Raw genomic sequence first — 115343 nt, 5'->3', positions numbered from 1 at the left:
CGGATCGAGGCGCCGGACATGGAGGCCGCGCTGGCCGGTGTGCTGGCCTCGCTCGGGGTGTCCTAGCGATCGGTCCGGGTGCCGTATCCGGCGTACCGGATACGGCCCGAGCTCGGAGCGGCGGCTAGCTCAGTTGCGCTGCGGCAAAACGTCGTGCCTGGTCAGCGCGTCGCTGGGAGCCAGCGTCGGGCCGGGCACCAGCTGCCCGACGATGGCCCACGGCGCCGGCTCGGGTGAATCGCCGAGGCCGAGCACCATGGCGGTATCGATATCCGGGATGCCGTAGCGGATGCCGTTATCGGCGACGTAGAACAGGCTGCCGCGCCGCGGACTCCCCGGTTCCATGCCGGTGACGTGCACGAACTCCCCCGACGACGGGCGCAGATAAGCCTGATCGATGCGGTCGCCGGAGCCGTCGGCGGTGGCCAGCGAGACCGGTTGCGCACCCTCGGGCAGCGGCAGCCTGGCGCCCACGAGCAGGGCGGCCGAGGCGCGGTCGGTGGGTCCGTCGACGGCATCGGCCTCGCCCTGATCGGTCTTCGACCAGGACACACAGGTGACCGGCGCGTCCTCGGCGGACAGGATGGCAGGCACGGCGGCCGGGAAATGATCGACCGGCAGCTGCGAGAGCACCGGAATGCCGGTGAGCACGTCCGGCGGGACGGCCTCGATCTGGCTCATGCCCTGCGAGTTCGCGGTGCGGATGAGTTCGGCGGTGAACTCGGAGATGTGCTGCACACCCTCGCTGAGCACCACATACAGCTCGGCCCCCTGCTGCTTGCCGGTGGCCGCGACCGAGATGACGCCGCCCACCGGGATGTCGGACAGCGCGCCGGGGCCCGGCTTGCCCGCGTTCGGAATCTGCGGAACCGCGATGGGCGGTACCGGGGTGGCCGCCCCGAGCAGGCCGGTACCTGCCGGGCGCGGACGTTCACCGGAGAGGTCGAGCGCCCGCGCGAGCACGCTGTTGTCCGGGTCGATTTCGGCGCGTTTGCCCTCGTAGATGAGGTAGGTGCGGTCCGATCGGCGCACAAGCACGGCTTCCTCGGACCGCGCGGCGCGGATTCGTTCGCTCAGTTCCGGGCGCGCCGCGAGCACTGCGGTGTCCACCCCGGACGCCGAGGCGGCGCTGCCGGTGATGGACAGCTCGACGGTGTCGCACAGCGTCCAATCGGAGCGATCGCCCTGCGCCGAGCCGGGCAGCGCCGACGGCGCGCCCGGAATGCCGAGCAGCGGTCCACGCGGCATCTCGGCGAGCTTGGCGTCCTTGACCGAGGCCGGCGACTCGCTGCTGCCGCTGATCAGCCGGGCCGAGGCGAGATTGAGCACCGGGTGCAGGGTGGAACCGCCGTCGCTGTCGGCGACGACGACGTAGAGCGCGCCGCTGTCCTTGCCCATCACGATCTTCGCGTCGCCGATGGCGCCCTGCGGGCGGATGAAGGCCAGGATCGCCGCGCCGGCGACGACCAGCAGCCCGAGCACCGCCCCGACCAGCAGCGAACGCAGCTGTGAGCGCATCGGATCGTGCAGCATCCGCACATCCCGGCGCACCAGCGCGTGGTCGAGCCTGCGCAACAGGAATCGATATCCATTGACCTGCTGCCGGGTGGTCAGCTGTGCCGGCACATGGCCTCCATAGAACTGGGTTCTCCCCTCACTCGAGCAATTACAGTATCGGCCGAAACGGCGGTGTCAATCGACGTGGTACGCGGCCCGTCGAGCCGATTTCCCCCGACCCGCGTATTCATCTGCGGCGCGGTATTGTAAAAGTTCTCCAGACCCCCCGGAATAAACAAAATCAGGCAAGCGGAATTCGAACCCAGGGCTACTAAAAGTGAACGTTGTCGTAAACGAACGGGAAACCGCAGCCGACAATTCGGCGGAAAACCCATCCGGGGAAATCAGGTCGGACATCGCGGTGAACGCGACGTTACGTGATCCCGAATTCTGGTTGTTCCGCCATATTCCTTTACGGCGGATGGTTCCGCTGGCGTTGCTCGCCGCCGTGGCGGCCTGGGTGGCGCTGGCCTTCGACGCACCGATCGCCGCCGTCGCCGGGATCGGGGCCGCGGTGCTGCTGCTGGGCGCGGTGCCGGTGCGGCGGGCCGATCCGCGTAATCTCGCCGGGATGGTGGCGACGGCCGTGGCGTGGCGGTGGCGTCGCGCCCGGCCCGGTCCGGCCGACGGGGGTGCCGAGCCGTTCGACGTCACCCTGCCCGAAGGCGGTAGCTACGGCGTGCGCTGGGACAACGACCTGCTGGTCACCATGCTGCGCATCGATCCGCCGCCGGATGCGATGACGCTGCTGCGGCGCGGCTCGCTCAGCACCGATCAGGTGTTGCCGCTCACCGAAATCGGAAAATGCTTGAGCCAGTTCGACATCACGCTCACCTCCATCGACGTGATCAGCACCGGCGCACGCACCGCGGGCAACGGTGTGGTGGCCCAGCTCTACGACCGCATCCTCGGCCCGCTGCCCGCCATCGCCCACCGCACGGTCTGGCTGGTGCTGCGGCTGGATCCGCTGGCCAACGCGGAGGCGGTCGACAATCGTGGCGGCGGGCGCACCGGCAGCCTGCGCACCGCTATCATCGCGACCCGCCGCGTGGCCAATCGACTGGCTGCGCACGACATCTCGGTGTCGGTGCTCACCGCGGGCGAGATGAACGCGGCGGTGCGCCGGATGTGCTGGGGCGTGCCGCTGGACCAGTTCACCGAGACGCAGAACTCGCTCGTACATGGCGAGCTGCGGCTCACCAGCTACGAGATCGGCCCCGAGCTGGTCGGTTCGCGCGGCTTCGCCGATATCTGGGCCACGCCGAGCCTCAACACGATGGTGACGGTGCGGCTGCGTCCGGGCGTGCAGCGTCCCGGCGTCGGCACGCGGGCAGACTCCCCGCCGATCACCCTCGGTGCGCTGGTGCGCTTCGACACCCTCACCGAGCTCGACGCGCCGCCCGTCACGGGACTGCGGCCGTTGCGCGGCAGGCAGTATCGCGCCTTACTCGACACCCTGCCCGCGCAGACGGTGGTGCACGACAGTGCCGCGGACTATCACGGCCCGCTCAGCGCACTCACCGGCATCGCGGTGCCCACCGGTGGTTGCGGGCAGCTCATCGGCGCCGATCATCGTGGCCAGGGCATCGCGGTCCCGCTGATCGGTGACGGTACTCGCCATCTCGAGGTGATCGGCAAACTCGATCTGGCCCAGCAGGTGATCCTGCGGGCCATCGCGCTCGGCGCGCATGTGGTGGTGCACACCGGCAGGCCGGAGGCCTGGCAGACCATGGTCGCCAATGTCGGTGCACCGCATTCACTCTCGCTGGCGACGCGCTTCGGCGGAAACAACCAGCAGCACGGGCCGGCCTCCCCTCAGCCGGGCGCGGGGTTCAGCACCGCGACCGTCGTGGTGTTCGACGGAATCGCGCCCACCGCGTTGACGGGCGGCGCGACCATCGTGCGGGTGCGCGGACCACATGAACCCGGCGGCGATTTCGACGCCGACGTCACGCTGTACCAGGACCCCACCGCACCGAACCGCATCACCGTGCGCACCTCCACCGCGCAGGCCACGGTCAACATGGTCACCACCCCGGACGAGATGCGCTACATCGGCGAGTCACTCGCCGCCGCCCGCTGAATCCGCCGTTAACGCAGACAGCCGGCCCGGTATGCACCGGGCCGGCTGTTCGGCGCTGACGTGTCCTACACGCCCGCGAAGCCGTCGCCGATCTTGCCGTCGGTGCCGAGGGCGCGGTGCAGCGCGCTCTCCACCGCGGCGGCGACGTTGTCCAGGATCACCAGGGTGTCCTCGAACTTGGTGTCCCAGTCCTTGTGCACGGCCTGGAAGCCGTTGTAGGCCTCGTTGCCCTCCCAGGCGACGGCGAGCGCGCTGCCCGCATCGGCCATGTCACGGGCATTGTCGGTCAGTGCCTTGCGGAAACCCTGCAGATCGTGGAACAGGGTGGTCATCGCAGACTTGTCGTATTCCATCAGAACCCTCCGGATCAGTTGTGTAGCTGGTGGTTACGGCCGATGCCTCGATCGGGCGGCCGTCAGATCTTGATGTAGTTGAACTCGTCTTCGCCTTCGGCGTCGATCCGCTTGAAGGTGGCGCTGCCCTCACCGACCAGCTGGGTCATCCGGTCCAGCACGCCGTTCAGTTCGGTGGCCTCGGTGTTCCACCGGTCGGCGGCGGCGTTGAAGGCGTTGCGGGCGTCGCCCTCCCAGCCACGGGCCGCGTTGACCTCATCGGTGATGGCCTTGAGGGTGAACTTCATGCCCTCGACGGCGTTGGCCATATCGCCCTGGGCCTTGTCGGCGGATGAATGATCGGCGTAAACCATGATCGAACCTTTCGTGTTGTGATTTCTGTACCCGGAAGGTGCCGGTCGGGGCACCGCCGGGAGAGTGGCGGGCTACTGCACGCCCTGCGGGTCTACTGCGGCAGCCACCTTCCCCCGGGCAGTGCTTCGACCAGGGCCGAGATCGCTTGCGCGATCCGGTGATCAGTGCCCGGTGTCACCGTGGACCAGACCTGCTGATCCGCTGCGAACCCGGGCGCGGCGACGAGGCGACCGTGCCCGGTGTCGTATACCGCGACCGCCGCGGGCGGCCGGGTCGTCACGCCGTCGATGTGGGCATAGGCCACGATTTCGGCGTAGGCATGGCAGGACGCGAAGGCCAGCCCGTAGCGGGGCGCGTCCCGGTCGGCGACGCCGAGCGCGTAGAGGGCGTCGGCGTATTCGGCCGAGCTCTGCGCGGCTTCGAGGCGTTCGCTCAGTTCGGCGGCAGGCGCGCTGAACACTGCGACATCGGCGGGATCGGCCGGGCCGAGCGCGGCCAGCACAGGACGGGCCAGGGTGGCGCCGGACCCGTCGGACCAGACGGTGCCGATGTCGTAGTCGTCGCCGGTGCGCACGGCGAGGGCGTGCTGCTCGCCGCGGCGGGCCAGGCAGATTCGGATCGGCGCGGCGCCGGTGAACACGCGGGCGACCAGCTCGCGGTCGGGCTGGGCCAGGGTGAACAGGGCGTCGGCCAGGGTCGGTTCCACCTCGCCGTAGGCATCGATGACGCCGGAACCGGTCAGCTCGGTGACGGCGCGGTGCTGGGCCTGCGCCCATGCGTCGTAGGAGTCGTGCTGCGGCGCCACCGACAGCACCTGCGGCAAGGTTTGCACCCCGAGGCGCTCGGCGACGGCGAGCAGGCCGTCGTTGGTCACCAGCGTCATGACGCGCCTCCCGGGGCGGTACGGCCGGTGGGCGGCGCGGCCGGTTCCGGCGCGCCGAGGACCGCGGGGGCCGAGACGATGCCGAGATCGGCGCCGAGCGCGTCAGTGCCCGCATCGCCCGCCCTGGACTGGTACTCCTCCTCCTGGGCGCCCGCCGCGGCGGCGAAGGGCGAACCGGGAACCAGCGGGATGGTGCCGTGCGAAGCCGGAACCTGCTGTGGTGCCAGAACTTCCACCGTTTCAGCGGTGGCCGATTCGGTGAAGGCAGCGGCTTGGTATGAGGTCTTCGCGCGGGGGATGGGGCCGAGGCCGCCGCCACCGGGGGCGAACATGCCGGGTGTGACCGGGGGCAGGGCGGGTGAGCCGGCTTGCGGCGCGGTCGCGGGTACTTGCTCGGCCTGCAAGGCGGCGGCGGGCACGATGACCGGCGGCGGTTGCTGGGTCCAGGGTTGGGCCAGCGGCGCACTGGCCGATTCGTAGCCGCGCATCACCCGCGATGCGGCGGCCTTGGCGGCATCGGCATCGGCATCGGTGGTGGCTGCGACGGCCTGAATCGGGGCGCCGAGAGCGGATCCGACCTGCTCGAGCAAGCGCTGGATCTCCTGAATGGCCTGGATCTCCGCGCTGTTCGGCATGGCGAGTCGCGCCACCTCATAGGCCGCGACCTGCGTTTCGGCCCGGACCGCGTTGTTGGCTGCCGCGCTCGCCGCCTCGGTCAACCAGTCGCGCAACCGCGACACCTTGTCCAGCACTTCACGGCTGGTGCCCGACTGCCAGACCCCGCGCAGACCGAGCACCACCCGCTCGAAATCGACCACCGCGGTGCCGAGCTCGGCCGCCAACTGCACCCAGGCGGCGGCCGCCTCGGCCATCGGCAGTGAACCCGGCCCGGTCCCGAGTTCGCGGGCCAGCCGGTCGGGCTGACGCGCCTCCCAGACCACGCCGGTGAAGCCGGGCTGCGGTGGTTCGATCATCACAGAGCTCCGTGTGCCGCCCGAGACGAGCTAGGCCGCTCCGCGCGCGGGCACATCGAAGCCAGCGGCACTGTCGCTTTCGGACCGGCCGAACTCGGTGATCTGGCTGCGTAGTACAGCGGCCAGCTTGCGTAGTTCATGGATGCCCGCGGCGGTGCTGTCCCCGAAGGACATCGCGACCTCGTTCATCGTCTGCGCTGCCGTGCGCGATACCTCGTCGGCACCGGCCGGTTCGACCTTCAACGCGGCTTCCCTGCTGGTCAGTGCCTGCTCCAGCCGGTCGGCCAGACTGTCGAGTTCACGCGCGGCCGCGCCTGCACCCGCGGCATCGAATTGGACCCCATCGAAATCCACACCACTGCGGACCATGACAACCTCCTGGATCGGACCGTGCTGACTGCGTCAGAGGGTGAGTTCTTTGTCGGGCGGTGCTTCGGATTGCTGTTCGGCCGCGCCGACCACCGGCAGCGAGACACCCTCGATATCGCCGACGACCTCGTCGCCGTGCTGACCGGACACCAGGTAGTTCGGCATATCGCCGGCGTCGCCCGCACCGCGCACACCCGCGGCGGCGCCGGCCGCACCGGCCGCTCCTATCGGCATCATGGCCGGGCCGGTGCCCGCGGTGGTGGCTGCCGAGCGTCCGCCGGCCATCCCCGCCTCGCCGGACGCCGCGGCACCCAGTCCACCGACGGCACCGGGCACGGCCCCGAGTCCCGCGGTCCGCGTGCCCGGCCATGGGCTCAGCGGTGCGGCGACCGGGCCGACACCGCCGCCACCGACACCTGCTCCACCGCCGGCGCCCGGATGGCCTTTACCTGGCTCGCCGTCCTTCTTCTCGGCCGGATCCTGCGCACCGTCAGTGGGTTTCGGCGCCAGCAGCGAGGTGTTGGCCGCGGCCAGCTGTCCGATCGACTGCGCCCCGGTACTGGCCATCGTCATCAGCGGGGTGACCATCTGCAGCAGCTGCATGACCTGCTGCATCGAGTCCACCCCCTTGGGCGCCCCGGTGACGGCGACCTTCTTGCCCGCCTGGGTCATATTTCCCGAGTGGCCGAGCAGCTCGCCGCGGGTCTTGGCCACCACGGCAGTCGCCGAGGCCAAGGCCTCGGTGGTCGCGGCGACCATGAACATCTGCCCGCCGGGAGTGGCGAGCAGCGGTGCCGAGGCCACCATCGTGGTCAGGTATTTGGCGATGATCGCGGTCAATTCGGCGCCGCCGACCGCCACCGAGGTCGCCGCGCCCGCGAGCACCGTCTTCTCGTTGGTGCTCTGCGCGGCCAGTTCGGCGCTGTCGGCCTGTGCGTCGGCGGCCTTGCCCGCGGCGCTGCTTGCGCCCATCCCCTGCCAGATCGTCATCACCGCCTGCAGCGCGGAGGTACCTAGCTGCATCGCGGTGGTGAGCGCGGTGTTGACCGCCTGGAATACCTGTATCGGATCGGGACCGCCACCCGGTGGCGGTGCGAGTACACCGGTGCCGAAACTGCTGGCCAGATCCGTCAGCGGGCGGGCCAGCGCGGCGATATCGATCACCGGCATCGGCGGGAATTCCGGTAGCGGCGGGATCGCGGACAGATCCGGCAGCGGCGGCAGACCCATATCCGCCAGGATGTCGTTCACCGGCCGGTCGATATAGGGCGCGAGGGCGCTGCCGCGTAAGAGATCGACGACGGTGGGGTCCAGCTCCGGATTCATTGCAGCGGCGCGGTTGCCGCACCCAGTTCGGCGATGGCGGCGGCGTCGGAGGCCTCGTAGGCCGCGGCGCTCTGATGCGCGGTGACCGCCGTGGCGGCGTGCACACCGGCCAGTTCCATCACCGACGACAGGTGGTTGCCCTGTGCGATGGCGTACGACACCAGGAATTCCTGCCCGATCAAGCCGAATACGGGGGCTGCGACGGCCATGGTCGCGGCCTGGTCGACACTGCCCGCGGTGGCCACGCTCGTCGCCATCGCCGCTGCCGCGTCGCCGTAGCGACGGATCGCGTCAGGTGTTGCTACGAGGTCGCTCATCGTACTCCCCGATCCGGTGATGCTGGATGTTTGGCGCGAATCCCCCCACCGAGCGGACGCTTCGGTGTGAGCTGTCGCAAAAAACTATGACCGGTCAGGGTGAACGTGACGTGTCTACCCGCTGACTTCTTCGTTGAAAGACACGACGATTTCGGCGCGCCGGGCAAAGGCCGCCCTGGCCGCCGCTGCGGCGGTAGCCACCAGCCGCTGCTCGAACTCGGAGGGCGTGAGCTCCGAGATCGCCGTGGTGAACTGGAGATTCACCAGCGAGCCGTTGCCATCGACCTCGGCGGTCATCGACCCGTCCGGTGCGGTTTCGCTCGCGCGGACCGCGGCCATATCGTCGGCGAGGTCGCGCATGCGGTACAACCGCCGGCGGACGCTGGCTTCCAGCTCGTCCATAGATTCAAACACGAGATGAATTCCTCTCCCGCACAGTTGTTCCCACTGATGGAAATCAGCAGCTCAGACCGAGCGCAGCCAGCTGCGCGGCTCGGTGTCGTAGTCCTGTTCGTCGGCCATCTCCTGCGCGGCCACCTCGGCCGCGGTCGGCAGGCCCATCAAGGCCAGCATGTCCTCGGCCACGCCCGCTTGTTCCAGCTGTGCCCGCCGCGCGAGCCCGGCCCGGCTCGCGGCCTGCTTGCACAGCCGCAGCACCTCGGCCGCCAGCGCCGCCGGATCGCCACCTAGCTCGGCTCGTTCGATCGAAATGCCCACCGGCAAACCCTGTTCGGTGGTGCGCACCGCGATCGCACCGGTGCGGGACGTGGCGGTCCATTCGGCCGGGCCCTGCTCCTGCTGACTCATCGCGGCATTCCTTTCACGCGCGTTCGTCCTTGATCGCCCGGATCACCGCGGCGACCCGGGTATTGATCGCGTTGACCAGATGTTTGCGGTCGGCCGGTCTGGCCACCGGCGGTGTCTCGTCACCGATGACGTAGCGGCCGTCTTCTTCGAGATCGCGCCAGCGCAGCCGGTGTTTGGTGATGCCGCGCGGTCCGAAGATCGAAAAGCCCTGCACCACATCGATGGTTCCGTAACTCGGCGCGGGCGTGGCCAGGAAGGTGGCGCCGCGCTGACCGACGGAATCGTCGAACGAGTCGTGTACGGCGGAACCGCCGTAGGAGTGGTCGAGTTCCTCGCTCGGGTTTTCGGCTGGCAGCACCACATCGCGCTGCCTACCGGGCTCGGCCTCCGGCATCTTGGCGACCATCGCCTCGGCCAGACTCACCGCCTCGCACTCGGAGACGGTGAAACCCCCGCTGTGCCAGTAGGTCTCACCTGGCAACTGTTCGATGATATAGCCGGTGTTCTGCCGCCGGGCACCGTGCAGCCGCACCAGACCCTTCGGTTCGCGCGGTGCGCGGCCGTCGCCACCGTTGATCACGATCCGCAGATCCGGGTCGGCGATCGCTTCCAGCACCGCATCGAACGAGGAGCCGAGCCTGCGCCGCACGTCGTCGCGCGCGGCCAGCTTCTCGGCCTTGAACTGTTCTGGATCCTCGGTGCGCCCGGTGTAGAACAACGGGAACGGCAGCCCGCCGCGGCGCAGCGACTCCCACAGCACGACGAACTCGATATCGCTGAATTCCCAGGTCCGGTTCATTTCTCCACAACAGGTTTGGCCACCACCGGCGCATCGCCCAGTGCTTCTTCGATGTGCTCGACGGAGTCGAGGTAATCGGCGCGCTTGTGCTCCTTGGCCTGCTGACCACCACCAGCGCCCGCGCCCGCCGGACCCATGCCGCCGGGCGCGCCGGGAGCACCAGCGATGGGCGCCAAACCGGCGCCACGCATCGCACCGGCCGCGACACCGGCGGCCGAGGCGCGCGGGAACAGCTTGGAGGCCTGGGTCTGCGCTGGTTCCTTCGGGAGCCCGCCGAGCCCACCCGCGCCGGCTCCGCCACCCGCGCCACCGCCGCCGACGCCCTTGCCTCCGCCGAGCCCGCCCTTGAGGTTCGGCAGGTCCTTACCAAGACCGGACAGCGCCTGCGGCAGCCCGGCCAGACCGGCCTGCTGCATCGCCTGCTGGGCGGCCTGCTGAGCTTGCTGTAACCCCTGCTGGGCCGCCTGCTGAGCCTGCTGCAAGCCCTGCTGTAGCGCCTGCTGGGCTTGTTGCGCGGCCTGCTGGGCCGCCTGCTGGGCGGCTTGTTGCTGCGCGCGTTGCTGGGCCTGCTGCTGGGCCTGTTCCTGCTGCTGGCGCAGCTGCTCGGCCTGGCGTCGCGCGTCGGCCTCGGCCTTGTCCCGCGCGGCCTGCATATCCCGTTGCTGCTGGCTCAGCGCCTGCTGATCCTTGGCGAACTGGGCGAGGGAGGCCTGCTGCTGTTGCTGGGCGGCGGAACTGCCGCCCCCATTGTTGCCGCCGCCGGTGTTGCCACCACCGTTGTTGCCGCCATTGTTTCCGCCGTTGTTGCCCGGATTCCGGGGGTCGTCGTTCGGCATCTGCACCGCATCGGCCGGCTTCGGCAGGATCGGAATCGCGCTCGCGCAGGCGGCGATGCCGGGCTCGTACCAGTTCGCGTAGACCTGCCTGGCCAGTTCGAGCTGGGCGTGTTCCTGGTCGTCGGGGGTGTAGGCGACGCTCTGGTCGGGCATGCCGTAAACCGTGTTGGCCGTCCAGCCGGAGGCATTGACGAGATTGTCGCTGAGCTGCTGCATCGCGGTGAGCAGCTTGCCGCTGTTGTTGGTGTAGAGCCGGACGGCGCGAGCGGCGCCGTCCGCGCCGGTGCCCTTCCAGCGATCGGAATCCATCAAGCCCTGGATGCTCTGGTCGAAGTTGGAAAACCCGGACTGCAACTGCAACTTCATCCGGAACCAGTCACCGCCGGCCACCGCGATGAAGGCCGGTTTGCCGCGGATCTGATCGCCCAGCCACCACAGCTGGTTGAAGTTCAAGGTCTGCGCGGGCGGCACCGTCACCGAGAAGCCTTGGGAACCCTCGCTACCGGCGAGGTCGAGCAGGCTGTCCGGGAGTCCGCCGTACTTGGAGTCCTTGTTCTCGTAGTTGCCGAGGTTCGGAATATCGGGCGAGATGTCGACCCAGCCGCCGTGATACATCTGCTCCTGCTCGACGTGCTTGATCAGATCGCCCGCATTGCTGGTACGCACCATCGAGTCGAAATGGCCCTTGCCGTCCAGATCGGTGCCCTCGTACAGCTTTCCCGCGATGACGAAGGACTCGCCCAGATCGGTGGCGATGCGCTTGTGTTCCTTCATCACCTCGTCGCGGAACTCCGCGGCGATCTCGGCGAACTTGTTCGCCAGCCGCACCGCGCCGGGAAAGTGACCGAGGCCCTCGATCTTCAGCACGTCATCGAGGCTGCCGGTCACCATGTTCAGCACATCGACCAGATCGGCGCAGTAGGACGCGGCATCGGTGGCGACGTCCTTGGTGAACACCAGACCGCCGTTGCCTGCTTGCGTGCGGAGATCGCCCCATGGGTTGTTCTCTCCTGCCATCGGCACAGCTCCTTCCCACTCGCTGTCCACACGGTGCGGGATCATCCCGTGGAGAAACTGAACGGCAGGTAGCCGCGCGATGAATCATGCTCGGGCCGAGGGTTTCCGCCAGTTCAGAAGTCGGCCGCGCGGTGCCGTTGCTGGTAGCGCTGCTCGAACTCGGCGATGTAATCCGAGGGGGCGATGGAGGAGCTGGACTGTTCGAGCACGCCGTCGTCGGCCAGGTAGAAGATGGTGCGGCCGACGGCGAGTTCATCCGGTGCCACCGGCACGTACACCATCCAGCCGACGCTGAACCGCTCGGCGACGAGCTCCTGCGGCAGATAGCCGGCGGTGGCCGCCCCGGTGTCGGCCAGATGCGCCCGCACCCGTGCCAGCGCCTGGTCATGCGGCATCGGTTCGGGCAGCGAGAGCGCGACACCGGCCACGGTGAGCTGGTAGAAGGCGCTGTCGATATCGAAATCGCCATCGTCGCCGAAAACTTCGACCAGCGTGTCCCGTGTCGCCACGCCGACCTCGGCGGCCGCGAGTAGCGCCGCCACCGCGCGGCGTTCGGGCTCGCCGGGCTCCGCGGTGAGCAATCGCAGCACCACATCCACGACGGTGTCGAAGGTCCAGAACCCCGGCACCGCCTCGGCGATCCCCTGCGCACCCGGCGATTCGCCGCAATACCAGTGGCCGCTGTCCCACCAGAAGCAGAACGAGAGCAGCCCCGTGGAAGCGCGCGCGTTGAGTACCGGGTTGGCGACCCACTCGGGCGCGCCGGCATACAACTCGGGCAAGTCGGCGTCCGCGTTGTAGGCGACGTCGAGTTCGGGTGCGTTCCAGACCCCGCCGGAGAGCACCGCGCGGCCGCCCGGCAACGCATACAGGGTGGCGCCGCTGCGCCGGGAACCCTCGAACATGCCGAGGGAGGGCAGGATTCGCGGACCCCACTGCGAACCCGCCGCCACGAACGCCGCCGACAGCACCGCCCACCGCGCCCACATCAGTGGAAACTCCGGCAACTCGTGATCGGCGAGCTCACCGCGAATGTCGCGGGCGCGGTCGGCGCGGGCCTGGGCGGCGGCATCCCCGGGCGAGCGGGACTGCCGGTCGCCGTGGGCGAGATGGGCTGCCAGCCACACCGGCAGTGAGCGGCGCGGATACAGCCGCAGATCCTCGGCGTACGCCTGCGGTGGGAACAACTGATCCTGCGGGAACGGTTCGTCGCCGTAGTCATAGTCGACCTCGAGCTCACCGCCGGCATCGAGCGTCAACAGCAGACGCCACCAGGGGCCGTCACCGAGCTGCGCGGATTCGTGACGCTGACGTCGCACCAGCTCCAGCAACTCCGTCGAGGGCTGCGCCCCGATCGAATGACCGTCCTCGTCGACGTAGAAGACCTGCCCGAGTTCGGCGGCTGCGGTCAACGCGAACAGGGCGGTGAGCCGTCGCCAGCCCGCGGGAGCGGCGGCCGCGAGTGCGCGGGCGATCTGGCGGGTGAGCTCGGTGGCTCGGGTGGCTGGATCGGTGTCGGTGGAGGTGGGGGTTGGGTCGAGGCTGAAACCGACGTCGGGGTCGTCGTCGGTGACGGGGGCGGAGGCATCGGTGGGGGTTTCAGCGGCGCCTGCGGCCGCATCGGTTCCGGGCGTCGCGCCGGCCGAATGCGCGGAGGAACGTTTCCCTTCCGGCTTTTCGGCTGCCGGTTCGGGCTGGTCGGCGGGGTTGTTCACTCGCGGCACTCTCCTCGTCTGCGCACCCGACGGGCGGGAAGCTCGAAGCGGTCATACCACCGCAGGTGAAACGGCGCCGGAACAGCCGGTGACGGCGAGCCGACCCGGAAAACCGTTCAGTCCTGCCGCGCCAAACCCAGAGCAGGCAAGTCCACAGGACGATTTCCGTCGCTCTCATCCCACGCCACATACGACAGCGCCGCCGGGTCGGAGATCCCGAAGGCATCGCGCAGGCCCTCGACGATCATCGCGGCCAGTGCGCGATAGCGGGCCGAGGGCAACGGCCACGACCATTCGACCCACCAGTTGCCGGCGTGATCGGCGTCCGGCCGCTGCCAACCCGCCGCGGTCAGGATCCGCGCGCCGTCGGCGCCCGCCCCGGCTTCGGGGCTCAACCAGCGATCACCGACCAGTTCGGCCCAGATGCGGTCGTCGAGTTGACGCAGCTGCGCGAAGCGCGGCGACTCCACTCGGTCCTCGCCGATACGCAGCACCGAACCCGCGCCGAGCCGCATCAGCTCGGCGGCCAGGCCCGTGCTCAGCTCCGCCCACTCCGTCACAGCAGGCCTTGCTCGTCGAGCTCGACATTGCGGTCGTCGCGGGCGAGCCTGGCGTTGTCGACCAGCTTCAGCACCACCGAGACCGCCAACTCGTTCAGCACCAGAGTGTGGTCCTTGCCTGCCCATCGCAGCTGCGGAAACTCGCCGGGGATGCGGGCTGTCGGCTCGCCGAGTGCCTCGGTGAGGGACTCGCCCAGTGCCGCGAACGCGTCGCGGATGCGCTCGCGTCCGGCTCCCGATTCCTCGGCGAAATCGGTTACCCGAACCTCGATGACCTCGGCTTTGCCGTTCCTGCCTCGGATCTCACCGCTGCCGAGACCGAAACCGGTGTCGAGCATCACCCAGTTCGCGTCGCTGTGCAGCACCCGCCAGCCGAACTCGGTGGCCAGCCGCGGACCATCGGCCACCAGCCACGACCAGTTCAACGATCGCAAACGGGTGCCGAGCTCGGCGATCTCGGTGCCGGGCATCGCACGCCATCGCGTCATAGGCGCATCCCCGGTTCCGTCGGCGGTCATCGGGCCTGCCCGCGCCGATCGAGTTCCTCGATCTTGCGGGCCAGCGCTTCCCTGCGCTCGCGGGCATTGGTGCCGTCGAGCTGGCCGGCGAAGGCGGCGCGGGCGGCGACGACCAGGTCGTCGGGCACCTCCGGGTAGACGTGGGCGATCGCCCAGAGCGCGTTCTCGGTCTTCATGTCGAGGCCGGTGGCGGAGCGTAGACCGCCACCGCTGCATACCGAGGCGAGCATTTCCTCGAAGTTCGACCGAAGCTCGTCATCGGTCGGTGGACTCACCCGCATGGTGCCTCCTCATCTCTGTCGGTCTTTCCGGTCATCCGCGGAAGGTTTGTTCCCGGCGCTGTGGGTCGGCGAGGACACTGTGGACCAGTGCACCGAGGTCCATCTCGGGTGGCAGCGTCCGGTAGCGCATCTCGAACACGACGACACCGTTCTCGATCACCGCGAACCGCGTGGTCCGCCGCTCGAGCAGAACCCATTCGACGCGGACCGGGCCGCCGAGGTCGATCGTACGACCGTCCACCCGCAAAGCCAGCCCGGCGCCGTCGCGGTAGAACACCACCCGCGATTCGCCGAGGTCGCCGTACACCCCTGCCCTGGATCCGTTCGAGGCGGGCACCGCCTGCAAGGCGCCGGTCGCGGGATCGAACTCGGCCGCCACGCCGAACCCGGCGAACGGTTGCACGAGGATCGGGGCCTGCGCTGGTTCCGGGCGTTGCGCGGGGCGACCATAGGGCCGGTTGGCGCCGCGGTTCGATCCGCCTCCGGCCGCACCGAACGGGGGCGGTGGAGGCATCGGGCCCCAGGAGCCGGGCTGGCCGTTGGATACGTGGTGGCCGCCGCTGGGGGCGTGGTCGCCGTTCGGCTGGTAGGGCGTCTGACTCCATCCCCGGTCGACCGGCGGTTGTCCCGGGTTGAGGTTCGCGTGGCCTTCGCGGTAGTGCTGGGCGGGAGGCGGCAGTGGATCCGATTGCGGGGGCGCTGCGAATTCCGGGGTGCGTGCAGGAGCGGGATTCTGGAAGCCCGGGGGCTGAACCGCAGTCGGCTGATAAGGCACCGACTGAGGTACGGGTCTCGGATCACCCGGTGGGCTCGCCGGTGCGGGTGGAACCGAACGCTCTTCGGGGGCGGGCGGTTCCGGCGGCGCGGTAGGCAGCGGCAGCTTCGACTGTGCCGAGTCAGAGATAGCCGGCATCGCCGAAAGCTCTGGAAGAGCAGCTGCTATCGGCGGCGCCGCAGGGTTCGCCGGAACCGGCGGCTCGGTCGATGCCTGAGACGCCGGCGGCACTGGCGTGCCCGCGACACCGTCGTTCTCCGGCCACACCGACGACGCCGGTGGAACCGGATGTCCCAGCGGAACAGGCACTTCCGGAGACATCGGTGGGACCGGAGGCTGCGGCGGCGCAGACGGGGCAAGCTCCGGAGGCGCAGTTGGCGTCAGGCCCCCGGGAGACTGCGACGGCACGGGCAGGACCGGCGGCGCCGAAGAGACCGGCCGAACCGGCAGTTCCGGTGGAGCCGCCGGCTGCGGCAGCGACGGCACGACCGGCGGCTGCGGCGATTCCGGCGGGGCAGACGGGGCCGGCGCCGCAGGAAGCACCGGCGGTTCCGGCGGTAGCGGCTGGACCGGAGGCGCTGGTAGCTCGGGCGGCGCCGGAGGCAGCGTCGGCGGCACAGGCAATTCCGGCGGGACCGGTGGTTGCGGCGGCACCGGCAAGCCCGGCGGCACCGGCGGTGTCGGCGGCACCGGAAGCACAGGCAACTCCGGCGGCACAGGCGGAATCGACGGCTGCGGCGGCACCGGGAGCTGCGGTGGGACGGGCGGCTGCGGTGAAACCGGTGGCTCAGGCAATTCCGGCGGCACGGGCGGACCCGGCGGCGTCGGCGGCATCGGCGGCTGCGGCGAAACCGGAGGCTCAGGCAATTCCGGCGGCACCGGCGGCACCGGCGGCGTCGGCGGCGTCGGCGGCAACGGCAAGCCCGGCGGCACAGGCGGTGTCGGCAGTGTCGGCGGCGCCGGCAACTCCGGCGGGACCGGTGGCTGCGGCGGAACCGGGAGCTGCGGCGGGGCGGGCGGCTGCGGCGGCATCGGAGGCTCAGGCAATTCCGGCGGCACGGGCGGAACCGGCGGCACCGGCGGTGTCGGCAAGCCCGGCGGCGTCTGCGGCAACGGCAAGCCCGGCGGCACAGGCGGTGTCGGCGGTGTCGGCGGCTCAGGCAATTCGGGCGGGACCGGCGGTGTCGGCGGCACCGGCGGGGCCGGGGGTTCTGGTGGGACCGGCGGCACCGGGGGCACCGGGGGCACCGGGGGCACCGGGGGTGCAGGAGGTTCCGGCGGCGTCGGGGGCACAGGCGGTTTCGGGGGTACCGGCGGAGCCGGAGGCTGGGGCGGTTTCGGAGGCTGCGGCGGGGCAGGGGGCTCGGGTCGGCTCGGTGGCGGCCAGGGTGCTGGGTTCGCGGGTTCGATCGGGTCTAACGACGGGAACTCGAAGTCGACGTCGCGCGGAAGCTTCGGGATATGGGAGCGGTAGATCGGGTCACGGCGGCGGCGCGGGGCACCGCCGTCGTCCGAGTCACGGTTACCGGAAGCGGGCGGCGTCTGGGGCGGAACGCCGGCCTGCCGGGCACCGTCATCGTCGGGTGCGCCGCGTCCGGCGTCACCTGAACCATCGCCGCTGTCCGGCGTGCCGCGTGTAGCACCAGACGATTCGTCATCACCGGCCTCGGACGAACGACGTCCGGCGTCCCCCGAATCTGTGCCGTCGTCACCGTCAGGCTTATGGCGTGCAGGGTCAGATGCATCGGCGTCACCGCCACCATCGGCGGACGTGCGCGGCGCGGTATCCGCCGAACCTTCGTCCCCGCCGTCCGGCGTGCCGCGCATGGCACCCGACGTATCAGCATCGTCGGGCTCGGATGAACGACGGCCGGAAGCGCCGGAATCGGCGTGGCCGTTGGGTATGCGGCTCACGGGGCCGTGCGGACCGGGGCCGGCGGCGGCATCGGAGTCTGGTCCGGCGATCTGCTCGGGCGTTTGTTCGGCGCGGTTTTCGGAGCGCTTGCTCGATCCGTCGCCACCTTCGGCCCCGCGATCGGGCGTCGCGGGATCGGCGTCGGCCTGTCCGTCTCGATCCGGGCGAGCGGGTTCGCTGAGACCGTCGACCGGCGGGGAGGCATCTGGTGCTGGATTCGGTGGCTCGGGGGCGCGATCGGAGCGCGGGGCAGGGTCGTGATCCTGCGCGGGATCGGCACCCGGGGCGGGTTCAGGATCCGACGCGGGATCGACCTCCGCTACAGGACCAGGACTGGTCGCGAGATCAGAGCCCGCAGCACGGCCAGGGCCCGCAGCAGGGTCGACGCCCGAAGCGGGATCAGAACTCGCAGCACGATCAACATCCACAGCGGGATCCGCGCCCGCAACAGGATCGACCCCCACGGCACGATCAGGGCCGGCGGCGGCGTCAGGGTTCGCGGCCGGGGGTGTCGGATCCGGTGTGGGTGACTCATCACCGGCGTGCGGGTCGTCGGCTGTGGGTGGGAGGGCGTCCGAGTTCTGGGCGGGCGGGAGTTGCGCGGGTGTGGAGGGGCGTTCGGGCAGGAGTGGGGGTGGCGTGGGGCGGGTGGGGGCGTACGGGATGCCGGTGCGCCAGTCGGTGAGGGGTGGGCGGTCGGCGTCCCAGTGGTAGCCGAGGCCGATGGCGTAGGCGTTGGCGTCCTGCCAGGTGGCGAGGAGGTTGGCGCGCAGGTAGTCGGATTCGGCCAGGGCGTCGTGCAGCAGGATGAAGTCCTGCGGCAGCGGGGTGCCGTTGCGCAGGCGGTTCCAGGCTTCGGCGATGTCGGCGAGGCGGTCCATCGGTTTGCGCACGAAACGGCCGTTGGGGTCGGCGTAGTCACGGACCAGCAGCTCGGCCTCCATGAGGTGGTGGCGGATCTGTGCGAGCTGTTCGGGGGTGAACACCGGGACGTCGTCGCGCATGTGCTCGGCCAGCGCGCCCGCGATCATGTCCGGCTCGACGCCGGCCATGAGCAGTTCGCGGACGTCTTCGATGGTGTCGCGGATGGCGGCGGGATCATCGGCGGCGAACTGATCGGCCAGGGCTTCGGCGATGCGGTCGATGTCGGCGTGGACGGCGTCGAGCTGGGCGTTCACATCGCCCCGCGGGTCGATCCCGGCGTGGCCGTCGACCAGGTCCCGCCGCACCCGGTCGACGACCTGGCGCGCCCGATCCACCTGCTGCTCGCGCCGGTGTTCCTCGATCCCCTCGGCGATCCGGTCCAAGTCGTCGGGGTCGGTCAGGAATCGGCGGTATTCGGCATCGGCCCAGTCCTGCACCCGCTGCCACTGCTCGGCTTCGTGCTCCCATTGCCGACGCAACGATTCCGGCACGTCGTCGACGCCCTGACGGTGATCGGAAGCGACCCAGGGCCGAACCATCGGCTGCACATTGCGTTCCGGTGGCGCGAACCACTCGTACCCGCGGAACACCGTCCCGAACGGTGGGATCCGCTGCAACCACGGCCGCGCCAGCACCCACCGGCCGATCCACGGATGCCGCTGAATCCACGCCTTGACGGCCGGATGCTTGGGCACTTGCGCCGCCATCAGCAGCAACCGCACCACGTTGTAGGAGTCGGCGCCCCAGTGCTGGCCGAAGATCTGATTCGGGTCGAGACCGGAGGTGTTGTACTGCGTCGGCGCCTGCGGTGCGTTCACCGGCAGCGTGCTCTCCGGAATTTTGCCGGCCGGGACATCGTCGGTGGGCAGGGTGATGTCGTTGACGACGTCCTCCATGGCCCAGCCGCTCACACCGTCCGGCGGGTCTTTGCGCGAGTACTTGCCGTACCGCTCGGCCTTCGGTTTGCTCGATTCGCTGGTATCGCGGCCGGTCCGCCAGTCCGGGCGGGTGGGGTCGAGCCGGTGCCAGTTCCCTTCGCCGTCGCGCCAGGAGGTGATGTCGAGCCGGTCGCCGCCGACCCAGCCGGTGCTCAGCCGCTCCACCTCGAGCAACCCGAGTTCCTCGACCGTGCGCACGCCGTCGCGGTCGGCGCGCACGCGGCGCAGTTCGACGGTGGTGTCGGCGTCCATCATCGACTGCGCCACCAGCGAATTCGTGCGCAAGGCGGTGGCGAAGGCATCGTCGATATCGCTGCGCGGCGGGCGGCCGAGCTGGTCGCGGATACCGAACACCACGATCCGGGTGGCATCACCGTCGACGATGATGCCCACGCGCGGCGTCACCATCCGGCCGCCTTCGCCCTCGATCATCGTCCGCCAGGCACCGGCAAGGCCCGCCATCTCGTCCTGGATGCGGCCGACGAGATTGTGCACCCGGTTCACGTCGCGGGCGGCATCGGCGAGGGCGTCGATATCGCGCAGCAGCAGGCGTTGGCCGTCGCCCGGCGCTCCGGTGAGCATGTCGAATTGGGCTCGGCCGCGCAGGAATCGGAGCGTTTCCTCGAGCCGGTCGGGAGCGAGAGCGGCCTCGTCGGGACGGCCCTGTGCGTCGACGACGCCGACCCGGGTCGCGAGATCGTCGCGCATGACGCGGCGCGGTTTGATCTGCCGCAGCTGCTCGGCCCGCTGCCTGGCGAGCCGGTCCAGTTCGGCCGCGACCTCATCGGCACGCGGCCTGCCCTCACCGACGCCTGCGCGCTCGAGTTCGGCGAGCTGCCTGTCGACCTGGTCGACTTCGGCGTCGAGCCGGTTGCAGGTGCTCGCCGCGTCGGCGAGTTTGGCGATCGCGGCGCGCCGTTCGGCTGCGTCGGCGCTGCTACGCGGGGAACGGGACTGGCTGGGACCCTCATCCATGCCACCTGGATGGTCGACGGTGTCCGCGCCCGCCTCGTCGTAGAGGCGCAGGATGGTCGGTTCGAGCCGGTCGCCGCGTAGCGCGGCCTCGTCGACGCGGCCGTCATCGTCGACCAGACCGTGCCGCACGGCGCGATCATCGCGTTTGGCGCGCCAGAATTCGCGTTCGCGGGCCAGCTCCTGACGCTGCTGTACCAGCCGGTCGTATTCGCCGACCGGGGTCACCGAGCGTTCCAGGCGCGCCAATTCCTGATCGAGGCGCGCGACGTCGGCGTCGGCGTCGTTGAACTGCTCGGCCGCCCGTTCGAGCGCGTCGAGTTCGGCCAGCCTGCGCGGCATCTCGTCGACGCGCATGGTGCGGCCGCGCAGCTCCTCCATGGTCGCGCCGAGGTTGTCCCGGTTCAGTGCCGCGTGGGCGTCGGCGTCGTCGATCGGGTGGCGTTCGGCGCGCATATCGCGGATCTCGCGCCACTCTTCGCGCCGCGCCACCGCTTCGGCGCGTTCGGCTGCGAGGCGGTCGTATTCGGCCCTGACCTCGGGAGACATCTGGGCGCGCGGATCCGCGTCGGGTTCGGTGCCGGGATCGCTGGCGGCAGGTGTATCCCCTTCGGCGGGTGCGGCCGCTTCGGCAGGTGCATCCCCTTCGGCGGGTGCGGCCGGGTCGGCGGGTGCGGCCGGGTCGGCAGGCGCAGCCGCGTCGGCAGGCGCAGCCGCGTCCGCAGGCGCAGCCGCGTCCGCAGGCGCAGCCGCGTCGGCAGGTGCAGCCGCGTCGGCAGGCGCAGCCGCGTCCGCACGCGCAGCCGCGTCCGCAGGCGCAGCCGCGTCCGCAGGCGCAGCCGCGTCCGCAGGCGCAGCCGGGTTCGGCTGAGCGGGATCGTTCCGTCCGTCGTGCGGGGGCTGCCCATGCGACGACGTGCCGGCCTCACCCGTGCTGTCACGCTCACCATCGCCGCTGTCCCCGTCGTCGGGCCGGGCGGGTGCCGGCGGCGTGCCCGGCGGATTCTGGGCTCCCCCGCCCGCTTCCGGCTCCGGCGGCGTGCCCGACGGCTCCTGCGCTTCCCCGCCCGCTTCCGGCTCCGGCGGCGTACCCGACGGCTTCTCCACTCCCCCACCGGCTTCCGACTCCGGCGGCGCGCCCGACGGCTTCTCCACTCCCCCACCGGCTTCCGGCTCCGACGGGGTTGGCAGCGCCCGCGCCTCGCCCGGCGCGGCGGGCGGCCGGGAGGGCGGATTGTCGCCCGCGGGGGTCGGGGTGGCGTCGGGATCGTCGCCGGGGTCGGCGCGCCAGCTGCCGTCGGGGTTGCGGGGCTGGTGCAGATCGGGCTGCGGACCGGGGGTGGCGTTGTGCACGTCGTTGACGAGCCCGGCCAGGTGACGGACATCGGCGGCGCGCTGCCGGATCTCCTCGCGCAGGGCGGCCTGGACCTCGGCCAACGCGGCGGGGCTCAGGCGTTCGTGCAGATCCATGCGGCCGTCGCGGAACTTGGTGTACGCCTCGCTCCAATCGTCGTCGCTCGCATTGGTGATATCGACGCCGAGGATGCGCAGATAGTCGCGGCTCGGCCTGCGATTGGCGATATCCGGGGCGGGGCCGTCGCCGAACGGGGCGAAAAGACCGGTGTCGCCGAGGATGTCGAGCAGGAACGCCAGCGATGACGGGTCGTGCACGGGCAGCTCGTCGCCACCCACTCGCGGATCGGCGCTCGGATCGCGCTGCAAGCCCTGGGTGAAGGGGTCGACCTCGCCGAGCGCGCGCACGAAATCGGTCAGCGCGTCGACCACCGCGGGATGGTCGGCCATCGAGAACACCATGGCGTTGATCGCGCGGCGCATCCCCTTGGGATCGAGGGTGTCCCGGTCTGGCCGCAGATGCCGCATATCCTCGGTGAAGCTCGCCCCGTACAGCACCTCCGGGGCGACGCCGAGCCGCCGCGCCAGCCGCAGCACCGCCGCGTTGACGGCGGCTTTGTCCAGCTTGCGCAGGTTTTCTGCGTATTCGGCGAGATCCTCGAGCTGCTGAAGCCGCCGCGAGTCCGGTGTCGCCGGATCGGCGATGATCCGCGCGACCAACTCCGGCGACAATGCGGTGCGATCGATCTCGAGCCGGTTGGTCAGATGGCCGAGCACCTTGTCGAGGGCGTTGTAGTGGTCGATCGCGTCGGCGCTACGGGTGGCGTCGAGTAGGCCTTCGACCTGCGTCGCGCGCAGCACATTGTCCTGCCACAGCTGGGCAATGGCGTCGGCCCACTGGCGCGGGCCGAGCGAGTCGGGGTCGACGATACCCAGCCGGCGAGCCAGTGTGTTGCGTTCGCTGCGAAGGGAATCCGCGCTGCGAGTGCCGTCGGGATCGGCCTGGGGATCGCTCGTGGCGGGGTCCTCCGAGTGGTTCCGGTCCGCCGCTCCCGCGGTTCGATCGGCGTCGCTGTCCACCCGGTCGGGACGAACCGAACCGGTCCGGTCGCCCGCCGTACCGTCAACCGTCCCGGCGGGCCCATCCGCGGGCACCGGATCCGGTACCACGTGCCAGGTCCCGCTCGGCTCGCGCACCATCGTCACCGCGACCGGCCTGCCGTCGATCTCGCCGCGGAAGTGCCGGATCTCGGGGGTGTCGAGCGCGACGATGTGGACCATGCCGGCGCGGTCGAGGAACGCGCTGTAGAACTCGACCTCCACCTCACCGCGGTCCACCCGGCCGGCCAGATCGGGGTCGCGGGTCAGGGCGGCGGCGATGGCCGCCTCGTGCTCGCCCCTGGCATTGACCACGATGACGCGCGGCGGTTCACCCGGAACCTGGACGACCCGATCAGCGGCGTCGGCGGCGAGGAAATCGTCGACCCGATCGGCGAATTCACCGACCAGATCGGCGCGCGCGGGCAGCTGCTCGCGCAAGGCGGCGATGGTCTCGTCCAATCGGGCGGACGGCGACAGCGCAGCGATCGGCACCCCGAGCAGCTGCGCCCACACGCCGCGTTCATCGCGAAGCTGTTCGCGCCGCAACGCGTCCTGGAAGTGCAGGCTGTTGCCCTTGTCTCGCTCCTGCGGAACTTCCGGACCCCACTCCGGCCCCGGTTCGCCACCGTTGCCGACGCCGTCCCAGCGCAGGATGTCGGTGCGTTCGCCGCGGGCGCTCGCGCGGTCGATCAGCGAACGACCCAGCGGGTCCTCGTCGAAGAAGCTGGTGGAGTCGGCGTAGGGGACGATGTCGTGTTCGGCGTTGTAGCGGCGGGCCGCGGCATGCAGGCCTTCGATGGCTCCGGCGCGGCGCATGTGGGCGTACCGCGCGTCCGCGACGGCGCGGCGCAATGTCTCCGGGTCGACGTCGGGCAAGCGCATCCCTAGTAGGCCCGCGATACGGCGGAGCTCGGCGGCGTCGGCGGCGCGCGTGCGCAGGTTGTCGGCGAGGTCGCGGGCCCAATCCGGTAGCGACGGCTCCTTGTCGAGTTCGCCCGTGGCGGGCGGCGCCTGGTCTCCGGGTGGCAGTTGCTTGCGCGCCGGCGGTTCGCCGCCGTCGAGCCCGGCCAGTTCCAGATCGGCTCGGATCTCGCGCAGCAGTTCCGGATCTGCTTCGTCTATCCACGGCGCGTACTCCTCGCCCTCGGGGGTGAGGATCGGTGCCACATCGCCTGTCCGAGTGGGCAGCCGGTCGGTGAGGTGCCGCAGGAACGGGATGAGTTCCCGGCTCTTCCACATCGTCACACCCTCTTTGAGGATGCGGGCCGGGTTGAACTTGGTGGTGAGTTCCTCGATCGGCGAACCACCCGGTGTCGCGGGGGGTTTGTTGGTGGTCAGGTCGATCGGCAGATACTCGTGGCCGAGCACCGATTGGCCGGCACCATCGACGCCGGACCCGGACGGATACTTCGGGCTCGCGCCGCCGTACCCGCCGCGCAACGCATCCCAGACCTTGCGCAGCCAGGACTTCTTCTTCTCGATCGCCTTGGGTTCGGACGCTTCGGGCCGCTCGACGGTCGGGCGCAGCCGCTCCGGCGCCTCGACCCGCCAGCCACCGTTGCCGTCGTCGACCAGCCGGACCGGGACCCGGTCACCGTCGACAGTGATCACATAGCGGCGGCCGCCGGATTCACCGGACTGCTCCTGCCTGGTCGCGAGGACGGCGTCGGCCAGCTCATCGATGTCGGTGATGCGGCGCAGCACCTCGCTGCGCAGCCGATCGATCGTCTGGCCGGCGCGGTCGTCGAGGTCGGTGGGGTCGACGTTCAGGCGTCCGGCCCACCGGTCCCGTTCGGCGGTGGCGGCGGCACGTTCACCGGGGTCGGTGACGGCGTCGAGCCGGGCGACCGCGTCGGCCAGCGCCTCGACTGTCGCCGCCCGCACGAGATTGCGGTACTGCTCGGCGGTGATGGTTTCGGCCAACCGCGCGGGGTCGAGTTCATCGGCGCCGAGACCGTACCTGCGGGCCAGCTCGGCGGCGACGTCGGCGATCGGGCTGACCTGCGGCATCAGCACATTGCCGGTGCGCGCGACAGGCTCGCTCGCGGGCTGCGGCGCACGATCGGGCACCTGGCCCGCGTCGTCGGGCGGGAACCAGAGCCCCGGCTCGTCGGGCGACGGATGCGTGAAGTCCTCCGGATACCGCATCGGTCGCAGCGGACCGGCCTCCGGGTCCAGCACCGCGTCCAAGAACCCGTGCGCATCGGCCAACTCGGCCAGTTCGGCCAACGCACCCAACGGATCCGGATGCCCCGTCAGCCGCTCCCCCAACCCGAGCAACTCCGCCAGCCGCGCCACATACCCGCGCTCCCGATCCGACAACGCCACCGGATCGTCCTGCCCCCGCAGCGCAACCTCCCGCAGGAAATCGGCCACATCGGCGAACGGGCGATCACCCCAGCTCCGCTCGGCGCCATCGCCGTCGACGTCCCGAGGTGCAGGCGGGCCCGCCGGCGGCGCACCCGAGTCTCCGGCATCCGAATCCGGATCGCCTGCCGACGGCACGGGTTGCTGTTGCGGTGTTTCCGCACGCTGCACCGGAGCAGGCGACTGCGCCGCCGGCTCCCGGACCGCCGGATCGCCCGAAGCGGGCTGATCCGGCTGCGCCGGTGGGGTGGGCTCCGCCTGCTGCGGGACCTCGGCGGGAGCCGGCGGATGCGCCGGCGCTTCCGACGGCATCGGAGGATGCGCAGGCTGCGACGGGACGGACGGCCGCGGGGGCTCCGACGGCATCGGCGGGTGCACAGGGCGCGGCGGAACGGCCGGTTGCGAGGGCTCCGACGGCGCAGGCGGAGCGCTAGGCCGCGGCGGGACGGCCGGCTGCGGGGGCTCGGACGGCGCGGACGGATACGTAGGCTGCGGCGGCACAGCAGGTCCCGGCGGCTCCGACGGCATGGGCGGGTGCACAGGCCGCGGCGGGACGTGGGGCTGCGGCGGGTGCGCAGGGCGCGGCGGGACCACTGGCTGCGGGGGCTCCGACGGCATGGGTGGATGCGCGGGGCGCGGCGGCACAGCTGGCCCCGGCGCTTCCGACGGCTGCGGTGGCACCGGAGACTCCGTCGGCCTGGAGGGCTCCGCAGGCTGCGGCGGGACGGCCGGTCGCGGAGACTCCAACGGCATCGGCGGCACTGGGGGCTCCGACGGCATGGGGGGATGCGCAGGTTGCGACGGGACGGCCGGTCGCGGCGGCGTGGTAGGCCGCGGCGGGTCCGCGGGCATGGGCGGAACCGGAGGCTGAGCGGGCAACGGCGGGGCGAGGGGCTCCGACGGCATCGAAGGACGCGGCGGCTCCGAAGGCGTAGGCGGTTCCGACGGCATCGGAGGATGCGCAGGCTGCGGTGGGGTCGGCGGCTCCGAAGGCCTCGGCGGCACGGAAGGCGTCGGCGGCTCCGAGGGCATGGGCGGAACAGGCGGCAGCGGTGATTGCGATGGGTCCGGCGAGGCCGGAGGCTGCTCAGGCAACGGTGGTGCCGGCGGCTCTGCCGGCATTGGCGGATGCGAGGGCTGCGGCGGGACCGGTGGCTCCGACGGCTCCGACGGCATCGGAGGGTGCGAGGGCATCGGCGGATGCGACGGCAGCGGTGGGGTCGGCGGCTCGGAGGTTGGCTCCTTCGGGGGCTCAGCGCCGCCTGGGGATTGGGGTTGGCGGGGTGAGGTGGGGTCTGTGGGTGATGAGCCCGGGTCTTCGGGCCCCTCGGGCGGGTTCTGCGGATCGTCGGGTAGCGGGTGGATGGCGGTGTCACGCAACCACTGCACGCGCTCCTCAGCCATGCGCGCGGACCATTCGGCCTGGTCGGCGCGAAGGGCGGACCAGCGGTCGGCGGGGTTGGCGTCGGCCAGACCACGCAGGAAGGCGGCGTGCTCGGCCGCCATCCGGGCTTCCCATTCGGCCTGAATGATCTGCTGCCGCTCGAACCACGCGGACGGCGGGCCCTCGAGTACGCGCGCGGGGGCATCGCCGGACTCGGAGTCGCGTGCCGGACCATCGGAGTCGCCCGTGCCAGGCTCAGCCGGACCGCGCACGGAGCCCGGGCCGGCGGGCGATGAGCCTGCCTCACGCGAGCCCTCGGCGGGACTCTGCGGATCATCGGGCAGCGGATGAATCGCGGTGTCACGCAACCACTGCACGCGCTCCTCAGCCATGCGCGCGGACCATTCGGCCTGGTCGGCGCGAAGGGCGGACCAACGGTCGGCGGGGTTGGCGTCGGCCAGACCACGCAGGAACGCGGCGTGCTCGGCCGCCATCCGGGCTTCCCATTCGGCCTGAATGATTCGCTGCTGCTCGAACCACGCAGACGGCGAGCGCTCAGCTGTGCTGCTTCGCGCGGGGTCGCCGGCGTCCGAGTCACGCCCGGAACCATCGGCGTCGCCGGTGTCGGGCGCCCCGGGTTCATGTCCGGACTTCACACCACCGGCATCGCCCGACGCACGCTCACCCGATTCACGCCCGGCCACCGCACCATCGCCCGCAGCACGCTCACCCGATTCACGCCCAGCCACCGCACCATCGCCCACACCAGGCTCACCCGATTCACGCCCGGCCACCGCACCATCGCCCACACCAGGCTCACCCGGCTCACGCCCAGCCACCGCACCATCGCCCACACCAGGCTCACCCGGCTCGCGCCCGGACACCGCACCACGTTCACCCGGCTCACTCCGGGAATCCGCCCCATCCGAATCACCCGCACCGGGCTCATCCGGGTCACCCGGTGCCGGCGGGGCCTTCGGCGGGTCGCCGGGCGGAAGGTTGCCGCCAGCGGCTGCCGGGATGGGGCCGGAGTCCGAATCGTCCACAGGGGGAGCCGGATCAGCGCTTTCGCCGGGTTGGTGTGGAAGCGGGCCGCGCGGGTCTGCTGCGCCCATCTGCGCCTCGCGCATCGCACGGTAGAACTCGTCGGCGAGCCGCGCGACGTCCTTGATGCGCTCGGCCTGGTCGCGGACTTCGGCTCGTAGCGCGGCGAGTTCGGCGGCCAGCTTCTCCGGGCTGAGGCCTTCGTGCTTTTCGATCCGGCCGTCCCGGTACGCCTCGTACACCTTGCGGAAGGTGGCGTCGTCGGCGTCGGTGAGGTCGACGCCAACGATGCGCGCCCAGTCCCGGTTGGGTGTGGGGCGCCACGCCGGATTCTCGCTGGGCAGCGGGCCGGTGTCGAAGCGACGGGCGGCATCGGCGAGGGCGCGCGCGAAATCGTCGGCGCCGCGGGCGCGCACCGCGTCGGCGATGATGTCGCGCAGCGCGGTCATCGAATCCCGGTCGTGCATCGGGAATCTGCCGTCGATCACGCGCGGGTCGCGGCTGTAGTCACCGCGCGCGACCGCCGCGTACGGGTCGATGTCCAGCAGCGCGTTCGCGTATTCGGTGAGCGCCGCGCGCACCTGGTCGCCGTGGCCGCGCGCCTCGAGATCACGGATCACCGTGGCGAGTTTCGCCGGCGACATCCCGGTGGGATCGACCGCGAACTTGCGGCCCTGACCGGGCACATCGACCCGACCCGGCGGCATGAGCGCGGCATGTTGCAGCGAAACCCCGGCCCGCTCGGCGAACTTCGGTTTGGTCACCGCGCGGGCTACCGAATCGGAGACGAGCTGCTCGGCCAAGCGGTTGCGTGCGGCATCGACGGCCGCCGCGTCGACCTCACGCAGTTGATTGGCGTATCCGGCGAGGTCGGTGAGCTGCTGGGTGCGCAGGGCACGACGCTTGGAGGTGTCGCTGAGCGCCTCCCCCATGGTCTCGCCGGTCAGTTCGGCCTGCGGAATGCCGAGCCTGTCGGCGAGCTTGCTGCGCGCGTCGCCGATCTCGTGGAAGGTCTGGATGTCGTTGGCGGAGCGGGTGAAATCGGTGAGGCCCTCGATCTGCGCGGCCCGCACGGCATTGTCGAGCAGCAGATCGGCGACGGTCTGGTCGATCATGTCCGGATGCACATCGGCCGGGCCGATCCCCAGCTCGTGCATCGCCCGGATCAGGTCGGCGAGGATTTCGTCGCGCGGGCGCGGCGCGGCACCTGCCGGGTCGCCGACCGGCGCCGGATCCGATTCGGGCACGGGCTGCCAGGGGCCGTCGCCCTCGCGGACCAGGGTCACCGAGAGTTCGCGTCCGTCGATGATTTCCCGCCGGTGCAGCACTTGCGGGGTGTCGACCGGTTCGAGGTGGGTGCGCCCGGTCCAATCGGTGCGGGCCACGCGGTAGTCAACGGTCAGGCGGCCGTCGGCGAGGTCGCTGACCAGTTGCGGGTCGCCGGCGAGAGCGTCCGCGAGCGCTTGGTGCCTGCTGCGCTCGCCGTCGACGACGATCAACCGGTCGGGCCCGTCCGGCTCCGGGATCCGCACGACCTGATCGCCGATCGCCGCACCGACCAGGTCCCCGTCCTCGGTCTCGGGATACCGCTGACGCGCGAGATCGGCGAATTCGGCCACCCGGTCCGAGCGCGCGATATTGGCCTCGCGCAACTGGTTCAGCACATCGTCGAGCAGCTCCGCGGTGAGTTGGCGCACGTCCAGATCGCGCATCGCGGCCCAGGTGGCCAACTCGTCGCGCAGCTGATCGCGGCGCAGCGCGTGTTCGAAGAACTGGCGCAAGCCTTGGTCGCGGCCGAGTTCGTCGCCTTCACCCCATTCCGGAAGCGGGTCGGCGCCATTGCCGATCGGCACGGTGTCCAGCAGGCCGAGGTGGTGGCCGAAGGCCGCGATGATCTCGTTGCGGAATCGGCCCATCGGGTTCTGGTCGATGAAGCTGACCGCATCGGCGAACGGCACCGCCCGGCCCGCCGGATCGGGCTCGGCGAAGCGGTTGCGACGCGGTGTTTCGGCGTTGTCGTCGTCATCGGTGAAGTCGTCGTCGAAAGAGTCCTCGGGACGGCGCTCGGGCCCGTCGAGCTGTGCCGGTTCCGCGCCGCGGTCCAGCCCGGGTGCGTCCGGCTCGGTGCCGTCCCAATCCAGCTTGGTGTAGGGCAGCGTCTGTTCCTCGTGGAGGCGCTGGGCTGCCGCCGCGAGGCCTTCGATCGCCGCGGCCGCGCGCACCACCCGGTACTGGTGCTCGTCGATGAGGTCGCGCAGCGTCTGGGGGCTCTCGTCGGGCAGGTCGACGCCGAGCAGGCGCTGAGCCGCGTCGGTGAGCGATTCCCCGTCTGGCGGCGGACCGGCCGGTTCCGGCGCACCGACGCCGGCGGGCGGTTCGTCGGCGAGCCGTTCGGCTTCTTCGCCACTGATCAGGTCGCGGTCGAGCAGATCATCGAGGATCCGTTGCCGCTGTTCGGCATTCGCGCCGGGGAAGGCGTCAAGCAGAGCTTGCCTGGCCTCCTCCGGGGTGATCCGTTCGACGTCGTGATCCGAGACGACCTGTTCGCGAACGAGATCCGGATCGGCGTCGGTGTTCCAGGGCCGGTATTCCTCGCCGTCGGCGGTGCGCATCGGCAGATGTTCGCCCGCCGAGCCACGCATGCGCCCCGACAGCTCGCCGAGAATCGGGATCATCTCCCGGTTCTGGATCCAGATCGGCGCCTGCTGGGCGATGCGCAGCAGCGTGGGATCGGGCGGGCCCGCCTCCGGCGGGGCCTCGATCCGCGGGACGTCGGGAGGTGGCGCGGGAGGCGGTGCGGGCGGCGGCGGCCCCACCAGGTCCGGAATGCCGGCGACACCGTCACGGATAGCGGCCTGACCGGCCGAATCCCCGACCGGCGACCCGGACGGGTACTTGGGTTGCGCTTCCCGGCCCGGCATAATCTCCCGGACCGCATCCCATTCGCGGCGCAATGGTGAGCGGGTGTCGACGGGTTCGGGTTCCGCCGATTCGGGCACGACGCGCCAGCGGCCGGGGCCGTCTTCGCGTACCGGCACCTCGACCTGCTGACCCTCGACGTCGATGGTGACCTTTGGTGGCGGGTCCACCGAGTCCGGTTCGATCGCGCCGTCGTCGGCCGAATCCGGCTGGGCGCCCTCGTCACCGGAGTCGCGCCGATCCGCCGCCTTGTCCGGTTCGTCCCCGGAGGACCGTGCCGGATCACCGTCGACCGCCATCCGGTCGGGTGTGGACGGCGCCGGCGCATCGGCCTGCAACGGATCGCGGGCCGCGTCGAGGAGCAGCTGGTACAGGATGCGCACCGGCGTATTCGCCTGGTCGGCACCGCCGACGAGGTATTCGGCCAGCGCCTCGGCGAGGGCCTCCCCCGGCAGCAACATCCCGTCCTCGTCGAGGCTGTATCCGCTGAGCTGCCGCAGCCATTCGCCGAAATCGCCGTCCGGATCGGCTTTCGCCCGCGCGAGCAGCTCCGATTCGGCGGTGTCGCGGGCCACCAGGTTGCCCGCGTAATCGAGGGCGTGACCGAACTCGTGCACGGTGACGTAATAGACCGGGCGGCGCAGGATCGTCGGGGTGAACTGCCCGTTGTTCACGCCGTTTCGCGCCGAGTCGAGGAACGCGTACGCGCTGCACGCATCGTCGTAGCTGAGCGTGATGGATTGGACGTGCCAGGAATCCGAGCCGGGGTGCCTCATGCCCTCGGTCTCCCCCAGCACTCCGAAATCCAGCCGCCCGATGCCCACCGACCGCACGTCGACCTGCGGGAACCGCGCGAACATGTCGACCAGACCGCGGGCGTAGTCGCGCACCACGACAGCGTTGAGCCCGGACAGATCGAATCCGAAGATGTCGAAGTGCGGATTGCCGGTCATATCACGCAAGAGGTCGCGCAGCCGATCACCGACCTGCTGCGGGGAGAGATCCGACCACTCGTCGTTGTCGACGATGCCGAGCATTTCGGCGTCCTGCTTGTCGGGCGTGTCGTCCTCGTCGGGCGGCCGCAACGGCGAAATCCCGTCGTGTGCCATCCGATCGGATGCGCGATCGGCCGCACCGGATTCGGTGTCGCGGTCGCCTAATCGATCCGCCGTACCCGGCCCCTGCTCGTGGCGTACGGGCGAGTGGCCGACGTCGACGCCGGTCGTCCGCTCGGCGGCCCCGACGAGCAGGTCGTAGGCCTGGCCCACCGCGACGTTGACGTTGTCGCGCCCGTTGAGGACCACGTCGACGAAGGCTTCCGCGAGCGCCTCGCCCGGATCGAGCTCGCCGGCCTTGTCGAAGCCGTAGCCGGTGAGCTGATCGTGCAGCCAATTGTCGTAGCTCTCGACCGTGCCCATGCCGAGCCGGTTGTTCACGTAGAACTCGATCAGCGTGTCGTCCAGCATCGCCCGTGCGGCCCTGTTGCCCGCGTAGTCGAGGGCGTGGCCGAATTCGTGGGTCACGGCGGCGTACACCGGGCGGTTGAGCACCGAGGGGTGGAAGCGGCCCGCAGCGACCCCGTCGGCCATCCACTGCCGCAGCCCTTCCGGGTCGGCCGCGAACCGGGTGTTGATCGTCATCGACTTGGTGAACAGCCCACCGGTGCTGTCGTTTTCGGCCGCGTGGGTGAGCCCGACGAGCCCCGAGGACATCTCGTCGATGCCGAGACGGCGCACATCGACCTGCGGGTACCGCGTAACCAGATCGACCATGGCTCTGGCGTATTCGCGGGCGAACTCGGGGTCGATGCCGGTCCGGTCGAATCCGACGACCACGAGCTCGGGGTTGTCCAGGATGTCGCGCAACTCGGCCTGGAGGCGGCCGCCGACTTCCGCCGGGGTCAGCCGCGTCCATTCGTCGGCGACCGGTCCGCCGAGCGGCGTGCGGTCTTCCCCGGTGGCCGGCGCCGGCTCGGTGCTCTCGCGCCGATCGCCCGATTCCGGGGCCGGGTCACCGAGACGGTCGGCATCGGAATCGCCGTCGCGCCCGGACCGCCACGGCAGCCCGTCGATGAACGTGCCGAATTTACCGCGCGGTGGGCTGCGGTCGTACAGGTCGGCCGAACCGTCCTCGAGCACCTTGACGATCCGGGCGACGATGCGCTCCTCGGTTGTGTCGGCCAGACCTTCGAACAGCTGGTTGAGGACGTCGACGGAACCGCCGTCCAGCGGTGGCGCCACCCGCCATCCGCCGCGCCCGTCGGGGGCCAGGTTGATGCTGGCAGGCATCGGCCCGATATCGAAAATCGCCCGTGAATAGTGCGGCGGCCACTCCGGTCTCGGGCCCGTAGGCATCGGAATCTCGCGTCGAACCAAGCGATTCACTACATCGCCTGGATGCGTCGGGTCCACCTCGCCGCCACGGAACGGTCGTTCGGTCAAGGTGTCGCGCAACAGGGTGGGGCCTTTGCCGCCGGGGCGGTTCTTCGGCCTCGGCTCGAAAGCCTCCGGTCCGAGCTGTGCCAGCCATTCGCCCAAACCGAGCGAGATCCGGTTCTCCTGCCGCAAGCGCAGGTAGTGCGCCAGAATTTCGTCCTGTGCCTCGTGGATACCGGGTTTACGGAAGGCGCCTTCGGCCGTATCGATGGGGATGTGTTTCGCCATCGGCTCGCCGTCGGGGCCCCTGACCGCGAGGTGGTATCGCAGCCCGTGCGTCCGATCCCACAGCACATCGGTGTATTCCGGGTGCCGGACCGCAAGCTCACGCAGCGCATCCAAATGCCCGCCCGGTTCGGCGACGATGATCAGCCGCGGGAAGGTGTGTTTTTCCGGGTCGCCCGGATAGCGCGCGACGGCGTCGGTCAGGCGCTCCGGGTGTGGTTCGTCGTTGTACTCCAGGTCGAGTACCCGCCGCACGAGATCGGGGTCGGCGGTGTGATCGGGTGCCGCGTCGACCTGGTCGTTGGCCACGTCGAGCGAGCCGGAATCGTCGGCGGGCTTCATCGGGTAGCCCCAGTGCGAGTCATTGGAGTCGCCGGTCGCCCGGATGACGTCGAACAGGATCTCGGCGTTCTCCGGCCCGGTCCTTCTCAGGTAGCGCTCCAGCGCGTCGCGGCCGGCCCGCTGGGCGGCCTGCTCCGGTGGCGGTCCGTCCGGGTTGCGCCGTAAAGCCTTCTCCGCCTTGGCGTATGCCTTGTCGTGGGCGCGGGTGTAGGCCTCCTCCGCGTGCCCGACCGGCACGTAGGTACCCAATTCACGCACCATCCGCAGGTTTTCGATCTCCCCGGCCAGTCGGTCGGCCATGCGCTGATGGTCCCGATCGATATGGGGCCGGCGTGGTGCGCTGTTGCCCTCGCCGGCGCCGGGGACGATGCCGTGCGCGCGATCCCAGATGGCTCCGAAGTGGTCGCTGTGGCGGCGGCCGTCCAGCAGCGGTCCGAGGGTGTCGAGCTGGGTGCGTACCGCGCGCACGCCTTCCCGGAATGCCGCCCGGTGATAGGCCGGATAGGAGCGGACCGAGCCCGATTTCCGATAGGTCGACACGGCCAGCCGCAATGCGCCCTTGTAGGCGGAGACAAATGCCCGTTCGAGCGCAGAGACCCCCGGGCGCTTCAGATCGAATGTGCCGACCCAATCGGAATCGGATTGGTAGGCGAGGGCAAAGGCCTCCGCCGCCCGGTCCAGCATCAGGTCGACGTACTCGTCGCGGCTGAGCGATAGCTGTGGTAGCGGCTCGCCGGCATCGGCGGCGAACAGTTCCGCCAGCCGGGCGCCGCGCACCAGTTCGCGCATCATTTCGGCCGGGTCGGCATTGCGATCGAGCACGACGGTGTTCGTCGCCGGGTCGTACCCGGCGGCCGGGCCGTGATCAGGCCTGCCGTTCGGCTGCCTGCCGAGCCTGGCATCCGGTTCGGTGCTGAACCGCACATCCGTCCCGAGCCGGTCGAGGGTGTAGGTCGCCCAGCGGGCCAGATCCGAGTTTCTGGGGTTGAACATCAGATCACGCAGTTGCGCGGCGGCGCGATCACCGAGGGATTCGCCGGTGGGGCTGTCTGGTTCGGTATCGGCGCGCACAACGACGGCCGTCGGTTCGGCGTCGGCCCGCACGACGGTGGAATCGGGTTCGCCCTCGACCCGCACAACGGCGGCATCCGGTTCCGCAGATCGCGGTGGGGATGTCTCGTCCGGGTGCACGGGGGCATCGCCGCCAGTGCGCCGCACATGCACCACACCCGTCGGGTCGCGCTCCACCCGCAGCTGGGCGGGCCGATCGTCGGCAACCCGCGGATCGGTCAGATCCCGCCGGATGAAGTCGGTGATCTCGTCGATCAGGCGTGTCCGGTCGGCGGAGGCTTTGCGGAGCTGTTCGGTCAGTTCCGCGAGCACCCGCACGTCGTCGGCTTCGCCAAGATCGGGATGACGGGTGAACTCCTCGAGGATCTCGGGCCGGGTATTCGGCAGCTCGTCACCAGAGCGGCCCGCCGCCAGCAGAATCCGATCGACAACCCGGTCCCAATCGCCTTCGATCCGCATGACCTCGCGTGCGGCCGCGGATTCGGCGCGCAGCAGGGCTGCGACCGCCCGCGCGGCTTCCGGCGAGGACGGAACGTATTCGTCCATGCCCTCGGGTGGCCGATGACGTTGTTCCGCATCCCATTGCGCACCGGCGGCTTTCGTCGGCCCGGTGTCCGCGTCGACGGGGTCGAACATCGGGTGCGCGAGCAACTCCGCGATGGCGGTGTCGCGGGCTGCGCGCTCGGCTTCCGGAGAATCGGCCCGACGCAGCGCATCCGCATATGCGTCCAGGTACGCCGACTCGAGGTCCGCGCGGACCGCGGCGTCCACGGCATCCCGGATCGGGACGGCATCAGAGTCGTAGCCCGCGCGGCGCAGCTCGTCCCGGAATTCCGCGGTCCGCGCTGTCGCCTCCGCCTCTGCCCGCCGGTGTGCATCGATGTGCTCGGCACGGTCGAGCTCGCGGATGCGGGCTGGCATCGTCTCCACCCGGCCCGCGACCACGGCATCGGTCAGCGCCGCGAACCGCACCAACGCGGCCGCCTGTGCGATCAGGTCGCGTTCGCGGGTGCCGACGAAGGCTTCCATGGTCCGCCCGTCGAAGGCATCGGGAAGAGCGGGCCCCGCGCCGGGCTCCTCGAACCGGACCATCACATCGGCCGCGCGCAAGGTAGCGAGCGCGGCCCGCCCGGTCGCGGTATGCGCGAGCAGTTGCCGCACCTCGGCCTGCGCCGGGTCGACCGGATGAACCAGCCAGCCGTCCGGTTGGCCGGGATCCCGGACGAGGTCGTAGGGGTCGGCGGAGTCCGGATCGGCTAGAGCTCGAACGTCCCCTGCTGCGGCCAGGTCCCGTCCGGACTCCGGTGCGCCGTCGCCCACGCCTTCGCCCGTGCGCACACCGGATGGATCGCCGGCGTGTCCGTCCGGCTGCGCAGCGTCTGCTTGTCGATCGTGAGCCGGTGTTCCAGCATCGGGTCGTCCGTCGACCGGGCCTGCACCAGGTACTCGATCTCGTTGCGGTCCTCGTGGATCCGCCGCATCGTCGCCTGCCACCGGGGCGGATAGATCTGATGCGCCCTGATCGGCTGCCCGGTCTCGATCGCCTGGTCGAACATCTGCCCGATCACCGCCGGCGGCAGGCTCGGATGCGCCGTCACCACGCCCGTCCGGGAGTCCACCACGTAGTTCCCCAGACCGATCCCCTGCCCCGATGACAGTATCGGCCGGCACACCCACCCGTGCCGGGCGCGGTGAATCCGGAACGGCCTGCCCGGGAAGATCTGAGCGAGATGGCGTTCCACTTGTTGCCTGGTCTGGAGTCGATCCACCGTCGTGCTCCTGCTTCGGTTGCGGCTGGTCCGCCGGTACGGCGGCATCTGCCGGGAGGTCGATGAAGAACGTCGCCGCGCTGTTGTCGACGAGCAGGCTCGGCGGGGTGTCGGAGGTGCTGCCGTGCTGCGGATCCCACCACACGGGACCGTCCGCGCCCAGTGGGTAGACCACAAGCGTGGCATGGCCGTTGTCGTAGACGGGTTCGCCGTCATCGGTGAACAGCTTCAGTCCGGTATCCGGATCGGTGGCGTGCCAGTAATTGATCATCACAGCGGCCGAGCCCGGACCCAAGTTGTCGATGTGCTGATGCAACCTGTTGAACTGCGCCGGAATAGGCAGGTTCACATACCGCCGCCAGTTCCGGCCCAGCCAGTCGGCGATGCGCTCGGCACCGCCCGGCTCCCCGTGCGGCGAATCGATGTCCGCGTCGGCGAAGGCCTCACTCAACCAGCGCGGGAAGGCAACCTGTGGATCGCCGAAGAACGAGGCCAAGGCGGCGAGCACACAATCGACGCAGTTGGTGGAGCGCCCGAACACCCCTGGGCCGCCGTCGTTGATCAGTTGCCCGTAATCGTTCGCGCGCGGATCGGCACCGATCAGGAATCGGTCGCCATCGCGCAGCGCGTCCTGCACGCGAGCCTGGTGCACCGGGTCCTCGAGCACATCGAGGTAATTCGGCGCGATCTCCCGGGTCGCCGGCATGCCGTCGAGCCGAGACGGGGTGTTCGCCGCGGCGATGTCGTTGCTCAGCTGAGCCAGGTCCGCGTCGCTGAAACCGAGATCGGTGCCGAGGTTCGGGTTGAGCGGGCCGAGCCCGAGATGACGGCGCAGATCGTTCACGATCACGGCCGGGTCGTCGTCGGCGGTGCGCACGCCGGGGCCGGGCTCATCGCCGGCCCGCACCCGCACATGGGCGGCGGCGGCGTCGGCCGTCGCGACAATGTCGATGAGCAGGGTGTCCCCGTTGCGCAGCCGCGAGCCGTTGTTGAGCAGCTCATCGACCGTGCGCTGCATGTGGTCGGTCACCGCCTGGCGACCCGCCGCGTCCAAGGTGCCGTCGGCATCGACATGGACGCGGACCGTGGCGACGGTGACCGGCGATCCGTCATTGCCGAAGCGGGTCGAGTCGAACATCGGCGTGGTGCGGTCGCCCGGCAGGCCGTTCGGGCCGAGTTCCGGGCGCCGCACCGGGGTGGGCCGGTCGCCGTCGGGCGTTTGGTTTCGCAGGTTGTCCCGGAGTCGGGAGGCATCGGCGGTGGGGTCGACGGGGGCGGAGTCGTCGGAGGTGGGATCGACGGGAATGGGGTCGTCGGGGCGGTCGCCGATGCGGGCGTCGCCATCGATGACACCGGCGGGGTCGTCCGGCGCCGACCGGCTCGCCTCGACACCGCCGATGATGTCCATCGGCACCGGCTGCCCGTCGCGGTTCAGGTCGAACCGGCGGATGGTCACCTCACCGTGCTCGGAGGTGTGCGCGAGGTAGTACTCGATCTCCAGCGTGCCGTCACGGTGGGCGCGCAGCAGCTCGTTCCGTGCGGCGAGCAAGGCCCGGCCTTCCGGATCGCTGTCCAGAGCCCGCAGCTGTTCCGGAGTGGCCCGCAGCAGAGTGGCGAGGTTGGTGTCGATCGCCAGGGTGCGGCGCAGATACTCCGGCGAACCCTGCTGTGCGCTGGCGGTTTTCGAACCGCCGAGGGTCGACCCGACACCCTTGGCCTCGACCACGACCAGCTTCGGCGGCTTGCCACCCGCACCCGGCTCCAGCGCCGCGATATCGACGGTATTCGCCCCGTCGAACGCCCCGGGGAACGGGGTGAGCTGCACCGCGCCGGGCCGCAAGGCCGGATCGAGCACGAACGCGGTTGCGCCGAGTTCGCCGAGCAACTTGGAGGTGGCCACCATGTCCTGGCCGAGATCGTTGTACCGTTCGGCCTCCGCGCGGAGCTCGCCGAGCCGGATCAACTTCGCGATCCGCTCCGGCTCGGGGATGTCGCGGTCGCTGGAGATTCGGTTGATCTGCCGCTGGATCTCGGCGTCGAGGCGTTTCGGCGCGAGATCATGGATATCGGTGATGCCGAACTCGCCCATATGCTGCTTGACCAGGCTGCCGAGCGCGTCACGCTCCGCCTGCAAGGCGATGCGATCCGCCGACGCCTGCGCCAGTCGATCCGCGATCGCCGCATCGGTGACCTGGTACGGCGCGGCAGGTCCGGGCTGCGCCTCGTACAGGTAGCCGTAGGAGGTGCGCGGGTCGGGGATCCAGCGCTGGGCGTCGCGCAGCTGGAAGTTCTTGTCCCGCCAAGTATTCGGCGGGTCGTCGGTGTGGTGCCAGTTGCCGTCGCTGCCGCGGTACATCCCGTCCGGTACAGCACGCAGCGGCGCGGGCTGGTTTCCGTCCGGGGCGCCGACTCGCCGGTCGGCGTCGAGCCCGGCTGCCGCGGGCACCGTCTCCTCGATCGGGTGCAGCGGATTGCCCGCCGCGTCGTAGACGATGCCGTAGGTGCCGCGCACCTCGCGCGGCAGCGTGGGCGGGAAGCCCTCGACGCGACCCGCGCCGGGATCGCGCACCATGATCGTGCCGTTCTCGTTGACCAGCACATACGCGTGCGCGCCCACCCGGTACCGGTTGGTCGGCCCGGAGTAATCGTCCACCACCAGCGCTGCCGAGCCGGGCCCGAGCACATCCAACTGATCGGCGATGGCGTCATGCCCGTCGAACGGCCGCAGCCGCCCACCCGCGGCCGCCTCGACCTCCCCCGCGGACATGCCTTCCGGGCCGACCGGATGCACCGGCGGCGTGATCGCCCGGCTACCGGTCAGTTCCCGAATCAGGCGCAGCGCCAGTTCGGCGCAGCGACCACGCCGCCCGGCACCATCGCGCGTGCCGTCGTCGGAGCGCGGTGCCGACGACGATGTATCCGCCGAGTCGCCGACTGGCGCGACATCACGCGAACCGATCCGGTTCATGCCAGGGCCGTTGTCCCGCCCGGAAACACCGCCTACCAAGTCCGGCGGCGGGATGACGAACATGGCGGGCGGGAGGGCGGAGCCATCGAAATCGTCGGCGTCCGGGAAGGGGCGGCGCGGGCCCGCGCCCTCCTGCTGCGAGCTGTCCGCGACGTCGTCGCTGGCAGGCGATGCCGCCCGATCGGCACCGGGCGGCCGATCCCGATTCCCATCCGTCGCCCCATCCCGAGCGGACCACCCGGCGTCACGATCGGTACCCGGCCGACCCGCACCGCGCTCACGATCTCCGGCGGCCGGCTGGTCATCGCCACGCCCACGATCCACGCCACCCGGCTGGTCACCGGTGCGCTCACGATCGCCGCCGACCGGCAGGTCATCGCCACGCCCACGATCACCGGTAGCCGGCATCTCATCGCCGAGGACAGGAGCGGTCAGGTCTCCGACGTCGTGGCGGGCACGGTCGGCGTCACCGGCGCCGGGTAGGTCGTCGCCGGCACGCGATCCCGCTTGGATGCCCGGCTGTGGATCGCTGAGGACAGGGGCAGCGCGGTGCGGGTCGGCGGTACCTGCGCGCGAATCAGGCTCGGGGGCAGCGGCATCCGGGGTGGCGGTGCGGCGATCGGCGGATTCGTCGGCCGGGGCGAGCGGACCCGAGGTGTCGTCCGCGCCGGTACGATCCGGCCCTCTTCCGGCCGATGTATCGCCGACGGGAACGCGCCCGTCACCTCCGCGCGCCGGACTCGACGCTCCCGCGCCGCTGCGAGCCTCGCCGCTGGACGGCGAGGCATTCGGTGCCGCGTTCGCCGGTGACGCTCCCGTGGGAGCCGCACCTGCGGCAACCGGTGGCGGCGGAGCAACCGGAACCGCTGCCCCGGCCCCGCCTGCTTCACCGGCGCCGTCCATCCCGGCGTCGGGCCCGAGCGGCGTCGGCACGCCGGGCATACCGTGATGTGCGCCGACTCCGCCGTCACCGCGCGGCTCGGCTTGCAGGCCACCGTCACCGCGCACACCGTCGGCACCGACTGCCGCCCCGGCGCGACTGCCGTCGCGGTCACCGGTGTCACCAGCGGAATCTCCACGGGATGCATCGCCTGCTCGCGAGGCATCGCCCGCCCGGCTGTCACCGTCGCGCGCCGCGTCTGCCGCCCTGCTGTCGCCGTCACTGCGATCGCCGGCATCCCCGGCCCTGCTGTCGCCCGCACGGCCTTCGCCTTCGCCGCGACCGCTCTCGCCGGCCCGGGTATCGCCGCCGCTGTCGCCGCGCTGGTCGCCCTGGCTCGGTGGCGGCGCCGAACCGTCGTCTACTCGACCACCGTCACCCTGTGCCGGAGAAGTTCTGCCATCGCCACCCTGGGTTCCGGATTGGTCTCCGCCGGCATTGTTTCCATCCTGGTTCGCGCCGTTGTTGCCACCCTGATTGGCACCGTTGTTGCCCCCCTGGTTCGCACCGTTGTTACCACCCTGACCAGCGCCGGTATTACCGCCCTGACCACCGCCGGTATTGCCACCACCGGCCCCCGGCGTACCTCCGCCGCCCGTACCCGGCTGACCGCCCGGCGTCCCATCACCGGTGCCGGGGGTCCCAGGTCCGCCCGCACCGGAGCCCGGCGCCCCACCCGGACCGAAGATCACCGCGTCGACCCGCGATTGGAAACTCGGCTGGTTGAACAGATCCGGCCGCCGGTTGCTCCAGACCTGGTTCGCCCATGCCTTGTTCGCCCCACTCGCGGCACCGTTGAACACACCTGCGGTGATCGCGCGCGGATCGAAATTGTTGATGGCGTTGCCGAGATTCTTCGTCGCGTCGTCCCAGCCGTCCTGCGCCCAGTCGATGCCGAACTGGGTGCCCAGGCTTGCCGCGTAACCCGCTGTCGCACCGGCCAATCCGGCCGTTGAACCGCTGATCAGCCCGTTGACGATCGGGTTGACGCGCTGCGGCCGGATGACGGTGCCGTCCGGCAGCCGCTGCGGCCCGAGCCAGTTCCCCATCCGGTGCGCCAGCGGCCCCGCCACCGCACCACCCACCGCGGACGACACCGCGGTGACCGCCACCTGCTCCCAGTCGATGCCTTTACGGTTGCCCTGCCAGACCTGATACGCCTGGATACCGAGGTCCTGACCGGTGCCGATGACGGTGTCGATGGCGACATGGCGCACCATGAACTGGAAGAACTTCTTGCGCGCCAGCGATAGAACCATATTGCGGATGGCGCGGGCGGCGGTCTGTCCGATGACCCTGATCGCGATCCGGGTGAGCGCGATCGCCGCCGCCTGCACCGCGGGTGCGGTGGGCGGAAAGATCCAGGCAGCGGCGAGTTCGGCCGCCAGCAGCACCAGCGACGAGATCACCATCAGCTTGGCGTATTCGATCTCGTTCGCCATGTTGTCGGCGGACTCGCCCATGCTGTTGAGTCCCTCGATCAACTGCTCGAGCGAACCCTTGTCCTGCCCCTCGGTCGCATAGAGCATCGAGTCGAAGGCCTTGGCGATATCCTTCGGCGCTTCGCCCTCGGGGTAGGCGTTCAGCGATACCGTCTTGGCCGCACGGACGTCGGCGATCACCTCTTGGATGGCAGCGGCCGCCGCACGCCAGTCGTCGGCGAGCGAGCGCATATCGTCCTCGTTGCCGTCCGGCCAGTCGGTGCCGGCCACCCAGCCGAGGACGGTGGGGAAATCGATCGCCATCGCGAGCCTGGGTCAGCTCACCAGCCGGAATCGGTGACGCCGTCGTCGCCGTCCGGCTTCGGCACCTCGGCATCGGCGAATTCCGGTGCGGCACTGCCGTCCTCGATCGAGTCACGACCGCGGGCGGCGGGCGCAGCCGTCGACGCCCGCCGCGGTGCCGGCAGGTTGCCGGTGAGGTCCGGCATGCCTTCGATCAGGTCCGACAGTTTCGGCAGCCGGGCTCGCCGGTCGTCGAGCGGGCTCATCAGCTGCTGACCCTTGCGCAGCACCTCGGCATTCGCCTTCTGCGCGGCTTCGGTGACCGCGGCGGCGATCTCGGAGTAGCTCAGGTCCTCGATGTTGGGACCGAACTTCGTCTCGATGACGACACCGTCGGCATTCACGGTGACCGTGACTCGTTTGCGCCGCACGGTGGCGCTGGCAGTGAGCTGCGCGCGTTCATCCTGGATGCGTGCGATCTCCCGGAACTGTTGCCCGACTTCTTCGATCAGGCCGGCCAGCTCCGCCTTCGCGCGTTCGTTCGCCATAGGTATCAGAGGCCTTCGATCACTCGAAGGTGCCCTCGTTGGCCCGCTCCATCTTTCGCAACGCGACCACGGTCTGGGCCTGGCCGCTGCGGAAGTTGTTGAACGAGTTGGCCACATTCTCCAGGTTGCCGGTGAGGCTTTCGCGGGCCGCGAAGTAGCCCTGCTCGCCATCGGTGAACGAAGCGCCGAGTTTGTCGTTGCCCCAAGGTGTTCCGTAGGAGCTGATGGACGCCTCCAGTGTGTTGAGGATGCCCTGCACCTTGTCGCGAACCGCACCGGTCTTCTCGGCGGCCTTCTGGAAATCGTCCGGATCGGCCTTGACCTTGTCGGCGCCCATGCTCGCTCCTCACCACCCGCGCGGTCGCCCGCACTCCGTCAGCTCGTCTGCGACTGTGACAGCCGATCGCGAATCCCGAGTAGCGCCGAGTTGAATCGCAGGTGGCGCCGGAGTGGCACGCGGGTACCGCGCGGCGCGGACAGACCTGCCATGATGGCCCGCGTGCGAGTACTGCTGCAACGAGTGACATCTGCGCGGGTCAGCGTCGACGGTGAGGTGGTCGGCAGCATCGACCCCGCCGGGCACGGCGCGCCGCACGGCCTGGTGGCGCTGGTCGGCGTCACTCACGACGACACCGAGACCACCGCTGCCGCGCTGGCGGACAAGCTGTGGCGGTTACGCGTGCTCGACGGCGAACGCAGCGCCGCCGATCTGGACGCGCCGATCCTGGTGGTCAGCCAGTTCACCCTCTACGCCGACACCAGGAAGGGCCGTCGCCCGTCCTGGTCGGCGGCAGCGCCAGGTCCGGTCGCCGAACCGCTGGTCGATCATTTCGCCGATGCCCTGCGGGCTCTCGGCGCCACCGTCGCCACGGGACGTTTCGGCGCGCACATGCACATCGAACTGATCAACGACGGGCCGGTCACGATCCTGCTGGAGGGTTGAGGCTGCCCGATTACTCCGGGCGCGGGGTGAGAATGCGGGGCCCGTCTTCGGTGACGGCGACGGTGTGTTCCCAGTGCGCGGCGCGGGAACCGTCGGAGGTGACAACGGTCCAGTCGTCGTCGAGCACATCGGTTTCGCTGGTGCCGAGCGTCAGCATCGGTTCGATGGCCAGCACCGAACCCACCACCAGCAGCGGGCCCTTGCCCGGCTCGCCCTCGTTCGGCAGGAACGGCTCCATGTGCATCTCGCGGCCGATGGCGTGGCCGCCGTAGCCGTCGACGATGCCGTAGCTGCGCCCGTGCGCCTTCTCGGCGGCGCGGGTGCCCAGCTCGATGGCGTGCGAGACGTCGGAGAGGCGGTTGTCGGGCAGCATCGCCTCGATACCGGCCTCCATCGACAGGCGGGTGGCCTCGCTCAGCAGCCGGTCGTCCTCGGAGAGTTCGCCGACGCCGAAGGTCCAGGCCGAATCGCCGTGCCAGCCGTCGAGGATGGCGCCGCAGTCGATGGACACCAGATCGCCCTCGACCAGGATCTCCTCGGCCGAGGGGATGCCGTGCACCACCCGGTCGTTGACCGAGGCGCAGATCGAGGCGGGGAAACCCTGGTAGCCCTTGAACGACGGCACCGCGCCGGCGTCACGGATGACCTGCTCGGCCACCTGATCGAGATCGAGCGTCGAGGCGCCCGGCACCGCCGCGGCGCGCACGGCGACCAGGGCGCGACCGACGATCGCTCCCGCGGCCGCCATCGCGTCCACTTCGCCCGCCGTGCGGAACGGCACCACTTTCTTGCGCTTGCGGCCGAAAACCATGGCGCCTCAGTGCTCCATCGTCGAGTGGATGATCAGTGTCCCAGCGCGCGCAGCGCCCGGGCGTTGACCTCGTCGACCTCGCCGACACCGTCGACGGTGACGACCAGGCCGTCGTAGTGCTCGAGCAGCGGCTCGGTCTCCGAGCGGTACACCCGCAGCCGGTTGTCGATGATCTGCTCGTTGTCGTCGCCGCGACCGCGCGCCAGCATGCGCTCCTTGAGCACTTCCTCCGGCACGACGAAGCAGAGCACCGCGTCCAGCTTCTTGTCCATATCGCCGAGGATCTTCTCCAGGGCGTCGGCCTGGTCGACCGTGCGCGGGTAACCGTCGAGCACGAAACCGTTGACAGCGTCGGGCTCGGCCACGCGGGCCTCGACCATCCGGTTGGTCACATCGCTCGGCACCAGATCGCCGGCATCGATGTACTTCTGCGCCTCGCGACCCAGCGGAGTCTGCTGGCTGATGTTCGCGCGGAACAGGTCCCCCGTGGAGATGTGTGGCACACCGAGCTTTTCCGACAGCAGAACGGCTTGCGTGCCCTTGCCTGCACCCGGCGGTCCGAGCAGTACAACTCTCACTTGAGGAACCCTTCGTAATTTCGATTCATCAGTTGGCTTTCGATCTGCTTCACGGTGTCCAAACCGACGCTCACCATGATCAGCACGGCCGTGCCGCCGAACGGCAGGTTCTGCACGCCACCGGTATTACCGATGTCGAGGAACAGGTTCGGCAGAACGGCTACCGCGCCGAGGTAGATCGAGCCGGGGAGGGTGATGCGACTCAGCACGAAACTGAGATGATCGGCGGTCGGCTTACCGGGCCGGTAGCCCGGAATGAAGCCACCGAACTTCTTCATCTCGTCGGCGCGTTCCTCCGGATTGAAGGTGATCGCGACATAGAAGTAGGTGAAGAACACGATCATGCCGAAGTAGATCGCGATGTAGACCGGGTTGCTCGGATTCACCAGATACTTCTGGATGATCTCCTGCCACCAGCTGGGATCCGGATTGTTCTGCGAGCCCGTCAGCTGCGCGATCAGATTCGGCAGATACAGCAGCGAGGACGCGAAGATCACCGGGATCACGCCGGCCTGGTTCACCTTCAACGGCAGGTAGGTCGACGAGCCGCCGTACATCTTGCGGCCGACCACACGCTTGGCGTACTGCACCGGAATCCGGCGCTGACCCTGCTCGACGAAGATCACCGCGACGATGATCGCGAACGCGGCCACACACACCAGGCCGAACACCAGGCCACCGCGGCTGTCCAGGATGGCCTTGCCCTCGGTCGGGATGCGGGCGGCGATACCGGCGAAGATCAGCAGCGACATGCCGTTGCCGATACCGCGCTCGGTGATCTGCTCGCCGAACCACATGACCAGCGCCGCACCGGCCGTCATGACCAGCACGATGATGATCATGCCGAAGATGCTGGTGTCGGCGAGGATGTCCTGCTGGCAGCCCTGCAGCAGCTGACCGCGGGCCGCGAGCGCCACCAGACCGGTGGCCTGGAGCACGGCCAGCGCGATGGACAGATAACGCGTGTACTGCGTCATCTTGGTCTGGCCGGCCTGGCCTTCCTTGCGCAGTTCCTCGAACCGCGGGATGACGACCGTCAGCAGCTGGATGATGATGCTCGCGGTGATGTAGGGCATGATGCCGATCGCGAAGACCGACAACTGCAGCAGCGCACCACCGGAGAACAGGTTGATCAGCTGGTAGATACCGGCGTTCTCACCGCCGGAGACCAGGTCGACGCACTCCTGGACCGCCCGATAATCGACACCGGGCGACGGCAACGCGGCACCGGCACGGTACAGCGCGACCAACCCCAGCGTGAAGAGAATCTTCCGCCGTAAGTCCGGAGTCCGGAAGGCCGATACGAAGGCGGAAAGCACAGATCCTCCTGGCGAACGACATGGTCATGCCATGGAACTTTCAGCGGTGGTCCGGAATCAGAAACCCCGGTCCCTCAACGCCGACCCCATGACGAGTCTTGGCAGACAACACTTGAACTCTAACAGTGGCACCGGACGAGTTCTCACTCGTCCGGTGCCGCTGTGGAATTCCTAACGTCAGCCCAGCTCGGTGACGGTGCCACCGGCCGCGGTGATCTTCTCCTTGGCGGAGCCGGAGAACTTGTCCGCGCTGATCTGGACCGCGACGGAGATCTCTCCCTCGCCGAGGACCTTGACCAACTGGTTCTTGCGGACCGCACCGGCAGCGACGAGCTCGTCCTTGCCGATCTGGCCACCCTGCGGGAACAGCTCGGCGATCGCGCCGACGTTCACGACCTGGTATTCGGTCCGGAACGGGTTGGTGAAGCCCTTGAGCTTGGGCAGCCGCATGTGGATCGGCATCTGCCCGCCCTCGAAGGCGGCCGGGACGTTCTTACGAGCCTTGGTGCCCTTGGTACCGCGGCCCGCGGTCTTACCCTTGGAGCCCTCACCGCGACCCACACGGGTCTTCTCGGTCTTGGCGCCGGGGGCAGGACGCAGGTGATGCAACTTGATGGTCATGTCAGACCTCCTCAACTGTTACGAGGTGGCGCACGACGTTGATCAGCCCACGGTTCTGGGCGTTGTCCTCACGGACCACCGACTTGCGGATGCCCCGCAGACCGAGGGTGCGCAGGCTGTCCCGCTGATTCTGCTTGGCGCCGATCGAACTCTTGATCTGGGTCACCTTGAGATCTGCCATGGTCAGACTCCTTGTCCGGCACGGGCACGCAGCATGCCCGCGGGAGCGACGTCCTCGAGCGGCAGACCACGACGGGCCGCGACCTCTTCGGGACGCTGCAGCTGCTTGAGCGCGGCAACGGTCGCGTGCACGACGTTGATCGCGTTGTCGCTACCGAGCGACTTGGCCAGGATGTCGTGGATGCCCGCGCACTCCAGCACGGCGCGCGCGGCGCCACCGGCGATCACACCGGTACCCGGGGAAGCCGGACGCAGCATGACCACACCGGCCGCCGCCTCGCCCTGCACCGGGTGGGTGATGGTGGAGCCGATCATCGGGACGCGGAAGAAGCCCTTGCGCGCTTCCTCGACACCCTTCTGGATGGCCGCGGGAACTTCCTTGGCCTTGCCGTAACCGACACCGACCAGGCCGTTGCCGTCACCGACGATGACCAGGGCGGTGAAGCTGAAGCGACGACCACCCTTCACGACCTTCGACACGCGGTTGATCGCGACGACGCGCTCGAGCTGGTTCTTCTCGGCGGCCTGGTCGCGACGGTCACCGCCACCGCGACGGTCGCCACCACGGCGGTTGTCGCGGCCGCCCTCGGGGGCGCTTCCGTTCTGTCCGGCGGGTCCGTTTCCGCCGTCACGCCTCTGACGTCCCGGCATCAGACGTTCCTTCCGTTCGCAATCTTGATCATCATCAGAACTTCAACCCACCTTCGCGAGCGGCATCGGCCAGCGCGGCGATGCGGCCGTGGTAATCGTGACCACCACGGTCGAACACGACGGCCTCGACACCGGCAGCCTTGGCGCGCTCGGCGATCAGCTCGCCGACCTTCTTGCCCTTGGCGGTCTTGTCGCCGTCGATCGCGCGCACATCGGCCTCGATGCTGGAGGCCGCGGCGATGGTCTTGCCGAGCGAGTCGTCGACCAGCTGGGCGTGCAGGTGCCGCGAGGAGCGGTGCACGACCAGACGCGGACGCTCGGTGGTGCCGGCGACCTTCTTGCGCAGGCGGAAGTGGCGACGGGTCTTCGACAGCCGACGCCGGGTGGAAGCATCCTTGCCCAGCGGAATGCGCTTGGCCTTCTGATTCTCGGTTTGCGCCATGATCACTTACCCGTCTTTCCGACCTTGCGGCGAACGTTCTCGCCGGCGTAGCGGATGCCCTTGCCCTTGTAGGGCTCCGGCTTCCGGTACTTGCGGATGTTGGCGGCGACCTCGCCGACCAGCTGCTTATCGATACCGGCCACCGAGAACTTGGTGGGCGATTCCACCGCGAAGGTGATGCCCTGCGGCGGCTCGGCAACGACCGGGTGGCTGAAGCCGAGGGCGAATTCGAGGTTCTGGCCCTTGAGCGCGACGCGGTAACCGACGCCTGCGATCTCGAGCTTCTTCTCGTAGCCCTTGGTGACGCCTTCGATCATGTTGGCGACCAGGGTGCGGGTCAGGCCGTGCAGGGCACGGCTGCGGCGCTCGTCGTCGGGACGGGCGACCTGGAGCTGACCGTCGTCACCCTTGGTGACGGTGATCGGCTCGGACACCGTCAGCGACAGCTGGCCCTTCGGGCCCTTCACCGCGACATCCTGGCCGTTGATGGTGACTTCGACGCCGGAGGGGATGGCGATGGGCTGCTTACCAATACGCGACATGTCTCTACCTCCCTTACCAGACGTAGGCGAGGACTTCGCCGCCCACGCCGGCTTTGGCTGCCTGACGGTCGGTCAGGAGGCCGGTGGACGTGGAGATGATCGCCACACCGAGGCCGCCGAGGACCTTGGGCAGGTTGGTGGACTTCGCGTACACACGCAGACCCGGCTTCGAGACGCGGCGCAGGCCCTGCAGGCTGCGCTCACGGCTGGGGCCGTACTTCAGATCGACGACGAGGTTTTTGCCAACGGCGGCGTCTTCGGTGCGGTAATCGGCGATGTAACCCTCGCGCTTCAGGATCTCGGCGATGTTCGCCTTGAGCTTGGAGTGCGGAGCCTTCACCTGATCGTGGTACGCCGAGTTGGCGTTGCGCAGACGTGTCAGGAAGTCTGCGATCGGATCAGTCATGGTCATAGTTCGACCTCGACACCTTTCTCGCTGCGGTTCCCATACAGCACCCGCACCCCTTTTCAGGGCACAGATCGTGGGCCTACAGCAATTCGGCTGGTCCGGTCGACCCTTGCCGACCGGATGAGTTCGCATCGCCCGGGCCACCCACACGCAGACCGCATGCGGGCACAGAGGTGCCCAGGCAACCGCTCTAGTGTAGATGGGGGCCTGGTCAGGACCAAATCGGGGTCTACCCGCGGCCCGGGCCGGGTCCGTGCCCGCACAGAGATCACGTTTCCGCCCGCACCCGCCGGTCAACAAGTGGGTAGTGCGCGGGTCGGGTGTGATCGACCACCGCACTTACTTTTCCGAAACCGGCATCACAGCGCGCATGCGCATATGAGGAGGATCAGGTGCGATCGATCAAAGCGGGCATCGTCGCGGCGGCACTCGCGGCGGCAACCGTGGCAGTGGCGAGCCCGGCACATGCCGACGAACCGCTGCCCGGTGCGCCCGAGGAGCGGATCACCGTCGACATCAATCTGCTCGGCTGCTCCATCGGCGCCGGGCTCGGTGTCGATCTGCTGCTCGCGCTGACGACCGGCCAGGGGTCGAGCACCACCATCGGCTCGGGTCTGGCCACTCGGCTGAAGATGGCCGGCTGCCTGCCCTGGTGACCGGTACCGGATAACGCGACGAGGGCACGGACTCCACCGGAGTCCGTGCCCTCGTTCAGTTCTCGCCTAGCCGATTGCGCTCAGCGCGAGCTCACCAGGAGCTCTTGTGCACGCCGGGCAGCTCGCCGCGGTGCGCCATTTCGCGCAGGCACACGCGGCACAGGCCGAACTTGCGGTAGACCGCGTGCGGGCGGCCGCAGCGCTGGCAGCGGGTGTAGGCCCGGACGGCGAACTTCGGCTTGCGGTTGGCCTTGTTGACCAGAGCTTTCTTAGCCATGTGCTCAGTTCTCCTTGAACGGGAAGCCGAGGTGCTTGAGCAGGGCACGGCCTTCTTCGTTGTTGGTCGCAGTGGTCACGACGGTGATGTCCATACCGCGCGGACGGTCGATGGAGTCCACATCGATCTCGTGGAACATCGACTGCTCGCTCAGACCGAAGGTGTAGTTGCCGTTGCCGTCGAACTGCTTCGGCGACAGACCACGGAAGTCGCGGATACGCGGCAGCGCGATGGAGACCAGGCGGTCCAGGAACTCCCACATCCGGTCGCCGCGCAGGGTGACCTTGGCGCCGATCGGCATGCCCTCACGCAGCTTGAACTGCGCGATGGACTTGGTGGCCTTGCGGATCTCCGGCTTCTGGCCGGTGATCAGGGCCAGGTCGTTGACGGCGCCGTTGATGAGCTTGGCGTCGCGCGCGGCGTCACCGACACCCATGTTCACGACGACCTTCACCACGCCCGGGATCTGCATCACGTTGGCGTAGTTGAATTCCTTGTTCAGCGCGTCCTTGATTTCCTCGCGGTAGCGCTGCTTCAGCCGAGGCTGCACGTTTTCAGTCGTGGTCATGTCAGATGTCCTTCCCGTTGTTACGGGAGATCCGAACCCGCTTGCCGGTCTCTTCGTCGGTCCGGTAGCCGACGCGGGTCGGCTTGCCATCGGAGTCGACGACCATCACGTTGGACACGTGGATCGGGGCTTCCTGGGTCACGATGCCGCCCGAGGAGGCGCCGCGCTGGTTGGCGGAGTTCGCGACGTGCTTCTTGATCCGGTTCACGCCCTCGACGAGGACCTTGTTGGTCGCCGGGTAGGCCTGGATGACCTTGCCCTTGGCGCCCTTGTCCTTACCCGAGATGACGAGCACGGTGTCGCCCTTGTGCACCTTCATGTCAGAGCACCTCCGGGGCCAGCGAGACGATCTTCATGAACTTCTTGTCACGCAGCTCGCGGCCGACCGGGCCGAAGATGCGGGTGCCGCGCGGATCGTTGTCCGGCTTGATGAGCACGGCGGCGTTCTCGTCGAAACGGATGTAGGAACCATCCGGACGACGGCGCTCCTTGGTGGTGCGCACGACGACGGCCTTGACGACGTCACCCCGCTTGACGTTGCCGCCGGGGATGGCGTCCTTCACGGTGGCGACGATGACATCGCCGATACCGGCATAGCGACGCGACGAACCACCGAGAACGCGGATGCAAAGGATTTCCTTCGCTCCCGTGTTGTCGGCGACGCGCAGTCGCGACTCCTGCTGAATCACTTCAGCCTCCTTGACCTGGACGTAAAAGCACGCCGGATTTCCGACCCGACGGGCATGGTCGCGTTGCCACCCGAACGCGCGCCTGCCAGCGGTTTTGTTCGATCCTGACGGACCGACCACTGGGGGTTCACGGCCGGATTGCGGGCACAGCTGCCGCAGGCAACCGGTCTAGTGTAAGGGTTTGCCCAGGTCGGCCCCAAATCGGGGGCGGTCAGCCCGAACGGCGCCGCTGCTTGTGCTCACGCCAGCGTTGCAACATCTGCCGCATGTCTTCTTGGATGAATTCGAAGAGTTCCACCGCCTCGGCCATGCGCTGACCCGCCTCGGTATCCGGGCCTGCGACTTCGACCCCTTCTTCCAGGGCGGCCTTCCATCCGTCGACCGAGTCGTTGCGCAAGGTCAGCACGGTTTCCCAGACGTCGTCGCGGATGCGGTAGCGGTCTTTGCGGGTGCGCGGAACGCGTTCGCGGGTGATGAACCCGATCTGGGTGAGGAATCGGACCGCACCGGATATCGAGGGCTGACTGGCCTCGAGCGCGTCGGCGAGCTCGGCGGAGGTCATCACCCCGGATTCGCTGATCAGCATGCGCGCGAGCACACGTGCGGCCATCGGAGGCACCCCGGCTCCGGCCATCGCTCCACCGAGCCGCTCGACGAAGGCCCGCTCGCGTTCGGAGTCCACGGAAATCGGTGTCGGCGCTGCCATGGCAGCCGGCGCGGTACCGGCACCGCCCCACCTCCTCGATTCCCCGTCAACCGGTCACAGCGGCGCGCCCGGCCTGTCGGGTGGCCGCCGCTTCGGCGTGCTCGCCGCCCTCTGCCTTGCTGTTCTGGTGGTCGGCCTGGATACGACCGTGCTCAATGTCGCGCTGCCGACGTTGTCGGTCGATCTGGGCGCATCGACCGAACAACTGCAATGGATCGCGAACTCCTACAACCTCGTGCTCGCGGTGCTCCTGCTGCCCGCCGGACTGCTCGGCGATCGCTTCGGCCGGAAGGCAGTGCTGGCGATCGCCCTGCTGCTGTTCGGCGCGGGCTCTGTGGTGTGCGCACTGGCGAACAGCGCGAATCAGTTGATCGTGGCGCGCGCTTTCCTCGGCATCGGTGCGGCGCTGCTCGTGCCCGTGGTGATGTCGCTGATCGCGGTGCTGTTCCCGGATGAGGCCGAACGCAAGAAGGCGATCAACTTCTTCGTCGTCTCCAACAGCATCGGGTTGCCGCTCGGCCCGATCGTCGGAGGCCTTCTGCTGGACCATTTCTCATGGTCGTCGATCTTCTGGATCAATGTCCCGGTCGCCGTCGTGGCCGTAGCGGCCGTGCTCGTGCTGATTCCGGAGTCGCGGAGCTCGGTGCGACCGTCGATCGACTACGCGGGCATCGTCGTCTCCTCGGCCGCGCTCGCGGCTTTGGTGTACGGCGTGACCCTGGCCGGTGAACGTGGCTGGGGCGATGCCTTGGCCGTGGTGTTCATGGTCGCGGCCGCGGTGCTGCTGTGTGTGTTCGGCGTGGTGGAGGGCCGGTTCGGCAAACTCGGGCGGCCGACCCCGCTGGTGGATCTGGCACTGCTGCGCTCGCGCTCGTTCTTCTGGGGAACCATGCTCATCACCATCGCGGTGTTCGCGATGTTCGGCCTGTTGTTCACGATGCCGCAGTACTTCCAGGCCATTCAGGGCGCCGATGCGCTCGGAACCGGCCTGAAGCTGCTGCCGTTCATCGGCGGCATGGTGATCGGGGCCAAGTTCGCCACCCCGGTCGATTCCGCGGCGGGCACCCGAGTCACGGTCACGATCGGGTTCCTGATCCTGGCCGCTGGACTCGGCATGGGAGCGATGACCGATGCCGAATCGGGGTACGGCTACGTCGCCACCTGGATCACGATCGCCGGCGTCGGTGCCGGATTCGGCATGCCGTCGGCGATGAACGCCGCAATCGGCGAACTGGATCCGGACCGAGCCGGCTCGGGTTCCTCGCTGATCCAGGCCATGCGTCAGGTGGGCGGCACCGTCGGCATCGCCTTGCTCGGCACCATCGTCAACGCCGTGTACCGCAACTCGGTCGACACCGGTGATCTGCCCGCGGCAGCCGCGGAAACCGTACAAGCCAGCGCCGCCAACGGCATGGCCGTGGCGCACCAAACCGGTTCAGCGGAGCTGGCCGCTTCGGTAACCGGCGCGTTCATCGACAGCATCTCGTCGATGCTGTGGCTGTGCACCGTCATCGGCATCTTCGGCGCGGTGGTGGCGCTCACCTTCCTGCCGCAGCGGGCGAAGGCGGTGGATCCGGCAAGCCTCATGTGACCTCGGCGGCGGCCCGCGTTCGGTAGGAGCGCGGGCCGCAGGCATTTCCGGCGGACGCCAGCGATCGACCCGATGCCGATGCGCCGGTAGCCTCGTTCGGGCCGGTACGTCAGTGCACCATGCGTACCGGCTCAGCGTCTGTGATCGGGGAGAGGAAGCTTTGTGACATCGTCGGGTCGTCCGTTCCTGTTGGACCGCCGCGCGTTCTTGGTCGCTCTCGGGGTGGTGCCTGCGGCGGCGCTGCTGGCGTCGTGTTCGGACGACGAGGCCGCACAGCCGTTGAAGCAGGTCGATATGACCGGTTCCGATCCGGCGATCCGGCCGCAGGACGATCTGTACCGGCACGTCAACGGTAAGTGGCTGCGCGAGTACCAGCTGCCGCCGGACAAGGTCGCCTACGGCGCGATCAGTGAGGCCAATGATCGCACCGAACAGCAGTTGCGCGAGATCATCGAGTCCATTTCCGATCCGGAGCCGGGTTCGGAGGCGCAGCAGATCCGGGATCTGTACGACGCGAGGATGAACCTCGACGAGATCGAGCAACTGGGGCTCACTCCGCTCGAGCCGATGTTCGCCGAGATCGATGGGGCGAAGACGAAGGCGGAGCTGGCCGGAGTGATGGGCGCGCTGCCGATCGGCGGCCTGATCGGGCTGGGCGTCAGTATCGACCGGAAGAATTCCGAGGCCTATATCCCGTCGATCGGCCAGTCCGGTATCGGGCTGAGCGAGCAGTACTACCGCAAGCCCGAGTACGCCGAGCAGCTGGCCGGTTACCGGACTTTCAACGAGCGCCTTGCCGCCGCCGCTGGCCTGCCCGATCCGGCGGGGCTGGCGCAGCGCAACCTCGATCTGGAGACCCGGATCGCGGCCGCGCACTGGGACAATGTGCGCAATCGCGACACCGACGCCACCTACAACCGGATGAGCTGGGATGCCACCAAAGCGCTGGCGCCGCAGTTCGACTGGGACCCGTGGCTGGACGCGACCACCGAGCGCGACAAGGACCTGTTCGCCGAGATCGTGGTGAATCAGCCGTCGTTCGTCACCGAGGCGGGCAAGATCTGGGCCGAGACCGATATCGCGATGTGGCGCGATTATCTGAAGCTCACCCTGCTGCGGCAGTACGCGCGGTTCCTGCCCAAGGCGTTCGCCGACGCCAATTTCGATTTCAACGGACGGCTGATGGCCGGGTTGCAGCAGCGGCCCGAGCTGTGGAAATCCGCGGTCGGCACGGTGGATTCGAATCTGGGCGAACAGCTCGGAAAACTGTATGTGGACAAGCATTTCCCGCCCGAGGCCAAAGAGCGCGCCATGGAGATGGTCGACGATTTGTTCGCCGCCTACCGGGAGAACTTCACCAACTCCTCGTGGATGTCGCCGGAGACCAGGAAGGCCTCGATCGAGAAGCTGGACAAGATCAACACCAAGATCGGCTATCCGGACAAGTGGGTCGATTACTCGGGGCTGACGATCACCCGCGGCAAGCTCATCGAATCCCTGCGCGCCGTCAACGATTTCGAGGTCAAGCGTTCCTTCGACCGGCTGGGCACCAAGGTCGACGATTCCGAATGGGCGATGTCGCCGCAGACGGTGAACGCCTACTACATGGCCGCCACCAATGAGATCGCTTTCCCGGCCGCGTATTTGCAGCCGCCGTTCTTCGACAAGGATGCCGAAGCCGCGGTGAACTACGGCGCGGTCGGTGCGACCATCGGCCACGAGATCGGCCACGGCTTCGACGATCAGGGCTCGAAGTTCGACGGTGACGGCAACCGCCGCGATTGGTGGACCGAGGCCGACCGCGCCGCCTTCGACGCCAAGACCCAGCAGCTGATCGAGCAGTACAACGTGCTCGTCCCCGAGGGTCTCGATCCGGAACAGCACGTCAACGGCGAACTCACCGTCGGCGAGAACCTGGCCGACCTGCGCGGGCTGCTGATCGCGCTGGCCGCGTACCGGATCGCCGAAAAGCGCCGTGGCGTGGACGATCCCGACTATCACACGATGTTCTTGTCCTGGGCGCGCGGCTGGCGCGACAAGCAGACCCGTGAGGTCACCGAGCGGCTGCTGGCCACCGATACCCACTCCCCCAACGAGTTCCGCGCCAATCAGGTGGTGCGCAATATCGAGGAGTTCTACACGACGTTCGGGGTGAAGGAGGGCGACAAGCTGTTCCTGCCGAAGGAGCAGCGCGTCACCCTGTGAGTGCTCGGGCTCGACGTCCGCGCCTCCGCGCATGGGGCGCGGACGTCTCCGATCAGGCGCGACACGACTGCGGCAGTGGTCGCATCAGTCGCGCCGTGTGCGGCATCGCCGCCACCACACCCGCGCCGCGATGCACGGACCCGGCGGATTCAGCGCGTGCGCCGATCCGGCAGCAGCCCGTTGACCAGGGCATCCAGACCCTGCGCATAGGTGTCCTCGGCCGCCGCCACCAGGAAACGCGGGCCGAGCTCGGCCAAGCGCGGTAACGCCCGCGGGTCGAGATCGGTGAAGATCTGTTCCCGGTAGGTCGGGCGGTCTTCGGCAGCTCGGGCGGCCGAGCGGGTGCGGATGATGATCTCGCCTGCGGTGTAGTGCCAGATCGCGCGGTAGGCGTGCACCGCCTCATCCGCGGACAAACCGCAGTCCATGGCGCCGGCGACGATGCTTTCGGCCACCCAGAGTGCGGAGACGCCGAGCAGGTCGTCGGCGGCGAGGATCTCGACGATCCACGGCCGCGCGGCGAGCACATCTCGCATGGCGGTCGCGGCCACGATGATGCGCTCGCGGGGATCGTCGGGTAGTGGCGGCCATTGCACCCGGTCGGCGTAGTCGTTGAGCAGCAGCCGCAGCAGCTCTTCCTTATCGCGCACGTGGTGGTAGAGCGCCATGGCGGTGCAGCCGAGTTCGGTGGCGAGCCTGCGCATGGTGAGCTTCTCGACGCCGTCGGTATCGATGATCGCGGTGGCGGCCGTGACGATGTCCTGCCTGGAGATTCTCGGCGGACGGCCGGTGCGAGCGGGGGGTGACGACGGCTTCGGCATGCCCCCATCCTGGCCTATCCACAGGCGTAGGTGTGGACAGCATCGTCGGCTGCGGTTAGTTTTTATACGTGTATAAAAACAGACGTGGGCGGCCCGGCGCCGCCTTGACCGCGGTCGCGGTCGCACAGTTCATGGTCGCCCTTGACATGGCGGTGATGAATGTCGCGCTGCCCTCGATCCGCACCGATCTCGGGTTCGCGCCGCTGGATCTGTCGTGGGTGGTGCATATCTACGCGCTCACCTTCGGCGGGTTCCTGCTGCTCGGCGGCAAGTCCTGCGATCTGTTCGGGCGGCGGCGGATCTTCTCCGGCGGGTTGATCGTGTTCGGTCTGGCCTCGGCGGCAGGCGGACTCGCGCAGGAGCCGTGGCAGTTGGTGGCCGCGCGGGCGGTGCAGGGCATCGCGGCAGCGGCGGTGGCGCCTGCCGCGCTCGCCACCCTCACCACCACGTTCCCGGAAGGTCGCGCCAGGCTGCGGGCACTCGGAGTGTGGAGCGCGGTCAATGCGGCGGGCGGGGCGAGCGGCGTGCTGTTCGGCGGATTGCTCACCGAGTACGCCGATTGGCGGTGGGTGATGTTGATCAATGTGCCGATCGTGGTGGTGGCGCTGGTGGCCGTGGCGGCGGGGGTCACCCCGGACGCGCGTCGGGCTGATCGCGAACCGCTGGATTACCTCGGGGCTGTTACGGCGACCGCGGGCATCGGTGTGCTGGTCGTCGGTGTGGTGCGCACCGAGCATTACGGCTGGCTGTCCCCCGTCACCGGGCTCACCCTCGCGGCGGGTGCGGTGCTGTTCGCCGGGTTCCTGCTGGTCGAGCGTCGCGCAGCGGCACCGCTGGTACGGCTGGACCTGTTCGGCAACCGCTGGGTGGCCGGTGCGAATGTCTTCGTATTCCTCGCCGCGGCAGGGCAATTCGCGACGTTCTATCTGATGTCGCTGTACATGCAGCAGGTGCTGGGCCTGAGCGCGGGCGTCACGGGGATCGCGTTCGTGCCGTTCTCGGTGACCGTCATCGTGGGCACGGTGCTGGTGACCCGATCCGGCCGGTCGCCACGGTTCTGGCTCGTTCTCGGCGGGCTGGTCACCGCGCTCGGGTTCCTCTGGTTCGCGCAGATCAGCCCCGACGGCAGCGTGGTCGCCGATGTGCTCGGGCCGTCGGTGGTCTCGGGCTTCGGGATGGGCCTGTGCCTGGCGCCGGTGGCCACCGCGGCGACGATCGGCGTCACCGGACGCGAGGCGGGCATGGCGTCGGGGGTGTTCAACAGCTCTCGGCAGCTCGGCGGCAGCGTGGGCGTCGCCGCACTGGCGACGCTCGCCGCGAGCCGCACCTCCGACGTGTCCGATCCGACTGCTCTCAACAGCGGCTACGCCTTCGCCCTCGGCGCCGCCGCGCTGCTGTTCCTCGTGGCCGCCGCGGTGGCCGCCCTCCTGCTCCCGGCCGAAAGCAGCGCCTCGGCCACCGATTCCGGCGACGAACTCGCGCCGGCTACCCGATGAAAGGAATCCCCATGACCCCCATCGATCTGTTCGCCCGTGCCCTGTATTTCCAGCCCGACGGCAAGGTCAGCGAAGGCGAACGCCGGATGGCCGGCGGCTCGGACGGCTGGCACCTCGGCGTCTTCCACGTCGAGACCGACGCCGACCTGCACGCCGACCACTGGGAGATGCACCCCGACTCCGAGGAAGCGGTCTGCTGCCTCTCCGGCTCGCTGCACCTGTACCTGCGCCCGGAACGTGACGGCGAACCCGAAACCACCGTCCACCTCACCGCGGGCACTGCCACCATCGTCCCCAGGGGTCGATGGCACCGGCTGACGTTGGACGAACCGAGCGACATCATGTCGATCGGCATCCGCGCGGGCAGCAAGCTGGAGCGCGTTGCCGGGTAATCGGCTCAGCTCTCGGCGGCCTTGCGGTACCCACGCACCGCGAGGCCGCCGAAGACGACGATCAGGCCGGCCGACCAGGCGATGGTCTGTAGTAGCGGGGTGGCTATCGGGCCGCCGAGGAGGAAGCCGCGCATGGCTTCGATGGCGCAGCTCATGGGCTGGCCCGCGACGATGGGCTGGAGCCAGCCGGGGTAGTTCTGCACGGCGACGAAGCCGGAGTTGAAGAACATGCCGACGAGCACGACGATGGCGAAGATCTGGGTGACCTGGCCGCCGATGCGGCTGACGCCGACCATGACGACCAGCGGGGTGAACCCGGCGATCACGATCACCGGCACCGCGAGTACGCCGAACACTCCGGTCCAGCCGTTCTGGAAGCGCAGGCCGAGCAGCAGGCCGACCGCGATCACCACGACGGTGGCGGCGAGGGCGCGCACGCATTCGGCGAGCAGGCGGCCGATGAGTCCGGCGCCGCGATGCACCGGCAGCACCCAGAAGCGGCGCAGCAGCCCGCTTTCGCGCTCCCCGAACAGCGACATGCCGGTGCCCATCGCGCCGTACATGGCGCCGGCGACGGCGATCATCGGCACGAAACCGTAGATCGGTTCCACCCCGCCCACCGCGCCGAGGGTTTTGCCGAGCACCAGTTTGTACATGAGCAGCAACAGGATCGGCAGCACCAGCGTGCTGGTCAGCACCTCCTGCTGACGGCTCCAGCGGCGCAGCAGCCGCCCGGTCTCCACCAGGCTCTGATCGATCAGCGCGTTCACCGGCGCTTCCTTTCCACCCACACCGACACGACCGCGGCGAACACCAGCATGCCCGCGATCCAGATGCTCGCCACTGTCAACTCGGAGGTGAACCGGCCGTCGGCCAGCCCGCGCAGCGCATCGGTGACCTGGGAGACCGGCTGATTGCGGACGAACGGCTGGATCCAGCCGGGGAACCCCTCGGCCGGAACGAAACCGGTGGACATCATCACCAGCAGCAGTTGCGGCGCGAACAGCACCGTCGCGCCGAGTTCGGGATTGGCGGTGAAGGTGCCGAGCGCATCGGCGGCCACCACCAGTGCCGCGCCGAATGCCAGCGCGACCGCCACGAACACCACTGCCGGTCCCACACCATGGAACCGGAATCCGAAGATCGTGCCGATCACCAGCGCACCGATCAGCGCCGACAGCGCGCGCACCAGATTCGCCGACATCCGCGCCGACGGCGGCACCCACGCCCGCACCGGCATGGCCCGCAATCGAGTCCCCATCCCGCCCGCGACCTCACGCGCGGCCCGGTCGCCGGCGAACATCGAGGTGAAGAACATCGACTGCACCACGATCAACGGCAGCAGGTACTGCGCGTAATCGATGCCGACGGCTTCCATCGACTTGCGCAGCGGCACATAGAAGCAGACGAAGAAAACCAGCGGCGAGGCGAACCCGAGGATCAGATCGCCCTCACGGATGGCGGCGCGGATGCCGCGCTCGCTCAACGCGCTCCATTGCAGGCCCGGTGGAACTCGCAGCGCCGCAACCTCGTCGCGCACACCCGGCGCCGCGGCCCCGATCGGCGCGTGCTCGGCGATGCCCTGGCTCATGCCGCCACCTCCACACGCTGCTCGTTCGCCCCGGCTGTGCGGCCACGCAATTTCAGTTCCCGGAGGAGTGCATTCGAGCCAGCGTTCGGCACCAGGCTGATGGACTCGGCCTTCGTCGCCGGCCGGGGCCGGGCGTGATGCACACCGCTACGGGCGTGGACGACCGCTGCGACCCCCGGCGTCACTGAAGCCGCGCTGATCCCGATCACGCGGTGGCCACCACAGCCGGCGGCGCGGTCCACCTCAGGCACCCGCGATTCCGGCGCTATCTGTCCCGCGATCATGCCGAGACCTCGACGACGGCATCGGCCGGCTTGGTCAACTGGATGAACACCTCGTCCAGCGACGGGCGGCGCAGCGCGATATCGATGAGTTCGATATTCGCGGCGGTGATCCGGTTCAGCGCCTCCGACAGCGTCACGGCACCGTCCGGGGCGGGCAGCGACACCCGGTCGGCGGATTCGGCGACGGTGCAGGCGCCCAGCTCGCTGAGAGCGGCGACTACGGCGGGCACATCGCCTGCGTCGACCGGGACGACCTCGCAGTAGCTCGAGCCCGAACGCGCCTTGAGTTCGTCGGCGGTGCCTTCGGCGATCACCGTGCCCTTGTCGACGACGATGATGTTGTCGCTGAGGGCGTCGGCCTCTTCGAGGTACTGGGTGGTGAGCAGGATGGTGACGCCCTGCTGCTTCAACTCGCGCACCAGCGTCCACAGGTTCTGCCTGCTGACCGGGTCGAGGCCGGTGGTCGGCTCGTCCAGGAACACCACGCGCGGGGATCGCACCAGGCCGCAGGCGATGTCGATGCGACGGCGCATGCCGCCCGAGTACTGCCCGACCCGGCGGTCGGCCGCCTCGGTGAGAGTGAAGCGTTCCAGCAGTTCGTCGGCGCGCTGCCGGGCCGCCTTGCGGCGCAGGCCCATCAACCGGCCGAACAGCACCAGGTTCTCCCGGCCGGTGAGCATCTCGTCCAGCGCGGCGTACTGGCCGGTGAGCATGATCGACTCACGCACCCGCTCGGCCTGGGAGACCACATCGAACCCGGCCACGCTCGCCCGACCGGCGTCGGGTTTGACCAGGGTCGACAGCACGGAGACCGTCGTGGTCTTCCCGGCACCATTGGGCCCGAGCACGCCGAGCACACTGCCCGCCGGCACACCGAAGCTGATGCCGCGCAAGGCTTTCACCTCGCCGAAGGACTTCTCGACGCCGTCGACGACGATCGCCGCATCCGATCCTGACACTTGCCGCTCCATTCTGGAGTTCACTCCCCTGCGTTGCTCTCTGGTGCTCATGCCCTGCGAACCTGCAGCGCGAGCGGGTCATCCGGGCCATGTCGACGTTGCTCTTGGACTCATGGCGCCGGCCGCACCATCGCGGCAGATTCCTCGTCGTCCCACCGCGCAGCCCGATCGCCGCCGCCGAACCGCGCGCATGCACTTGTTCAGTTCGGCCATATCGGCGAACCGGCCGTGTCGAACCGGTCGTGGTGCGCCGGTCGTGGTGCGCTGGCCGCGGCGAACCAGCCGTAGCGCGCCGGCCGCGGCAAACCAGCCGTAGCGCGCCGGCCGCGGCAAACCTGCCGTAGCGCGCCGGCCGCGGCGAACCAGCCGTAGCGCGCCGGCGCGGTGGGCCGGCCGCCGCTACGTCGCCCGTGCGTCACGACTCGCCGTTGCGCGGTTTCCGGCGGCTGTGCCGGGCCGAACGGTGGTCCGGTCGCCGCCTCTGACCTTCGGTCAGCGGACTCCCATTCCTCATCGCTTGTTACTCATTCCGCGCCGCTCAGCCGAGCAGCGATACCACCTCGTCCAAGGATGCGCCGCCGAGAATCGCGGTGACGGGTACGTCGCGCTGCAGATCCGATTCGATGCGCTTGCGCAGGTCGAGGGCCTGAAGCGAGTCGAGCCCGAGCGCGACCAATGGCGTTGAGCCGTCGATGGTTTCGGTGGCGTCCATGCCCATTACCGACCGCAGCGCGAACCGCACGCGTTCGGCGGTGTCGCCACCACTCGCCGGCGCTGCTTCGGGTGCCGGCTCGGCCACGGCGACCCGGGTTTCGACGGCCGGTTCTGCCGCAGGGCGGGCGGTTTTCCGCGCCTCGGGCAGCACCGGCGGCGCCAGCTCCCGCACCTGATCGAACAGCGGCCCGAACCCGAACACCTCGAACAGCGTCGCGACCCGGCCCCAATCCGCGGCCACCACGAGCGCGTTCGCGGCTGCTTCGGTGAATCCCGCCGCGATCGACGCGTCGACGTCCATCGGGTACAGCCCGGTGCCGCTGATCTGTGCCAGCGCATCGGCCTGATCGGCGCCGACTTCACGCCACAGGCCCCACTGCACCGACGAGCAGGCGATGCCCTCGGCGCGCAGCCGGGCCGCGGCGGCGTCGAGCATCCGGTTGACGGCGGCGTAGAGCAGATGCCCGCGCCCGCCGATGGTGGCCGAGAGCGAGGAGCACAGCAGCACCCGGCCGTCCTCGGCCAGTGGCAGTGCGCGCACCAGGTTGTCGAGGGCGCCGAGCTTGGCGGCGGCGGCCGCGCGCACGGTCTCGGGGGTGAGTTCGGCTGCGGCGGCGCCGTAGTCGACGGTGGCGTGCACCAGCAGGTCCACCGGTGCGCCACCGTGCTCGGCGGCCAGCGCCCGCACCGAGTCGGCGTCGGTGACGTCACCGGTGCGGACCACGATGTCGGTGCCGCCGAGTGCACGCAGTTCGGCGATGCGCGCGCGGGCGTCGGCATTGCCGCCGGACCGGCTGATCAGCGTGATGCGCCCGGCACCGGCGCGGGCGAAGCGTTCGCAGATATCGAGGCCGAGTTTGCCGGTGCCGCCGGCGATCACGATCTCGCGCGGCGTGCCGGGATCGAGCGCCGTGGCCTCGTCGACGGTGAGCCGTTTGCCGTAGACACCGCCCTCGCGGATAGCGAGTTCGGGTTCGCCCGCCGTGTGCACCGCGCCGAGCAGCGCCTTGGCCGAGGCCGCGGCGTCCGCACCGGGCGCCAGATCGACGTGCCGGAACCGCACACCGAGGTGTTCGGGTGCCAGGCAACGGAATCCGGCCTGCGCAGCGGCCTGGAACAGATCGGGCTGCTCGTCGCCGGTCACGGCTTCACCGCCGCGGGTGACCAGCCAGATGTCGGCCACCCCGTCGAGTTCGGGCAACCAGCTCAGGTCGGCGAAGGCGGCCAGCTCGGCGACAGCGGACTCGGTGGTGCCGTCGGACGGTGGCGGCAGCAGCACCACGGCGGTGTCGAAGGCCGCCGGCGCGTCGACGATCTTGGCGCCCTGCCGGGCCGCGCCCGCCCGTACCGCCTCGGCCAGCTCGCCGCAGCGTCCGGTCGGGTCGATCAGGGTGAGTGTGCGCGGCGGCACCAGCGTGCGCTTTTCCAGCCGTACCCACTGCTCCACCAGCCGGGTGGGGACCGCCGCGGGTTCGGTCTCCGGTTCGGGGTAGTCGAACGGCGCCCACATGGGCTTGGAGTTCATCTCGGTGTTCGGGAAATCCAGCAGCGGCAACGGCGGGCGCTCGTTCGTGCCCGCGGTACGCAGCCCGTCCCAGTCGAAGTCGAGATCACCGACCGCGATGGCGGCCAGGTTCCGGGTGAACTCGGCGAGATCCTCGGCCGAACGGCGGGAGGTGCCGATGGGCTGGAACTCGCGGTCGCCGGGCACCTGGCTCAGGTTCTCCATGATGGCGATCATCAGCGCGGGATGGTCGGCGATCTCGATGAAGGTGTCGATTCCGCGTTCGGCGGCGTCGATGATGGCCAGGTCGAACCGCACCCGATTGCGCAGGTTCCAGAACCAGTAGTCACCGACCGGTAGGTCGGGGGTGATGGGCGCGCCGAGCGTGGCGCCGATGCAGTCGATCGAGGTTTCCTGGAATGTCGGACGATCCAGCTTGTCGGCCATGCCGTCGCAGAATTCCGACCGGAACTTGCTGACGTAGGAGGTGTGCGCCGGATAGGCCACCCGGATCTCTTTGGCGAAGGTGCCCTCGTCGTTGAGCGTCTGGACCATGTTCACCACGGCCTCGCGCTCACCGGAGATTGCCAGCACATGGGCGGAGTTCACCACCGACAGCTCGGCCCACGCGGAACTGCGCGCGATCAGCGCCTCGCATTCGTCGCGGTCGACGCCGAGCACGGCCATCGAGTACTGCCCATCGGTGCCGCCCTCCGGGCACAGTTCCTCGACCAGCTGCGCGCGCAGCGTGACCACCCGGACGCCGTCGGCCAGCGAGATGACCCCCGACACCACCGCCGCGGCGATCTCGCCCTGGCTGTGCCCGACCGTCGCCGCCGGTTCCACACCGACCGCCCGCCAGATCGCGGCCAGGCCGACCATCTGCATGAACAGCGCGGGCTGGACGATGGTCACCTCGTCCACCGCGTCGCCGCCGTCGAGCAGGTAGGTCAGCGGCGAGATGCCGAACAGCTCCTGGAAGACGGCCTCGCATTCGTCCACCGCGGCGCGGAACACCGGCGAATGCTCGTAGAACATCCGTCCCATGCCCGGCCGTTGACTGCCCTGTCCGGGAAAGACATAGGCGATCTTGCGCGGTCTCGCCGGGGCGCCCGAGGTGACGACGGCCGGATGCGGTTCGCCCGCGGCGACCGCGCGCAGGGCCGCGAGCAGCTGATCGCGGTCGGTGACCATGGCCAGTGCCCGGCGCCGGCGCGGGACACGGGTGCGCAGCAACTGGGCGGCGACCTGGTCGGGAGTGAGCGCGGGCCGGGCGTCGACGTAGTCGAGGATCGCGGCGGCTTCGCGGCGCAGCGATTCGTCGGTGTCCGAGGACAGCAGGACCGGAATGGTTCCGTCCGGAAGACGATGGCTAGACATGGTTCTCCTCTTCCGGCACCGGCATGGCGAGCACCGCGTGCGCATTGGTGCCCGCGACGCCGAACGACGACACCGCTGCGTACCGCACGCCGTCGCGCGGCTGCCAGTCCTGCAACTTGTCGGCAAGGCGCAGGGTCGAGGCGGACCAGTCCACCTCGGTGGTCGGGTTGTCGGCGAACCGCGACGGCGGGATCTGCCCGTGCAGCCCCGCGAGCAGCACCTTGATCAGGCCGAGCATGCCCGCCGCGGCCTGGGCGTGGCCGAGATTCGATTTCACCGAACCGAGCAGCGGACCCGGTGCGGCCGGATCGCCGGCGCCGTAGACGCGTTGCAGGGCAATGAGTTCCTTGGGATCGCCGACCGCGGTGCCGGTGCCGTGCCCCTCCACCAAGCCGACCGCGTCGGCGGGAATTCCGGAGCGCGACACCGCTTTGCGGATCAACTGCTCTTGCGCGTCGGTACTGGGCACGGCGATCGGCGCGCCCTTACCGTTGTGGTTGACGGCGGTGCCGAGGACCCGGCCGTAGACGCGATGGCCGAGTTCGCGGGCTCGCGATTCGCGTTCCACCACGACCACACCGGCGCCTTCGCCCCACAGCGTGCCGGAGGCTTCGGCCGAGTACGGCTTGCACTGGCCGTCCGTCGACAGCGCGTTGGCCTTGGAGAATTCGTAGAAACCCGCAGGCGAGCCGAGCACGCAGACCCCGCCGGCGAGCGCCCATTCGCAGTCGTCGTTGCGGATGGCGGCAGCCGCCAGATGCAGCGCCGACAGCGACGACGCGCAGGCGGTGTCCACCGTCATCGACGGTCCCACCAGGCCGAGGCCGTGCGAGATCCGGCCCGCGACGGCGCCGAGCGCGGCGCCGGTGGCGCGGTATCCGGTGTGCTCGTTGACCTGGGCGGCGTGCGGCCCGTACTCGGTGAACGAGGCACCCATGAAGACGCCGACCTCGGCACCTGCCAGGCTCGCGGGGTTGATGCCCGCGTTCTCCAGCGCTCGCCACGCCACGCGCATGCCGACCCGCTGCTGCGGGTCCATCGCGACGGCTTCGCGGGGCGAGATCCCGAAGAAGGCGGCATCGAATTCGGCGGCACCGGTGAGGAATCCGCCCGCATCGCGCACCGGGCTCCAGCCCTCGTTCGCCGCGGACAGGGACAGCAGTTCGGTGATCGGCCAGCCGCGATCACGCGGGAACGGGCCGATCAAGTCTTCGGCGTCGGCCAGCGCCGACCAGTAGCGCGCCAGGGTGTCCACGCCGCCGGGTGCCTCCACCGCCATCCCGGCGATGACGATGTGATCCTCGACGGCGCTCACCGCGACACCGAAACCGGTTCGGCGGACAGCACTTCGGCAATGCCCGCGACCTGGTTGTGCAGGTAGAAATGCCCGCCGTCGAACATGGTGACCTCGAGCGGCTGCCTGGTGTGCTCCTGCCAGGCGTACAGATCGCCCATGCCGACGTAGTCGTCGTCGCTGCCGCCCATCGCGTGGATCCTGGTGTCGAGCACCACGTCCTTGCCGCAGGTGTAGCGGTCGAAGGCGGCGTAATCGGCCTTGAGCGCGGGCAGCGCCATCCGCATCAGCTCCCGGTTGCCCATCACCTCGGCGCCGGTGCCCTCCAGCCCGGAAACGTGATCGAGCAGCTGCTCATCCTCGGTGGGGTGCGGCGGCATATCGGCGCACATCCACGGCGCCACCGCACCGGACACCCCGAGCATGCGCACCGGGATGCCGGCGGCCTCGGCCAGCCGGGTGAATTCGAACGCGACCACCGAGCCCATGCTGTGGCCGAATACGGTGATCGGTTCACCGCGGTTGAGCGTGGAGCGGGAGAACTCGTCGAAGGCGGCGGCGGCCGTCTCCGGCAGCGTCTCCTTGGGGGTTTCGGCGGCCCGGTCCTGCCTGCCGGGGTACTGGAACAGCACCACGTCGAAGTTCGCGCTCAGCGCCTTGGAGAACGGCCGGTAGGTCGAGGCGCCGCCGCCCGCGTGCGGGCAGATGAGCAGCGGTGGGGCGTCCGCGACGCGCGGCTTGTGGAATTTGCGGATCCATCCGGGGGTGTTTGCCATAACTTTCTCCTGCCTCACTGCCACATCCGCCGCATGACCAACATGCCCTGGTCCGCGTCGTCGATTGCTTCGGTCGCGCCCACCAGGCCGTCGGGGTGTTCGGCGATGGCGCGCAAGGTGTTGCTGTACGCGGTTTCGATGATCTGAGCGTCGTTGGCCTCGAAGGAGTCCTCGGCGTAGAAGACGACCACGCGCAACGCGTCACCGGGGAACAGCAGGTCCGGCGGGAAGATCATCACCAGCAGCGCGTTGTCGGTGGCGCCGCGTCCGGAGAACGACACCAGCTCCAGGTTCTCTTGTCCGAGTAGCTGTTCGAGCTCGTCGCGCCCGGACGGGTAGGACTGGTAGACGAACATGCTGTCGAAGAGCTTGCGCGCACCCGCGGTGCGGTTGGCCGAGGTGAGCCGGTACTGGTGGAACTCCATGAGTTCGCGGCGGCGGCTCTGCATCTCATCGAGGTGCTCGCGCCAACTGCGGCCGGCGTCGAGCGCGATCGCGACGGGCACGGTGTTGACGAAACAGCCGATGGCGGTATCGATCTCGTCGATCTCGGCGGGGCGGCCGGAGACCACCTCACCGAAGACGGTCGCGTCCTCGCCGGTCACATAGCGCAGCACATTGGCCCAGGCCAGCTGGCAGATCGCGCTGAAGGTGGTGCCGGTCTCGGAGGCCAGCGCGGTGAGCTTGTCACCGACTTCGGTGTCGATCATGAAGCTGTGCGCGGCGGGCACCGCGTCGCCGCCGGTTTCCCTGCCGGGTGCCACGATGCACGGCTGCACCTGGTCCAGGTACTTCGACCAGACGGCCTCGGTCTCGGCCTCCCGTGCCTGGGTGAGCCGCAGGAATTCGGCGAAGGTGCCCGGATTGCCCAGCGGTGCGGCGGCGCCCTCGGTGGCGTAGGCGGCGAAGATCTCGCGCGGCAGCAGCTGCCCGGACCAGCCGTCGGTGAGGATGTGGTGCGAGGTGAGCACCAGCATGTGCTCGTCCTCGGGCAGGTGCACGACGGTGGCGCGCATGAGCGGGCCGCGGGACAGGTCGAACTGGCCGGCCTGATCGGTGTCGAGGAATTCCTGCAGCTTCTGCTGGGCGTCGGGCCGGTCGCGGTAGTCGACTTCGCTGGTCACGAACGTCATCCGGTCGGCGACGATGGCGTAGGGCTGCCCCGCGTGCGAGACCGAGACCGCCACCCGCAGGTTCGGGTACCGGTTGAGCACGGTGTCCAGCGCCCGGCCCAGCCGTGGCACGTCGAGCGCGCCGGTGACCGAGATGGTGGTCTGCACGGTGTAGGCGTCGCGCCCGGCACTGCTGATCGCGGTGAAGTACAGACCGGCCTGCAGCGGTGCCAGCGGGTAGACGTCGGCGTAATCGCCGTAGAGGTTGTGCCAGCGGTCCAGGTCCAGCTGGGTGACGTCATGGGCGAGCACATCGCTCGGGGTGAGCCTGCGCGCCGGATCATCGCGCACCGCTTTGGCCAGTTCGCGCAGCGCACCCGCCCACAGCTCGGCGAGTTCGCGCACCTGCTCCTCGGCCAGCGGGCCGGAGGGGTAGCGGAAGGAGGCGTGCAGGGCGGGCGCATCGCCTTCGACCAGGGCTACCGTGTTGATGTCGAGCAGCGCCGCGGCGGGCTGGGTTGGCCCGGCATGGCCGCCGAGATAACCGAATTCGGGTGCGGCATCCCATTCCGCGGCCTGCTCTGCGAGCGCGAAACGGCCCATGTAGTTGAAGCTGAGCTGCGGTGCCGGGTGAGACTGCAACTGCGCCTTCGTATCCGGGTTCAGCCAGCGCAACAGCCCGTAGCCGATGCCGGATTCCGGCACCGCGAGCAGCTGCTCCTTCACGGCCTTGACCGCCGCGACCATCTCCGGCTCACCGGAACCGGCCACCTCGAGCGCGACCGGGTAGGCACTGGTGAACCAGCCGACGGTATTGCCGAGATCGGCTCCGGCGAACAGGGTTTCGGCGCGGCCGTGCCGTTCCATGGTGAGCGAGACGGTCGCACCGTCGCGGTCGTGCGCGCGGCGGTAGCGGTGGGTGGCCACGGCCAGCGCCGCCACCTGGATGTCGAGGAAATCGCAGCCGAAGGCCTGGGCCGCGGTCGTCATCAGGAAGGTGGTGTCGTCGGCGTCGAGTTCGGTGGTCACCTCGCGCACGGTGGCGACGGTGTCGCGGGCCGGGTCGAAGGCGCTGTCGCCGAGCAGCGGGTCAGCGGTGGCGGCCACGGTCTGCCAGTAGGGCAGCTCACCGGCGAGGGTTTCGCTGCCCGCAAGTTGCACCAGGTTGGTGTTCCAGGTGCGCACCGAGGTTCCGGTGCCGTCGAGTTCCTCGCCGGCCCAGAGCTGGCGCAGGTCGTCGTGGATGATGCGCCAGGACACGCCGTCCACCACCAGGTGATGGATGACCAGCAGCAGCCGTCCCGTCGCCCGGTCGGGGGTGCGGACCCAGACGGCGCCGAACATCGCGCCCGCGGCGGGATCCATGGCCTCGGCGGTGCCGCGCAGCTGCTCGGCGAGGGTGTCGGCGGCCGCCCGGTCCCAGTCCGACGCATCGAGTTCGACCTCGGTGAGCGCCGGATAGTCGAACGGTTCGCCCGGTGCGGGCACGTAGTAGGCGGTGTTGCCTGCCGGGTCGGTGCCGATTCGGGCGCGCAGCATCGGATGCCGGTCGACCAGGCCGCGCAGCATCGCTGCCAGCCGGTCGGCGGTCGCGTCGGCCGGGGTGACGACGGCGGTGGCCTGGCTGTAGGCGCGGTAGGTGTCCGCGGGACGCTCGGTGAGCAGAGCCGCGATCGGGCCGAGCGGAATCCAGCCGGTGTCGGCGCCCGCGTCCACCAGTTCGGGTGCGCCGGATTCGGCGATCGGCTCGGTGGCCGCGGCGATCGCGGCGATCGTGCGGGCCTCGAACAGGGTGCTGGTGGTGATGGACAGTCCGCGCTTCTTCAACGCCGACGCCATCCGGATGGCGCTGATCGAATCGCCGCCGAGGGCGAGGAAATCGTCGTCGGCGGCCAGTTCGGTGCTCTCGGGAATACCGAGCACCTGCCGAACCACCTCGGCGACAGCGATTTCCGCGTCATCGCGCAGGGCGCGGCCGCGGCCGGTGGAACCGCCGAGATCCGGCACCGGCAGTGCCTTGCGGTCGAGTTTGCCGTTGGCGGTCAGCGGCAGCGCGGGCAACCGCACGAGCGCGGCCGGGATCATGTAGTCCGGCAGCCGTTCGGCGAGGAAGGCGCGGATGGCGCCCGCGTTCTCATCCTCGGGATCGGTCTCGAACGTCGAACCGGGTTCGGGGACGTAGTAGCCGGCCAGCGCGGCGTCGGCACCCTTGGCGACGGCGATCACCGCGGCGGAAACGATGCCGGGCACCTGCCGCAGCACGGCCCCGACTTCGCCGAGTTCGATGCGGTGGCCGCGGATCTTGACCTGATCGTCGACCCGGCCGAGGTATTCCAGCCGGCCGCGCGCGTTCCAGCGCACGATATCGCCGGTGCGGTACATGCGGGCGCCGGGTTCGTCGGCGAACGGGCATGCCACGAAGGTGCCCGCGCTCAGGCCGGGCCTGCGGTGATAGCCGCGGGCGAGCTGTACGCCACCCAGGTACAGCTCACCGATGACGCCGGTCGGCACCTGCCGCAGCTGCTCGTCGAGCACGTACACGGTCGAATTGGATTCCGGCACACCGATGAGCGCGGGTCCCTGCTCGGGGGCACCGTCGAAGTCTTCGTGGGTGATGTCCATCGACGCCTCGGTGGGCCCGTACAGGCCGAGCACCGTGCCGCCGAACACCTTGCTCGATTCCTCCACCAGCGCCGGGGGCACGGCCTCGCCGCCGAGGTAGACGAACCGCATCGACTGCAGGCGCGCGGGATCGGGGCCCGCATCGAGGAAGGCGCGGACCACGCTGGGCACCAGCGAGATCTGGGTGATCTTGTGCCGGTCGATGATTCCCGCGAGCGCCTCCACATCGGCCTGCCACCACTCCGGATGCGGCAGCACCGTCGCCGAACCGGTGCACAGCGCGTTGACCAGCTCGAACACCGACACGTCGAAGCCGATCGGCGCCTTCTGCAAGATGCGTTCTGCGCCGAAGCCGAGATGGTCGCGCATCCACTGCACATGGTTGGCGACACCACGGTGATGGATGATCACGCCCTTGGGGCGGCCGGTGGTGCCGGAGGTGTAGAGCAGGTAGGCGGCATCGAGCGGGTGGATCGGCCGATCCAGTTCGGTGATCTCGAGCGGCGCGTCGTCCAGTTCCGCCAGCTCGGCACGGACCCCCGGATCGGCGAGATCGACCACCGGCACCGAGTTCTGCACCGGCAGCTCGCGATCGCCGGACACCGAGCGGATCATCAGCGCCGGATCGGCGTCACCGAGCATGTACTCGATGCGGTCGGCGGGATAGCTCGGATCGAACGGCACATACACCGCTCCGGCCCGCAGGATCGCGGCGAACGCGACGGGCAGGTGCTCGGACCGTTCGGCGAACACACCGACTCGGTCGCCGGCGCCCACCCCGCGCCCGCGCAGCAGCCGGGCCACACGATTGACGTACGAATCGAATTCGGCGTAGGTGAGGCTGGTGTCCTCGAACACCACCGCCACCCGCTCGGGATAGTTGCGGGCGGAGTCGCGGATCATCGCGTCGGCGGTTTCCGGGACGATCGGCACCCGCGGCCCCGGCGTCCACGCCGCCAGCTTCGCGCGGTCGGAGTCCGACAGCACCAGCAGCCGGTTCAGCGTGACCTCGGCCCCGGCGTGGGCGAGCATCTGATCGATGTATTCGTGCAGCCGCTCGATGGTGGCCGGGTCGAACAGGTCGGTGCGGTAGGTGATCTGCACGTCCACCCGATCGGCGTGCATGAACGCCTCCACCGCCACCGGCAGCAGCGAGGCGCCGTGATCGGCCAGGTGCCAGCTGGTGCTGACACCGGGCAGCTGCGGGCCGTCGATCTTCTGCTGCAAGAACAGCACCATGGTGTCGAACAGCTTGGAGCCGACATTGCCGGTGGCGCGGTTGACCGCGCGGACGATGGCTTCCTGCGGGAAGGTCTTGTGCCGGAACGCCTCCGTCGTCACCCCGCGCACATGATCGACCAGATCGGCGAAGGTGCGGGCGTCGGCGCCGGTGAAGCGCAGCGGCAGCATATTGCTGAGGTTGCCGATCAGCAGATCGCTGCCCGACTCCTCGCGGTTGGCGACCGTCGTGCCGACGACCACCTCGGACTGGCCGGTGACCTGGCGCAACGCGAGGTAGTAGGCGGCCAGGAACACCTGGAACGGGGTGGCGCGCAGCTGGGAGCTGAGGGCGCGCAGGTTGGCGTCGGCGCGGCCGGACAGCAGCCGGTCCATGCGGTCGCCGCGTTCGGTGACGACGGCGGGCCTGCGGTCATAGGGCAGCTGGAGTTCGGGTACCTCGCCGTCGAACTGGGCTGCCCAGAACTCGGATTCGGCGGTGTGATCGGCCTCGGCGAAGCGGTCCTGTTCCCATTCGGCGAAATCGGCGACCTGCCGCTCCAGCGGTTCGGGTCGCGGTTCGCCGGCCAAAGCCTGCTGGTAGAAGCGTTCGACGTCGCGTGAGAGGGCGGGCAACGTCATCCCGTCCCAGGCGATGTGCTGGATGACGAGGATGACGACCGTGGTCTCGGCGTCGGCGCGCAGGAATGTCAACCGCAGCGACGACTCGGCCGCCAGATCGAAGGTCTCGTGCGCGGCGGCGGCGACCAGCTCGTCGATGCGGCGGGTGGTCTCGGCCGGGTCGAGCTCGGTCAGATCCAGTTCGGCCACGCGCGGCGGGAGTTCGGCGTGGATGCGCTGGTACGGTTCGCCCTGCTCATCGGTGTGGTACGTGGTGCGAAGCACCTCGTGCCGCTGCGGCAAGGCCAGGAACGCGCGCCGCAGAGCGTCGTAGTGCACCTCGCCATGGAAGGTGAGCGCCAGACACAGGTTGTAGGCGGTGCTGTCGGGCGAGATCTGCTGATGGGCGAACACATAGCGCTGCCCGAACGACAGCGGTGCCCGCTCGGGATCCCGGCGCGCGGGCACCGCCGGGGTGGCGGCCAGGCCCTCCTGCGCGAGCCGGGCCCGCATCGCTTCCTGAAGGTCGTCCAGCGATCGCATCTACGTCAAACCATTTCTCGTACGTTGGGTTACCGGCCGTCACGGCCGGTACAGGTCAGGGCGCCGGAGCGGGTTCCGGAACGCTCACCTGCGCCAGTTCCAGCAGGATCCGCGCCACCTGTTCCAGCCGGCCCTCGGTGGCCTCGGTGGCCTGGAGGCGTTCGGTGATGCCGCGCACCGTGCGGCCCTCCAGCACGCCGGTGACGCCGAAACTCTCGACACCGAGCAGGCCGCGGATCTTGGCGGTGAGGGTGGTGGCCAGGATCGAATTGCCGCCGACGTCGAAGAAGTCGGTCTCCACACCGATGCGTTCGATGCCGAGCACCTGCGCGGTGATGTACTCGACCGCCGCCTCCAGTTCGGTGGCCGGCGGCACGTAGGTGTCGCGGGCACCCGGGTCGTCGCTGCTGAGCAGGCGCCGGATCGCGGCCCGGTCGAGCTTGCCGTTCGCGGTCAGCGGGATGTCCTCGAGCACCCGGATGACCTCGGGAATCATGTGCGCGGGCAACAGGTCCCGCAGCTGCTGCTCGATCGACTCGGCCGTCACCGCCTCGGCGTGCACCGCGGCCACCAGCCGGCCCGAATCCGTCGCCAGCGCCACCGCTTCGCGGACGCCCGGCAGCGCGGCCAGCGCGGATTCCACCTCGCCGAGCTCGACGCGATAGCCGCGGATCTTCACCTGATGGTCGGCGCGGCCGAGGAAATCGACGGTGCCGTCGGGCAGGTAGCGGGCCAGATCGCCGGTGCGGTACCAGCGCACGCCGTCGTGTTCGACGAAACGCTGCGCGGTCCGATCCCGGTCGCCGCGGTAGCCGTCGGCCACGCTGACGCCGCCGATCCACAGCTCGCCCACCACCCAGTCCGGGCAGTCCTCGCCGCGCTGATTGACCACGCGCAGCTGCACATTCGCCAGCGGGGTGCCGTACGGGACGTTGGCCCAGTCGGCCGGGAAGGCGTCGGTGACCTCGCAGACGGTGGAGTGGATGGCGGTTTCGGTGGTGCCGCCGAGGCCGGCGAAGCGCAGGCCGGGGACCTGCGCGCGCAGCCGGTGGCCGAGTTCGGCCTTCACCCGATCGCCGCCGGTGATCACCACGCGCAGTGAACGCAGCTGTTCGGCGGTCGCGGTGTCGAGCAGCATGGTGATCAGGCCCGGCGCGCAGTTCAGCACGGTGACGCCGCGGTCGGCGATCAGCTCGGCCCAGGCCTGGGCATCGCGTTCGGTCTCGGTGTCCACGCATACCAGCGCGCCGCCCAGCGACAGCGGGCTGAAGATGTCGAACACCGACAAGTCGAACTCCAGCGACGACAGGCCGATCGTGGCATCGTCGCTGCCCAGGTCGAAGTGGGCGGCGATGGCGTCGATGGTGTTGGTGGCCGCGCGATGGCCGACCTCGACGCCCTTCGGTTCGCCGGTCGAGCCGGAGGTGAACAGCACGTAGGCCACCGAGTCCGGGGCGCAGCTGTGCGGGGCGGGCAGCGGGTCGGCGGTGAGCGCGGTACTCAGGTCCACGCCGGTGACCTCGGCGGGCAGTTCGATGACGTCGTCGATGAGCGCGACCCGCACGCCACCGCGTTCCAGGATCCGCTCCCGGCGCGCCTTCGGCTGGCCGGTGCCGATCGGCAGGTACGTGGCGCACGCGGCGAGCACGCCGAGCACGGCCGGAATCTGGCGGTGCCCCTTCGGCACGATGACGGCCACCGTATCGCCGGGCCGCACGCCCGCATCGGTGAGCGCCCTTGCCACCGACAGGGCCTGGCCCGCCAGCTCGCCATAGGTGGACGAGCCGTCGCGCCAGCGCAGCGCCTCCCGGCGCGGGGCGCGCTCGGCATGGGCGAAGAAGGCGTCGTGCAGGTTGCGTTCGCCCAGGTCGGCTGCGGTGTTGTTGACCGATTCCCGTACTGCCCGCTGGCTTTCCGGAAGCTCGATGGCCAGCTCCGCGTGCCAATCGGCGTCCGGCTCGACCAGCGCGTCCAGCGTGTTGCGGAACCGCTCGAACATCGCCCCGGCGACACCTTCGGGCAGCGCGTCGCGGCGGATGTCCCAGTTCACCAGCAGACCGCCGTCGAGTTCGGCCACCTGCGCGTCCAGGTCCACCTGCGGGCCCTGCGACAGGATCCACACCGGGCGGCCGAACACGCGGGTGACCCGATCGGCGAACAGCTCACCCAGGTCCAGGCCGGAGGTGAACACCACCGAGGGCGTCACCGGACCGCCACGCATCCGGCCCAGATCACGCAGCACATCGAGACCCTCGTAGTCGGCGTGCGCGGCGCAGGTGTGCAGTTCCTTCTGGAGCCGCTTGGCGCGCGCCAGCATGGATTCCGGTTCGCGGGCGTCGACGTCGACCAGCACGGAGTTGGTGAAATCGCCGACCACATTGTCGATGTCGTCGTGCAGCGGCTGGCGCGCGAACAGCGGCACGTTCAGCAGGAACCGCTGCTGCGCCGACCAGCGCGCGATGGCTTCGGCGAACACGGTGGCCAGGGCGACCGCCGGGGTGACGCCGTTGCCGTGCGCGTTGCGGTGCAGGCGGGCCTTGGCCTCGGCGTCGAACCAGTGGTGCAGGCGGATGCTGCGCGAGGGATCGGGGCGCTCGCTTTCCGGGACCACCGGCAGCGAGGGAATATCGGGGAAGTCGAGAATGCGGTTCTCCCACCACTTCTCGTCTTCGGAGTTGTCCGGCGCGGTGCGCTCTTTCTCGGCGAGATACTCGCGGAAGGTGAAGCCGATGGGCGCGAGATCATCGGCATCGGATTCATAGAGGGCGGCCAGATCGTCGAGGATGCGGCGGTAGCTCTGCGCGTCGGCGGCCAGCATGTCGACATCCAGATGCAGGCGGTGTTTGCCGCCCGGGAGCAGGGTGACGGTGATGTCGATGACCTGGCCGCGTTCGACGTCCATCCGCTGATGGCTCTTGTCCTGACGCAGGCGTTCGAGTTCGGCTTCGGGCTCGGCGTGCCCGCTCAGATCGACGACGCGGAAGATCTGCGGCGGCTCCGGCAGCACCCGCTGGGTACCGCTGTCGAGGAACTGAGCGCGCAATTGTTCATGGCGGCGCACCAGCCGGACGACGGCGCGTTCGAGGCGATCGGCTTGCACACCCGCACCATCGAATTCGACGTAGAGGTGCGCGGCCACACCGCCGAGCTGCTGATCCTGGCGGCGGCCCATCCAGTAGGCGTGCTGCATGGTGGCCAGCCCGAATTCCGCCGAGGCGTCGGTGGGGGCGGCCGGGGCGGCGGGCTGCGGGGCCGGTTCGGGTGCCTGCGCGGCGCCGCCGCCGAGCATGCGGGTCCACGCCTCGATCGTCGGCTCCAGCGCGAGTTCGGAGCTGCGAACCTCATAGCCGCGCTTGCGCCACTTGGCCGAGAGCTGCATGAGCATCATCGAATGCATGCCGAGGCTGACGAGATCGTCGTCGTAACCCACCGATTCCGGCGGGACGCCGATCGCCGCCGCCACAATCTCGCGAACTTCCGCCTTGTCGAGCATCGGACTCCTCACCAGCAAGATCAGCCTCACCATGCCGTAGGCAAGCCTTGCCTAACCTACCGAGGCATCGTAACGCATGGGTTCGGCCGTCCCCTAGCCGTGTGGTTTGGCTAACCTAATCATGCCGTGGCGGGGCTGATCAGCGATGCCCGACTTCCCCGTAGCGGGACGCGATCGCACCTCCCCGCTCGCGTCGCGCCGACCCCTCGAACCGTCGGCACTCGCCTGACCAGCGCCGAGCGCGACCGCCCCGAAACCCCGGTCCACGCCGATATCGCATTCACGGGGATTTCGGTCGAAATGATCCGCCGGACTCGGTGCCGCGGGGCGGGGTTGGGCAGTAGTCTGGGCGCGTCCGACGGCGACTCCCGCCGCCGATGAAGGGATACCGTTGCTTCGCAAGGCGTTCATTGCCGCTGCCGCCGCGCTCGCCGCGGCGATCGCGCTCGGCGGCACCGCAGGTCCGGCGGCTACCGCCCCCCTCCCGGCGCGCACCCAGGTGGTTCCCGCGCCGCCCGCGTTCGAAGGTCTGGATCCGTGCTCGCTGGTCCCGCAGGGCGTGGCCGATCGGGTGAGTGGCGTCCCCGGTATCCAGCCCATCCGCCAACCCGGCCTCGCCCCCGGCCAGCACCTGGACAACTCCGACGGTTGCAGCTGGATGGCGGGCGAGGTGGAGCGCATCGGCGTGATGTTCTGGGTCCGTCAGCGCGTAGAGGAATTCCCGCAACCCGACGATCCCACCGCCCGCCGCCTCATGCAGCAATTCGGCCGCCCCTTCCAGGTCTTCCTCCCCCACCCGGGCGAGAACGCCGAATATTGCAGCATCACCGCCCCTTACAGCGGCGACCGCGAGGTGACCGTCATCCTCCGCTCCCCCGCCCCCGGGCCTGCCCCGGTCACCCCGGCCGATAATCCGTGCTCGCGCAACGTCGATGCGCTCGGGTCCATTTTCGGGGCCGTGCCCTGGGCGTGAGCGCGGTTCCCTCACCGATTCGGTGATGCCGGGCACCGGATGCTGCGGTCGGCGTACGAATTCGCCCACCGGAGCGCGCTCAACGCTGCGATGCAGTGCATCCGGCGGGCGCTTGGTCCGGCACCGAAGTCCCATAGCCGTGTGAGGATGGTTCGATGACCGATCCCAGGCCCGACCACGTGAAGGTCCATTTTCGGATGGACATCGACGAACAGGGCTGGCCGCCGGCAAGCATCGAGAGCCTGTGGGCGATCGATCTCGGTGACGGCACGGTCCGATTGGACAACACACCCTGGTTTGTTCGCGGAATCGCCCGCGGAGACATCATTGCGGTGCAGCCGGACGACGACGGCCTGCTGTGGGCCGGGGATGTGGTCCAACCGTCGGACAACTGCACCTTCCGCTTGATCGTGCTGAAGGACGACGGCTCGGCTGCCGCTCGACAGGGCGTTCTGGATATATTCCACCGGCTCGGCACCACCGGCGAAGGAATAGAGCGTTTCCGGATGGTCGCCTTGGAGGTACCGGCGCACGCAGACCTGCCAAAGGTCCGCGAGCTGCTGGAACATGGTGCAGAACAGAGCTGGTGGCACTGGGAGGAAGGTTGTGTCACCGCAGCCTGGAGAGCCACGGCCGGCAATGGCTGATGCGGGATCACCCCACGTCACCGTCTCTCTCACCACGAAGCCTGCGGTGAACCGCCTCTAGCATTTCGTCGAGAGTGCGCCGCTCGCTGGGCATCCCGTACTCGTCGAGCATCGACCAGGTGCCGTCATCCCACTGCACCCACCCACACGGTTCGCCTTCCGGATCGTTCACCGCAGATACCGCTCTGCCCGCTGATCCGGGGTAATCGCCCCTATCGCAACAAGAGTCCGATACGCATCCCGCTTATGCGGGCAGGATTCGATACTGCATCGGCGATGCACCTGCATCAGGCCATGCGCGGTACGCGCCGACATGCGCGGCGCCCGCGCGGTGATCGGCGGTTCGTCTTCGCCGAAGGTGTGGGGAAGGACATAGATCAGGGCAAGAAGCAGAACAGCGATCGAACCGGCCACACTGAACGCGGCGAGGTAGTCCGACATCTAATCCCCTGCGGTTGTGGGGTTGTTGGGAACCACCCGGCGTCGGGGATGGGGGCACGCACCCGGCGTCGGGGGCTGGGATCAAAGTTAAGGTTCGATGAATGTTCGATTGTTCGAAGATTGTTCGATACGTCGCTGGTAGCTTGAGGTGATGATCGAAGGCGAATCGGTGGGCGCTCGAATCGCGCGAATCCGCAAGCTACGCGGCATGACTCAACACCAGCTCGCCGCCGCGGCCAACGTCTCGCGCTCGATGCTCGCCCAGGTGGAGAAGGGGCACAGTTCCGCGTCCACGGTGTGGGTGGGCGCGGTGGCGAACGCTCTGCGGGTGGACGCCTCCCGGTTGTACGGCGACGATGAGCCCGAACAGCTTTTGGATGTGCTGCCGATCCTGCGCCGCACGCTCGCCGCCACCGATTTGATGGATCCCGATCTGGAGCCCGAACCGATCGAGCAGCTGCGCGCACTGTCGGCCAAAGTCAGCCAGTGGCGGCGGGACACCCAATACCGCAAGATCGTCCAGGTGCTGCCCGACCTGGTCGACCGGCTGCTCATCTCGGGCAACGAAGCCGGCGAACCGGCGTACGCGCTACTCACCGACGCCTACCGAGCGGCGAACACTGTGGCGCACAAGCTCGGATACTCCGACCTGTCGTTGACCGCGACGGAACGAATGGAGTGGGCGGCGACGCGTTCCGGCGATCCGTTGCTGCTGGCGACCACCCATTACGTTAAAGCGGCAACGCTGGCCCGTGTCGGCGCATCACAGCACGCGCTGCGCTTGCTGACCCGCTCGATGGCCGATATCGAACCGATCGTGGACGATGACGCCGCAGCAGCTGCCGTGTACTCGATCCTGCACATGCGCGCAGGCACCATCGCCGCGGCCGCCGGAGACGCCGACGCCTCGCGGTCCCATCTCGCCGAGGCCGAGCGGCTGGCCCGCGGCTTCGGCGATCGCATCATCTACGACACCCCGGTCGGCCCGACGAACGTCAAGCTCTATCAGGTGTGCGCCGAAGTCGACCTCGGCGAGCCCGGCCGCGCGATCGACGTCGCCCGCGGCACCCGGCTCCAGAAGAGCACACCGATCGAACGCCAGGCCTACTTCTGGCTCGACACCGCCCGCGCGCATCTACTCAACGGCGACCCCGACGCGGCCATCACCGCCCTCTACGAATCCCGGCTGGCCTCGCCCGAACATTTCCGGTCGTCACCGACGGTGAAGAACATCGTGAAAACCGCCGCCACTCAGCAACGCCGAGCATCCGACAGCCTGCGGAGCCTCGCCAACTACGCGGGGCTCGCCGACTGACAAGATGGCTCAGCTCGAACCGTAGGAAGGAACTCCGTTGCGCGTCGCTGTCACCGGCCACATGAACATCACCCCGGACACGGCGAAGCTGGTGTACGACCGGATCGTGCAGGTGTTGGAGGGGTGCGAGGGGCTGGTCGGTGTCAGCTGCATCGCGCGAGGTGCGGATTCGGTGTTCGCCCAGGCGGTTTTGGACTGCGGTGGGCGGCTCGAAGTGGTGTTGCCGTCGCGCAACTACCGCGAGCGCAAGGTGAAGCCCGACCACGCAGAGTTGTTCGACCGCCTGCTGGGCCGTGCCGCGTCCGTTCATGTCATGGACTTCGACGATGCCGGGCGCGAGGCCTACGAGGCCGCCAATGCCCAACTGCTGCTGGGCGCCGATCAGCTGATCGCAGTGTGGGACGGCGAGGCCAGTGAGCGCGGCGGCACCGGAACCGTCGTCGAACTCGCCCGCGCGGCCGGCGTCCCCGTGGACGTCGTGTGGCCCAAAGGGTCCCAGCGGGAGTGATCGCGCCGGACTCGCCGACTGACCGGCCACCGCTCCAAGAGCCCCACCCCACTGAACCCCGACGAGCTGGCACATACCTTCTCGCGCCCAGCCTGCGTGTCGGCCCGGCGTGTCGGTCGAGAAGCTATGTGCGGGATAGCCCGCGTTGGCGGGTTCAGGCTTCGGCGAAGGTTGTGAGGGTCTGCAACCAACGGGTGGTGCGGGCTTCGACTTCGGCGTCGTCCAGCACCCGCGAGTTCAGATCGAATTGGGCTACCAGTGCGGGCCGTTCGTCGCGACTCACCACTGCTGTGGTGATGTCGACGGTGAACCGCAGCGGGAGGTCCGGGTGGCCGGATATGCCGAATTCGGAGGTGAAGTCGGATAGGGGGGCGGGGGTCCAGGGGCCGGTGCCGAATTGGAGGACGTCGAAGCGGCCGAGGTGGTTCAGGCGGAGCTGGGCTCGGGCTTCGAGGGTGCGGTCGGTGAGGTCGGGGCGGCCCTGGGCGGGGGTCCAGTCGCGATATTTGTTGTGTGGGATCGAGACGGTTTCCTCGACGGTGAACCAGCCGACGCGGCGGGTGTCGTCGTCGGCGGGGCGGCCGTGGGTTTCGCGGGTGAGGGCGATGCGGCCGGAGTCGTCGGCGGTGTCGGGGAAAGCCAGCGCACAGGCCAGGATCAGGGCGTCGTCCAGTGGCACACCGGTTTCGGTGCAGCGGGCCAGCAGGGCTTCGGTGTGGTCGGGGCCGAGTTCGACCACGCGCTGGACGGTGTCGGTGGCGCGGTCGGTAAGCGGGTCGGTGAGGCGGCCGCCCAGGGGGGTTCCCAGGATCGTGGGTGGGGTCGACTGCGGCCTGGTCGACGCGGTGTCCGCGCCGGGTTCGCCGACCGGGTCGCTCGCGGCCGCACCGGCGGGGTGGTCGGTGCCTGTCGAACCGGTCTCGTTGAGCGGCGCCGAGCCCTGCTCCATGCGGCGCAGATCGTCGACGAGGATCAACCACGAGACGACGTCGACCGCCAAGTGGTGGACGGAGAGCAGCAGGCGCCGATGCGGGCCATCCAGTACGGTCGCAGCGACCATGCGCCCGGCATCGGGGTCGAGGCGGGCGACCGTGTCGGCGAGGTGGGCAGCGCTGTCGGTGTCGCCGGAGACGATGCTCAGCAGCTCGGCCGCGCTCGAGGTCTCCTCCACCAGCAGCGCGTACCCGCCGTCGACCATTGTCAGCCGGGAGCGCAGCGTCGGGTGGGCGAGGGCGAGCGCACCGAGACGCTCGATGATCTCGTCGGCGGAGACGTCGTCGGGCAGCGAAATCACCTGGCTCTGCGCCAGATAACGGTAGTTGCCGTTGGCGATGATCTCGTGGGCCAGCGGCGTCAACGGGAGGACCGTGCCCGGCGCGACCGCATCGGCTTCGGGCTCGTCCTCATCGGAACCGCGTTCATCCAGTACTCGCGCGAGATCGCGCAGGTCGGCAGCGCCGAGCACGTCTTTCGCACCCACCCGGTACCCCGCGCCGCGCAACCGTGACACCAGATCGATGACACCGATGCTGTCGATACCCAGATCGACCAGGCTGTCGGTGATCCCGACCCGGCTCGCACCCTCGCCCATCGCCGCGATCACCTCGAGCAGCGCACGCTCGGTATCGGTGGCCGGTTCGGCACCCGCACCACCGGCGATCGGCGCGGTGAGCAGCGCGGTGGCCGCGTGCACGTCGAGTTTGTCGTTGCGGTTCAACGGAATCTGATCGACATGCACGATGCGCGTCGGCACCAGGAACTGTGGCAGACGCCGGGCCAGTGCGGTCCGGATCTCGGCGGCGGACAGATCGGCGACCACGAGCGCGCCGAGCCTGGTCCGGCCGTTGTCCACGAACGCCAGCGCGGCCGCGTGAGCCACACCGTCGAGTTCACGCATCACGACGGTCGCCTCATCGGGCTCCACGCGGTAGCCGTTGATCTTCACCTGGCTGTCGATGCGGCCCTCGTACACGACGGTGCCGTCGGCCGCGCGACGCACCAGATCGCCGGTGCGGTAACGCCTTCCGTGCGGCCCGGCAACGAACGCCGCCGCCGTGGTCGCAGGACGCCCCAGGTAACCGACCGCCAGCTGCGGCCCGGATAGGTACAGCTCGCCCTGCCCGCCCGGCGGCACCGGGCGCAGCCGATGATCGAGCACCTCGGCGGCCATATTGTCGAAGGTGTTGCCGATGGTCGGTGCGGCGTGATCGTGCACGTCGGCCATCAGCGCTTCGACCGTAGTCTCGGTGGGGCCGTAGAAGTTGATGACGCGGGTTGTGGGTAGACCCTGCAACCGTCGCCAGGTATCGAGGCTGATCGCCTCGCCACCCAGCGCCAGGATCCGCAACGGGCAGCTTTCGACCCCATCGTCGCCGGTTGTGAACAACCCGGCATCAATGAGCCGATTCAGCATCGACGGTGAGGTGTCGAAGATGTCGATGCCGTGCGTTTCGATAGCGCCGACGATCTGCTCGGCATCGGTGCGCACCTTGTCGCCGAGTAGCACCACGGCATGCCCGCTGAGCAGCGCGATCGTGGGCTGCCAGGCGGCATCGAAACCGGTGGACCAGCCGTGGCCGATGCGCAGCTGCCGCCCGGCCTCGGCGGCGGTCGGGGCGAAGATGCGCCGCTCGTGGGTGGACCAGTGGTTGAGCAGGGCGCGGTGCGGGACCGCGACACCCTTGGGGCGGCCGGTGGTGCCGGAGGTGAAGACGACGTAGAAGGGGGATTCCGGATCCGTCGGCGTTGCCGGTTGTGCCGCAGCGACATCCGGTTCGGCGAGGCCGGCCGCCGGTCCCGGAGCGCCTCCAGCGGAGACAACCGAGCCCGGCGCAGTCGACTCGGCGCCGGCACTTAGCTCGGCCGAATCGACAGGGGCTACCTGCCCACCATCGCCGCCGAGACCGGCTGCCACGCGCAGCCCAGCATCGCCGCCGAGGCCCGCTGCCACGCGCAGCCCACCAACGCCATCGGGAATCGCGTGCACACACTGCACGCCCTGAGCCCGGACCTCGGCGATAGCGTCCGCGAGCGCGTCATCGGCAAGCACGAACCGCGCGCCCGACACCTCGAGAATGTAGGCGAGCCGATCGGCGGGCGTCGCCGGATCGACGTGCACACACAGCGCCCCGGCGAGCCCGACGGCGAACGGCGCCTGCACCACCCGGCGATCGCGGGGCAGCATGACCGCGACGGCATCGCCGGGGCGCACGCCGACAGTGTTCAGTGCGCGCGCCAAAGTCTGGACCGCCGCGCCGAATTCGGCGAAAGACTGCTCGCCTTCATCGTCGATGACGGCGGTAGCACCGGCCGCGTCGGCGACGGCAGCGAGCAGCAGCTCAGGAACCGAACGCACCTCGGACAGTCGTCGGGCGACGTCATCGGGTGCCGGCGCCGCGTCTGCGTCACCCACCGAAGAGGATCCGCCTGCAACCGTCTTCGCCGAGGGTGAGACGCCGCCGTTATCCCCGGTCGGCACAGATCCGGTGGCCGTGGGGGGCGAGGCGTTGGCGTCCACCGGCTCCGCGGCACCTGCCATCTCGCGCCGGGCGACGATTCGCCCGTCGGCAGCGATCTCGGGCTCCGACAGTGCCGCCGGCTCGTCGTCGAGCAGAACACTCACATCGCACGCGCGCGGCGCATCGGCCAACCTGCGCACCACCGCGAGAACTCGGCGCGCCATCCGCTCCGGCTCGAACCGATCCACCAGATCGGGGCGGATTTCCACCCGGCAGATGAGCTGCCCGTGCTCCACCAGCGGAACGACCGTGATCGGGTAGTGGCTCAGGGAATCGACGCGGCGCGGGATCATGCGGGCCCCGCCGCCCATCGGCATCGCCGCGGTGACCGCGCCCATCGGGGAGTTCTCGAAAACCAGCAGGGTGTCGAAGAGCTGGCCGACGCCTGCGTGGCGGGTGATCTCGGAGATGCCGAGGTACTCGTGGGTCCGCAGTTCGGCCACCTGCTTTTGCAGCGGGGCGGCCACTTCGGCCGGTGCCCGCTGGTCCACCCGCACCCGGACGGGAATGGTGGTGATGAGCGCGCCGACGATGCGGTCGGCGCCGGGCAGGGTGGCGTCACGGCCGGAGGTGGTCTGGCCGAACACGACGTCGTCGCGGCCGGTGAGGCCGGAAAGGATACGCGCCCACGCCACTTCGAGAACCGTGTTGAGAGTGAGCCCGTTGGCCCGCGCCCACGCGGTGACGAATTCCGTTTCCTCGACACCGAATCGCGCCTCGCCGAGCACCGCGAGATCGGGTTCGGCCGGTGCGGGCGGGCCGACCATCGGCATCGGGGCCAGGTCGGCGAGGGCGGTGGTCCACGCGCGGACGGAGGCCTCGGTGTCCTTCTGCGCGATCCAGGCCGCATGGTCACGCAGCGGCGGCGCGGGCGGCAGCGCCGCGCCTTCCCCGCGATGCAGCGCGATCAGGTCGGAGAACAGCAGCGGAATCGACCAGCCGTCGACCACGATGTGATGCGCGGTGCAGATCAGCTGGTAGGTGGTGTCCCCGAGTCGGGCGGCGGTCACCCGGAACAGCGGTCCGTTGTCCAGATCGAGCCTGCGGCGCCCCTCGGCCCAGTAGATCTTCTCCGCCTCGGCCTCCGGATCGGCGGATCCGCGCAGGTCGATCTCGTGCCAGGCGATCCGGCCGGCGGACGTCACGACCAGCACCGGATGCGGCAGCCCCTCGGTGAGCACCGCACCCGCCAGGTGTGGATACCGTTGCAGCAGTTCGTCGAACGCGATGCGCAGCCCCGACAGCTCGGTCAGGTTCTCGATCCGGACCGTGAAGGTGACCAGGTACGGGTCGACGCCCGGTGACATCGCGCTCACCGAATACAGGCCACGTTGTAGCGGCGAGAGCGCGATGACGTCGAGGATCTCGATACTCACTTGGCGCCGAACTTCCGTCCGAGCGCGCTCAACGCGGCGGCGTCCAGCCCGGACGCGCTCATCGGCGCCACCTCCTGCGCAGCGGGCTGGGCTGGCGAATCTGCCTTGCCTGCACCGTTTTCCAGCTGTTCGGCCAGCTCGTAGACGGCCGGATAGGCGAACACGGTCTGCACGTCGAGCACATGGCCCTGCTCGGCCAGGTCGGTGACCAGGCGAAGCGCGGCGATGCTGTCGCCGCCGAGGGAGAAGAAGGTGTCCTCGCGGCCGAGGTCGTCGTCCTCGTCCAGATCGAGCACCTTGCGGATGGCGGCGGCGATCACGCGCTCGGCGTCGGTCTGCGGCTCGCCACCGAGGCCGGCGGTGGGGATCTCCAGCAGGTCGTCGTCGGAGGCGGGGGTGAACAGGGGGCGCTCGTCGGGCGTCGCGTCGATGACGGCATCGGCTGCTTCGGCCCACGCGCTCGCGCGCTGCGCGAAACGCGAGGCGAAGGCGCCGATTTCGGGCCGGCCGGCCAGTTCGATCGGGAAGTCGAGGGTCAGGGTGGCGCCGTCGGCGCCGAGGGCAACGTCCATCACGATGTCCACACCGTGCGGCCGGGCCGAGCGCCGCGCGACCTCGCGCACCTGCACTCCCCCGCTGCTCAGCGCGACCGGCGCGGCGTCGCGGACGGTCAGCAGCGCCTGGAACAGCGCGCCGTCGGCGAGTGCGGCGGTGCCGCGCAGCAGGTGGGTGATCCGCTCCACCCGGGGGCCCGCCTGCGCACGCGCCTGCGCCACGGTCTCGGCGGTCTCGGCGATCAGCGTCTTCGGCGTGCGACCGTTCGGCGCGATGCGCAGCACGAGGTGGTTGGCGAAGGGACCGACGACCTCCGCGGCCTCCGCCGAACGCGCCGGATCGGTGAGCCCGACCAGCACATCGTCGCCGAGCCCGGTGTCGCGCAGGGCGGCGGCGGCGAGCGCGGCGAAGACGGCGGCGGCGTCACCGTCGGCATGCACGCGCAACGCCGCGAGGGTCTCCGACGGCATGGTGAGCACTCGGCGGGCGATGCCGATACCGGGCGTGGACGAGGTGACCGGAACGCGGGCGGGCAGCTCGGCCAGCCGCTCGGTCCAGTACGCCAGCGCCGGATCGTTCGCCGCGGTCGCGGCCAGCGCCTTCAACTGCGCGGGCACGAAATCCGCGAACTGCTTCGCGGCACCGGGCTCGGCTCCGGCGTACGCGGCGAACAGGGCCGCCACGAACAGTTCGACCGAACGGTCGTCGGCGGCAATGGGATGCGCCGCGATCGAGAGCACATCGCGCCCGGGCAACCGGTACAGCCGCACCCGCAGCGGCAGACCCGCCACCAGGTCGAAGCGGTGCTCGGCGTCCTGGGCGAGGGCGAGTTCGAGATCGGTGTCGTCGGCGACGCTGCGGCCGATCTCCAGCACGGATGCGGGGGCGTCGACGACCCGCTGATACGGAATGCGACGGTCGTCGGGGAAGACGCTGCGCAGAATCGCGTGTTCGGTCAGCACCGCGATGAGAGCACGGTCCAGTGCGCTCGGGTCCACGTCCCCGGTGAGTTCGAGTGCGATGAACAGGTTGGCGGCCGGCCTGCGGTGCAGCCGCTCCGGCAGCAGCGCGGCCTGCTGGGCGGGAGCCAGCGGGACTCCACGATCACCGGAACCGGCGGCAGTCTTGGGCGCGGTCAGGTTCTGCACAAGCGAATCCGGCATTGCGATCCTCTACTCACTGATCGAAACGAACTGGGTGCGCGGGCGGTCGCGAAACCAACCACGCCCCCCGGGTAATAAGTTAGCCTATCCTTACCGACTGCCGCGAGTCGGCAGTCACCGAGCAGGCGGGGCCGGGGCGTCCCGCCGCGAGTTCCCCATCAGGGGTCCCGGCCGTAGAAACGCGCCGAATCGCACGTGCTGATCTGGCGCCGCCGCCCGGCGCGCGCAGCCGAGCCGGGCAGCGTCCATCCGCACAGCCGCCCCGCACGACATCCACCCGCACAGCGCAATCCGCGCAGCCGCCCGTGCGACATCCACCCGGCACCGCGCAATCGGCACGCAGCCACCCTGGTGGCGTCCATCCGCCGCATAGCGCGATCGCCGCGCAGCCACTAAGGCCGACATCCACCGATCACACAGCCCCCGAACGGCCGGGCGGATCCATCCGGACCCACCCGGCCGGCCACTCCTACTTGCCGACGGCCGCGAAGGTCGGGTCGAGCTTCTCCAGCACGTACGGCACCGACAGCGCGGTCGGGGTGTTGATCGCGCTGATGGTGAGGGTGTCGAGGAAGGTCATGCCGCCCGACTTCACCGCGGGCAGATCGTTGTAGCCCGGCAGTTCCTTGAACTTCTGCTCATAGGCGGGCATGGCGCCGCACATGAGGATGTCGGAGGTCAGATCGCCGAGCCGCTCCGGCGAGAGCGCCAGGCGTCCGCCGGCGGGGGCCTCGTCGGCGATGTTCTTCGGGATGCTCAGGCCGAGATCGTTGAACAGCTTCGCGGAGCCGTCCTTCGGGTCGGCCAGCACCATGAGCTGCGAGGGGCCGGTGAGCATGCAGGTCAGGAAGGTCTTGCCGGCGAGGTTGGGGTACTTCGCGGACACGTCTTTGATCTTGGTGTCGACGCCGGCGATCACCTTGTTCGCCTCGTCTTCCTTGTGCAGCACCCGCCCGAGCTCGGTGACCTGATCGGACCACAGGTCCACCTCGGCGTCCTCGGTGACCGGGCCGATGGTCGGGGCCAGCTTGGAGAGCTTGTCGTACATCGCCTGATCGACCAGGAATCCGGGCACCAGGATCAGATCCGGCTCCAGCGCCGCGATCTGCTCGGCCATATCCGAACCCTGCTTCAGCACCTTGGCATCGCCGAGGGAATCCGGCGCCCACGGCACCTTCTGGCCGCCCGCGAGGATCGAGACGTTGTCGGCGTAACCGACCGGCGTCACGCCGAGGGCCAGCGAGGCATCCAGCCACTGGTTGCCGATGGTGACCACGCGCTCGGGTGTGCCTTCGACGGTCGTCTCGCCGAGCTTGTGCTTGACGGTGACGCCCGCACCCTCCGCCCCCTCGGAGTCGGCGCCACAGGCCGCCACCGAGACGGCCAGCGCCGTGGCCACCGCGGCCATTCCCAGCCGCGCGAGCACACCTCGCCGCGCGGTCCTTCGAGCCAGTTTCATTCCGTACTCCTTGCTTCGACCCCGACCGAACTCGGATGATCGTAGGTAAGCCTAAGCTTGCGCGAAGGCGAGTCGTCCGTCGGTGGTCCATCTGGCCGTGTCGCCGGTGCGGAACAGCCGCTCACCGGGCTCGAACGGGTCCGCGACGAAACCGTCCGTCGCTTCGGGACCGGCGAACCGGGTGGCCAGCGCGATTCCGCCCACGTACACCTCGCCGAGCACGCCGGGCGCGACGGGCCGCAGCCACTCGTCGAGGATCAGAATCCGCGCACCGGGCACCGGACGTGCGCGCCCGGCTCCGGTCATCGGCCCGCGGGCGACGGCGCCGAGATACGCGGGCGCGCGGTAGGCGAAGGTAGCCACCGAATCCGGCGCCAACGTCCGCAGCAGCGCGGGAAGCTCTGCGGACCAACCGATTCCGTTCACATCCCAGCGGTGCACCGTCGGCAGAGTGTCGACCCCGGCCGCGGCGAGACCTGCGAGCAGCGTCGGCGCGGCGACCACCTGCGTCACCGCACGCTCGGCGATCACCTGCGCCAGCGCCACCGGGTCGGCGCGCTGCTCGGCGGTCGCCAGAACGAAGGTCGCGCCGTCGGTCAGTGCCGCGAGCAGATCGGCTGCCAGCTGGGGATCGTCGGGGGCGGTGGCGAACAGCCGGATATCGGCCCGCTTGCGTGCCGGATCCGCGTCGGCGCGACGTCGATCGGCGGCCACACAGCGCCGGTCCGCGACGGCGGCGGTGAGCGCGGTCAGAGGCAGCTCGAGCGGCCCGACCTCGGCTGAACGGTGCAGACCCGTGGTCGCGCCGGTCGAGTCGGACCGCCCATCGTTCTCCGGGGCGGCGGAGGGCGCGCTGTACTTGCTGACGGGCGCGGCCGGAGGCAACAACCTGCCCAGCGCGGCGAGCAGGTGGGTCAGCGAATCCACACCGGCCGTCGGTTCGGTTGCGGCCTCGCCCGCGATCAGCTCGTCCAGTCGCTGATACAGCTCGCCATAGGTGAGTTGTTCACTGCCGCACCGCAACGCGATCCGGACCCCCGGCACCGCGCGACCATGCCGGAACAGGGCACCCAAGCTGCGCACATCGGACGGTTCGACACCGGTGGACCATTCGCCCAGCACTCGTTCCTGTTCGCCGGCGCTCATCAGCCGGAGCTCGGACACGGCGCGTTCGGGCGTCTCGGCGAAGGCTTCCAGCACCGTCAGCAGATGGCGGGTGAACAGCGCGATCGTGGCCGCGTCGTAGCGGCGGGCGTCGGCGATGACGCGCACGTCCACCTCGCCGGCGACCCTGGTGGTGAAGACGAACGTCAGCTCGCGCGGGGCGCGGACCGGTATCGGCTGTGGCGCCAGGTGCAGGTCCTCGGCGAGCCAGGTTTCGCCGAATCGGTGGTCGTCCTCGCAACGGATCTCCGCCTGCGGCACGGCTTTTCGATCCTCGCGGACGATCGGCAGGTCCTGGTCGCGGAAGGCGTTCAGCGCCGCGTCGCGGGCGCGAGCGAGCACCTCGGCGAGTGTCGGATCGCCAGACAGATCGGTGCGCAGCATCAGCCTGCTCGCCAGCGGGCCGACCAGATCGGCGGCCACGGTATCGGTGCGGCCGGTGGTCGGGGTGGCGAGTACGATCTCGCGGCCCGCGCCGAGCTTGTGCAGCAAGGCGGCGACTGCCGCCTGGTACAGCATGAATTCGGTGGCGCCGGCGGCTTCGGCGCGGGATTCGAGGCGTTGGCGCAGGCCGGTCGGGATACCGAAGCCGACATCGTGTGCGCCCGCAACGTCCGCATCGGCACGGTCGGCGAGATCGACCGGGGCAGGCAGTTCGGTCTGCGCCCGCTGCCATTCGTCGATTCTGGTGCCCGCCGATTCCGCGACAGCGTGCTGCCACAACGTGTAGTCGACGTGATCGATGGCCGGTGGCCCCCACTGCGGCGGCGCACCGGTACCTATCCGGCAGCGGTAGGCGATGGCCAGATCGGAGACGACCGTGCGCAGTGAGGGCTCATCGGCCACGAGCCGATGCGCGACCAGCGAGAGCACCCTGGTGTTCTCATCCAGCAGGAAGATCTGCGCCGACAACAGCGGAGCGGTGGCCGGATCGAATCGGTGCGCGGCGGCCGAACGCAGCGCTCCGGGGAGATCGGCGTCCGCGATGCCGGTGACGACGACGGTGGTGTCAGCCGAGGCCAACACCAATCGATGCGGTTCGTCTCCGGTGAGTTCAGCGTCAGCGATGACGTTCTGGGCCGAAGACGGCACCGTCCGATGGTCGCCCCCGGGGAACACGGTGCGCAGCGCGGCATGGCGGGCGATCACATCGTTGAGCGCCGCCGTCAGCGCGGGCTCGTCGAGCGGGCCCGTGATCCGAACGGCAGCCTGCACGACGCCCTGTGCACCGGCAGCCCATTCGGCGCGCTGCCGGTGGGACAGCGGAACCCGCTCCGGGCGTGGCTGTTTCGTCAACGGCGGCAGACCGTTGACGCCGGCCGTCACCGGCGTCGACTCGATCAGCGCCGCCAAACCGGCGACGGTCGGCGTGTCGAAGGGCGCGCGCACGTCGATCTCCACACCGAACTCCGCGCGGATCCGGACCACCAGCCGGTTGGCCAGCAGCGAATGCCCACCCAGTTCGAAGAACGAATCGTCGGCGCCGACCTCGGCGTGGCCGAAGATCTCGCCGAACAGCGCCGCCAGCCTGATCTCGGTGGCGGTGGCCGGTGCCCGGCGGGCCCGCATGCCGACGCGGCGCGGTTCGGGCAGGGCGCGTTTGTCGAGCTTGCCGTGCTCGGTCAACGGGATCCGGTCGACCACGGCGAAGGCGGACGGAATCATGAACTCCGGCAGGGATTTCGCGAGATAGTCACGGACCCGCTCGACGTCGACGTCCGCCTCGGCGGGCACCACGTAGGCGGCGAGGGTGGTGCCGAGGGCACGGTCGGTGTTCGCGACGACCACGCACTGCGCCACGCTCGGATGCCCGGCGATCACGGCCTGTACCTCGCCCAGCTCGATGCGATACCCGCGCACCTTCACCTGTTCGTCGGCGCGACCGACGAATTCGAGTTCACCGGACACATTGCGCCGCGCCAGATCACCGGTGCGGTACAGCCGGCGACCGGGACGGAAGGGATCGGGAACGAACCGTTCGGCGGTGAGCCCGGCCCGGTCGAGGTAGCCGCGGGCCAGCTGATCGCCGCCGAGATAGATCTCACCCACCGCGCCGGCGGGGACCAGCTGCAATCGGTCGTCGAACAGGTAGGCGCTCACATTGCGGTTCGGCACGCCCACCGGCACGATGCGCGGGCCCTGCGGTCCCTCCACCGGCATATGCGTCGCCGAGACCACGGCCTCGGTCGGGCCGTAATGGTTGCGCAGTTCGGCGTCGAACATCCCGGCGAACCGGTCGGCCACCTCACCGAGCAGCGCCTCGCCGCCCACCGGCACATGCCGCAGCGCGCGCCACTCGCTGACCTCCGGCAACAGCAGCAGCGCACTCAGCAGCGAGGGCACCATATGCAGCACGGTGACGCCGTAGCGACTGATCAGATCGGCGACATAGCCGATATCGCGGAAGGCGTCCGGGCGCGGAATCACCAGGCGCGCACCGAGCGTCAGCGTGACGAAGATGTCGAGCAGCGACGCGTCGAAGCTCACCGACGACGATTGCAGCAGCCGGTCCTCGGCCGTCATCCCCCATTGGGCGCAGAACCCGATCAGATGATCGGCGATCGCGGCATGCGCGACCGGCACGCCTTTGGGGGTTCCGGTGGAACCGGAGGTGTAGATCACGTAGGCGAGGTTGTCCGGACGCAGCGGGCGCACCCGGTCGGCGTCGGTGGGCGCGTGCTCGGCCCGATCGACGGCCGATTCCTCGGCGGTGTCCAGTTCGACTCGGCCGAGCACCAGCCGGGGTGCCGCGTCGCCGATCAGGAAATCGATGCGCTCATCCGGGTAGGCCGGGTCGATCGGCAGGTAGGCGGCCCCGGCTTTGAGCACCGCGAGTACCGCGACGATGAACTCCGGCGAGTTCGATATCCGCAGCGCGACGATGTCCTCAGTGCCGATACCCTGCGCGATCAGCCAGTGCGCCAACCGGTTCGCGCGACGGTCGAGCGCGCCGTAGGTCAATTCCAGATCGGTGCCTGGCTGGTCGGCCGGTGCGATGATCGCCACCGCCTCGGGCGCGGCGCCGACCCGGCGCTCGAACAGCGACACCAGGGTGGCCGGCTCGGTGTCGACCAGTTCACCACGCGATTGCGCGAGCAGCCGCTGCCTGGCCTGGGGTCCGAACAGGTCGAGCTCACCCAGACGCACCTGCGGGCCGGTGAGCGCACTGTCGAGCAGTTGCAGGTAGTGATCGAGCAGTTGCTCGATCAGCCGCTCGTCGAACGCGTCGGGCCAGTATTCCGCGTCGACGCGCGGGGCCGACGGATCAAGGGTCACGGTCACGCGCAATGGCACCGGCAGCTGCGGGCCGCCCAGCTCGAGCATGGTCGCGCTCACGCCGTCGAGCGTGAAACCCGCACCGGCACTGCGGACACCGAATCCGATGCGCGCGAGCTGTTCGAGCCCGTCCCTGCTCGCGGTGCGGTCGGGATTGATCGCGTGCACCACCCGGTCGATGCCGATGTGCTTGTGCGCCAGCGCATCGGTGACCACACCGTCGATCTCGGCGGCGAAATCGGCGAAGGCGGCCTGCGCGCGCGGTGTGCTGCGCAGCAGGACGGTATTGCCGAAGTATCCGATGCGATCGCCTGCGTCCTTGCCGCGCAGCGACACCGGCATCGCGACCAGGAAATCGGTGGCGGCGGTGTAGCGGTGGATGAGGGTCGAATACGCGGCCAGCAGGACCGCCGTTGGCGTCGATTCCGACGCATCGGCGAACTCGCGCACCCGCTGGACCAGCGCGTCGGGCAGCTCCCGGCTGCGACGTGCGGCCTGTCGTGCACCGGAACCGGAGACCGGGCCGCCGGGCAACTCCAGCGGTTCGGGCAGCGGGGTGAGCGTCTCGCGCCAATACGCCAGGCCCGCACTGTCGTCACCGCGACGGTCGGCGAACCGTGTGCCCGCCCGGCGCACCGGGGCCGAACCGTTGTACGCGGCCTCCAGGTCGGCGGTGAACACGCCGAGGGAGTCGTCGTCCCATGCGATGGTGTGCGCGACCAGCACCAGCACATATTCTTCGGCGCCGGTGCGGATCAGCGTCAACCGCAGCGGCGCCTCCGCGCTCAGTTCGAAGGGCCTGGCCAGCTCACGCCGAACGAGCACTTCCACCCGGCGGGTCAGCCCGGCCTCGGAACGTCCGGACAGATCGTGTTCGAGCCACGCGGGCGCCAGATCCGGGCGAACCACCTGATACGGCTCACCGTCGATGCCGCGCCCGTAACTGCTGCGCAGGATGTCGTGTTCAGCAGCGACGGCGGCGACCGCGGCCCGCAGCCGGGCGACGTCGAGCGCACCGGAAAGCCGGTAGGCGACACCGATATTGAGCGAGACATCAGCGGGCTCACGGGTCTGCAGGAACCAGGCACGCGACTGCCCCGGCGTCAGCGGACGGCGTGGGCCGGGGGACGCCGGAATCCGGCGGCGCACCAGTTCGGTGCGGTGTGCTCGCACGCTCGCCGCGTCATTGGCAATGGTCGACATGGTTCCCTCCGGCCCCCGCACTGGATCTATCGCTCGCGGTCCGCGCGCGTTCGGCAACTACTCCGGCGCGTCGGTGAGATAGCCGCCGCGACGGAAGAATTCGGCGCCGTCGTGTTCGGTGCCGTCGGCGGTGCGCACCCGGGTGATCACCAGCGCGTGGTTACCGCCGCGATAGGCGTCCGGCCCGCACACCACCGCGCCGCCGTCCTCCTGCACGATGACGCGGCCGGGCGTGCCGCCGTAGCGGGCCGAGGAGACCCGGGAGGCCAGGATCTCCACCTTCTCGCCCCGGTAGTGGCTGAACGCGCGCGGATACGGCGCCGACAGCGCGCGCACGAAACGCTCCAGATCCACGGCGGGCCAGTTCCAGTCGATGCGGCTGTCGCGCTCGGAGCGCTTGTGGAAATAGGTGCGCTCGGCCTTGTTCTGTGGCTTCCATTCGGCGGTGCCGTTGGCCAGCGCGTCGAGGGCCTCCTTCACCGCGCCGGGAATCAGCTCCATGCCGGCCAGCACCAGCTCGGTGCCGGTGGCGTCGGGGCCGATCGGCAGCGAGTGCTGGACCAGGATGTCGCCGGTGTCGAGCTGCTCGTCCATCCGGTGCACCGTCAGGCCGAATTCGCTCTCACCGCTGATCAGCGCCCACAGCACCGGCGAGAAACCGGTGAACTTGGGCAGCAGCGAATCGTGCAGGTTCAGCGTGCCGTAGGTGGGCATCTCGTAGAGCTCGGCGGGCATCCAGGTGTACCAGCTGTTCACCACGATGACGTCCGGTTCGGCCCGCTTGACCAGATCGATGGTCTCGGCGTCGGCGCGCTCGGTCAGGTGCACCGGGATGCCGTGCTCACGCGCCAGCTCCTCCACCGAATCCGACCAGATGCCCTTGTAGGAATCCTCGCTGGCCGGATGGGTGACCGCGAGCACCACCTCATGCTCGGAATCGATCAGAGCCTGCAGGGTCTTGCGGCCCCAGGTCTGGAAGCCGAACGACACGATGCGCATAAACAGAAACCTTCATCCTCGATGCCAAGTAAGGCAAGCCTAGCCTACTGGGATAGACGGCCTGCTCAGGGGCGAGCCGAATGGGCCGATTCGGCGTTCGCCGGGACCGCGCTGGTGGCCGCCGTGGCCAGCACCCGATCCGAAAGCTGGCCCAGGCAGCTGAGATTCGGGAAGCCGGGACCCTGCGCCAGTCCGGCCAAATTCGGCAGGTAGAGCTTGGCATCGAGCCCGTCCACCGCCAGATCGTGCCCGATCGCGGCCTCCAACCGGGCCTGGGTGATCGGACCGCCGATGGCGAGCTCGACCAGATCGGCGGCGTCGGCGTCGAACATGTCCAGGAACCACAGCGCCTGCCCGCCGGTGGCATCGACCACCAGATCGAAGCTGTGCTGCTGATCCGGGCGCATCTCGTTGCGCAGGGTGAGCGCCACGCCGTCGCCCTGCTCGGCGACCCGGACCACCCGGCCCTGGAGGTGATGCACTCGATTGTCGGCCAGCAGCGATTCCTGCACCCGCACCGAGAACACGCCGCGGTCGCAGCGCCGCATCACATCCCTGCGCTCCTCGATACTCAGCGCGCGCCACTTCGCGGGGTCGCTGAACAGGGAGTTCTCGAAATAGCTTTCGCCGCGGGTGTAGATGGTGGCGCCGGGGGAAATGACCGAGACGGTCAGCACGTCGTGGCGGACCAGCTCGTCCATGGCCGAACCCGCGGTCTCGCCGCCGCCGATGACGGCCGCGCGTGAGGACACCGGCAGCTTGCGTTTGCCCGCCAGATCCCAGAACTCGGCGATGCTGAGCACCTTCGGATGGTCGGCGAGCGCGCGGGCGCTATTGCCGGGGCCGGTGATCATCAGGCGGTCGGCGTCGATCTCACTGGTCACCCCGTCCGAATCGGCGACGGTGACCAGCCAACCGTCGGCCGCGGCCGAGATCTTGCGGACGCTGCCGGTGACCAGGTCGAGATCGATCTTGCGGGCCACCCACTGCAGGTATTTCGCCCAGACATTGTGCTGCGGGCTCGGGCGGCCACGGTCGACCCACTCGGCGTAGGTACCGCGCTCGACCAGGAACGCGGTCCAGCTGAACGCCATCATGGCCTCGTTGATCGCCTGGTTGTGCCCACGCGCCCAGGTGGAGTGGTACGGGAAGCCGATGTCCTTCTCCGGGCTGGTGCCCAGCCGGTGCTGACCATCGGTCCACCCGCCGGTCGCCAGCCAATTGCCGCCCACCGCATGCGGTTCCACCACGGTCACCTGTGGCGCGGGCAAACCGAGCGAGCGCAGCACATGCGCTTTGGCCGCGACGGCCATCGCCTTCGGTCCGGCACCGACAACGAGAAGTCTGTCCACTGGTTCTCCACTCTCTCCACATGGCAGCACTGTGATTCCAGCCACCGTTCAGCTACCGATACCGGCGACCAGCTGCGGCGACGTGGGCGCGGAACGCGTAGCCACCTCCACAGGATGACCTAGGGCTCCCGTGTTTGCATAGGCTTACCTTATATTGCTTGGCAGTGCCAGTCCCCCGACCCCGGCACGCAGCCGAAAAGATTGGAACGCACATGTTCAACCGCAAGACCCGTGCCGCCGCCGCGGCGCTCGCCCTCACCGCCGCCGCCTTCGGCTCCGTGGCAACCATCGCCCCGGCCACCGCGGCTCCCTCGGTCGTCCGGACAAACGCCCCCGGCGTCGGCGAGCTCCAGTCCAAGCTGCAACTGGTGTTGAACACCGGCGCCCCGCGCGGCGATCGCGCCGCCGAGCTGGAGGCGGGCGAGGCAGGCCTGCCCGTCGTCGACGAGCTGTCCAACCGCATGGCGGCCATCCCGAGCTTCCGCTACAGCGTCGTCGGCCCGGTCAACACCCAGGGCGACCTGACCAGCGCCCAGCTCAAGCTGGCCCTCGACGGCTACGAGGATTTCCCCACCGTCGAGGTCGCCTGGCGTCAGATCGACGGCACCTGGAAGCTGACCAACGACTCGCTGTGCAGCCTGGCCTACTACGGCTCGGTGTCCTGCGCTCTCTGAGCTCGGTCGCACCCGGCGAGTTCACCCGGCGGCGGCTCCATCCTCGAGCAATCGAGGGCGGGCCGCCGTCTCGCATTTTTCGCCTACTCGGTGACGACTTTCCGGTCAACTTAGGCTAACCTCAGCACATGGGCAAAGGCACCAACGGCGTACTCATGAAGATCTGGCGGGCCGACGACTACCGTCTGCGCGTCACCTCCACCGAAACCGTCACCGATAAATACGTGCGGATCGGATTCGCCGCCAACGGCCTGCTCGCCGACCACCCGGTGCACCCCACCCAGTGGATCCGGCTCTGGATTCCCGACGCGACCACCGACAAACTGCACCATCGCGGCTACACCCTGATCGACCAGGACCCGGCGGGCGACCATTTCTACATCGAATTCGCGCTGCACGGCGGGCCCGCGAGCCAGTGGGCCGAGCGCGCGGCCGTCGGCGACGAGATCGAGTCCACCGTCCTCGGCTCGGATTTCGAACTCCCCGACGTCACGCCGAGCGAATACCTGATCTTCGGTGATACGGCCTCGCTGCCCGCGATCAACACCCTGCTCGAATCCATCGGCGACACCCCGGCCCGGGTGTGGCTGGAATGGCAGTTCGAATCCGATGTCACGCTGCCCGTGCGCAATAAGCCACACCACCAGGTCACCTGGTTGCAACGCATCGACGACGGCCGCCTGATGCGCGAGGCCGCCCACGAACTCACCTGCCCCGGCGACGCCTACGCCTGGGTGGCCTGCGACGGCCACACCACCCGCTCGATCGTGAAGACGTTCAAGACCACCCACCAGCTGCCCAAGACGCAGCTGAAGTACCGGGCGTACTGGAAGTAGCCACGGCAGGGCTCGCGCCCGCCCGGTCATCCTCGAGGAGGAGAAGCTCGCGACCTGCGGCTGACGCGCACCGTCACCGCGCTGAGGCACGATGGCAGGCGGATTCGACGCCGGCTGTCCGGCCGGGAGCGTCGACGGGGCGGAAAGCGAGCAAGGTGTGTCCAGCATCGACATGGCGGTTTCGGCGGCGGCCGTGCTCTTCACGGTGCTGGCGGTGGTGGCCACCGCATGGGCACGCACTATCGCGCCGTTCGTCTGGCCGCCGCTGTTCCTCGGCGGCTGCGCCCAGCTGCTCCTCGAAGGTTTCTACTGGCAGTTCGCGCCGGTCTATCTGCTGATCCCGCTGTCGCTGCTGCTGATATTCCCGGCGAATCAGGTAGCGGGCGCGCGTCGGGTTGTGCTGATCGCCGGCCGCGTCGGTGCGGCGGTGCTGGCCGTGGCCGCCGTCATCGCCACCGCGCTGCCGCCGGTGCCTACCCTGCCGGAGCCGAGCGGGCCGCACCCCGTGGGCAGCATGATTTTTCGCTGGGTCGACGCGGAACGCCCGGAAACCGCGACGCCGGCCGTCGACGATCGCCGGAATGTGATCGTGCAGGCGTGGTATCCAGCGGCCACGACCGGAGGCCGGCAGTACCTGTATCTCGACGGCTACGACCGCCTACCGGAGCGGGTGTCGCTGATACCGGCGCCGATCATGCGCGGCTATCACCTCATCGATTCCCACGCCTACGCCGATGTCCCGATCAATGCGGAGCGGGACCGGTGGCCGGTGGTGGTGTTCTCGCCCGGATACGGTGCGCCGCGGGCCTTCTACACCTCGCTGGTGGTCGATCTGGCCAGCCGCGGCTTCGTCGTCCTGGCCGTCGACCATCCCTACGAGTCGGCGGTCACCGAACTGGCCGACGGCACCATCGCCACCACCGAGCCGGACGTTCCGGCCGACGAACCCGAGTCGACCCGGTACATGAGCGACCAGCTCGAACTCCGCACCGCCGACCTGCGATTCGTCATCGATCAACTCACCCGCCCCGACGCCATCGACCCCGCGTTCGCCGCTCACCTCGACACCGGACACATTGCCGCGATCGGCCATTCGTTCGGAGGCGCCGCCGCGGCCGCCGCGCTGGCGTACGATCCGCGCATCCGGGCCGCCGCCAACATCGACGGCACGCTGTACGGCGACCTGCCCACCCGCTCCCTGACCGGGCCGTTCCTGCTGGTCGAGAGCGATCGCGCGGAAACCGGCCATTCCCAGCGCTATATCGACGGCAACGCCACGCTGCTGACCAACCTCCGCGCCCCCGGCTACCGTTTCGAACTCGCCGACGCCAACCACTACAGCTTCACCGACGTCCCCCTGTTCCTCTCCGGCCCGGCTCATTTCGTGGCCGCGCGATTCATCGGCGGTTCCCGTGGACCGGGTCCCACTCAGCGCGCCACCAACGACATCCTCGCCGCATTCCTGAGCGAACCGCTCGGCGGTGCCCCGGCCGACGTCACCGCGGCGGCCCGCGGACACCAGGGCATCGAGGGCGGGCCGGTGGCCGGCTAGTTCTCGGCCGGAGCCGATAAGGCACCGCTGGTGCGACGGTAGGCCGCGTCGATCGCGGATAGTTCGTCGGCGGTGAGCACCTGCTCGATTCGCGCGAAGCCGTTCGGCGCCCGTTCGGTGACCAGGGCGATGATTCGGTCCATCGGGATATCCCGGTTCGCCAGCACAATGGCATTGGCGTGCTCACGCCTGGCCCGCTGATACCGTGCCGGACCCGCCACCGGATCGGCGCTCTCGGCGAGTGCGGCCGCCAGTGCGCGCGCACCGACGATCGCCTGCGAACCGCCATTGGATCCGACCGGATACATGGGGTGGGCGGCATCGCCGACGAGGGTGACGCGCCCGCTACCCCAGTGCGGCAACGGATCCCGATCCACCATGGGGTATTCGAGGATCTCCCCGCTCGCCGCGATCAATTCGGCGATATCCACGCCGGCGATCCGCCAGCCCGCGTAGTGCGGCAGCACATCGTCGATCCGGCCGATCCGATTCCAGTCCGGATCCGCCACCGCGCCCTCGTGCACGCGCACTTCCGCGACCCAGTTGACCAGCGATCGCCCTCGCTGCTGCGCCGCCCGCGAGATCGGATAGGCCACGAAGCGGGCCGCGGTACTGGAACCGGCCAGGATCATCGTCCGGCCGTCCAGGAACGGCGCGCGTTCGGCGGTGCCGCGCCACATCTGGATGCCGTTCCAGCGCGGGCCGCCCTCCTCCGGGTGCAGGTGCGCGCGGACGACGGAGTGCAGGCCGTCGGCGCCGATCAGCACATCGGCGTTCCAGTCGATCAGCGAATCGGTGGCGCGGTCGCGGATGCGGCAGTGCACCTGCTCGGCGCGCTCGACGATCGTCGTCAGCCGCAGCCCTTCGCGTACCGCGCCCGCGCCGAGCCGGTCTCGTACCGCGCGCAGCAGGATCGTGTGCAGTTCGCCTCGATGGATCGAGTACTGCGGCCACTCGTGTCCGGCGGCGAGACCGCGCGATTCCCGCCAGATCTCGTTGCCGAACCTGTCGTAGTGCACCGCCGCGGCGGTGGGGATGGCGGTGGCGGCGAGAGCGTCGGCGAGGCCGAGTTCGGCCAGCTCGGCCACCGCGTGCGGCAGCAGATTGATCCCGACACCCAAAGGCCGCAACTGCCGCACGCTGTCGATCACCTGCGCCTCGATCCCCCGGGCGTGCAGGCTCAGCGCCGTGGTCAACCCGGCGATACCGGCACCGGCGATCAGCACCTTCATCGCATCGCCCCGCTCGGGACCAGGGCCGGGTTGAACTGCTCGCGGATATGCGCGATCGCCGTCAGCTCGTCGGAAAGGACGTATTCCTTGTAGGCGCACCGCGATGGCGAGGCTTCGGCTGCCTCGTCACCGTGCCAGACGTCCCATCCGGCCGAGACGATGGTGCGGCCCAGAAATCGTCGCGCGGAGACCAGACCCCGGCCGATCGGGATCCTGGCATCGGTGAGGATCGCGGTCAGCTTCGGATCACGGCAGGCAACGGTCACCTCGTTCCGCGATACCGGCCTGGGGTCATCGCCGGCGCGCAGCTCGGATCGCCTCGACACCACCTGCTCCTCGCCGGTGCACGCCAGCAGCTCGCGCAGCCGGACGGGGAGCCCTGCCGCGGTCGAGACCCGCTGATCGATCACGGTGAGCGACAACGTTTCCCCGAGTAGCGCCTCGAGCAGCAACGTGGTGGAACCGTCGGCCTGCAACAGCATCCGGGTCACCGGCGGGAACGTGCCATGCCCGGCGGACCCGATTCCCGCGGAGGCACGCTCCCCCGCCGTCTCCACGAATATCCCCACTCCGTGCAGGGTAGCCGAGAGCCCAACGCCGCGAGACGTTCCCGGACGACGCCCGGGCGTGGCGTCACACGGAAACCGGCTCCAGCCGCCATCCGCTCGCCCGCGAGCGTTCGTTCCAGAAGTCCGCGTACCGACCGCCGAGCGCGAGCAGTTCATCGTGGGTGCCGCGTTCGACGATGCGGCCGCCGTCGACGAACAGGATCTGATCGGCATGGGCGATGGTGGCCAGCCGGTGGGCCACCACGATGACGGTCTTGTCGCGGGTGAGTTCGTGGATGCCGCGCACCACCACCGCCTCGCTGTGCGGGTCCAGGGCGCTGGTGGCCTCGTCCAGCAGCACGATGGGTGCGTCCTTGAGCAGGGCGCGGGCGATCGAAACCCGTTGCCGCTCACCGCCGGACAGGGTGGCGCCACCTTCGCCGACGGAGGTGTCGATACCGTCGGGCAGCCGGTCGGCGATCTCGTCGACGCGGGCGGCGACGGCCGCGCGGCGCACTTCGTCATCGGTGGCGTCGGGCTTGCCGATGCGGATGTTGTCGGCGACCGAGCGGTTGAACAGGTAGACGTTCTGGAACACCAGCGAGAGCTGATCCAACAGCGTTTCCGAGGGCTGTTCGCGCACATCGTGTTCGCCGACGCGCACCCGGCCGGAGTCCACATCGTAGAACCGTGCCGCCAGGCGCAGCAGCGTGGTCTTACCCGCGCCGCTGGGGCCGACGATCGCGGTGGTGGTACCCGCGGGAACCTCGAAACTCACGCCCGAGATCACCGGTTCGCCGGGCCGGTAACCGAACTCGACGTCCTCGAAGACCACCGACGGCGCACCCGGAGTGACCGGCTTGTCGGCTTCCGGCAGTACGGGCTCGGCCAGCAGTTCGGTGGCCCGATCCACCGCCGCGGCCGCCGAGCGCAGCGCATTGCCGAGTTGCGCGGCCTGATTCAGCGGCTCGATGAACCGGGCGCTCACCGCGATCAGGGCGATCGCGGCGGCGGCGGAGATGGCGCCGTCGGTGACCTGGCTGATCACCACATAGGCCAGCACCAGGAACACGGCCTGCACGAACAGGGCGAACAGGATCAGGCCGGGAACCGCGGAGAACACCGCACGGGTGGTGGCCGATTTCTGCTGCCGCAGCGCCGAATCCAGCGCCTTGTTACCGGAACCGACGGCACCGAAGGAGCGCAGCACCGGCTGGGCCTGAGCGAACTCGACCACCCGGGAATCGGCTTCGGCCGCGGCGGCGTGCATCCGCGCATCCGACCTGAGGTAGGCGCGGTTGGCCAGCCGGTTCACGGCGAACAGCACCGGCGCCGCCAGCAGCATCGTCAGCGAGATCCGCCAGTCGATGAACAGCATGCCGAGGCCGACACCGAGGGGCACCACGATGCTGGTGAGCACCTTGGCGGTCAGGTAGGCGACCGCACCCTGGATCTCGCGCACGTTCTCCACCACGATCCGCGACAGCGGCGCCGCGCTGTGGCTTTCGAACCAGCCCAGCGGCAGCGCGTTGAGCTGATCGCCGAGCCGGGTCTGCAAACCACCCTGCATGCCGACCGCGATCCGCAGCCCGACGGTGGCCTGGACGTAGTGCAGGCCGGCCATGGCCGCGACCGCGACCACCATCAGCGCCGCCCAGAACCAGGCGCGGCCGAGATCATCGTCGAAGACCGCCTCCAGCACCGGGACCAGCAGCAGATAGGCCGCCGCCTGGCACAGCGCCTGCGCGGTGATGACCGCGATCAACCGCGGGGTGAGCTGGGCGTACTCGCGGGGCACCAGCCCGAAAACCTTGCCGATCACCGGGACTCCTCCGCATCGATCAGGGCCACCGCGCCCAGCGCCGCCTCGTTGATTTCCCACAGCCGCTGATAGGTGCCGCCTGCCTCACGCAGGCTCGCGTGATCACCCTGTTCGACCAGCACACCGTCTTCGAGCACCAGGACCCGATCGACGCCGGTGATGGTGTGCAGCCGGTGCGCGATCACCAGCACCGTGCGCCCGGCGACCAGTACCGCGAGTGCGTCCTGCACCGCGGCTTCGGATTCCGGGTCGGCGAAGGCGGTGGCCTCGTCGAGCACCAGCACCGGGGTGTCGGCCAGCAGCGCTCGCGCGATGGACAGTCGTTGCGCCTCACCACCGGACAGGGTGGCGTCGACGCCGATCTCGGAGTCGTAGCCGCGCGGTAGCGCCATGATCCGATCGTGGATCTGCGCGGCGCGCGCGGCCTGTTCCACCGCGGCCGCATCGGCGCCGGGGCGGGCCAGCAGCAGGTTGTCTCGGATGGAACCGCGGATCAACCGGACATCCTGGAACACGAATCCGACCGTGCGATACAGCTCCTCGGTGCCGAAATCGCGGATATCGCGGCCGCCGATGGTGATCCGCCCGGCGCCGACGTCATAGAAGCGCGGCAGCAACTTGGCGAAGGTGGATTTACCGGAACCACTCGGGCCAACCAGCGCGGTGATGGTGCCGGGCGCCAGTTCCACGCTGATATCCCGCAGCACCTGATGGTCCTCGCGGTAGCCGAAGCTCACCGATTCGTAACGCACCAGGCCGGGCGCCGCCTGGGCGTCGACCGCACCGCCGGTGCCCGTGTTCAGTTCGGGGGTCTGCTGTAGTTCGTGCAGGCGCAGCGCGGCCGCTCCGGCGGCGCGCAAGGTCTGTCCGCTGTAGCCCAGGCCCATCAGAGCGCTGCCGAGACCGAGGCCGACGAGCAGGAACGGCAGCAGATCCAGCGGCTCCAGCCAGTCGAGGCCGATTCCGGCCAGCCCGGCGAGCACGATCACCAGCATCACGAACACCGGGGCGATGGCGATATCGGAGACGGCTTGCAGCCGGATCATCGGCGTCTTCCACCGGTCCAGGCTGCGCGTCTGGCCGTCGACGGCCTCCTGGAACGCGCCGTGCGCCTTCCCGGCCTGACCGAAGGCGCGCACCACCTGGATGCCGTCGACGAATTCGATGGTGGCTTCCTGTACCCGCCGTTCCCAGCGGTTGTAGATGGCGAGCCGATCACGGCTGTCCTGATCCATCATCCGGCTCAGCGCGATGAAGTAGGCGATCAACGGCAGCAGCAGCACCAGCGTCAGCCGCCAGTCGACGGTGAACAGGTAACCGAGGGTGACCAGCGGAACCACCAGCGCGCCGACGAATTCCAGCCGCGCGTGCGCCACCAGATAGTGCAGCGCCTCCACATCGTCCTGGAGGTATTTCTTCACCTCGGCGGAGCTGCGTTCACCGAACCAACCCAGCGGAACCCTGGTGAGTTTCTCGGCCAGCAGCCTGCGCACGGTGAGCTGGTATCCGGCGTCGGTCAGATGCGACCACGTCATCGCGACGGCCTGCAAGCCGGCCTGGACCGCGAGCACGATCACCGCGGTCGCCAGCAGCCGCCAGACCCGGTCGGTGTCGATCGGATCGCGCAGCAGTTCGCGGCAGACCTCGACGATGAGGATGAACGGCACGACCACGCAGACCGAGGCGATCGCGACGAGGAAGCTCGCGATGGTGAGCGTCCCGCGCACCGGCGCCAGAATCTCCCGGCGCGCCTTCGTCTCGGCTTGTTTGCGCTGCTTCTGCACCGCGCGGGGCGGCCGGTTCCCCGTCTCCGCCGCGGGCAGCGGCGCGACCTCCACCGTCATGAGTCCTCGCTTTTGTCGTGGTGTTCGCCGACGATCGCCCCATCTTCACACACCGCCCGAACGAGAGGAAAGGTAAGGCTAAGTTATGCACAGGCGCGCTCGGCGTTTCTCCGGTTGTCCACAGATGCGGTTTTCCGCCTGCGGAGCGGCCCCGGCGGTGGTAGGGAATGGTGTCGGCGGTCACCGCGTTGTCGCTCGACAAATCGCCCGCAACGCCGGAGGAGATCACCATGGCCACTGCTGACCCCGCGCAACTCATCGACCCCACAACGGAATTCGGCAAGAAGGTGACCGAGCGCCTGGCCGGCGAACAGGTGGTCTGGCTGACGACGGTCGGCCCGAGCGGCACCCCGCAGCCGAACCCGGTGTGGTTCCTGTGGCGCGACGGCGAATTCCTGCTCTTCAGCCAGCCCGACCGGCCGAAGCTGCGCAATATCGCGCGCAACCCACGGGTCTCGCTCAACCTCAACAGCACCGAAACCGGCGGTGACGTGGCGGTCTTCACCGGGACCGCGCGCATCGCCGACGCCACACCCGGCCCCGAAGAGATCGAGGCCTACGTAACGAAATACACCGAGGGTCTGGCGAGCATCTCGATGACGCGCGAGCAGTTCTTCGAGGAGTATTCGGTACCGGTCCGCATCACCCCCGACCGGCTCCGCGGCTTCTGACCAGGCTCGTCCACTACTGTCGGTACCGATGAGAAGAAGGCAGCAGCCGCCGCTGCCGAAGCGGTACGGCTTGGATCCGGCTCGGCTGCGGCTGCCGGAGGACGGCGAGTGGGCGACGATCCGCGACCATCTGGTACATCGTCTGCCGAGGGTGCCCGCTGCCCGCATCGATGAGCTGCTGCGCGAGGGCGGCATCGTCGACCTGGACGGCCCGATCGCCCCCGACGCGCCGTACGTGCCCGGCGGTGCGGTGTGGTTCCACCGGGACCTGCCCGCCGAAACCGAGGTCCCCTTCGACATCCCCATCGTGCACCGCGACGAGCACGTGCTCGTGGTGGACAAGCCGCACTTCCTCGCCACCATTCCGCGTGGTCAGCACATCCTGCAGACCGCGCTGGTCCGGTTGCGTCGCGAGCTGGATCTACCCGACCTGATCCCGGCCCACCGGCTGGACCGGGCGACGGCGGGGCTGGTGCTGTTCGTGATCGATCCCGCCCGGCGCGGCGCCTATCAGACGATGTTCCACAAGCGCACCGTCCGCAAGGAGTACGAGGCCATCGCGCCCTACGATCCGGCCCTCGAGCTGCCGCGCATCGTGCGCAGCCGGATCATCAAGGAAAAGCAGGTGCTCGCCGCGCAGGAGGTACCGGGCGAACCCAATGCCGAGACCAGGGTCGAATTGCTGGAACACCGGGACGGACTCGGCCGCTACCGGCTGTATCCACACACCGGCCGCACCCACCAGCTGCGGCTGCACCTGAACTCGCTCGGCATCCCGATCCTCGGCGACGATTTCTATCCGGTGATCACCGACAAACCGGTGCACGATTTCACTCGCCCACTGCAATTGCTGGCCTCGGCCATCGAGTTCACCGATCCGATCAGCGGCGCACCGCGGCGTTTCGAGACCCGTCGCACCCTGCAGGCATGGACCGATCCCGAGGGGTGGGCCGCGACAGACGACAGTTCACGCCCATAGTGCGACATATGTCTCACCCCGACCTGGTCCGATCAGCGCAGATGCGCCACCGGAAGCGATAAATCCGCACCTCACCGGCCTGCTCACGGCGTCGGAGCGTCATGTGCCGGCCGTATCACCGCCCAAGGGAACGCTCAGGATCGCTCCGTACACTATCGGCGATGCTCACCACCGACCTCGATTCCGCGGCACCGGTCCGCCGCCACAAGATCCACGCCTACCTCGACGTGGCCGTCGTGGTCGCAGTGCTCGCCGGTACCAACCTGATCGCGCATTTCACCACGGCCTGGGCCAATATCGTCACTGTTCCGGTGGCGGCCGTCGTGCTGCTCACCATGATGCGCAGGCGTGGCCTCGGCTGGTCCGAGCTCGGCCTGTCGCGACGGCACTGGAAGACCGGCGCGCTCTACGCGCTGGCCGCCGTCGGCGTGGTGCTGACGGTGGTCGCCATCGGTGCGGCGCTGCCCATCACCCGGCCGTTCTTCATGGCCGACCGCTACGCCACCATCTCCGGCGCGCTCATCGCGTCGATGATCATCATCCCGCTACAGACGGTGATCCCCGAGGAGCTGGCCTTCCGGGGCGTTCTGCACGGCACGCTCGGGCGCGTCTACGGTGCCCGCGGGGTGTTCGCGGGCGGCTCGCTGCTGTTCGGCCTGTGGCATATCGCCTCCTCACTCGGCCTCACCTCGGGTAACCGCGGCTTGTCCGAGATCGTCGGCGGCGGGGCGGCCGGCCAGATCGCGGGCATCGCGCTGGCGGTGGCGGCCACCGCGGTGGCCGGTGTGGTGTTCACCTGGTTGCGCCACCGCAGCGGCAGCCTGCTCGCGCCCATCGCGCTGCACTGGTCGGTCAACGGCGCGGGCGCGCTCGCCGCGGCGATCGTCTGGCAGACCACCATCGCCTAGCCGAGTCCAACGCCTCAGCGCAGCGCCGGAATCACCTCGCGCTCGAACAGCTCGATCCCGGACAGGTCGTAGGCGGCCTCGGGGAAATAGCAGATCGCGTATTCCATGCCGAGATCACGCAGTTCGGACAGGTTGGCGATCACCTGCTCGACGGTGCCGACTCCCGGCATGCCGACGAAAGGGCTCAGCGAGGCCTGCACCTGCTCGGGCGTGGCGAACCGGGCCAGGTGGTCGCGGAGCTTGTCCAGCCGCTGCTGCACCTCGGCTTCGGTACGGCCGATGGCGATGTTGAAGTCGGCGGTGCGGGTGATGGCCTCGAAATCGGTTCCCGCTTCCGCGCAGTGCTTGCGCAGCACCTCGGATTTGTGCGCGAAACCTGCCGGCGTCCCGTCGAAATTGGTGTAATCCGCATACCGCGCGGCGATCGCGAGGGTGACCTTCTCGCCGCCACCCGCGATCCAGATCGGGATGCCGCCCTCCTGGAGCGGGCGCGGGGCGACGATGGCGTCGTCGACTCGGTAGTACTTGCCGTCCAGCGTGGCCCGTCCCTTGGTCCATGCCTGCCGGAAGATCTGCACGCCCTCGCGCAACCGGCCCAGCCGCTCCCCCGCCGACGGGAACCCGTACCCGTAGGCGCGCCATTCGTGCTCGTACCAGCCGCCGCCGATGCCCATCTCGATCCGGCCACCGGAGATCACGTCCGCGGTCGCGGCCACCTTGGCCAGGTAGGCCGGATTGCGGTAGCTCATCGCGGTGCACATCTGCCCGAGCCGGATCCGGTCGGTCACCGCGCCGAGCGCCGAGACCAGCGACCACGCCTCGTGGGTGGCCTCGTCGGTGGGCACCGGCACGGTATGGAAATGGTCGTACACCCACAGCGATTCCCATTCCGTGCCCGCGTCGGCCCGCTGGGCGAACTCGCGGATGAGCGGCCACTGGCGTTGCGGTTCGATCCCGACCAGATCCAGCCGCCACCCCTGCGGAACGAACATTCCGAATCGCATGATCACACCCGTCCGTGTCGTGGGAACGCACGCGCGAAACGCGAACGCGGCCGCCGGTGGCGACCGCGTTCCATCCTGCCCGAGGACGGCGGATTCAGCAGTGTTCGCAGATACCGGTGGCCGGCAGCTGGATGAAGCAGCTCGAACACACCACGGTGCGGCTGTCCGGATCGGGCTTCGCGGCGGCGGTGCGGGTGCTGCTGCTGCCGCTGCGCCGAGCCGTTCCGCCGCGCGGGACGAGCGGCGGAATACCGCCGTCGGCAGGCACATCCGCGCCGTAGGCGGCGTAGCAGGCCCAGCGGGCGTAGGCGGCGTGCGATTCGATATCGGCGGGGATGGGGAGGTCGGCGAGCTCGAGCACGTACTTGTAGCTATCGCTGACCTTGAGGTTCTGCTTGACGCACAGCGCGGTCAGCGGCGGCTCACCCGCGGTGTGGCAGCGCCGCGCGACCTTGCGCAGGATCGCGTCGATCCAGGTGCGGGTCGGCGCGTTCGTGCGCACCCCCGCCATGGTCTGCACCCGCTCGGCCAATTCCTTGACCGTCACGAAATGCCCATAGCCGGTGGCCGTTTCGGCGAGCACCTCGTGCGCGGCCAGAGCCCACGCCACGGTTGCGTCCCGGAACATCACCCCCGTGCCGTCGTCGATCCGCCAGGCTCCCGATGTCGTCGTCGCAGCATCCCTCATAGCCCGTTCACGTTAGCCCCCGATACCGGCGACACGCCAAACCGGCGACCGCCGAATCATGTTTCGGCTTCATCACATTCGCCGCCGGAAACGACGAAGGCCCGCTTCCTGTGACGGAAGCGGGCCTTCGAGACTTCGAGCCGAGGAGAAGAGCCTTACTTGGCCTTCTCCAGGACCTCGACCAGACGCCAGCGCTTGGTGGCCGACAGCGGACGGGTCTCCATCAGCTGAACGCGGTCGCCGATGCCGGCGATCTCGTTCTCGTCGTGCGCCTTCACCTTGGAGGTGGTGCGAATGATCTTGCCGTAGAGCGGGTGCCGGTTACGGTCTTCCAACTCGACGACGATCGTCTTGTTCATCTTGTCCGAGACAACGTAGCCGGTACGAACCTTGCGGCTGTTGCGCTGGACTTCCACTTTGTCGCTCATGCCGCATCTCCCTTACCAGCGGGTCCGGTGGCCAGACCGAGCTCGCGCTCGCGCATGACCGTGTAGATACGCGCGATCTCGTGACGCACCACACGCAGACGACGGTTGTTGTCCAACTGTCCCGTCGCCATCTGGAAGCGCAGGTTGAACAGCTCTTCCTTCGACTCACGCAGGCGGGCGACGAGCTCCTCTTCGGTGAGCTCACGGAGCTCTGCGGCCGGTGTTCCGGTAGCCATCAGAACTGCTCCTCCCTGGTCACGATCCTGCACTTCATGGGGAGCTTGTGCATCGCGCGGCGCAGGGCCTCACGAGCGATCTCCTCGTTGGGGTAAGACATTTCGAACATCACGCGGCCGGGCTTGACGTTCGCGACCCACCACTCCGGCGAACCCTTACCGGAACCCATGCGGGTTTCGGCAGGCTTCTTGGTGAGCGGGCGATCCGGGTAGATGTTGATCCAGATCTTGCCGCCACGCTTGATGTGGCGGGTCATCGCGATACGCGCCGACTCGATCTGCCGGTTGGTGACGTACGCAGGCTCGAGCGCCTGGATACCGAACTCACCGAACGCCACCGAGGTGCCGCCCTTGGCCATACCGGACCGGCTCGGGTGATGCTGCTTGCGGTGCTTGACCTTGCGAGGCATCAGCATGCGTCAGCCCTCCTGTGTCTCTGCCGGTGCCTCCGCCACGGCGGTGGCGGCGCGGCCGGCCTCGGTGCTGGTCGCGGTGGTGCCAGCGGAACCGGAACGACGCGGACGGCTCGGACGCTCGCGGCGCGGGCGATCGCCGGCCGGAGCGCTCGGGGCGGCCAGCTCACGCTTGCCACCGACGATGTCGCCCTTGTAGATCCAGACCTTCACACCGATACGACCGAAGGTGGTCTTGGCCTCGTAGAGGCCGTAGTCGATGTCGGCACGCAGCGTGTGCAGCGGCACCCGACCCTCGCGGTAGAACTCCGAGCGCGACATCTCGGCGCCACCGAGGCGGCCCGAGCACTGCACGCGGATGCCCTTGACGTTCGGCGAACGCATGGCCGACTGGATGGCCTTGCGCATCGCGCGACGGAACGCCACACGGTTGGACAGCTGCTCGGCCACACCCTGGGCAACCAGCTGGGCATCGGACTCGGGGTTCTTGACCTCGAGGATGTTCAGCTGAACCTGCTTGCCGGTGAGCTTCTCCAGCTCGGCGCGGATGCGATCGGCCTCGGCGCCGCGGCGTCCGATGACGATGCCGGGACGCGCGGTGTGGATGTCGACGCGAACCCGGTCACGGGTGCGCTCGATCTCCACCTTCGAGATGCCCGCCCGTTCCATGCCGGTGGACAGCAGCTTGCGGATCGCGACGTCTTCCTTGACGTAATCCGCGTACTGCTTGTCGGCGTACCAACGGGACTTCCAATCGGTGGTGATACCGAGGCGGAAGCCATGGGGATTGATCTTCTGTCCCATTTACTTTGCCCCTCCCTTCCGGCGGCTACGAGTGGCGCCGGCAGTGGGCACGCTCTCGACCTCGATGGTGATGTGGCTGGTGCGCTTGCGGATCCGGAACGCGCGGCCCTGGGCCCGCGGCTGGAAACGCTTCATGGTGGCGCCCTCGTCGACGTAGGCCGTCGAGATCACCAGCGTGTCGGGGTTGAGGCCGAGGTTGTTCTCGGCGTTCGCCGCGGCGCTCGCCACGACCTTGGCAACCGGCTCGCTCGCGGCCTGCGGCGCGAACTTCAGGATCGCCAGAGCGTCTTCGACCCGCTTGCCGCGGACCAGGTCCACGACGCGGCGAGCCTTCATCGGGGTGACGCGCACGTGCTTGGCGGTCGCCCGGGCAGTGGGGTTCTGAGTCTCAGTGGTCGTCATCGCCGCTTGCTCTTCCGGTCTTCCTTGACGTGGCTCTTGAACGTCCTGGTCGGCGCGAACTCACCGAGCTTGTGCCCGACCATGTTCTCCGAGACGAACACCGGCACGTGCTTGCGGCCGTCGTGGACGGCGAAGGTGTGGCCGATGAAATCGGGGGTGATGGTCGAACGACGCGACCAGGTCTTGATGACCTGCTTGGTGCCCTTGTCGTTCTGCACGTCCACCTTCGCTTGGAGGTGGTCGTCGACGAACGGGCCCTTCTTCAGGCTGCGTGGCATTTCTTACCTCCTCCTTAGCGCTTCTTGCCGGTCTTGCGGCGGCGGACGATGAGCTTGTCGCTCGGACGGTTGGGCTTGCGGGTGCGGCCTTCCGGCTGACCCCACGGCGAGACCGGGTGGCGACCACCGGAGGTCTTGCCCTCACCACCACCGTGCGGGTGGTCGACCGGGTTCATGACGACACCACGGACCGTGGGACGGCGTCCCTTCCAGCGCATACGGCCGGCCTTGCCCCAGTTGATGTTCGACTGCTCGGCGTTGCCGACCTCGCCGACGGTGGCGCGGCAGCGCACGTCGACGCGGCGGATCTCACCGGAGGGCATACGCAGCGTGGCGTAGGGGCCTTCCTTACCCAGCAGCTGGATGCTCATACCGGCCGAACGGGCCAGCTTGGCACCGCCGCCGGGACGCAGCTCCACCGCGTGGATGGTGGTACCGGTGGGGATGTTGCGCAGCGGCAGGTTGTTACCCGGCTTGATGTCGGCGGTGGGGCCGGACTCGATCGGGGTGCCCTGCGTCACGCCCTTGGGGGCGATGATGTAGCGCTTCTCGCCGTCGCGGTAGTGCAGCAGCGCGATGTTCGCGGTCCGGTTGGGGTCGTACTCGATGTGCGCGACCTTGGCCGGGATGCCGTCCTTGTCCAGGCGACGGAAGTCGATCAGACGGTAGGCCCGCTTGTGACCGCCACCGCGGTGGCGGGTGGTGATGCGACCGTGGGCGTTACGACCGCCGCTCTTGGTGAGCGGACGGATCAGCGACTTCTCGGGGGTCGACCGGGTGATCTCGGCGAAGTCCGAGACAGACGACCCGCGGCGGCCCGGGGTTGTCGGCTTGTACTTACGGATTGCCATGAGTTCTTCTCTGCTTTCTGGATTCCCAGGCGCTTACGCGACCGGGCCTCCGAAGATCTCGATGGGCTTGCTGTCGGCCGAGATGGTCACGAGCGCGCGCTTGGTGTTCTTGCGCTTGCCGTAACCGAAGCGGGTCCGCTTGCGCTTGCCCTGACGGTTGGCGGTGTTGACGCTGGTGACCTTGACGCCGAAGACCTTCTCGACGGCGATCTTGATCTGCGTCTTGTTCGAGTCCGGGTGCACAAGGAAGGTGTAGGTACCTTCCTCGATCAGCCCGTAGGACTTCTCCGAGATGACCGGCGCAAGCAGGATGTCGCGGGGGTCGGCGATGGTGGTCACTTGCTCTCCTCCTGTGCCGCCTCAGCCGGCCCGTGCACGAAGGCGTTCAGGGCCTCGACGCTGAACACGACTTCGTCGCTTTCCAGCACGTCGTAGGTGTTGAGCTGATCCGGCGCGATCGGGTGCACGAACTCGAGGTTCTGCACGCTCTTCCAGGCCGCGATGTCCTCACGACCGAGCACGACCAGGAACTTCTTCCGGTCCGACAGCTCGGACAGGAAGGTCTTCGCGGTCTTGGTCGACGGGGTCTGGCCCGCGACCAGTTCGCTGATCACGTGGATCCGCTCGTTGCGCGCGCGGTCCGACAGCGCTCCGCGCAGCGCGGCGCGGATCATCTTCTTCGGGGTCCGCTGGCTGTAGTCGCGCGGCTTCGGGCCGTGCACGGTGCCGCCACCGGCGAACTGCGGCGCGCGGGTCGAGCCCTGACGGGCGCGGCCGGTGCCCTTCTGCCGGTACGGCTTCTTGCCACCACCGCGGACTTCACCGCGGGTCTTGGTGGAGTGCGTGCCCTGACGCGCGGCGGCGAGCTGGGCAACGACCACCTGGTGCATCAGCGCGATGTTGGCGGTGGTGTCGAAGATCTCCGCGGGGAGTTCGACGGTGCCGTTGGTCTTGCCACCCAGTTCCTTGACCGGCAGGGTCAGGTTGGTCTTCTTCTCAGTGCTCACAGCGCTCATGCGTGCGCACCACCCTTCACGGCGCTCTTGACGATCACGACGCCGCCCTTGCGACCCGGGATCGCACCCTTGATCAGCAGCAGGCCGTTCTCGGCGTCGACCTTGTGAACCGAGAGGTTCTGCGTGGTGACGCGGTCGTTACCCATGCGGCCCGACATGCGCATGCCCTTGAACACGCGGCCGGGGGTGGCGCAGCCACCGATGGAACCCGGGCGACGGTGCACGGCCTGCGCACCGTGGGAGGCACCCTGGCCACGGAAGCCGTGGCGCTTCATGGTGCCGGCGAAGCCCTTGCCCTTGCTGGTGCCGGTGACGTCGACGTAGGTGCCCTCTTCGAAGACATCGGCGGAAAGCTCCTGGCCGACCTCGAAGGAGGAGGCGTCGGCGACGCGGATCTCCGCGATGTGCCGACGCGGGGTGACGCCTGCCTTGGCGAACTGGCCGGAGACCGGCTTGTTCACCTTGCGCGGGTCGATCGCGCCGAAGGCGAGCTGCACGGCGCTGTAGCCGTCGCGCTCTTCGGTGCGGATCTGGGTGACGACGTTCGGTCCGGCCTTGATGACGGTCACCGGGACGACGCGGTTCTTCTCGTCGAACACCTGGGTCATGCCGAGCTTGGTGCCCAGGATGCCGGCCGCTGGCCTGTTCTTGTTATCAGTCATGTCTCGAGTCCCCGTCACTGAATGTTGACGTCGACGCTGGCCGGCAGGTCGATACGCATGAGCGCGTCGACCGTCTTCGGCGTCGGGTCGAGGATGTCGATCAGCCGCTTGTGCGTACGCATCTCGAAGTGCTCGCGCGAGTCCTTGTACTTGTGCGGCGAACGGATGACGCAGTACACGTTCTTCTCGGTCGGCAACGGCACCGGCCCGACGACCCGGGCCCCAGTGCGGGTCACCGTCTCGACGATCTTGCGCGCAGACGCGTCGATCGCCTCGTGGTCATAGGCCTTGAGCCTGATGCGGATCTTCTGTCCCGCCACGCTAAGTGTCCTTTTCTCCGCTTTCGTTCGTGATCCGGAAGCTGGGCTTCCGTACCACCCTCATTGGCACAGTCCGAACACACGAAGACGTCTCAGGGAGACCACGACCGGGACGCACCCAGTCTTCGCCGCTGTTCATCTGTCATGGTTCTCCGGTCCACGCGGTCGGGCGTGTCGCCCGCCCGCTCATTCCTCGGCCCCGGAAATCACTCCATGTCAGGCTCGGAACACTGTCCCGGACGTACCCACACCGAAAACGGTGAGGTACACGATTGGTACTGCCTGCCCCACCCGACCAACCGCTTCAGGGAAACGGGCACGGGCCGGTGCAAGGCAACCCGAACAGTATGCCCGAACCCCCCGGCCCGATCAAATCGGGGTCGCCGCGCCCGAGAAAACCGGCCTGACGTGCATCGTCGCAGCCTACTACCGAGCTATCTTACCGCAGAGTAAGATAGCCGCATGACCACAGAGACCGTGACCTATCGCGGCTGGAAGAAGTTGCCGGACAATCGCCTGGGCCACACCCTGTTCTCGCTCGGCATGGTGGCGCGGGTGCCCTTCTTCGGCACCGTGCTACCGAACGTCGTGCGGCTGGAGCCGGGATTGTGCGAGGTCACCTCGCCGAAATGGTTCGGCATCCACAACCACCTCGGCACCTTCCACGCCATCGCGGCGTGCAATCTGGCCGAAGTCGCCATGGGCATGCTCAGCGAGGCCACCGTGCCGACCACCCACCGGTGGATTCCCAAGGC

The 115343-nt window shown here is 69.2% G+C and carries 86 protein-coding genes (2 of these 86 running past the window's edge); 19 read left to right on the top strand and 67 right to left on the bottom strand.

Annotated elements, in window-relative coordinates; genetic code table 11:
* Window positions 1-66: the 3' end of a type VII secretion AAA-ATPase EccA gene (eccA, locus tag AC4HOU_RS14975; RefSeq protein ID WP_163814541.1), read on the top strand. 1758 nt of this gene lie to the left of the window's left edge; only the last 66 of its 1824 coding nucleotides appear in the window; its start codon lies beyond the left edge, outside the window; its stop codon occupies window positions 64-66.
* A 63-nt stretch (window positions 67-129) separates the two neighbouring features.
* Here the strand turns inward: eccA and eccB are convergent, their stop codons facing one another.
* Window positions 130-1626 carry a type VII secretion protein EccB gene (eccB, locus tag AC4HOU_RS14970; RefSeq protein ID WP_195020637.1) on the bottom strand — a complete coding sequence of 499 codons (1497 nt, stop codon included), beginning with the start codon at window positions 1624-1626 and terminating at the stop codon, window positions 130-132.
* Window positions 1627-1918: 292 nt separating this feature from the next.
* Here eccB and eccE point away from each other — a divergent pair, with 292 nt between their 5' ends.
* Window positions 1919-3640, top strand: a complete 1722-nt coding sequence (gene eccE / locus AC4HOU_RS14965) for a type VII secretion protein EccE (RefSeq protein ID WP_324197392.1) — start codon at window positions 1919-1921, stop codon at window positions 3638-3640.
* A 65-nt stretch (window positions 3641-3705) separates the two neighbouring features.
* On the opposite strand, the gene AC4HOU_RS14960 is transcribed toward eccE, so the two are convergent.
* The 18 genes from AC4HOU_RS14960 to AC4HOU_RS14875 form a co-directional block, all read right to left on the bottom strand.
* Complete coding sequence (locus tag AC4HOU_RS14960; RefSeq protein WP_163814539.1) at window positions 3706-3993, bottom strand: WXG100 family type VII secretion target; 288 nt, start codon at window positions 3991-3993, stop codon at window positions 3706-3708.
* 62 nt (window positions 3994-4055) lie between these two features.
* The gene (locus AC4HOU_RS14955; RefSeq protein WP_163814538.1) at window positions 4056-4346 is read right to left on the bottom strand and encodes a WXG100 family type VII secretion target; all 291 of its coding nucleotides are present in this window, start codon (window positions 4344-4346) and stop codon (window positions 4056-4058) included.
* A gap of 92 nt (window positions 4347-4438) precedes the next feature.
* Entirely contained in the window at window positions 4439-5230 is a 792-nt protein-coding gene (locus AC4HOU_RS14950) for an ESX secretion-associated protein EspG (protein WP_163814537.1), read from the bottom strand.
* A complete protein-coding gene (locus AC4HOU_RS14945) occupies window positions 5227-6204 on the bottom strand; it encodes a PPE domain-containing protein (protein ID WP_195020636.1) in 978 nt (325 codons plus the stop codon). The genes AC4HOU_RS14950 and AC4HOU_RS14945 overlap by 4 nt, the downstream gene beginning before the upstream one ends.
* Before the next feature lie 30 nt (window positions 6205-6234).
* Window positions 6235-6573: a PE family protein gene (locus tag AC4HOU_RS14940; protein WP_163814535.1), complete on the bottom strand. Its 339-nt coding sequence runs from the start codon at window positions 6571-6573 to the stop codon at window positions 6235-6237.
* A 33-nt stretch (window positions 6574-6606) separates the two neighbouring features.
* Window positions 6607-7899 (bottom strand): hypothetical protein, encoded by a 1293-nt coding sequence (locus AC4HOU_RS14935; protein ID WP_195020635.1) that lies wholly within the window; start codon window positions 7897-7899, stop codon window positions 6607-6609.
* Window positions 7896-8216, bottom strand: coding sequence for a hypothetical protein (locus AC4HOU_RS14930; RefSeq protein ID WP_171047994.1), 321 nt, complete (start codon window positions 8214-8216; stop codon window positions 7896-7898). The genes AC4HOU_RS14935 and AC4HOU_RS14930 overlap by 4 nt, the downstream gene beginning before the upstream one ends.
* A gap of 114 nt (window positions 8217-8330) precedes the next feature.
* Complete coding sequence (locus AC4HOU_RS14925; protein WP_163814533.1) at window positions 8331-8630, bottom strand: YbaB/EbfC family nucleoid-associated protein; 300 nt, start codon at window positions 8628-8630, stop codon at window positions 8331-8333.
* A gap of 51 nt (window positions 8631-8681) precedes the next feature.
* The gene (locus AC4HOU_RS14920; protein WP_194990849.1) at window positions 8682-9023 is read right to left on the bottom strand and encodes a hypothetical protein; all 342 of its coding nucleotides are present in this window, start codon (window positions 9021-9023) and stop codon (window positions 8682-8684) included.
* A 13-nt stretch (window positions 9024-9036) separates the two neighbouring features.
* On the bottom strand, window positions 9037-9822 hold the full coding sequence (locus tag AC4HOU_RS14915; RefSeq protein ID WP_163814531.1) for an ESX secretion-associated protein EspG: 786 nt from the start codon (window positions 9820-9822) through the stop codon (window positions 9037-9039).
* A complete protein-coding gene (locus AC4HOU_RS14910) occupies window positions 9819-11675 on the bottom strand; it encodes a hypothetical protein (RefSeq protein ID WP_194990850.1) in 1857 nt (618 codons plus the stop codon). The genes AC4HOU_RS14915 and AC4HOU_RS14910 overlap by 4 nt, the downstream gene beginning before the upstream one ends.
* A 113-nt stretch (window positions 11676-11788) precedes the next feature.
* Window positions 11789-13390: a hypothetical protein gene (locus tag AC4HOU_RS14905; protein ID WP_490724633.1), complete on the bottom strand. Its 1602-nt coding sequence runs from the start codon at window positions 13388-13390 to the stop codon at window positions 11789-11791.
* A 116-nt stretch (window positions 13391-13506) separates the two neighbouring features.
* A complete protein-coding gene (locus tag AC4HOU_RS14900; protein ID WP_490724632.1) occupies window positions 13507-13950 on the bottom strand; it encodes a TY-Chap domain-containing protein in 444 nt (147 codons plus the stop codon).
* Entirely contained in the window at window positions 13947-14438 is a 492-nt protein-coding gene (locus AC4HOU_RS14895) for a DUF6301 family protein (RefSeq protein WP_490724631.1), read from the bottom strand. Before AC4HOU_RS14895 ends, AC4HOU_RS14900 begins: the two co-directional genes overlap by 4 nt.
* Before the next feature lie 26 nt (window positions 14439-14464).
* Window positions 14465-14749: a hypothetical protein gene (locus AC4HOU_RS14890; protein ID WP_163817960.1), complete on the bottom strand. Its 285-nt coding sequence runs from the start codon at window positions 14747-14749 to the stop codon at window positions 14465-14467.
* A 31-nt stretch (window positions 14750-14780) separates the two neighbouring features.
* Entirely contained in the window at window positions 14781-41936 is a 27156-nt protein-coding gene (locus AC4HOU_RS14885; protein WP_490724630.1) for a toxin glutamine deamidase domain-containing protein, read from the bottom strand.
* Between the two features lie 17 nt (window positions 41937-41953).
* Window positions 41954-42463 carry a YbaB/EbfC family nucleoid-associated protein gene (locus AC4HOU_RS14880; protein ID WP_194989756.1) on the bottom strand — a complete coding sequence of 170 codons (510 nt, stop codon included), beginning with the start codon at window positions 42461-42463 and terminating at the stop codon, window positions 41954-41956.
* Between the two features lie 19 nt (window positions 42464-42482).
* Window positions 42483-42800, bottom strand: coding sequence for a hypothetical protein (locus AC4HOU_RS14875; protein WP_163816898.1), 318 nt, complete (start codon window positions 42798-42800; stop codon window positions 42483-42485).
* 162 nt (window positions 42801-42962) lie between these two features.
* Here AC4HOU_RS14875 and dtd point away from each other — a divergent pair, with 162 nt between their 5' ends.
* Window positions 42963-43406, top strand: a complete 444-nt coding sequence (gene dtd / locus AC4HOU_RS14870) for a D-aminoacyl-tRNA deacylase (RefSeq protein ID WP_163816897.1) — start codon at window positions 42963-42965, stop codon at window positions 43404-43406.
* 10 nt (window positions 43407-43416) lie between these two features.
* Here the strand turns inward: dtd and map are convergent, their stop codons facing one another.
* From map to rpsH, 9 genes are all read right to left on the bottom strand, one after another.
* Window positions 43417-44217: a type I methionyl aminopeptidase gene (map, locus tag AC4HOU_RS14865; RefSeq protein ID WP_163816896.1), complete on the bottom strand. Its 801-nt coding sequence runs from the start codon at window positions 44215-44217 to the stop codon at window positions 43417-43419.
* A 32-nt stretch (window positions 44218-44249) separates the two neighbouring features.
* Complete coding sequence (locus AC4HOU_RS14860) at window positions 44250-44795, bottom strand: adenylate kinase (protein WP_163816895.1); 546 nt, start codon at window positions 44793-44795, stop codon at window positions 44250-44252.
* Window positions 44792-46114, bottom strand: coding sequence for a preprotein translocase subunit SecY (secY, locus tag AC4HOU_RS14855; protein WP_036533252.1), 1323 nt, complete (start codon window positions 46112-46114; stop codon window positions 44792-44794). The genes AC4HOU_RS14860 and secY overlap by 4 nt, the downstream gene beginning before the upstream one ends.
* 177 nt (window positions 46115-46291) lie before the next feature.
* Window positions 46292-46735: a 50S ribosomal protein L15 gene (gene rplO, locus AC4HOU_RS14850; RefSeq protein ID WP_036533250.1), complete on the bottom strand. Its 444-nt coding sequence runs from the start codon at window positions 46733-46735 to the stop codon at window positions 46292-46294.
* A gap of 1 nt (window position 46736) precedes the next feature.
* On the bottom strand, window positions 46737-46916 hold the full coding sequence (gene rpmD, locus AC4HOU_RS14845) for a 50S ribosomal protein L30 (protein ID WP_014349110.1): 180 nt from the start codon (window positions 46914-46916) through the stop codon (window positions 46737-46739).
* Between the two features lie 2 nt (window positions 46917-46918).
* Complete coding sequence (gene rpsE / locus AC4HOU_RS14840) at window positions 46919-47566, bottom strand: 30S ribosomal protein S5 (RefSeq protein WP_014349109.1); 648 nt, start codon at window positions 47564-47566, stop codon at window positions 46919-46921.
* A gap of 34 nt (window positions 47567-47600) precedes the next feature.
* Window positions 47601-48008, bottom strand: coding sequence for a 50S ribosomal protein L18 (gene rplR / locus AC4HOU_RS14835; RefSeq protein ID WP_036533271.1), 408 nt, complete (start codon window positions 48006-48008; stop codon window positions 47601-47603).
* 2 nt (window positions 48009-48010) lie between these two features.
* On the bottom strand, window positions 48011-48550 hold the full coding sequence (gene rplF, locus AC4HOU_RS14830) for a 50S ribosomal protein L6 (protein ID WP_036533248.1): 540 nt from the start codon (window positions 48548-48550) through the stop codon (window positions 48011-48013).
* A 13-nt stretch (window positions 48551-48563) separates the two neighbouring features.
* A complete protein-coding gene (rpsH, locus tag AC4HOU_RS14825; protein ID WP_014349106.1) occupies window positions 48564-48962 on the bottom strand; it encodes a 30S ribosomal protein S8 in 399 nt (132 codons plus the stop codon).
* 389 nt (window positions 48963-49351) lie between these two features.
* Between rpsH and AC4HOU_RS14820 the strand changes: the two genes are divergently transcribed.
* Window positions 49352-49615, top strand: a complete 264-nt coding sequence (locus AC4HOU_RS14820) for a hypothetical protein (RefSeq protein WP_163816894.1) — start codon at window positions 49352-49354, stop codon at window positions 49613-49615.
* Between the two features lie 91 nt (window positions 49616-49706).
* Here AC4HOU_RS14820 and AC4HOU_RS14815 read toward each other — a convergent pair whose 3' ends face one another.
* From AC4HOU_RS14815 to AC4HOU_RS14795, 5 genes are all read right to left on the bottom strand, one after another.
* Window positions 49707-49892, bottom strand: coding sequence for a type Z 30S ribosomal protein S14 (locus tag AC4HOU_RS14815; protein ID WP_014349101.1), 186 nt, complete (start codon window positions 49890-49892; stop codon window positions 49707-49709).
* 4 nt (window positions 49893-49896) lie between these two features.
* Window positions 49897-50460: a 50S ribosomal protein L5 gene (rplE, locus tag AC4HOU_RS14810; protein WP_036533246.1), complete on the bottom strand. Its 564-nt coding sequence runs from the start codon at window positions 50458-50460 to the stop codon at window positions 49897-49899.
* A gap of 1 nt (window position 50461) precedes the next feature.
* Complete coding sequence (rplX, locus tag AC4HOU_RS14805; RefSeq protein ID WP_014349099.1) at window positions 50462-50779, bottom strand: 50S ribosomal protein L24; 318 nt, start codon at window positions 50777-50779, stop codon at window positions 50462-50464.
* Window position 50780: 1 nt separating this feature from the next.
* Entirely contained in the window at window positions 50781-51149 is a 369-nt protein-coding gene (gene rplN, locus AC4HOU_RS14800; RefSeq protein ID WP_033244618.1) for a 50S ribosomal protein L14, read from the bottom strand.
* A gap of 211 nt (window positions 51150-51360) precedes the next feature.
* On the bottom strand, window positions 51361-51831 hold the full coding sequence (locus AC4HOU_RS14795) for a GbsR/MarR family transcriptional regulator (RefSeq protein ID WP_490724629.1): 471 nt from the start codon (window positions 51829-51831) through the stop codon (window positions 51361-51363).
* Window positions 51832-51853: 22 nt separating this feature from the next.
* Here AC4HOU_RS14795 and AC4HOU_RS14790 point away from each other — a divergent pair, with 22 nt between their 5' ends.
* Together AC4HOU_RS14790 and AC4HOU_RS14785 are read left to right on the top strand one after the other, a co-directional pair.
* A complete protein-coding gene (locus AC4HOU_RS14790; protein WP_195006963.1) occupies window positions 51854-53446 on the top strand; it encodes a DHA2 family efflux MFS transporter permease subunit in 1593 nt (530 codons plus the stop codon).
* A 162-nt stretch (window positions 53447-53608) separates the two neighbouring features.
* On the top strand, window positions 53609-55651 hold the full coding sequence (locus tag AC4HOU_RS14785; protein ID WP_280499709.1) for a M13 family metallopeptidase: 2043 nt from the start codon (window positions 53609-53611) through the stop codon (window positions 55649-55651).
* Window positions 55652-55800: 149 nt separating this feature from the next.
* Here AC4HOU_RS14785 and AC4HOU_RS14780 read toward each other — a convergent pair whose 3' ends face one another.
* Window positions 55801-56472 carry a TetR/AcrR family transcriptional regulator gene (locus AC4HOU_RS14780; protein WP_195006962.1) on the bottom strand — a complete coding sequence of 224 codons (672 nt, stop codon included), beginning with the start codon at window positions 56470-56472 and terminating at the stop codon, window positions 55801-55803.
* Between the two features lie 68 nt (window positions 56473-56540).
* Between AC4HOU_RS14780 and AC4HOU_RS14775 the strand changes: the two genes are divergently transcribed.
* The gene (locus AC4HOU_RS14775) at window positions 56541-57968 is read left to right on the top strand and encodes an MFS transporter (RefSeq protein ID WP_280499711.1); all 1428 of its coding nucleotides are present in this window, start codon (window positions 56541-56543) and stop codon (window positions 57966-57968) included.
* A gap of 11 nt (window positions 57969-57979) precedes the next feature.
* The gene (locus AC4HOU_RS14770; RefSeq protein ID WP_228806024.1) at window positions 57980-58360 is read left to right on the top strand and encodes a cupin domain-containing protein; all 381 of its coding nucleotides are present in this window, start codon (window positions 57980-57982) and stop codon (window positions 58358-58360) included.
* Window positions 58361-58365: 5 nt separating this feature from the next.
* Here the strand turns inward: AC4HOU_RS14770 and AC4HOU_RS14765 are convergent, their stop codons facing one another.
* The 9 genes from AC4HOU_RS14765 to AC4HOU_RS14725 all read right to left on the bottom strand — a co-directional run bounded on the left by AC4HOU_RS14765 (window position 58366) and on the right by AC4HOU_RS14725 (window position 76471).
* Entirely contained in the window at window positions 58366-59130 is a 765-nt protein-coding gene (locus AC4HOU_RS14765; protein WP_163816883.1) for an ABC transporter permease, read from the bottom strand.
* Window positions 59127-59951: an ABC transporter permease gene (locus AC4HOU_RS14760; protein WP_228806022.1), complete on the bottom strand. Its 825-nt coding sequence runs from the start codon at window positions 59949-59951 to the stop codon at window positions 59127-59129. The genes AC4HOU_RS14765 and AC4HOU_RS14760 overlap by 4 nt, the downstream gene beginning before the upstream one ends.
* Window positions 59948-60235, bottom strand: a complete 288-nt coding sequence (locus AC4HOU_RS14755; RefSeq protein ID WP_194989699.1) for a hypothetical protein — start codon at window positions 60233-60235, stop codon at window positions 59948-59950. The genes AC4HOU_RS14760 and AC4HOU_RS14755 overlap by 4 nt, the downstream gene beginning before the upstream one ends.
* A complete protein-coding gene (locus AC4HOU_RS14750) occupies window positions 60232-61194 on the bottom strand; it encodes an ATP-binding cassette domain-containing protein (protein WP_194989698.1) in 963 nt (320 codons plus the stop codon). The genes AC4HOU_RS14755 and AC4HOU_RS14750 overlap by 4 nt, the downstream gene beginning before the upstream one ends.
* Before the next feature lie 538 nt (window positions 61195-61732).
* Entirely contained in the window at window positions 61733-64792 is a 3060-nt protein-coding gene (gene nbtC / locus AC4HOU_RS14745) for a nocobactin polyketide synthase NbtC (protein WP_195006961.1), read from the bottom strand.
* The gene (locus tag AC4HOU_RS14740; protein WP_490724628.1) at window positions 64785-66107 is read right to left on the bottom strand and encodes a beta-ketoacyl [acyl carrier protein] synthase domain-containing protein; all 1323 of its coding nucleotides are present in this window, start codon (window positions 66105-66107) and stop codon (window positions 64785-64787) included. The genes nbtC and AC4HOU_RS14740 overlap by 8 nt, the downstream gene beginning before the upstream one ends.
* Window positions 66104-66862, bottom strand: a complete 759-nt coding sequence (locus AC4HOU_RS14735; RefSeq protein WP_163816874.1) for a thioesterase II family protein — start codon at window positions 66860-66862, stop codon at window positions 66104-66106. Before AC4HOU_RS14735 ends, AC4HOU_RS14740 begins: the two co-directional genes overlap by 4 nt.
* A 14-nt stretch (window positions 66863-66876) precedes the next feature.
* Entirely contained in the window at window positions 66877-72978 is a 6102-nt protein-coding gene (locus AC4HOU_RS14730; protein ID WP_490724627.1) for an amino acid adenylation domain-containing protein, read from the bottom strand.
* Between the two features lie 55 nt (window positions 72979-73033).
* Window positions 73034-76471 carry a non-ribosomal peptide synthetase gene (locus tag AC4HOU_RS14725; protein ID WP_490724626.1) on the bottom strand — a complete coding sequence of 1146 codons (3438 nt, stop codon included), beginning with the start codon at window positions 76469-76471 and terminating at the stop codon, window positions 73034-73036.
* Between the two features lie 391 nt (window positions 76472-76862).
* Here AC4HOU_RS14725 and AC4HOU_RS14720 point away from each other — a divergent pair, with 391 nt between their 5' ends.
* Window positions 76863-77444 (top strand): DUF3558 domain-containing protein, encoded by a 582-nt coding sequence (locus AC4HOU_RS14720; RefSeq protein ID WP_194989693.1) that lies wholly within the window; start codon window positions 76863-76865, stop codon window positions 77442-77444.
* Window positions 77445-77599: 155 nt separating this feature from the next.
* On the top strand, window positions 77600-78091 hold the full coding sequence (locus tag AC4HOU_RS14715) for a DUF4265 domain-containing protein (protein ID WP_195020624.1): 492 nt from the start codon (window positions 77600-77602) through the stop codon (window positions 78089-78091).
* 168 nt (window positions 78092-78259) lie between these two features.
* On the opposite strand, the gene AC4HOU_RS14710 is transcribed toward AC4HOU_RS14715, so the two are convergent.
* Window positions 78260-78532: a hypothetical protein gene (locus AC4HOU_RS14710; protein ID WP_195020623.1), complete on the bottom strand. Its 273-nt coding sequence runs from the start codon at window positions 78530-78532 to the stop codon at window positions 78260-78262.
* A 151-nt stretch (window positions 78533-78683) separates the two neighbouring features.
* Here AC4HOU_RS14710 and AC4HOU_RS14705 point away from each other — a divergent pair, with 151 nt between their 5' ends.
* Together AC4HOU_RS14705 and AC4HOU_RS14700 are read left to right on the top strand one after the other, a co-directional pair.
* A complete protein-coding gene (locus AC4HOU_RS14705; protein ID WP_267469626.1) occupies window positions 78684-79847 on the top strand; it encodes a helix-turn-helix domain-containing protein in 1164 nt (387 codons plus the stop codon).
* A 37-nt stretch (window positions 79848-79884) separates the two neighbouring features.
* Window positions 79885-80355: a hypothetical protein gene (locus AC4HOU_RS14700; RefSeq protein WP_228815267.1), complete on the top strand. Its 471-nt coding sequence runs from the start codon at window positions 79885-79887 to the stop codon at window positions 80353-80355.
* Window positions 80356-80509: 154 nt separating this feature from the next.
* Here AC4HOU_RS14700 and AC4HOU_RS14695 read toward each other — a convergent pair whose 3' ends face one another.
* From AC4HOU_RS14695 to AC4HOU_RS14670, 6 genes are all read right to left on the bottom strand, one after another.
* Entirely contained in the window at window positions 80510-85249 is a 4740-nt protein-coding gene (locus AC4HOU_RS14695; RefSeq protein ID WP_490724625.1) for an AMP-binding protein, read from the bottom strand.
* Window positions 85246-86967, bottom strand: coding sequence for a condensation domain-containing protein (locus AC4HOU_RS14690; protein WP_195006960.1), 1722 nt, complete (start codon window positions 86965-86967; stop codon window positions 85246-85248). The genes AC4HOU_RS14695 and AC4HOU_RS14690 overlap by 4 nt, the downstream gene beginning before the upstream one ends.
* 469 nt (window positions 86968-87436) lie before the next feature.
* A complete protein-coding gene (locus tag AC4HOU_RS14685) occupies window positions 87437-88426 on the bottom strand; it encodes an ABC transporter substrate-binding protein (protein WP_195006959.1) in 990 nt (329 codons plus the stop codon).
* A 51-nt stretch (window positions 88427-88477) separates the two neighbouring features.
* On the bottom strand, window positions 88478-94069 hold the full coding sequence (locus AC4HOU_RS14680) for an amino acid adenylation domain-containing protein (RefSeq protein ID WP_490724624.1): 5592 nt from the start codon (window positions 94067-94069) through the stop codon (window positions 88478-88480).
* Between the two features lie 57 nt (window positions 94070-94126).
* Window positions 94127-95068, bottom strand: a complete 942-nt coding sequence (locus tag AC4HOU_RS14675; RefSeq protein WP_194989412.1) for a methionyl-tRNA formyltransferase — start codon at window positions 95066-95068, stop codon at window positions 94127-94129.
* A gap of 65 nt (window positions 95069-95133) precedes the next feature.
* On the bottom strand, window positions 95134-96420 hold the full coding sequence (locus AC4HOU_RS14670) for a SidA/IucD/PvdA family monooxygenase (protein ID WP_163814409.1): 1287 nt from the start codon (window positions 96418-96420) through the stop codon (window positions 95134-95136).
* A gap of 212 nt (window positions 96421-96632) precedes the next feature.
* Between AC4HOU_RS14670 and AC4HOU_RS14665 the strand changes: the two genes are divergently transcribed.
* From AC4HOU_RS14665 to AC4HOU_RS14655, 3 genes are all read left to right on the top strand, one after another.
* Window positions 96633-97094, top strand: coding sequence for an MTB12 C-terminal domain-containing protein (locus tag AC4HOU_RS14665; RefSeq protein ID WP_194989413.1), 462 nt, complete (start codon window positions 96633-96635; stop codon window positions 97092-97094).
* Window positions 97095-97222: 128 nt separating this feature from the next.
* Entirely contained in the window at window positions 97223-97930 is a 708-nt protein-coding gene (locus AC4HOU_RS14660) for a siderophore-interacting protein (protein ID WP_194989414.1), read from the top strand.
* A gap of 157 nt (window positions 97931-98087) precedes the next feature.
* Window positions 98088-99482 carry an alpha/beta hydrolase family protein gene (locus AC4HOU_RS14655; protein WP_194989415.1) on the top strand — a complete coding sequence of 465 codons (1395 nt, stop codon included), beginning with the start codon at window positions 98088-98090 and terminating at the stop codon, window positions 99480-99482.
* Here the strand turns inward: AC4HOU_RS14655 and AC4HOU_RS14650 are convergent.
* The 4 genes from AC4HOU_RS14650 to AC4HOU_RS14635 all read right to left on the bottom strand — a co-directional run bounded on the left by AC4HOU_RS14650 (window position 99479) and on the right by AC4HOU_RS14635 (window position 104928).
* Window positions 99479-100714 (bottom strand): flavin-dependent oxidoreductase, encoded by a 1236-nt coding sequence (locus tag AC4HOU_RS14650; RefSeq protein ID WP_194989416.1) that lies wholly within the window; start codon window positions 100712-100714, stop codon window positions 99479-99481. The genes AC4HOU_RS14655 and AC4HOU_RS14650 overlap by 4 nt on opposite strands.
* Window positions 100711-101283: a hypothetical protein gene (locus AC4HOU_RS14645; RefSeq protein ID WP_194989417.1), complete on the bottom strand. Its 573-nt coding sequence runs from the start codon at window positions 101281-101283 to the stop codon at window positions 100711-100713. Before AC4HOU_RS14645 ends, AC4HOU_RS14650 begins: the two co-directional genes overlap by 4 nt.
* Before the next feature lie 64 nt (window positions 101284-101347).
* Window positions 101348-103084 (bottom strand): ABC transporter ATP-binding protein, encoded by a 1737-nt coding sequence (locus AC4HOU_RS14640; RefSeq protein ID WP_195020619.1) that lies wholly within the window; start codon window positions 103082-103084, stop codon window positions 101348-101350.
* Complete coding sequence (locus tag AC4HOU_RS14635) at window positions 103081-104928, bottom strand: ABC transporter ATP-binding protein (RefSeq protein WP_194989419.1); 1848 nt, start codon at window positions 104926-104928, stop codon at window positions 103081-103083. Before AC4HOU_RS14635 ends, AC4HOU_RS14640 begins: the two co-directional genes overlap by 4 nt.
* 230 nt (window positions 104929-105158) lie before the next feature.
* Between AC4HOU_RS14635 and AC4HOU_RS14630 the strand changes: the two genes are divergently transcribed.
* The 3 genes from AC4HOU_RS14630 (at window position 105159) to AC4HOU_RS14620 (ending at window position 107486) form a co-directional block, all read left to right on the top strand.
* Window positions 105159-105599, top strand: a complete 441-nt coding sequence (locus AC4HOU_RS14630) for a TIGR03667 family PPOX class F420-dependent oxidoreductase (protein ID WP_163814417.1) — start codon at window positions 105159-105161, stop codon at window positions 105597-105599.
* A gap of 28 nt (window positions 105600-105627) precedes the next feature.
* Window positions 105628-106578, top strand: a complete 951-nt coding sequence (locus tag AC4HOU_RS14625) for an RluA family pseudouridine synthase (RefSeq protein ID WP_194989420.1) — start codon at window positions 105628-105630, stop codon at window positions 106576-106578.
* 161 nt (window positions 106579-106739) lie between these two features.
* Window positions 106740-107486 (top strand): CPBP family intramembrane glutamic endopeptidase, encoded by a 747-nt coding sequence (locus tag AC4HOU_RS14620; RefSeq protein ID WP_194989421.1) that lies wholly within the window; start codon window positions 106740-106742, stop codon window positions 107484-107486.
* A gap of 14 nt (window positions 107487-107500) precedes the next feature.
* Here the strand turns inward: AC4HOU_RS14620 and AC4HOU_RS14615 are convergent, their stop codons facing one another.
* From AC4HOU_RS14615 to rpsJ, 13 genes are all read right to left on the bottom strand, one after another.
* Entirely contained in the window at window positions 107501-108490 is a 990-nt protein-coding gene (locus tag AC4HOU_RS14615; RefSeq protein WP_194989422.1) for an LLM class F420-dependent oxidoreductase, read from the bottom strand.
* 94 nt (window positions 108491-108584) lie between these two features.
* Entirely contained in the window at window positions 108585-109178 is a 594-nt protein-coding gene (locus AC4HOU_RS14610; RefSeq protein ID WP_228805929.1) for a hypothetical protein, read from the bottom strand.
* 155 nt (window positions 109179-109333) lie between these two features.
* Window positions 109334-109606: a 30S ribosomal protein S17 gene (rpsQ, locus tag AC4HOU_RS14605; RefSeq protein WP_163814421.1), complete on the bottom strand. Its 273-nt coding sequence runs from the start codon at window positions 109604-109606 to the stop codon at window positions 109334-109336.
* On the bottom strand, window positions 109603-109842 hold the full coding sequence (gene rpmC / locus AC4HOU_RS14600) for a 50S ribosomal protein L29 (RefSeq protein WP_036533190.1): 240 nt from the start codon (window positions 109840-109842) through the stop codon (window positions 109603-109605). Before rpmC ends, rpsQ begins: the two co-directional genes overlap by 4 nt.
* A complete protein-coding gene (gene rplP, locus AC4HOU_RS14595; protein WP_014349059.1) occupies window positions 109842-110258 on the bottom strand; it encodes a 50S ribosomal protein L16 in 417 nt (138 codons plus the stop codon). Before rplP ends, rpmC begins: the two co-directional genes overlap by 1 nt.
* A 3-nt stretch (window positions 110259-110261) precedes the next feature.
* Window positions 110262-111059 carry a 30S ribosomal protein S3 gene (gene rpsC, locus AC4HOU_RS14590; protein WP_014349058.1) on the bottom strand — a complete coding sequence of 266 codons (798 nt, stop codon included), beginning with the start codon at window positions 111057-111059 and terminating at the stop codon, window positions 110262-110264.
* The gene (gene rplV / locus AC4HOU_RS14585) at window positions 111060-111461 is read right to left on the bottom strand and encodes a 50S ribosomal protein L22 (RefSeq protein ID WP_036533187.1); all 402 of its coding nucleotides are present in this window, start codon (window positions 111459-111461) and stop codon (window positions 111060-111062) included. It lies immediately after the preceding gene.
* Window positions 111458-111739 (bottom strand): 30S ribosomal protein S19, encoded by a 282-nt coding sequence (gene rpsS / locus AC4HOU_RS14580; protein WP_014349056.1) that lies wholly within the window; start codon window positions 111737-111739, stop codon window positions 111458-111460. The genes rplV and rpsS overlap by 4 nt, the downstream gene beginning before the upstream one ends.
* A gap of 14 nt (window positions 111740-111753) precedes the next feature.
* Window positions 111754-112590, bottom strand: coding sequence for a 50S ribosomal protein L2 (gene rplB, locus AC4HOU_RS14575; protein WP_036533184.1), 837 nt, complete (start codon window positions 112588-112590; stop codon window positions 111754-111756).
* A gap of 33 nt (window positions 112591-112623) precedes the next feature.
* Window positions 112624-112929 (bottom strand): 50S ribosomal protein L23, encoded by a 306-nt coding sequence (rplW, locus tag AC4HOU_RS14570; RefSeq protein WP_011207266.1) that lies wholly within the window; start codon window positions 112927-112929, stop codon window positions 112624-112626.
* The gene (gene rplD, locus AC4HOU_RS14565; RefSeq protein WP_036533182.1) at window positions 112926-113606 is read right to left on the bottom strand and encodes a 50S ribosomal protein L4; all 681 of its coding nucleotides are present in this window, start codon (window positions 113604-113606) and stop codon (window positions 112926-112928) included. Before rplD ends, rplW begins: the two co-directional genes overlap by 4 nt.
* Window positions 113603-114268, bottom strand: a complete 666-nt coding sequence (gene rplC, locus AC4HOU_RS14560) for a 50S ribosomal protein L3 (RefSeq protein ID WP_036533181.1) — start codon at window positions 114266-114268, stop codon at window positions 113603-113605. The genes rplD and rplC overlap by 4 nt, the downstream gene beginning before the upstream one ends.
* A gap of 14 nt (window positions 114269-114282) precedes the next feature.
* A complete protein-coding gene (gene rpsJ, locus AC4HOU_RS14555; protein WP_003938093.1) occupies window positions 114283-114588 on the bottom strand; it encodes a 30S ribosomal protein S10 in 306 nt (101 codons plus the stop codon).
* Window positions 114589-115050: 462 nt separating this feature from the next.
* Between rpsJ and AC4HOU_RS14550 the strand changes: the two genes are divergently transcribed.
* Window positions 115051-115343 carry the 5' portion of a hotdog fold domain-containing protein gene (locus AC4HOU_RS14550; RefSeq protein ID WP_163814422.1) on the top strand. 184 nt of this gene lie beyond the right edge of the window, so the window shows 293 of its 477 coding nt (coding positions 1-293); it begins with the start codon at window positions 115051-115053; the stop codon falls past the right edge of the window.

Source organism: Nocardia sp. JCM 38205 (assembly GCF_058222935.1).
Note: the sequence above shows the minus strand (reverse complement) of the source record. Positions and strands in the feature narration are given on the sequence as shown.

Bases quoted from the DNA above. Each gene is read 5' to 3' on its own strand.
- AC4HOU_RS14960 (WP_163814539.1), bottom strand. From the start codon at position 3,993: ATGGAATACGACAAGTCTGCGATGACCACCCTGTTCCACGATCTGCAG.
- AC4HOU_RS14955 (WP_163814538.1), bottom strand. From the start codon at position 4,346: ATGGTTTACGCCGATCATTCATCCGCCGACAAGGCCCAGGGCGATATG.
- AC4HOU_RS14950 (WP_163814537.1), bottom strand. From the start codon at position 5,230: ATGACGCTGGTGACCAACGACGGCCTGCTCGCCGTCGCCGAGCGCCTC.
- AC4HOU_RS14945 (WP_195020636.1), bottom strand. From the start codon at position 6,204: ATGATCGAACCACCGCAGCCCGGCTTCACCGGCGTGGTCTGGGAGGCG.
- AC4HOU_RS14940 (WP_163814535.1), bottom strand. From the start codon at position 6,573: ATGGTCCGCAGTGGTGTGGATTTCGATGGGGTCCAATTCGATGCCGCG.
- AC4HOU_RS14935 (WP_195020635.1), bottom strand. From the start codon at position 7,899: ATGAATCCGGAGCTGGACCCCACCGTCGTCGATCTCTTACGCGGCAGC.
- AC4HOU_RS14930 (WP_171047994.1), bottom strand. From the start codon at position 8,216: ATGAGCGACCTCGTAGCAACACCTGACGCGATCCGTCGCTACGGCGAC.
- AC4HOU_RS14920 (WP_194990849.1), bottom strand. From the start codon at position 9,023: ATGAGTCAGCAGGAGCAGGGCCCGGCCGAATGGACCGCCACGTCCCGC.
- AC4HOU_RS14915 (WP_163814531.1), bottom strand. From the start codon at position 9,822: ATGAACCGGACCTGGGAATTCAGCGATATCGAGTTCGTCGTGCTGTGG.
- AC4HOU_RS14910 (WP_194990850.1), bottom strand. From the start codon at position 11,675: ATGGCAGGAGAGAACAACCCATGGGGCGATCTCCGCACGCAAGCAGGC.
- AC4HOU_RS14895 (WP_490724631.1), bottom strand. From the start codon at position 14,438: ATGACGCGATGGCGTGCGATGCCCGGCACCGAGATCGCCGAGCTCGGC.
- AC4HOU_RS14890 (WP_163817960.1), bottom strand. From the start codon at position 14,749: ATGCGGGTGAGTCCACCGACCGATGACGAGCTTCGGTCGAACTTCGAG.
- AC4HOU_RS14885 (WP_490724630.1), bottom strand. From the start codon at position 41,936: ATGGCGATCGATTTCCCCACCGTCCTCGGCTGGGTGGCCGGCACCGAC.
- AC4HOU_RS14880 (WP_194989756.1), bottom strand. From the start codon at position 42,463: ATGGCGAACGAACGCGCGAAGGCGGAGCTGGCCGGCCTGATCGAAGAA.
- AC4HOU_RS14875 (WP_163816898.1), bottom strand. From the start codon at position 42,800: ATGGGCGCCGACAAGGTCAAGGCCGATCCGGACGATTTCCAGAAGGCC.
- map (WP_163816896.1), bottom strand. From the start codon at position 44,217: ATGGTTTTCGGCCGCAAGCGCAAGAAAGTGGTGCCGTTCCGCACGGCG.
- rplO (WP_036533250.1), bottom strand. From the start codon at position 46,735: ATGACCATCAAGTTGCATCACCTGCGTCCTGCCCCCGGCGCCAAGACC.
- rpmD (WP_014349110.1), bottom strand. From the start codon at position 46,916: ATGGCAGATCTCAAGGTGACCCAGATCAAGAGTTCGATCGGCGCCAAG.
- rpsE (WP_014349109.1), bottom strand. From the start codon at position 47,566: ATGCCGGGACGTCAGAGGCGTGACGGCGGAAACGGACCCGCCGGACAG.
- rplR (WP_036533271.1), bottom strand. From the start codon at position 48,008: ATGGCGCAAACCGAGAATCAGAAGGCCAAGCGCATTCCGCTGGGCAAG.
- rplF (WP_036533248.1), bottom strand. From the start codon at position 48,550: ATGTCGCGTATTGGTAAGCAGCCCATCGCCATCCCCTCCGGCGTCGAA.
- rpsH (WP_014349106.1), bottom strand. From the start codon at position 48,962: ATGACCATGACTGATCCGATCGCAGACTTCCTGACACGTCTGCGCAAC.
- AC4HOU_RS14815 (WP_014349101.1), bottom strand. From the start codon at position 49,892: ATGGCTAAGAAAGCTCTGGTCAACAAGGCCAACCGCAAGCCGAAGTTC.
- rplE (WP_036533246.1), bottom strand. From the start codon at position 50,460: ATGACCACGACTGAAAACGTGCAGCCTCGGCTGAAGCAGCGCTACCGC.
- rplX (WP_014349099.1), bottom strand. From the start codon at position 50,779: ATGAAGGTGCACAAGGGCGACACCGTGCTCGTCATCTCGGGTAAGGAC.
- AC4HOU_RS14790 (WP_195006963.1), top strand. From the start codon at position 51,854: ATGGCAGCCGGCGCGGTACCGGCACCGCCCCACCTCCTCGATTCCCCG.
- AC4HOU_RS14780 (WP_195006962.1), bottom strand. From the start codon at position 56,472: ATGCCGAAGCCGTCGTCACCCCCCGCTCGCACCGGCCGTCCGCCGAGA.
- AC4HOU_RS14770 (WP_228806024.1), top strand. From the start codon at position 57,980: ATGACCCCCATCGATCTGTTCGCCCGTGCCCTGTATTTCCAGCCCGAC.
- AC4HOU_RS14760 (WP_228806022.1), bottom strand. From the start codon at position 59,951: ATGAGCCAGGGCATCGCCGAGCACGCGCCGATCGGGGCCGCGGCGCCG.
- AC4HOU_RS14755 (WP_194989699.1), bottom strand. From the start codon at position 60,235: ATGATCGCGGGACAGATAGCGCCGGAATCGCGGGTGCCTGAGGTGGAC.
- nbtC (WP_195006961.1), bottom strand. From the start codon at position 64,792: ATGTCTAGCCATCGTCTTCCGGACGGAACCATTCCGGTCCTGCTGTCC.
- AC4HOU_RS14735 (WP_163816874.1), bottom strand. From the start codon at position 66,862: ATGGCAAACACCCCCGGATGGATCCGCAAATTCCACAAGCCGCGCGTC.
- AC4HOU_RS14730 (WP_490724627.1), bottom strand. From the start codon at position 72,978: ATGCGATCGCTGGACGACCTTCAGGAAGCGATGCGGGCCCGGCTCGCG.
- AC4HOU_RS14725 (WP_490724626.1), bottom strand. From the start codon at position 76,471: ATGCTCGACAAGGCGGAAGTTCGCGAGATTGTGGCGGCGGCGATCGGC.
- AC4HOU_RS14715 (WP_195020624.1), top strand. From the start codon at position 77,600: ATGACCGATCCCAGGCCCGACCACGTGAAGGTCCATTTTCGGATGGAC.
- AC4HOU_RS14710 (WP_195020623.1), bottom strand. From the start codon at position 78,532: ATGTCGGACTACCTCGCCGCGTTCAGTGTGGCCGGTTCGATCGCTGTT.
- AC4HOU_RS14705 (WP_267469626.1), top strand. From the start codon at position 78,684: ATGATCGAAGGCGAATCGGTGGGCGCTCGAATCGCGCGAATCCGCAAG.
- AC4HOU_RS14690 (WP_195006960.1), bottom strand. From the start codon at position 86,967: ATGCCGGATTCGCTTGTGCAGAACCTGACCGCGCCCAAGACTGCCGCC.
- AC4HOU_RS14685 (WP_195006959.1), bottom strand. From the start codon at position 88,426: ATGAAACTGGCTCGAAGGACCGCGCGGCGAGGTGTGCTCGCGCGGCTG.
- AC4HOU_RS14680 (WP_490724624.1), bottom strand. From the start codon at position 94,069: ATGTCGACCATTGCCAATGACGCGGCGAGCGTGCGAGCACACCGCACC.
- AC4HOU_RS14675 (WP_194989412.1), bottom strand. From the start codon at position 95,068: ATGCGCATCGTGTCGTTCGGCTTCCAGACCTGGGGCCGCAAGACCCTG.
- AC4HOU_RS14665 (WP_194989413.1), top strand. From the start codon at position 96,633: ATGTTCAACCGCAAGACCCGTGCCGCCGCCGCGGCGCTCGCCCTCACC.
- AC4HOU_RS14660 (WP_194989414.1), top strand. From the start codon at position 97,223: ATGGGCAAAGGCACCAACGGCGTACTCATGAAGATCTGGCGGGCCGAC.
- AC4HOU_RS14650 (WP_194989416.1), bottom strand. From the start codon at position 100,714: ATGAAGGTGCTGATCGCCGGTGCCGGTATCGCCGGGTTGACCACGGCG.
- AC4HOU_RS14635 (WP_194989419.1), bottom strand. From the start codon at position 104,928: ATGACGGTGGAGGTCGCGCCGCTGCCCGCGGCGGAGACGGGGAACCGG.
- AC4HOU_RS14630 (WP_163814417.1), top strand. From the start codon at position 105,159: ATGGCCACTGCTGACCCCGCGCAACTCATCGACCCCACAACGGAATTC.
- AC4HOU_RS14625 (WP_194989420.1), top strand. From the start codon at position 105,628: ATGAGAAGAAGGCAGCAGCCGCCGCTGCCGAAGCGGTACGGCTTGGAT.
- AC4HOU_RS14620 (WP_194989421.1), top strand. From the start codon at position 106,740: ATGCTCACCACCGACCTCGATTCCGCGGCACCGGTCCGCCGCCACAAG.
- AC4HOU_RS14615 (WP_194989422.1), bottom strand. From the start codon at position 108,490: ATGCGATTCGGAATGTTCGTTCCGCAGGGGTGGCGGCTGGATCTGGTC.
- AC4HOU_RS14610 (WP_228805929.1), bottom strand. From the start codon at position 109,178: ATGAGGGATGCTGCGACGACGACATCGGGAGCCTGGCGGATCGACGAC.
- rpsQ (WP_163814421.1), bottom strand. From the start codon at position 109,606: ATGAGCGACAAAGTGGAAGTCCAGCGCAACAGCCGCAAGGTTCGTACC.
- rpmC (WP_036533190.1), bottom strand. From the start codon at position 109,842: ATGGCTACCGGAACACCGGCCGCAGAGCTCCGTGAGCTCACCGAAGAG.
- rplP (WP_014349059.1), bottom strand. From the start codon at position 110,258: ATGCTGATGCCTCGCAAGGTCAAGCACCGCAAGCAGCATCACCCGAGC.
- rpsC (WP_014349058.1), bottom strand. From the start codon at position 111,059: ATGGGACAGAAGATCAATCCCCATGGCTTCCGCCTCGGTATCACCACC.
- rplV (WP_036533187.1), bottom strand. From the start codon at position 111,461: ATGACGACCACTGAGACTCAGAACCCCACTGCCCGGGCGACCGCCAAG.
- rpsS (WP_014349056.1), bottom strand. From the start codon at position 111,739: ATGCCACGCAGCCTGAAGAAGGGCCCGTTCGTCGACGACCACCTCCAA.
- rplB (WP_036533184.1), bottom strand. From the start codon at position 112,590: ATGGCAATCCGTAAGTACAAGCCGACAACCCCGGGCCGCCGCGGGTCG.
- rplD (WP_036533182.1), bottom strand. From the start codon at position 113,606: ATGAGCGCTGTGAGCACTGAGAAGAAGACCAACCTGACCCTGCCGGTC.
- rplC (WP_036533181.1), bottom strand. From the start codon at position 114,268: ATGACTGATAACAAGAACAGGCCAGCGGCCGGCATCCTGGGCACCAAG.